97 protein-coding genes and 1 tRNA gene (2 of these 98 cut by a window edge) are annotated in these 115,343 nt (G+C 61.2%); 61 read left to right on the top strand and 37 right to left on the bottom strand.

Features of this window, described 5'->3' with window-relative positions; all coding sequences use genetic code 11:
• Nucleotides 1-218 carry the 3' portion of a hypothetical protein gene (locus tag ACZ1JM_RS17255; protein ID WP_465133570.1) on the top strand. 367 nt of this gene lie to the left of the window's left edge, so the window shows 218 of its 585 coding nt (coding positions 368-585); the start codon falls outside the window, past its left edge; the stop codon is at nucleotides 216-218.
• Between the two features lie 116 nt (nucleotides 219-334).
• Nucleotides 335-805 (top strand): preQ(1) synthase, encoded by a 471-nt coding sequence (gene queF / locus ACZ1JM_RS17260; protein ID WP_465133571.1) that lies wholly within the window; start codon nucleotides 335-337, stop codon nucleotides 803-805.
• An 11-nt stretch (nucleotides 806-816) separates the two neighbouring features.
• Here the strand turns inward: queF and ACZ1JM_RS17265 are convergent, their stop codons facing one another.
• Nucleotides 817-1,089: a hypothetical protein gene (locus ACZ1JM_RS17265; protein WP_465133572.1), complete on the bottom strand. Its 273-nt coding sequence runs from the start codon at nucleotides 1,087-1,089 to the stop codon at nucleotides 817-819.
• Between the two features lie 174 nt (nucleotides 1,090-1,263).
• On the opposite strand from ACZ1JM_RS17265, the gene ACZ1JM_RS17270 reads away from it, so the two are divergent.
• The 6 genes from ACZ1JM_RS17270 (at nucleotide 1,264) to glgX (ending at nucleotide 12,346) form a co-directional block, all read left to right on the top strand.
• On the top strand, nucleotides 1,264-2,892 hold the full coding sequence (locus ACZ1JM_RS17270) for a GNAT family N-acetyltransferase (RefSeq protein ID WP_465133573.1): 1,629 nt from the start codon (nucleotides 1,264-1,266) through the stop codon (nucleotides 2,890-2,892).
• 245 nt (nucleotides 2,893-3,137) lie between these two features.
• Nucleotides 3,138-5,567 carry a glycogen/starch/alpha-glucan phosphorylase gene (locus ACZ1JM_RS17275; protein ID WP_465133574.1) on the top strand — a complete coding sequence of 810 codons (2,430 nt, stop codon included), beginning with the start codon at nucleotides 3,138-3,140 and terminating at the stop codon, nucleotides 5,565-5,567.
• Nucleotides 5,564-7,738 carry a 1,4-alpha-glucan branching protein GlgB gene (gene glgB / locus ACZ1JM_RS17280; protein WP_465133575.1) on the top strand — a complete coding sequence of 725 codons (2,175 nt, stop codon included), beginning with the start codon at nucleotides 5,564-5,566 and terminating at the stop codon, nucleotides 7,736-7,738. Before ACZ1JM_RS17275 ends, glgB begins: the two co-directional genes overlap by 4 nt.
• A 54-nt stretch (nucleotides 7,739-7,792) precedes the next feature.
• On the top strand, nucleotides 7,793-9,052 hold the full coding sequence (gene glgC / locus ACZ1JM_RS17285) for a glucose-1-phosphate adenylyltransferase (RefSeq protein ID WP_465133576.1): 1,260 nt from the start codon (nucleotides 7,793-7,795) through the stop codon (nucleotides 9,050-9,052).
• 7 nt (nucleotides 9,053-9,059) lie between these two features.
• Nucleotides 9,060-10,523 carry a glycogen synthase GlgA gene (glgA, locus tag ACZ1JM_RS17290; RefSeq protein WP_465133577.1) on the top strand — a complete coding sequence of 488 codons (1,464 nt, stop codon included), beginning with the start codon at nucleotides 9,060-9,062 and terminating at the stop codon, nucleotides 10,521-10,523.
• Nucleotides 10,520-12,346 (top strand): glycogen debranching protein GlgX, encoded by a 1,827-nt coding sequence (gene glgX, locus ACZ1JM_RS17295; RefSeq protein WP_465133578.1) that lies wholly within the window; start codon nucleotides 10,520-10,522, stop codon nucleotides 12,344-12,346. Before glgA ends, glgX begins: the two co-directional genes overlap by 4 nt.
• A gap of 75 nt (nucleotides 12,347-12,421) precedes the next feature.
• On the opposite strand, the gene ACZ1JM_RS17300 is transcribed toward glgX, so the two are convergent.
• The 9 genes from ACZ1JM_RS17300 to ACZ1JM_RS17340 form a co-directional block, all read right to left on the bottom strand.
• On the bottom strand, nucleotides 12,422-12,625 hold the full coding sequence (locus tag ACZ1JM_RS17300) for a hypothetical protein (RefSeq protein ID WP_465133579.1): 204 nt from the start codon (nucleotides 12,623-12,625) through the stop codon (nucleotides 12,422-12,424).
• Nucleotides 12,626-12,678: 53 nt separating this feature from the next.
• A complete protein-coding gene (locus ACZ1JM_RS17305; protein WP_465133580.1) occupies nucleotides 12,679-13,344 on the bottom strand; it encodes a sugar transferase in 666 nt (221 codons plus the stop codon).
• A gap of 578 nt (nucleotides 13,345-13,922) precedes the next feature.
• Nucleotides 13,923-15,272, bottom strand: coding sequence for an HlyD family type I secretion periplasmic adaptor subunit (locus ACZ1JM_RS17310; protein ID WP_465133581.1), 1,350 nt, complete (start codon nucleotides 15,270-15,272; stop codon nucleotides 13,923-13,925).
• Between the two features lie 6 nt (nucleotides 15,273-15,278).
• Nucleotides 15,279-17,000, bottom strand: coding sequence for a type I secretion system permease/ATPase (locus ACZ1JM_RS17315; RefSeq protein WP_465133582.1), 1,722 nt, complete (start codon nucleotides 16,998-17,000; stop codon nucleotides 15,279-15,281).
• Nucleotides 17,001-17,037: 37 nt separating this feature from the next.
• Nucleotides 17,038-18,645 carry a TolC family outer membrane protein gene (locus ACZ1JM_RS17320; RefSeq protein ID WP_465133583.1) on the bottom strand — a complete coding sequence of 536 codons (1,608 nt, stop codon included), beginning with the start codon at nucleotides 18,643-18,645 and terminating at the stop codon, nucleotides 17,038-17,040.
• Nucleotides 18,635-19,840 carry a cell wall hydrolase gene (locus tag ACZ1JM_RS17325; RefSeq protein ID WP_465133584.1) on the bottom strand — a complete coding sequence of 402 codons (1,206 nt, stop codon included), beginning with the start codon at nucleotides 19,838-19,840 and terminating at the stop codon, nucleotides 18,635-18,637. The genes ACZ1JM_RS17320 and ACZ1JM_RS17325 overlap by 11 nt, the downstream gene beginning before the upstream one ends.
• Nucleotides 19,837-21,126 carry an outer membrane beta-barrel protein gene (locus ACZ1JM_RS17330; protein ID WP_465133585.1) on the bottom strand — a complete coding sequence of 430 codons (1,290 nt, stop codon included), beginning with the start codon at nucleotides 21,124-21,126 and terminating at the stop codon, nucleotides 19,837-19,839. Before ACZ1JM_RS17330 ends, ACZ1JM_RS17325 begins: the two co-directional genes overlap by 4 nt.
• 26 nt (nucleotides 21,127-21,152) lie before the next feature.
• On the bottom strand, nucleotides 21,153-21,737 hold the full coding sequence (locus tag ACZ1JM_RS17335) for a polysaccharide biosynthesis/export family protein (RefSeq protein WP_465133586.1): 585 nt from the start codon (nucleotides 21,735-21,737) through the stop codon (nucleotides 21,153-21,155).
• A gap of 207 nt (nucleotides 21,738-21,944) precedes the next feature.
• Nucleotides 21,945-22,385, bottom strand: coding sequence for a hypothetical protein (locus ACZ1JM_RS17340; protein ID WP_465133587.1), 441 nt, complete (start codon nucleotides 22,383-22,385; stop codon nucleotides 21,945-21,947).
• Between the two features lie 447 nt (nucleotides 22,386-22,832).
• Here ACZ1JM_RS17340 and ACZ1JM_RS17345 point away from each other — a divergent pair, with 447 nt between their 5' ends.
• From ACZ1JM_RS17345 to ACZ1JM_RS17370, 6 genes are all read left to right on the top strand, one after another.
• On the top strand, nucleotides 22,833-23,834 hold the full coding sequence (locus ACZ1JM_RS17345) for a polysaccharide pyruvyl transferase family protein (RefSeq protein ID WP_465133588.1): 1,002 nt from the start codon (nucleotides 22,833-22,835) through the stop codon (nucleotides 23,832-23,834).
• Nucleotides 23,835-23,909: 75 nt separating this feature from the next.
• A complete protein-coding gene (locus ACZ1JM_RS17350; protein ID WP_465133589.1) occupies nucleotides 23,910-24,068 on the top strand; it encodes a hypothetical protein in 159 nt (52 codons plus the stop codon).
• A gap of 159 nt (nucleotides 24,069-24,227) precedes the next feature.
• On the top strand, nucleotides 24,228-25,328 hold the full coding sequence (locus tag ACZ1JM_RS17355; protein ID WP_465133590.1) for an acyltransferase family protein: 1,101 nt from the start codon (nucleotides 24,228-24,230) through the stop codon (nucleotides 25,326-25,328).
• Nucleotides 25,329-25,574: 246 nt separating this feature from the next.
• Nucleotides 25,575-28,118, top strand: a complete 2,544-nt coding sequence (locus ACZ1JM_RS17360; protein ID WP_465133591.1) for a family 16 glycosylhydrolase — start codon at nucleotides 25,575-25,577, stop codon at nucleotides 28,116-28,118.
• 122 nt (nucleotides 28,119-28,240) lie between these two features.
• The gene (locus ACZ1JM_RS17365) at nucleotides 28,241-29,323 is read left to right on the top strand and encodes an acyltransferase family protein (protein ID WP_465133592.1); all 1,083 of its coding nucleotides are present in this window, start codon (nucleotides 28,241-28,243) and stop codon (nucleotides 29,321-29,323) included.
• The gene (locus ACZ1JM_RS17370; RefSeq protein ID WP_465133593.1) at nucleotides 29,320-30,591 is read left to right on the top strand and encodes an O-antigen ligase family protein; all 1,272 of its coding nucleotides are present in this window, start codon (nucleotides 29,320-29,322) and stop codon (nucleotides 30,589-30,591) included. Before ACZ1JM_RS17365 ends, ACZ1JM_RS17370 begins: the two co-directional genes overlap by 4 nt.
• On the opposite strand, the gene ACZ1JM_RS17375 is transcribed toward ACZ1JM_RS17370, so the two are convergent.
• Together ACZ1JM_RS17375 and ACZ1JM_RS17380 are read right to left on the bottom strand one after the other, a co-directional pair.
• Nucleotides 30,583-31,926 (bottom strand): MFS transporter, encoded by a 1,344-nt coding sequence (locus tag ACZ1JM_RS17375; RefSeq protein ID WP_465133594.1) that lies wholly within the window; start codon nucleotides 31,924-31,926, stop codon nucleotides 30,583-30,585. The two genes, ACZ1JM_RS17370 and ACZ1JM_RS17375, sit on opposite strands and share 9 nt — an antisense overlap.
• Nucleotides 31,927-32,061: 135 nt before the next feature.
• The gene (locus ACZ1JM_RS17380) at nucleotides 32,062-32,841 is read right to left on the bottom strand and encodes a glycoside hydrolase family 16 protein (RefSeq protein ID WP_465133595.1); all 780 of its coding nucleotides are present in this window, start codon (nucleotides 32,839-32,841) and stop codon (nucleotides 32,062-32,064) included.
• 304 nt (nucleotides 32,842-33,145) lie between these two features.
• Between ACZ1JM_RS17380 and ACZ1JM_RS17385 the strand changes: the two genes are divergently transcribed.
• Nucleotides 33,146-34,171 carry a glycosyltransferase family 2 protein gene (locus ACZ1JM_RS17385; protein ID WP_465133596.1) on the top strand — a complete coding sequence of 342 codons (1,026 nt, stop codon included), beginning with the start codon at nucleotides 33,146-33,148 and terminating at the stop codon, nucleotides 34,169-34,171.
• A gap of 30 nt (nucleotides 34,172-34,201) precedes the next feature.
• A complete protein-coding gene (locus ACZ1JM_RS17390) occupies nucleotides 34,202-35,191 on the top strand; it encodes a glycosyltransferase (protein WP_465133597.1) in 990 nt (329 codons plus the stop codon).
• Between the two features lie 136 nt (nucleotides 35,192-35,327).
• Here the strand turns inward: ACZ1JM_RS17390 and ACZ1JM_RS17395 are convergent, their stop codons facing one another.
• The 3 genes from ACZ1JM_RS17395 to ACZ1JM_RS17405 are packed head-to-tail and all read right to left on the bottom strand — an operon-like array spanning nucleotide 35,328 to nucleotide 40,124.
• Nucleotides 35,328-36,782: a lipopolysaccharide biosynthesis protein gene (locus ACZ1JM_RS17395; RefSeq protein WP_465133598.1), complete on the bottom strand. Its 1,455-nt coding sequence runs from the start codon at nucleotides 36,780-36,782 to the stop codon at nucleotides 35,328-35,330.
• On the bottom strand, nucleotides 36,779-37,939 hold the full coding sequence (locus ACZ1JM_RS17400; protein WP_465133599.1) for an acyltransferase family protein: 1,161 nt from the start codon (nucleotides 37,937-37,939) through the stop codon (nucleotides 36,779-36,781). The genes ACZ1JM_RS17395 and ACZ1JM_RS17400 overlap by 4 nt, the downstream gene beginning before the upstream one ends.
• Complete coding sequence (locus ACZ1JM_RS17405; RefSeq protein ID WP_465133600.1) at nucleotides 37,929-40,124, bottom strand: GumC family protein; 2,196 nt, start codon at nucleotides 40,122-40,124, stop codon at nucleotides 37,929-37,931. The genes ACZ1JM_RS17400 and ACZ1JM_RS17405 overlap by 11 nt, the downstream gene beginning before the upstream one ends.
• Before the next feature lie 104 nt (nucleotides 40,125-40,228).
• On the opposite strand from ACZ1JM_RS17405, the gene ACZ1JM_RS17410 reads away from it, so the two are divergent.
• The 9 genes from ACZ1JM_RS17410 (at nucleotide 40,229) to ACZ1JM_RS17450 (ending at nucleotide 52,904) form a co-directional block, all read left to right on the top strand.
• Entirely contained in the window at nucleotides 40,229-41,446 is a 1,218-nt protein-coding gene (locus ACZ1JM_RS17410; protein WP_465133601.1) for a glycosyltransferase family protein, read from the top strand.
• On the top strand, nucleotides 41,439-42,524 hold the full coding sequence (locus ACZ1JM_RS17415) for a glycosyltransferase family 2 protein (RefSeq protein WP_465133602.1): 1,086 nt from the start codon (nucleotides 41,439-41,441) through the stop codon (nucleotides 42,522-42,524). The genes ACZ1JM_RS17410 and ACZ1JM_RS17415 overlap by 8 nt, the downstream gene beginning before the upstream one ends.
• A 164-nt stretch (nucleotides 42,525-42,688) precedes the next feature.
• Nucleotides 42,689-46,117 (top strand): response regulator, encoded by a 3,429-nt coding sequence (locus ACZ1JM_RS17420; protein WP_465133603.1) that lies wholly within the window; start codon nucleotides 42,689-42,691, stop codon nucleotides 46,115-46,117.
• 5 nt (nucleotides 46,118-46,122) lie between these two features.
• Entirely contained in the window at nucleotides 46,123-46,950 is an 828-nt protein-coding gene (locus ACZ1JM_RS17425) for a CheR family methyltransferase (protein WP_465133604.1), read from the top strand.
• Nucleotides 46,947-47,534 carry a chemotaxis protein CheB gene (locus tag ACZ1JM_RS17430; protein WP_465133605.1) on the top strand — a complete coding sequence of 196 codons (588 nt, stop codon included), beginning with the start codon at nucleotides 46,947-46,949 and terminating at the stop codon, nucleotides 47,532-47,534. The genes ACZ1JM_RS17425 and ACZ1JM_RS17430 overlap by 4 nt, the downstream gene beginning before the upstream one ends.
• 8 nt (nucleotides 47,535-47,542) lie before the next feature.
• Nucleotides 47,543-48,673 (top strand): hybrid sensor histidine kinase/response regulator, encoded by a 1,131-nt coding sequence (locus ACZ1JM_RS17435; RefSeq protein ID WP_465133606.1) that lies wholly within the window; start codon nucleotides 47,543-47,545, stop codon nucleotides 48,671-48,673.
• Between the two features lie 61 nt (nucleotides 48,674-48,734).
• Nucleotides 48,735-49,520, top strand: a complete 786-nt coding sequence (locus ACZ1JM_RS17440) for a histidine phosphatase family protein (RefSeq protein WP_465133607.1) — start codon at nucleotides 48,735-48,737, stop codon at nucleotides 49,518-49,520.
• Entirely contained in the window at nucleotides 49,513-50,421 is a 909-nt protein-coding gene (locus tag ACZ1JM_RS17445) for an NAD(P)H-hydrate dehydratase (protein WP_465133608.1), read from the top strand. The genes ACZ1JM_RS17440 and ACZ1JM_RS17445 overlap by 8 nt, the downstream gene beginning before the upstream one ends.
• 143 nt (nucleotides 50,422-50,564) lie before the next feature.
• Complete coding sequence (locus ACZ1JM_RS17450) at nucleotides 50,565-52,904, top strand: hypothetical protein (RefSeq protein WP_465135119.1); 2,340 nt, start codon at nucleotides 50,565-50,567, stop codon at nucleotides 52,902-52,904.
• 3 nt (nucleotides 52,905-52,907) lie between these two features.
• Here the strand turns inward: ACZ1JM_RS17450 and ACZ1JM_RS17455 are convergent, their stop codons facing one another.
• Genes ACZ1JM_RS17455 through ACZ1JM_RS17475 form a run of 5 tightly spaced genes read right to left on the bottom strand, consistent with a single transcriptional unit; the run spans nucleotide 52,908 to nucleotide 56,757 of the window.
• On the bottom strand, nucleotides 52,908-53,588 hold the full coding sequence (locus tag ACZ1JM_RS17455) for a Fe2+-dependent dioxygenase (RefSeq protein ID WP_465133609.1): 681 nt from the start codon (nucleotides 53,586-53,588) through the stop codon (nucleotides 52,908-52,910).
• Nucleotides 53,589-53,623: 35 nt separating this feature from the next.
• On the bottom strand, nucleotides 53,624-54,595 hold the full coding sequence (locus tag ACZ1JM_RS17460) for an FAD:protein FMN transferase (RefSeq protein WP_465133610.1): 972 nt from the start codon (nucleotides 54,593-54,595) through the stop codon (nucleotides 53,624-53,626).
• A gap of 11 nt (nucleotides 54,596-54,606) precedes the next feature.
• Nucleotides 54,607-55,479, bottom strand: a complete 873-nt coding sequence (locus ACZ1JM_RS17465) for a DUF4198 domain-containing protein (RefSeq protein ID WP_465133611.1) — start codon at nucleotides 55,477-55,479, stop codon at nucleotides 54,607-54,609.
• A 43-nt stretch (nucleotides 55,480-55,522) separates the two neighbouring features.
• Nucleotides 55,523-56,023 (bottom strand): DUF2271 domain-containing protein, encoded by a 501-nt coding sequence (locus tag ACZ1JM_RS17470; RefSeq protein ID WP_465133612.1) that lies wholly within the window; start codon nucleotides 56,021-56,023, stop codon nucleotides 55,523-55,525.
• A 14-nt stretch (nucleotides 56,024-56,037) separates the two neighbouring features.
• Nucleotides 56,038-56,757, bottom strand: a complete 720-nt coding sequence (locus ACZ1JM_RS17475; RefSeq protein WP_465133613.1) for a PepSY-associated TM helix domain-containing protein — start codon at nucleotides 56,755-56,757, stop codon at nucleotides 56,038-56,040.
• 139 nt (nucleotides 56,758-56,896) lie between these two features.
• On the opposite strand from ACZ1JM_RS17475, the gene ACZ1JM_RS17480 reads away from it, so the two are divergent.
• Nucleotides 56,897-57,712, top strand: a complete 816-nt coding sequence (locus ACZ1JM_RS17480) for an energy transducer TonB (protein ID WP_465133614.1) — start codon at nucleotides 56,897-56,899, stop codon at nucleotides 57,710-57,712.
• 9 nt (nucleotides 57,713-57,721) lie between these two features.
• Here the strand turns inward: ACZ1JM_RS17480 and ACZ1JM_RS17485 are convergent, their stop codons facing one another.
• Together ACZ1JM_RS17485 and ACZ1JM_RS17490 are read right to left on the bottom strand one after the other, a co-directional pair.
• Nucleotides 57,722-58,105 (bottom strand): response regulator, encoded by a 384-nt coding sequence (locus ACZ1JM_RS17485; RefSeq protein ID WP_465133615.1) that lies wholly within the window; start codon nucleotides 58,103-58,105, stop codon nucleotides 57,722-57,724.
• A 55-nt stretch (nucleotides 58,106-58,160) separates the two neighbouring features.
• Nucleotides 58,161-61,823, bottom strand: coding sequence for a PAS domain S-box protein (locus tag ACZ1JM_RS17490; RefSeq protein WP_465133616.1), 3,663 nt, complete (start codon nucleotides 61,821-61,823; stop codon nucleotides 58,161-58,163).
• A 223-nt stretch (nucleotides 61,824-62,046) separates the two neighbouring features.
• On the opposite strand from ACZ1JM_RS17490, the gene ACZ1JM_RS17495 reads away from it, so the two are divergent.
• Complete coding sequence (locus ACZ1JM_RS17495; RefSeq protein WP_465133617.1) at nucleotides 62,047-62,310, top strand: hypothetical protein; 264 nt, start codon at nucleotides 62,047-62,049, stop codon at nucleotides 62,308-62,310.
• A 1-nt stretch (nucleotide 62,311) separates the two neighbouring features.
• On the opposite strand, the gene ACZ1JM_RS17500 is transcribed toward ACZ1JM_RS17495, so the two are convergent.
• Entirely contained in the window at nucleotides 62,312-63,505 is a 1,194-nt protein-coding gene (locus ACZ1JM_RS17500) for a GGDEF domain-containing protein (RefSeq protein WP_465133618.1), read from the bottom strand.
• Nucleotides 63,506-63,741: 236 nt separating this feature from the next.
• Between ACZ1JM_RS17500 and ACZ1JM_RS17505 the strand changes: the two genes are divergently transcribed.
• From ACZ1JM_RS17505 to ACZ1JM_RS17515, 3 genes are all read left to right on the top strand, one after another.
• On the top strand, nucleotides 63,742-64,764 hold the full coding sequence (locus ACZ1JM_RS17505) for a BON domain-containing protein (protein ID WP_465133619.1): 1,023 nt from the start codon (nucleotides 63,742-63,744) through the stop codon (nucleotides 64,762-64,764).
• A gap of 130 nt (nucleotides 64,765-64,894) precedes the next feature.
• Complete coding sequence (locus tag ACZ1JM_RS17510; protein WP_465133620.1) at nucleotides 64,895-66,277, top strand: ATP-grasp domain-containing protein; 1,383 nt, start codon at nucleotides 64,895-64,897, stop codon at nucleotides 66,275-66,277.
• Nucleotides 66,274-67,062 (top strand): sulfite exporter TauE/SafE family protein, encoded by a 789-nt coding sequence (locus ACZ1JM_RS17515; protein ID WP_465133621.1) that lies wholly within the window; start codon nucleotides 66,274-66,276, stop codon nucleotides 67,060-67,062. The genes ACZ1JM_RS17510 and ACZ1JM_RS17515 overlap by 4 nt, the downstream gene beginning before the upstream one ends.
• Here the strand turns inward: ACZ1JM_RS17515 and ACZ1JM_RS17520 are convergent.
• The 3 genes from ACZ1JM_RS17520 to ACZ1JM_RS17530 all read right to left on the bottom strand — a co-directional run bounded on the left by ACZ1JM_RS17520 (nucleotide 67,059) and on the right by ACZ1JM_RS17530 (nucleotide 71,207).
• Complete coding sequence (locus tag ACZ1JM_RS17520) at nucleotides 67,059-68,147, bottom strand: acyltransferase family protein (RefSeq protein WP_465133622.1); 1,089 nt, start codon at nucleotides 68,145-68,147, stop codon at nucleotides 67,059-67,061. The two genes, ACZ1JM_RS17515 and ACZ1JM_RS17520, sit on opposite strands and share 4 nt — an antisense overlap.
• 218 nt (nucleotides 68,148-68,365) lie before the next feature.
• Complete coding sequence (gene serA, locus ACZ1JM_RS17525; protein WP_465133623.1) at nucleotides 68,366-69,949, bottom strand: phosphoglycerate dehydrogenase; 1,584 nt, start codon at nucleotides 69,947-69,949, stop codon at nucleotides 68,366-68,368.
• Between the two features lie 112 nt (nucleotides 69,950-70,061).
• Complete coding sequence (locus ACZ1JM_RS17530) at nucleotides 70,062-71,207, bottom strand: phosphoserine transaminase (protein WP_465133624.1); 1,146 nt, start codon at nucleotides 71,205-71,207, stop codon at nucleotides 70,062-70,064.
• Between the two features lie 207 nt (nucleotides 71,208-71,414).
• Between ACZ1JM_RS17530 and ACZ1JM_RS17535 the strand changes: the two genes are divergently transcribed.
• The 9 genes from ACZ1JM_RS17535 to ACZ1JM_RS17575 all read left to right on the top strand — a co-directional run bounded on the left by ACZ1JM_RS17535 (nucleotide 71,415) and on the right by ACZ1JM_RS17575 (nucleotide 80,331).
• Entirely contained in the window at nucleotides 71,415-72,089 is a 675-nt protein-coding gene (locus ACZ1JM_RS17535) for an extensin-like domain-containing protein (RefSeq protein WP_465133625.1), read from the top strand.
• Between the two features lie 56 nt (nucleotides 72,090-72,145).
• Nucleotides 72,146-73,273, top strand: coding sequence for an ATP phosphoribosyltransferase regulatory subunit (locus ACZ1JM_RS17540; protein ID WP_465133626.1), 1,128 nt, complete (start codon nucleotides 72,146-72,148; stop codon nucleotides 73,271-73,273).
• Between the two features lie 143 nt (nucleotides 73,274-73,416).
• Nucleotides 73,417-74,706, top strand: coding sequence for an adenylosuccinate synthase (locus tag ACZ1JM_RS17545; protein WP_465133627.1), 1,290 nt, complete (start codon nucleotides 73,417-73,419; stop codon nucleotides 74,704-74,706).
• A 5-nt stretch (nucleotides 74,707-74,711) separates the two neighbouring features.
• Nucleotides 74,712-75,212: a L,D-transpeptidase family protein gene (locus ACZ1JM_RS17550; RefSeq protein WP_465133628.1), complete on the top strand. Its 501-nt coding sequence runs from the start codon at nucleotides 74,712-74,714 to the stop codon at nucleotides 75,210-75,212.
• Nucleotides 75,213-75,316: 104 nt separating this feature from the next.
• Complete coding sequence (locus ACZ1JM_RS17555) at nucleotides 75,317-75,769, top strand: MarR family winged helix-turn-helix transcriptional regulator (RefSeq protein WP_465133629.1); 453 nt, start codon at nucleotides 75,317-75,319, stop codon at nucleotides 75,767-75,769.
• Nucleotides 75,766-77,820: an FUSC family protein gene (locus ACZ1JM_RS17560; RefSeq protein WP_465133630.1), complete on the top strand. Its 2,055-nt coding sequence runs from the start codon at nucleotides 75,766-75,768 to the stop codon at nucleotides 77,818-77,820. Before ACZ1JM_RS17555 ends, ACZ1JM_RS17560 begins: the two co-directional genes overlap by 4 nt.
• Nucleotides 77,817-78,032, top strand: coding sequence for a DUF1656 domain-containing protein (locus ACZ1JM_RS17565; protein ID WP_465133631.1), 216 nt, complete (start codon nucleotides 77,817-77,819; stop codon nucleotides 78,030-78,032). The genes ACZ1JM_RS17560 and ACZ1JM_RS17565 overlap by 4 nt, the downstream gene beginning before the upstream one ends.
• Complete coding sequence (locus ACZ1JM_RS17570) at nucleotides 78,029-78,922, top strand: efflux RND transporter periplasmic adaptor subunit (protein ID WP_465133632.1); 894 nt, start codon at nucleotides 78,029-78,031, stop codon at nucleotides 78,920-78,922. Before ACZ1JM_RS17565 ends, ACZ1JM_RS17570 begins: the two co-directional genes overlap by 4 nt.
• Before the next feature lie 2 nt (nucleotides 78,923-78,924).
• Nucleotides 78,925-80,331: an efflux transporter outer membrane subunit gene (locus tag ACZ1JM_RS17575; protein ID WP_465133633.1), complete on the top strand. Its 1,407-nt coding sequence runs from the start codon at nucleotides 78,925-78,927 to the stop codon at nucleotides 80,329-80,331.
• Between the two features lie 522 nt (nucleotides 80,332-80,853).
• Here the strand turns inward: ACZ1JM_RS17575 and ACZ1JM_RS17580 are convergent.
• On the bottom strand, nucleotides 80,854-81,027 hold the full coding sequence (locus ACZ1JM_RS17580; protein WP_465135120.1) for a DUF1674 domain-containing protein: 174 nt from the start codon (nucleotides 81,025-81,027) through the stop codon (nucleotides 80,854-80,856).
• Nucleotides 81,028-81,081: 54 nt separating this feature from the next.
• On the opposite strand from ACZ1JM_RS17580, the gene ACZ1JM_RS17585 reads away from it, so the two are divergent.
• Nucleotides 81,082-82,314 (top strand): RsmB/NOP family class I SAM-dependent RNA methyltransferase, encoded by a 1,233-nt coding sequence (locus ACZ1JM_RS17585; protein ID WP_465133634.1) that lies wholly within the window; start codon nucleotides 81,082-81,084, stop codon nucleotides 82,312-82,314.
• 3 nt (nucleotides 82,315-82,317) lie between these two features.
• Here the strand turns inward: ACZ1JM_RS17585 and msrA are convergent, their stop codons facing one another.
• Complete coding sequence (gene msrA, locus ACZ1JM_RS17590; protein WP_465133635.1) at nucleotides 82,318-82,848, bottom strand: peptide-methionine (S)-S-oxide reductase MsrA; 531 nt, start codon at nucleotides 82,846-82,848, stop codon at nucleotides 82,318-82,320.
• Nucleotides 82,849-82,965: 117 nt separating this feature from the next.
• On the opposite strand from msrA, the gene ACZ1JM_RS17595 reads away from it, so the two are divergent.
• The 4 genes from ACZ1JM_RS17595 (at nucleotide 82,966) to ACZ1JM_RS17610 (ending at nucleotide 85,356) form a co-directional block, all read left to right on the top strand.
• Nucleotides 82,966-83,826, top strand: a complete 861-nt coding sequence (locus tag ACZ1JM_RS17595) for a class I SAM-dependent methyltransferase (protein WP_465133636.1) — start codon at nucleotides 82,966-82,968, stop codon at nucleotides 83,824-83,826.
• A gap of 14 nt (nucleotides 83,827-83,840) precedes the next feature.
• The gene (gene aguB / locus ACZ1JM_RS17600) at nucleotides 83,841-84,716 is read left to right on the top strand and encodes an N-carbamoylputrescine amidase (RefSeq protein WP_465133637.1); all 876 of its coding nucleotides are present in this window, start codon (nucleotides 83,841-83,843) and stop codon (nucleotides 84,714-84,716) included.
• 6 nt (nucleotides 84,717-84,722) lie between these two features.
• Entirely contained in the window at nucleotides 84,723-85,253 is a 531-nt protein-coding gene (gene folK, locus ACZ1JM_RS17605) for a 2-amino-4-hydroxy-6-hydroxymethyldihydropteridine diphosphokinase (RefSeq protein ID WP_465133638.1), read from the top strand.
• 27 nt (nucleotides 85,254-85,280) lie between these two features.
• Nucleotides 85,281-85,356: transfer RNA gene (locus tag ACZ1JM_RS17610), tRNA-Lys, on the top strand.
• A 276-nt stretch (nucleotides 85,357-85,632) separates the two neighbouring features.
• On the opposite strand, the gene ACZ1JM_RS17615 is transcribed toward ACZ1JM_RS17610, so the two are convergent.
• Nucleotides 85,633-85,977 carry a hypothetical protein gene (locus tag ACZ1JM_RS17615; RefSeq protein ID WP_465133639.1) on the bottom strand — a complete coding sequence of 115 codons (345 nt, stop codon included), beginning with the start codon at nucleotides 85,975-85,977 and terminating at the stop codon, nucleotides 85,633-85,635.
• Nucleotides 85,978-86,472: 495 nt separating this feature from the next.
• Here ACZ1JM_RS17615 and ACZ1JM_RS17620 point away from each other — a divergent pair, with 495 nt between their 5' ends.
• On the top strand, nucleotides 86,473-87,849 hold the full coding sequence (locus ACZ1JM_RS17620) for a transposase (protein WP_465133640.1): 1,377 nt from the start codon (nucleotides 86,473-86,475) through the stop codon (nucleotides 87,847-87,849).
• Nucleotides 87,850-88,620: 771 nt separating this feature from the next.
• Here the strand turns inward: ACZ1JM_RS17620 and ACZ1JM_RS17625 are convergent.
• Nucleotides 88,621-88,770 carry a hypothetical protein gene (locus ACZ1JM_RS17625; RefSeq protein ID WP_465133641.1) on the bottom strand — a complete coding sequence of 50 codons (150 nt, stop codon included), beginning with the start codon at nucleotides 88,768-88,770 and terminating at the stop codon, nucleotides 88,621-88,623.
• A 29-nt stretch (nucleotides 88,771-88,799) separates the two neighbouring features.
• On the opposite strand from ACZ1JM_RS17625, the gene ACZ1JM_RS17630 reads away from it, so the two are divergent.
• From ACZ1JM_RS17630 to ACZ1JM_RS17640, 3 genes are all read left to right on the top strand, one after another.
• Nucleotides 88,800-89,114, top strand: a complete 315-nt coding sequence (locus tag ACZ1JM_RS17630; protein ID WP_465133642.1) for a tyrosine-type recombinase/integrase — start codon at nucleotides 88,800-88,802, stop codon at nucleotides 89,112-89,114.
• A gap of 273 nt (nucleotides 89,115-89,387) precedes the next feature.
• Nucleotides 89,388-90,005, top strand: coding sequence for a lysozyme inhibitor LprI family protein (locus tag ACZ1JM_RS17635; protein WP_465133643.1), 618 nt, complete (start codon nucleotides 89,388-89,390; stop codon nucleotides 90,003-90,005).
• A gap of 536 nt (nucleotides 90,006-90,541) precedes the next feature.
• Nucleotides 90,542-93,046, top strand: a complete 2,505-nt coding sequence (locus ACZ1JM_RS17640) for an AMP-binding protein (RefSeq protein WP_465133644.1) — start codon at nucleotides 90,542-90,544, stop codon at nucleotides 93,044-93,046.
• Between the two features lie 154 nt (nucleotides 93,047-93,200).
• Here the strand turns inward: ACZ1JM_RS17640 and ACZ1JM_RS17645 are convergent, their stop codons facing one another.
• A complete protein-coding gene (locus ACZ1JM_RS17645) occupies nucleotides 93,201-93,497 on the bottom strand; it encodes a hypothetical protein (protein WP_465133645.1) in 297 nt (98 codons plus the stop codon).
• 158 nt (nucleotides 93,498-93,655) lie between these two features.
• Here ACZ1JM_RS17645 and ACZ1JM_RS17650 point away from each other — a divergent pair, with 158 nt between their 5' ends.
• Nucleotides 93,656-94,393, top strand: a complete 738-nt coding sequence (locus ACZ1JM_RS17650; RefSeq protein ID WP_465133646.1) for a Crp/Fnr family transcriptional regulator — start codon at nucleotides 93,656-93,658, stop codon at nucleotides 94,391-94,393.
• A 76-nt stretch (nucleotides 94,394-94,469) separates the two neighbouring features.
• On the opposite strand, the gene ACZ1JM_RS17655 is transcribed toward ACZ1JM_RS17650, so the two are convergent.
• A complete protein-coding gene (locus ACZ1JM_RS17655) occupies nucleotides 94,470-94,646 on the bottom strand; it encodes a hypothetical protein (protein WP_465133647.1) in 177 nt (58 codons plus the stop codon).
• A gap of 50 nt (nucleotides 94,647-94,696) precedes the next feature.
• Nucleotides 94,697-94,948 carry a DUF6894 family protein gene (locus ACZ1JM_RS17660; RefSeq protein ID WP_465133648.1) on the bottom strand — a complete coding sequence of 84 codons (252 nt, stop codon included), beginning with the start codon at nucleotides 94,946-94,948 and terminating at the stop codon, nucleotides 94,697-94,699.
• Nucleotides 94,949-95,577: 629 nt separating this feature from the next.
• Between ACZ1JM_RS17660 and ACZ1JM_RS17665 the strand changes: the two genes are divergently transcribed.
• Nucleotides 95,578-96,378 (top strand): TonB-dependent receptor plug domain-containing protein, encoded by an 801-nt coding sequence (locus ACZ1JM_RS17665; protein ID WP_465133649.1) that lies wholly within the window; start codon nucleotides 95,578-95,580, stop codon nucleotides 96,376-96,378.
• Between the two features lie 114 nt (nucleotides 96,379-96,492).
• Here the strand turns inward: ACZ1JM_RS17665 and ACZ1JM_RS17670 are convergent, their stop codons facing one another.
• Entirely contained in the window at nucleotides 96,493-97,056 is a 564-nt protein-coding gene (locus ACZ1JM_RS17670; protein ID WP_465133650.1) for a VOC family protein, read from the bottom strand.
• A 10-nt stretch (nucleotides 97,057-97,066) separates the two neighbouring features.
• Nucleotides 97,067-98,302 carry an aromatic ring-hydroxylating oxygenase subunit alpha gene (locus ACZ1JM_RS17675; RefSeq protein WP_465133651.1) on the bottom strand — a complete coding sequence of 412 codons (1,236 nt, stop codon included), beginning with the start codon at nucleotides 98,300-98,302 and terminating at the stop codon, nucleotides 97,067-97,069.
• Between the two features lie 262 nt (nucleotides 98,303-98,564).
• Here ACZ1JM_RS17675 and ACZ1JM_RS17680 point away from each other — a divergent pair, with 262 nt between their 5' ends.
• The 5 genes from ACZ1JM_RS17680 (at nucleotide 98,565) to ACZ1JM_RS17700 (ending at nucleotide 104,900) form a co-directional block, all read left to right on the top strand.
• Nucleotides 98,565-99,386, top strand: coding sequence for an SDR family NAD(P)-dependent oxidoreductase (locus tag ACZ1JM_RS17680; RefSeq protein WP_465133652.1), 822 nt, complete (start codon nucleotides 98,565-98,567; stop codon nucleotides 99,384-99,386).
• A gap of 110 nt (nucleotides 99,387-99,496) precedes the next feature.
• A complete protein-coding gene (locus ACZ1JM_RS17685) occupies nucleotides 99,497-102,184 on the top strand; it encodes a LuxR C-terminal-related transcriptional regulator (protein ID WP_465133653.1) in 2,688 nt (895 codons plus the stop codon).
• Nucleotides 102,185-102,300: 116 nt separating this feature from the next.
• Nucleotides 102,301-103,638 (top strand): aromatic ring-hydroxylating oxygenase subunit alpha, encoded by a 1,338-nt coding sequence (locus tag ACZ1JM_RS17690; protein ID WP_465133654.1) that lies wholly within the window; start codon nucleotides 102,301-102,303, stop codon nucleotides 103,636-103,638.
• 14 nt (nucleotides 103,639-103,652) lie between these two features.
• Nucleotides 103,653-104,426 carry a ThuA domain-containing protein gene (locus ACZ1JM_RS17695; RefSeq protein ID WP_465133655.1) on the top strand — a complete coding sequence of 258 codons (774 nt, stop codon included), beginning with the start codon at nucleotides 103,653-103,655 and terminating at the stop codon, nucleotides 104,424-104,426.
• Between the two features lie 15 nt (nucleotides 104,427-104,441).
• Nucleotides 104,442-104,900 carry a nuclear transport factor 2 family protein gene (locus ACZ1JM_RS17700; protein ID WP_465133656.1) on the top strand — a complete coding sequence of 153 codons (459 nt, stop codon included), beginning with the start codon at nucleotides 104,442-104,444 and terminating at the stop codon, nucleotides 104,898-104,900.
• A 17-nt stretch (nucleotides 104,901-104,917) separates the two neighbouring features.
• Here the strand turns inward: ACZ1JM_RS17700 and ACZ1JM_RS17705 are convergent, their stop codons facing one another.
• A complete protein-coding gene (locus ACZ1JM_RS17705; RefSeq protein ID WP_465133657.1) occupies nucleotides 104,918-105,676 on the bottom strand; it encodes an SDR family NAD(P)-dependent oxidoreductase in 759 nt (252 codons plus the stop codon).
• 149 nt (nucleotides 105,677-105,825) lie between these two features.
• On the opposite strand from ACZ1JM_RS17705, the gene ACZ1JM_RS17710 reads away from it, so the two are divergent.
• The 5 genes from ACZ1JM_RS17710 (at nucleotide 105,826) to ACZ1JM_RS17730 (ending at nucleotide 111,837) form a co-directional block, all read left to right on the top strand.
• A complete protein-coding gene (locus ACZ1JM_RS17710; RefSeq protein WP_465133658.1) occupies nucleotides 105,826-108,237 on the top strand; it encodes a TonB-dependent receptor in 2,412 nt (803 codons plus the stop codon).
• Nucleotides 108,238-108,255: 18 nt separating this feature from the next.
• On the top strand, nucleotides 108,256-109,161 hold the full coding sequence (locus ACZ1JM_RS17715) for a nuclear transport factor 2 family protein (RefSeq protein ID WP_465133659.1): 906 nt from the start codon (nucleotides 108,256-108,258) through the stop codon (nucleotides 109,159-109,161).
• Entirely contained in the window at nucleotides 109,158-109,958 is an 801-nt protein-coding gene (locus ACZ1JM_RS17720) for a helix-turn-helix transcriptional regulator (protein WP_465133660.1), read from the top strand. Before ACZ1JM_RS17715 ends, ACZ1JM_RS17720 begins: the two co-directional genes overlap by 4 nt.
• Before the next feature lie 108 nt (nucleotides 109,959-110,066).
• Nucleotides 110,067-111,026, top strand: a complete 960-nt coding sequence (locus tag ACZ1JM_RS17725) for a 2-hydroxyacid dehydrogenase (RefSeq protein ID WP_465133661.1) — start codon at nucleotides 110,067-110,069, stop codon at nucleotides 111,024-111,026.
• Nucleotides 111,016-111,837, top strand: a complete 822-nt coding sequence (locus tag ACZ1JM_RS17730) for a kinase (protein WP_465135121.1) — start codon at nucleotides 111,016-111,018, stop codon at nucleotides 111,835-111,837. Before ACZ1JM_RS17725 ends, ACZ1JM_RS17730 begins: the two co-directional genes overlap by 11 nt.
• On the opposite strand, the gene ACZ1JM_RS17735 is transcribed toward ACZ1JM_RS17730, so the two are convergent.
• Complete coding sequence (locus ACZ1JM_RS17735; protein WP_465135122.1) at nucleotides 111,820-113,706, bottom strand: potassium transporter Kup; 1,887 nt, start codon at nucleotides 113,704-113,706, stop codon at nucleotides 111,820-111,822. The two genes, ACZ1JM_RS17730 and ACZ1JM_RS17735, sit on opposite strands and share 18 nt — an antisense overlap.
• 386 nt (nucleotides 113,707-114,092) lie before the next feature.
• Here ACZ1JM_RS17735 and ACZ1JM_RS17740 point away from each other — a divergent pair, with 386 nt between their 5' ends.
• Nucleotides 114,093-115,343, top strand: partial view of a sensor histidine kinase gene (locus ACZ1JM_RS17740; RefSeq protein WP_465133662.1) — the 5' portion only. The gene runs 264 nt beyond the window's last position; only the first 1,251 of its 1,515 coding nucleotides appear in the window; its start codon is at nucleotides 114,093-114,095; its stop codon lies beyond the right edge, outside the window.

The following is a 115,343-nucleotide window of genomic DNA, read 5'->3' on the forward strand; positions in this document are numbered from 1 at the left end:
CACGGGTCGGACGAACGACGGGATTTTGCCCATCGACCGGGCCTTGTACCGTTGAATTGGTGGGCGTGCTGGTCGGTTCGGGCAGGGTCCATGACCCGATCGATTGCGCGTGGGCGGAAAAAGACAGCGATGTGCCCAGCGCAACGGCGGATGCCGCGAGCATGTATGATGTGAAGTTGCCCCTCATGATCCTGCCACTGTCGCCCAAATCGCTGTGAACCGCGTCTTAATGCCTTGTGCATACGCGACCGGCCGTGACTAGGCGCAGATGGGTAATTGCGCAATTGCAACTGTGGCTTGTCAATCAGTCGCATGCGAGGCATTCGCCGTCTGCATGAATGATACCCCCCCATCCAACTCGGCGCCGTTGCATCTCGGCCAACAGAGTGCCTTGCCGTCATCACCCGACCAGGCAGTGCTCGATTACGTCCCCAATCCCCGGCAGGGCAGCCTGTATCTCGTGCGGTTCGCGGCGCCCGAATTCACATCGCTCTGCCCGGTGACCGGACAGCCAGATTTCGCTCATCTTGTCCTGGATTATGCTCCCGGCGAAACCATCGTCGAGTCCAAAAGCCTGAAGCTCTTCCTCGGATCATTTCGCAACCACAGCGGATTCCATGAAGACGTGACCGTCGGCATTGGCCAGCGGTTATTTGACGAGATGAAACCACGCTGGCTTCGCATCGGTGGTTACTGGTATCCGCGCGGCGGCATTCCTATCGACGTGTTCTGGCAATCCGACGCTCTCCCCTTCGGTCTGTGGGTGCCGGATCAGGGCGTTCAGGGATACCGTGGTCGCGGGTAAGGGTTAACGGCTCAGAAGTCCGCGCTTGCGAACTTCAAACCATTTACGCGCGTAAGATCGATAACGCCGTCACCGATCGAGGCCATCTGGCGTGAGGTCAGGCATTGAGCGTACACCGTCGGTGCTTCGGCCTTCCGCGCAGCTTCGGTGTCGAGTGCGGAATCCAGTTTGGACGTGCACTGATTACGTGATTCGTAACTTTGCACTGGGGTCTGAAGACGCTCGCAAGCGGTGCCGTCATCCGAGCAACCAAACAGTGCAAGGGCGAAGAGAGTAGCGCTCATGTGAGTATCTCCTTCCTGCCTAAACAACGGTTGCGACGGACGATGTATCCCGGTTTCTCTCAAATATTTCCAATTGGTTACCGGTCTGGTCACCATCAGCTGTCGATAACTTGAGCGGTTCTTTTTCCACATGCGCACTGGAACCAAAGCGCGGGCGGGGGGTAAAGCCCCACCATGGACCAGACCAAAGCAAAGCTCGTCATCCGGCAGGCAACCGTAGCGGATGCGCCTGCGATCGCCCGCCTGTCAGTCAAGGTATATGGCAAGGCCGACGCCTTTACCCGCGCCGAGATCCGGGGGCAGGTGATCAACTTCCCGGAAGGCCAGTTCGTCGCCGAATACGAGGGCAAAGTGGTCGGCCATTGCGCGACGATGATCGTAACGAGCGACCTGGCGTTCAAGCCGCACACCTGGGAGGAAATCAGCAACGGTGGCTATGGACGTCCGCCTGCACCGGAAGGTGACGTGCTGTACGGATTCGAGGTTTGCGTCGATCCGGACTATCGCCGCCTGCGCATCGGTCAGCGCCTCTACCGAAAGCGCCGCGAAGTCTGCCAGTATTTCGAACTCAAGGGCATTGCCTTTGCCGGGCGGATGCCGGGATATTCACGCCGGAAGCGGCATTATCCAGATCCGGCCGCCTATGTGCAGGCAGTGCGCGACAAGAAGATCCGCGACCAGGTCATCAACTTCCAGATGAACGAGGGCTACGAGCCCAAGGACATCCTGCCGGACTATATCCCGACGGACCGGGAAAGTGGCGGCAACGCCGTACTGATGTACTGGACTAATCCGCTGGCGCCGCCTGACACCGGCAAAGCCGTGCCCGGGATCAAGGAGCGGGTGCCGTCCAGTGTGCGGGTCGCCACTGTGCAGTTTCAGATGCGCAAGATCGAGACGATCGACCAGTTCGAGGCGCAGGTGGAATACTGGATCGATGTCGCGGCAGACTATCAGGCCGACTTTGTGGTGTTCCCCGAACTCTTCACGCTCGAACTTCTCTCGATCGAGGAAACCAAGCTGGAGCCGGTCGAGGCTATCGAGAAAGTGGCGACGTATACCGAGCGCTTCGTCGCATTCATGCAGGGCATGGCGGTCAGCTATAACATCAACATCATCGGTGGCTCGCACCCGACCCGCGTCAAGCTCAAGGGCGGGAAAAGCGAGATCAGGAACATCGCGTACACCTTCCTGCGGGATGGGGCGGTGCACGAGACGCAGAAGTTGCATCCCACGCCATCGGAACGCCGCTGGTGGAACGTGCGCGGCGGGTATGGGGCCAATGTGATCCAGACTGATTGCGGACCGATCGGAGTTATGATCTGCTACGACAGCGAGTTTCCTGAACTCGCCCGCCACCTTGTGAATCAGGGGGCGCTGATGCTCTTCGTGCCGTTCTGCACCGACGAGCGGCGGGGCTACCTGCGAGTGCGCTACTGCGCGCAGGCTCGGGCGGTGGAGAACCAGTGCTACGTCGTGACCTCGGGCGTGGTGGGCAACCTGCCTAACGTCGAGAACATGGACGTGCACTATGCCGAAAGCGCGATCCTGACGCCTTCGGACTTTCCATTTGCCCGTGATGGCGTGGCGGCGGACACGGCGCCTAATACCGAGACCATCGCCATCGCCGACCTCAGCCTGGATGCGCTGCTGACGGCGCGGCAGTCGGGCGCGGTGCAGAATCTGCGTGATCGCCGGTTCGACCTTTACCGCGTCGAATGGGCGCAGACCAACCCGGAAGCGGCGGGCAGCGGGCTGTACAGCGAGGAAACCCACGGCAAGCACGCGGTGTCGCACGGATAGGGTTTAGTTGATGAAACACATGCGCCTAGTGTGCGCATGAGCGAGCAACTTGCCCGGCGATGGAAGGACCCGAACGGATCGTATCGCACATCGTCGATGTAGGAAAATCCCCGCGGATATTTTTGCGGCGCAGCACAATCACCCTTGCCGCATCGGGGCGCTGTGGTAGCCACTGAGAGGTGATCACCGGCATCGTCACGGGCGGGCCGTCCGGGTGCCCGGGCGATCCGCAAAGGAGTGCATTCGTGGCCAGCGAACCCGTGTCCGATACCGATCCTGCAACGCCTTCCGCTTTCGATCAGCACATCACCCGCGTCCTGCGTACCCGCGTGGGCAAGGACGATCGCGCGGCAAAGCAGCATGACTGGTATCGCGCCGCGATCTACGCCCTGCGCGACGAGATCATCGAGGCCTGGTTCAAATCGACGCGCCGCACGTATGATAGCGGTGGCAAGCGCGTTTATTACCTGTCGATGGAGTTCCTGATCGGCCGCCTGTTGCGCGATGCCCTGTCCAACATGGGCATGACGCGTGAGATGGAGGAGGCGCTCGCCGCCCATGGCCTGAACCTGGCGGAGATCGAGGATCTCGAGCCGGATGCGGCGCTCGGCAATGGCGGGCTGGGGCGGCTGGCCGCCTGCTTCATGGAAAGCCTCGCCACGCTGGACATCCCGGCATACGGCTATGGCATCCGATATGTAAACGGCATGTTCCGTCAGCGGATCGACGATGGCTGGCAGGTCGAACTGCCGGAAACCTGGCTGGCGCACGGCAATCCGTGGGAGTTCGAGCGGGTCGAGAGCACATACCTTGTCGGCTTTGGCGGCGAAGTCGTGGCGCACGGCGACGGTGTCGTGTGGAACGCGGCGGAGCAGGTGGAAGCCACCGCAGTCGATACCCCGGTCGTCGGCTGGAAGGGCAAGCGCGTCAATACGCTGCGCCTGTGGACTGCCAACCCAATCGACCCGATCAAGCTGGACGCCTTCAACGCCGGCGATCACTTCGGCGCGCTGGCGGAAAAGGTGCGCGCCGAAAGCCTGGTGCGGGTGCTCTATCCGGCGGACTCCAGCCCGGCGGGCCAGGAATTGCGGCTGCGGCAGGAGTATTTCTTCACCGCCGCGTCGATCCAGGACATCGTGCGCCGCCACGTCCAGTACGTGGGCGACATCCGCACGCTGCCGGAGAAGGCGGCGATCCAGTTGAACGACACGCACCCTTCCGTCGCCGTGGCCGAACTGATGCGGCTGATGGTCGACGTGCATGGGCTGGAATTCAACGAGGCGTGGGAGGTGTGCAAGCAGACCATATCCTACACCAACCACACGCTTCTGCCGGAAGCGCTGGAAACCTGGCCGCTTCCCCTGTTCGAACGGCTGCTGCCGCGCCACATGCAGATCATCTACGCGATCAACAGCCGGGTCCTGCGCGAAGCGCGCAAGGCGGGTTGCTCGGACGCCCAGATCGCGGCGATCTCTCTGATCGACGAGAGCGGCGAACGGCGTGTCCGCATGGCGAACCTGGCGTTCGTGGGCGCGCATTCGATCAACGGAGTGGCCGCGCTCCACACCGAACTGATGAAGGAGACGGTGTTCGCCGATCTCCACGCGCTGTACCCCACCCGGATCAACAACAAGACCAACGGCGTCACGCCGCGCCGCTGGCTGCAGCAATGCAACCCCGGCCTCACCGGGGTCATCCGCGAGGCGATCGGCGATGGTTTCCTTGACGATGCGGCAAAGCTGGCGGACCTCAACCCGCTCGCCACCGATGCGGCACTGGGGGAGCGGGTCGCGGCGGTAAAGCGGGCCAACAAGGTGGCGCTGGCCGATCACATCAAGCGCACGGTCGGCATTCGGCTGGACCCCGACGCGATGTTCGATGTCCAGATCAAGCGCATCCATGAATACAAGCGCCAGCTGCTCAACCTGATCGAGACCGTCGCCCTCTACGACCAGATCCGCAGTCATCCCGAAAATGACTGGGTGCCGCGCGTGAAGATCTTCGGCGGCAAGGCCGCGCCGAGCTATCACAACGCCAAGCTGATCATCAAACTGGCCAACGACATCGCCCGGCGCGTCAATTCCGATCCTTCGGTGGGCGGTCTGCTCAAGGTGGTTTACGTGCCCAATTACAACGTCAGCCAGGCGGAGCAGATCATCCCCGCCGCCGACCTTTCCGAACAGATCTCCACCGCCGGGATGGAAGCGTCCGGCACCGGCAACATGAAGTTCGCGATGAACGGCGCGCTGACGATCGGCACGCTCGATGGCGCAAACGTGGAGATCAAGGATCACGTCGGGGACGAGAACATCGTGATTTTCGGCCTGACCGCAGAGGAAGTCGCGGCAAAGCGGGCGGATGGCTACAACCCGCGCGAGGTGATCGAGCAGTCGCGCGAACTGGCGCAGGCCCTGTCGGCCATCGCGTCTGGCGTGTTCTCGCCGGACGATCCGACGCGCTACCAGGGCCTGATCGATGGTATCTATTCCCACGACTGGTTCATGTGCGCCGCTGATTTCGATGCCTATGCCGCCGCCCAGCGGGAAGTCGACACGCGCTGGCGGGATGGCGCTGGCTGGCGGACCTCGGCGATCCGGAACATTGCCAATGTCGGGTGGTTCTCATCGGACCGGACTATCGGTGAATACGCCAAGGACATCTGGAAGGTCTTGTGAAGCCATCGGAAACCGCCATCCAATCCCTGCTTCACGGAACCAACGCTGATCCGTTCTCCTTACTTGGAACTCATTCCGGTCCTGGCGGCACCACCTTTCGCGCAATCCTGCCGGGTGCGGACAGTGCGGAGGCCTTCGCGCTGGACGGCACGCGCCTTGGCGTCATGGAAAAATCGAGCGGCGGCAGCCTGTTCGAAGGCTGTTTCCCGGTCGAGCGCCAGCCCGTGCGCTATCACTGCGCGGCGGGCGGGCAGGGCTGGGTGGTGACCGACCCTTACAGCTTCGGCCCCGTCCTTGGCCCGCTGGACGACCTGCTGATCGGCGAAGGCACGCATTTTCGCCTGTTCGACAAGCTGGGCGCGCATGTCATCGAGCATGAAGGCGTCGAGGGCGTCCACTTCGCGGTCTGGGCGCCCAACGCGCGGCTGGTCAGCGTAGTCGGCGATTTCAACGACTGGGACACGGGTCGCCACGTCATGCGCAATCGCGTGGACATCGGCGTGTGGGAAATCTTCATCCCCGACATCGCCGAGCACCGCGCCTATAAATACCACGTCGTCGGCAGTGATGGCGTGGCGCAGCCGCTCAAGGCTGATCCTTTTGCGTTCCGCGCCGAACTGCGCCCGGCCACCGCATCGCTCACCGCCGTGCCTGCCAAGCTGGACTGGGGCGACGAGGCGCATCGCGCGCACTGGGCGTCGGTCGATGCTCGCCGCGCGCCGGTCTCGATCTATGAAGTCCACGCCGGGTCGTGGCAGCGCGACGGGTCGAACTGGTTCCTGACGTGGGATGAACTGGCTGACCGGCTGATCCCCTATGTGGTGGAGATGGGCTTCACCCACATCGAATTTCTGCCGATCAGCGAACATCCGTACGATCCGTCGTGGGGATACCAGACCACCGGGCTGTTCGCGCCGTCGTCCCGCTTTGGGGAGCCTGCCGGGTTCGCCCGCTTCGTCGATGGTGCGCACCGCGCCGGGATCGGCGTCATTCTCGACTGGGTGCCCGCGCATTTCCCGACCGACGAGCACGGGCTGGTCCGTTTCGACGGCACCGCGCTCTACGAGCATGAGGACCCGAAGCTGGGTTTCCACCCGGACTGGAAGACGCTGATCTACAACTTCGGTCGGCGCGAAGTGCAGAGCTTTCTGATCAACAACGCGCTGTTCTGGGCGGAGCGCTATCACGTCGATGGCCTGCGCGTGGATGCCGTCGCCTCGATGCTGTACCGTGACTATTCGCGTGAGGCCGGCGAATGGATCCCCAACCAGGAAGGCGGGCGCGAGAATTGGGAAGCGGTGGACTTCCTGCGCAAGACCAACCGCGCCGTCTACAGCCAGCACCCCGGTTTCCTCACCATCGCCGAGGAATCGACCGCGTGGCCCGGCGTCACCCAGCCCGCCTACGATGGCGACGGCAAGGGGCGTGAGACGGCGCTGGGCTTTGGCTTCAAGTGGAACATGGGGTTCATGCACGACACGCTCCAGTACATGGCGCGCGATCCGATCCACCGCCAGTTCCATCACCATGACCTGACGTTCGGGCTGGTCTATGCTTTTTCCGAGAATTACGTGCTGCCGCTCAGCCACGACGAAGTGGTGCACGGCAAAGGCTCTCTCCTCGGCAAGATGAGCGGAGACGACTGGCAGCAGTTCGCCAACCTGCGCGCCTATTACGCGTTCATGTGGGGGTATCCCGGCAAGAAGCTGCTGTTCATGGGTCAGGAGTTCGCCCAGCGCCGCGAATGGAGCGAGGATCGCGCCCTGGACTGGGATCTGCGCGCCGCGCCCGCGCATGAAGGAGTGCGCAACCTGGTCAAGGATCTGAACCACCTCTACCGCTCAAAACCCGCGCTCCATGCCGCCGATTGCGAGGGTGATGGGTTCGAATGGCTGGTGGTGGACGATGCACACAACTCGGTCTTCGCCTGGCTGCGCAAGGCGCCGGGCGCGCCGCCCGTCGCGGTGATCGCCAACATGACGCCGACGATGCACACCGATTACGAAGTGCAGCTATGGCTGGCGGGCACTTGGAACGAGATCCTCAACAGCGATGCCGCGCACTATGGCGGCACCGGGCAAGGCAACATGGGCCACGTCACCGCGTCTGACGGTCGCGCCCGTGTCACGCTGCCGCCGCTGGCCACGATCATGCTCGAATATGCCGGTTGAGCAACGGCACCACTCGAAGGATACGCAGGGACGACGGCCGATGGAGAATGAACGATGAGCACACCGTCCGGGCCGCTGGCGCGCGATGCCATGGCCTATGTCCTAGCCGGGGGGCGGGGCAGTCGCCTGCGGGAACTGACCGATAACCGCGCCAAGCCCGCCGTCTACTTCGGCGGCAAGGCGCGCATCATCGATTTCGCGCTGTCCAACGCCATCAATTCCGGCATCCGCCGCATTGGCGTCGCCACCCAGTACAAGGCGCATAGCCTGATCCGCCACATGCAGCGGGCGTGGAACTTCATGCGGCCGGAGCGTAACGAAAGCTTCGACATCCTGCCCGCCAGCCAGCGTATTTCCGAACTACTGTGGTACGAAGGCACGGCGGACGCGGTGTACCAGAACATCGACATCATCCAGCCCCACGATCCCAAGTACATGGTGATCCTGGCGGGCGATCACGTCTACAAGATGGACTACGAGCGGATGCTGCAACAGCACGTCAACTCGGGTGCGGACGTGACGATCGGCTGCCTGGTGGTGCCACGCATGGAAGCCACCGAGTTCGGCGTCATGCATGTCGACGGGACGGACCGCGTCACCGCGTTCGTGGAAAAGCCCGCCGACCCTCCCGGTATTCCGGGGCAGGAGCATCTGGCGCTGGCTTCGATGGGCATCTATGTCTTCAACACCGATTTCCTGTTCGACCAGCTCCGCCGCGACGCCGCCGACCCCGAAAGCAAGCGCGATTTCGGCGGCGACATCATCCCCTACATCGTGAAGCACGGCCACGCACAGGCCCACCGCTTCACGGACAGCTGCATCCGCGCGACAGACGAGATCGGCGAATACTGGCGCGATGCGGGCACGCTTGACGCTTATTTCGACGCCAATCTGGACCTGACCGACACGGTCCCGCAACTCGACATGTACGACCGCGAATGGCCCATCTGGTCCGATGCCGTGGTCGCTGCGCCTGCCAAGTTCGTCCACGACGAGGAAGGCCGCCGTGGCCACGCGATCTCGTCGCTGATCTCGAACGACTGCATCGTCTCGGGCGCGCTGGCCCGCCGATCCCTGTTGATGACCGGCGTCAAGATGGGCAGCTTTTCTTCCGCCGAGGAGGCAGTGATCCTCCCCTACTGCAACATCGGCCGCAGCGCGCGGCTGAAACGAGTCATCATCGATTCCGGCGTTCGCATCCCTGAAGGTCTGGTCGTGGGCGAAGACCCGGAACTCGACGCGCAGCGGTTCCGCCGCACCGATAACGGCGTGTGCCTCATCACCAAGCCGATGATCGAGCGGCTGGGACTTTGACGCGAGGATGACGCTGAAAATCCTGTCGGTCGCGTCAGAGGCGGTGCCGCTGGTCAAGACCGGCGGACTGGCCGACGTCGTCGGCGCGCTGCCCGCCGCGCTTGCACCGCATGGGGTAGAGACGACCACCTTGCTGCCGGGTTATCCCGCCGTCATCGCGTCACTGCGCCGGGCGCGACCGGTGCTGGCCTGGGACTCGCTGGTCGGCACACCGGCAAGGTTGCTTTCCGGCACTCTGGATGGCGGTCACCCACTGCTGGTCCTGGACGCCCCGGCGCTCTTCAATCGCCAGGGCGCGCCTTACACCGATGCCGCAGGGCGCGACTGGAGCGACAACTGGCAGCGCTTCGCTGCGCTTGGCCGAGCGGCTGCAGACATTGCCGGTGGCGCGATCGTCAAGCGGGGCAAGCGGCAAAGCTTTGACCTTCTCCATGCGCATGACTGGCAGGCTGCGCTGGCGCCAGCCTATCTACGCTTCGCCCCGTTCGAGGCTGCGCGGCATACCCCGTCGGTCATCACCATTCACAACATGGCGTTTCAGGGATGGGCCGGGCCGGAGGTGTTCGGCCAACTGGGCCTGCCGCCCTCCGCCTGGTCGATCGACGGCGTGGAATATCACGGCGGCGTCGGCATGCTGAAAGCCGGGCTCGCCAGCGCCGATGCGATCACCACCGTCAGCCCGACCTATGCGCGCGAGATCAGGGCACCCGCGTTCGGCATGGGTCTGGAAGGCTTGATCGCAGCGCGCGGCGATGCCGTGCATGGCATCCTGAACGGCATCGATGCGGCGGCGTGGAACCCCGCGTCCGACCTCGATCTTCCGGCGCGCTACAATCACCGGAATCTGGAACGGCGGCGTTTGAACAAGCGCGCGCTGGAGGCGGAGTTCGCCCTTGATTCAGAACATGGGCCGCTGTTCATCGTCGTCACCCGGCTGACCTGGCAAAAGGGCATGGACGCGCTTGTCGAAGCGGCTGACCATCTTGTCGGGCTGGGTGGGCGGCTGGCTTTGCTGGGGTCCGGCGATACCGGCATCGAGCGCGCCCTTGCCGAGGCGGCCCTGCGCCATCCGGGGCGCATCGGCGTCCGGGTGGGATACGATGAGGCCCTGTCCCATCGCATGCAGGGCGGGGGTGATGCCATCCTGATCCCATCGCGCTTCGAACCGTGCGGTCTGACCCAGCTCTACGGCCTAGCCTATGGCTGCATCCCCATCGTGTCGCGCACCGGCGGCCTTGCCGACACCGTGATCGACGCCAACCCCGCCGCACTTGCCACCGGTTGCGCGACCGGGGTTCAGTTCGATGGTGTTTCCTACGAAGGGCTGGCCTCCGCCATTTCACGCACGGTTGCTCTCTATGGGCAGCCCGAGATCTGGCAGCGCCTCCAGAAGAACGCGATGAAGGGCGATTTCTCTTGGGACGCCAGCGGCCGAGCTTATGCGGAGCTATACGCCGCTTTGACGGCATGACGATGCTGGGCGCTCGGGTCGAAAGCGGCCAAACCCGGTTCGCCGTTCGCGCGCCGGATGCGGATCAGGTCTGGCTTTGCGTGTTCGACGGCGATGGCGATCCAGAAACTCGCTACCCGATGGAGAGGGACGGGGCCGTGTGGTCCATCGTCCTTCCCGGCGACCGTACGGGCACCCGGTATGGCTATCGCGCCGATGGCGAATGGGTGCCCGAACGCAACCGGTGGTTCGACCCGTCGAAGCTGCTGGTCGATCCCTACGCAATCGAACTCGATCGCCGCTTCGTGCAAAATCCGCGATTGGCGATCCGGGGGGAGGACACGGCCGATCTCATTCCCCGCGCGGTGGTGGCTGAGCGAGGCGAGGCGATACCCGTCAATCTTCCACGGTTCGAACGCGGCAGCCTGATCTACGAAATCAACGTTCGCGGCTTCACGATGCTGCACCCGGATGTGCCGGAGCGCTTGCGTGGAACCGTCGCCGCGCTCGCCCACCCCGCGATCATCGCGCATCTCAAGAAGATCGGCGTGGGCGCGGTTGAATTGATGCCCATCGTCGCCTGGCTGGATGAACGGCACCTGCCTCCGCTCGGCCTCGTCAATTCATGGGGCTACAATCCAGTGACCATGATGGCGCTGGATCCCGGCTTGTGCCCGGGGGGCGTCGGCGAACTGCGCGATACCGTCGCTGCCCTCCATGTCGAAGGGGTCGGCGTATTCCTTGATCTGGTGTTCAATCATACCGGCGAAAGCGATGTCCTAGGCGGCACGCTTTCGCTGCGAGGGCTGGACCCGGCCGCCTATGCGCGCACAGGCGACGGCACGCTGATCAACGATACCGGCTGCGGCAATACGCTGGACTTTGCCAACGTGGCAGTGCGTGCCTTGTGCCTCGACACGATGCGGTACTTCGTGGCGACATGCGGGGTCGATGGCTTTCGCTTCGATCTCGCGCCGATCATGGCGCGCGGACCGGGCTTCGATGCGAACGCCCCGATCTTCGCCGAAATCGCCAATGATCCGCTGCTCGCCGACCGGGTCCTGATCGCCGAGCCATGGGATGTAGGGCCGGGCGGCTACCAACTCGGCCACTTCCCCAACCACTGGCTGGAATGGAACGACCGCTTTCGGGATGACATACGCCGGTTCTGGAAAGGAGAACTTGGCATCGGCACGCTGGCCACCCGTATGGCCGGGTCGGCGGATATATTTGGCGGCGACTGGGGGGGCTGGCGTTCGGTCAACTTTCTTGCCGCCCATGATGGCTTCACGCTGGCGGATACCGTGGCGTACGAGCACCGCCACAATCAAGCCAACGGCGAAGACAACCGGGACGGCCATGGCGAAAACTTCAGCTGGAATAGGGGCGTAGAGGGACCAACGGACGATCCCCTTATCGCGGCCGCGCGGCGGGCGGACGTCAAGGCTTTGCTAGGCACGCTGTTTGCCTCTGCCGGCACGATCATGCTGACGGCGGGGGATGAATTCGGGCGAACCCAGCAAGGCAACAACAATGCCTACTGTCAGGACAACGCGATCGGCTGGGTCGATTGGGCGAACCGGGATCAGGACCTGGAAGACCACGTCGCGCAGCTATCCGCCACCCGCCGCCAGAATGTTCAGGATTATGCCCGGTTTCCCGACGCCGTGCGATGGCTGAACCGTGAGGGGCAGGACATGATGGTGTCCGATTGGGAGCGCCCCGGCGAGGGCCTGCTGCGTTGCAAGGCCGTCGATCCGGAAGTGCAGTTCGGGTTCGCGATAGACCGCCATAGCCGCATGGTGGAATTCGGTCCGCCTTCGGGGTCTGTCGGAGAACCCTGATGCACTTTTGGAGACTTTAGCTTAGCTTACCAGCAAATCCGACCCGTCAGTGCGTTACGGGACGCCAATACGTCGTCAGGCGGAGCAGGTGTCTTTTACGGCGCAGTCGGGCGCATTGGCAGAGCCAAGCGTCAGTTCACGATTGAGCTTGCGCGCAAGATAGATCGCCCGCTGCAACGCCTGCCGCGCCGTAGCCGCCCGTCCCAACGGTATGGCGGTCAGCGGCGCAGATAGCCGATTGTCAGTTAGCGACTGCGGAGACGGAGAGGACTTCGACATCACCTTCTCACCATTACTGAGGTTGTGGGGGCTGAAGTCGCTAGTTCGCAGCTTCAGTACACCCCACGGGAGGCAAGCACAGCTGGTACGGTGCGCATGCAGATCGCCACGTCATAGAGCGTGGACTTGCGGCGGGCGTAGCGAGCATCAAGCCGCACGCGCGCCTCATAGGATACCTCGTTCCGGCCACTTACTTGCCACAAACCGGTCAAACCGGGGCGAACCGAACAGTAGGCGGCGAACCGGTGACCGTACCGGGGAATTTCCCCAGGCACGATCGGGCGAGGGCCGACGACGCTCATTTGCCCGAACAGGATGTTGAACAGCTGCGGCAATTCATCAAGGCTGCTCTTGCGGAGCAACGCACCGATCGGAGTGATCCGTGGATCCTTGCGCAGTTTCTGATCCCGTTCCCACTCGGCGCGGGCTTCGGGGGATGATTCCAGCAGGCTGAACAACACTTCCTGCGAATTCACCACCATCGATCGAAACTTGAGGCAGGGAAACGTCTTCCCGCCCCGGCCCACACGTTGCTGCACGAACATGACGGGTCCTGGCGCAGAGGCCTTGATCGCCAGAGCGGCGAGGATGAGGAACGGCAGGAACACCAGAATTGCAAGCGTTGCCAACACGATATCGAATGCCCGGCCAACCAGGGAGGTAGCTAACAGGTCATTGCGTTCGTGGGCAACTTGGGTGCCTTCTCGCAGTGGAACCACGGAAGCGATAGAAGACGTCGAGCCGTCGAAAGATGTCGAACCTTGGTAAACGGATCGCGAGGCAACCCGCCCGTCGGCTCCGGCATCGCCATAATGAGTCGAAAGACATTCCATCGGTTCATCCATCTGAAAGACAACGGAATTCAGATTTTTCATTCCGTGCTCTGTATTGGTTTACGGCATCGTAATACAAGTTAAAGACCGGTCAAGATGGCCATGCTGCATTGCACCATCGATAACTTAGTATTTTTACTGCCTGTGTTTCGGGATCAATGCGCGGGAAATGCGCTAAAGTGACCGGAAACTGCCGGTTAGCTGTTGCAGATGCGAGATCATCCCCAAAAAAGCCTTTTGGTTAATGGATCATTGTGGATCATTCGATGATCGAAATTACAGGATTGTCATCCGGTTTGGATGCGACTGCGAAGACTGCAATCGATTGATATCTGGAACCTTTTTCCTTTCGATCCGGAAAACGCGAATCATCTGGTATTGAGTGCCCAGACCAGCGCGAGCGTCTCGCGCACGCAAACGCGGCAACGCGGCACCATCAGCAGCATACAGCGGCAAATTTTGCGTCAGCCCTCGCGGAAGGCGCGCGCTAGCTGATCCGCCAGCGGCTTCAGGATATAGCTAAGCATGGTTCGCGTGCCGGTTTGTATGAACGTTTCCGCTGGCATTCCGGGGCGAAGGCTCAGGTTGCCCAGTTTCGCCAACTCGCCTTTGTTCAGGGCCACTGTTACTCGATAAAATGCGCTGTTGGTATCGCGATCGTCCGTTCGATCTGCTGACACGTGGGTAACAGTGCCTGCAAGTTCAGGCGTCGTCCGCGCCGAAAAGGCACTGAAACGGATCGTGGCCGGTTGGCCCGCGTGAACCTGATCGATGTCGACCGGGGACACCGTCGCCTCGACAATCATGCGATCATCGTCAGGGACCAGTTCCAGCAGGGTCTGCCCAGCGGGCACGATGCCGCCGACGGTGCGGTAGGTGAGCTTGTCGACCACGCCCGCCTGTGGTGCGCGGATCACCGACCGGTCGAAACTGTCGTCCGCGGCCACTTTGGCGCGGCGCAGCTCGCTGATCCTGGCGAGAACGTCCATGAGTTCCGCCGCCGCCGCGCTGCGGGCCTCTGCATTCACGGAGCCCATTTGCAACCGCAATTCCCCGATGCGCGCCCCTCCGGACACCGCCGCTTCCCGCGCGCTTCCCGCTTCAGCGGACAGCCCAGATGCCGAACGTTCCAGCGCGTTAAGGCGATCGAGCGTTGTGTACCGTTTCTCGTACAATTTGCGCGTGGCCTTGAGTTCATCGTTGATGAGCGCGGCCTGATCGTTGAAACTCTGCGCCTTGGTTCGCGAACTGCTGACTTCCGCCTGGGTCTGGCTGATCCGCTGCCCCAATTGCGCGATCATGGAGCGGCGTGTGTCCCGCCTCAGAGTAAATGTGCGCCGTTCCTGCTCCAACAGTGCGGCGATGTTCGGATCATCGGCGCGGCGCGAAAGCTCGGCCGGGAAGGTGATGGCGGGCGCATTGTCACGTTCGGCCGTCAACCGAGCGGCGCGGGCGAGCAGTTGATAGACGTTCTCTCCGGTGAACTCGGCCGTTGCTCCGCTGACACGCGAATCAAGCCGGATCAGGGGCTGGCCCTTGTTCACGTGATCCCCATCGCGAACCATGATGTCCGCCACCACACCACCGGTTGGATGGCCGATCTGCTTTACATAGCTGCTGACCGTGACCCGCCCCGCGCCGATCACGGCGCCGGTCATCGGCAGGAACGCCGCCAGCCCGCCCAGCCCGAACACCAGACCCCCGCACAGGAGCAGGCCAACGCGCAGTTCTTTCCGCAAGCTGCGCTCGGGATGATAATCGTCGGTCGATGTCACGGGAAGGGTGGCGGAGGGGATGACGATCTGGCTGGACACAATGGCTTACTCGGCAGCGGCAGCGGAAGGCGCTGGGTTGAAGTTGATGCGCTTAAGCATTTCGGCGCGCTCGCCCATCTGCATGATCTGCCCGCCGGACATGATCATGATGTGATCGACATGGGCGAAAATGGTGGGGCGATGGCCGACGATCAGGACGATCGCGCCCCGCGCCTTGGCGGCGTGCATGGCGGCGAGCAGGGCATCTTCTCCCGATGCGTCCAGATTGGAATTGGGCTCGTCCAGCACGATCAGGAACGGATCCCCAAACAAGGCGCGCGCCAGGGCAATGCGCTGTTTCTGGCCGCCCGAAAGACCGCCGCCGCCCGGCCCACCCAGCAGATATTCGTATCCGCCGGGAAGCCCTACGATCATGTCGTGGACGTCGGCTGCGCGGGCAGCAGCGATGATCGCGTCGGAATCGGCTTCGGGGTCGAACCGGGCGATATTCTGGGCGATGGTCCCTTCGAACAACTCGATCGCTTGGGGGACGTAGCCGATGTCGCGGCCAAGTTGCACCGGGTCCCACTGCTCCAGCGATGCCCCGTCCAGCCGCACCGCGCCGCGCAACAACGGCCATGCGCCGGTCACTGCGCGCATCAGCGTGGATTTTCCGGAACCGCTGTGGCCGATCACCGCGAGCGCTTCACCTGCAGCTAGGCGGAACGATGCGTTGGCGACGGTTATCTTTTGCTGCCCGGGCGGGCCGCAGACAGCGCCTTGAACCTCAAGACTGGCCTGTGGGCGCGGTAGCGCCATTGGAGCTTCGCGCAGGGGCACGCGATCGAGCAATGAGGTCAGGCGACGCCACGCCTGGCTTGCCTCCGTCATCTGCTTCCATTGGCCGATCGTCTGTTCCACCGGCATGAGCGCGCGGGCGCTGAGGATCGATCCGGCGATGATCACGCCGCCTGTGGCATCTCCGCTGATGACCAGAAATGCGCCGACCGCCAATACGAGGGACTGCAGGAACAGCCGGAAAGCCTTGCCGATCAGCTGCATGCGCCCCGATGCCCCGGCAAGTTCGTCATGCGCGGCGATGAGTTTGAGGCTGATCGCATCCCAGCTGGCGCGACGGCGTCCGCTCATGCCCAAGACGCGTAGCACTTCGCCATTGCGCCGTACGTCCTCTGCGATAGTGAAGCGGGCGGCGGCGATGGCGGCAGCCTGGGTCGCGGGTGCGCGGGTTTGCCGGTCTCCCGCTATCATCAGCACGACCATGACGAGGACGCCAGCCAGTGTGGCCAGCCCCAGCGCCCAATGGAACAGCGTCAGGATCAGCAGAAACATCAGGACATAAGGCAGGTCGAGCAGCGCCAGCGGTCCCTGACCGGTAATATATCCGCGCACCACGTCGAGATCGCGGACCGGTGCCGCGCCGGACGGCATCGCGCCGATTTCCTGCTCGTACCGGCTGATGACATCGTAAAGCCGGTCACACAGGCGGCGATCGGCCTTAGCTCCGGTATGCAACAAAACCCGAGAGCGGATGACGTCGATGGCGCCCTGGAACACGTAAGCCACGGTGACCATCAGCAGCAGTCCCGCCAGCGTGGCCCCGCTGCGACTGGCCAGCACATCGTCGTAGACGAGCAGCATGAAGAACGAGCCGGCCAGCAGCAGCACGTTGAACACGGCGCTGAATATCAGGATTGGCCACAGCACCGGCACTACCGCCTGCAACATGCCGCGCACACCGGCGATGGGATTTTCCTGGGCCGGGGTCATCGGATGTTCCTGAGAATGAAGAGCAGCGGGCGCATCGTCATGGCCTGTCCGGTTCGGGCGCCATCCCGTGATCGGGTTCCGCATCGCGCTCGATCTGCACCGGGGAAGGGGCAAAACGATCGTCGAGCAGGGCGCCATCGATCGCTTCCACCAGCGGGCCGGTCGGCAGCCCGGCGTAAGCGACGGATGTGTAGGCGTCGGGATCGAAGGGCGGGGTTCCGGGGGCGAACGCATCGATCCGCAATTGTCCCATCGCACCCAGCAACAAGGCATGCTGCACGTACAGTTGCGCTTCCGCCTGCGCCCTTGCCTGACGCGATGTCAGCAAGTCGCGCGCGGTATCGAGCACGTCCAGCGACGTGACCTGCCCGGCAAGCTGCTGTTGCTTCGCCCCATCCAGCGCGGTCTGCGCGGCGGCGACGGCGCGCGAGTAGGCGGGCAACGCGCGGCGGGTGGCCGAAAGCTGGTCCCAGTAACTGGCGATGTTCTCACGCACGTTGCGCGATGTCTGCTCCAGCTGCTGCGTCGTCGCGTCGGCGATCTGACGCGCTTCGCGAATGCGCGCGGACAGCAGGCCAGACGTGTAGAGCGGCACCGTCAACCCAAGCCGCGCCTGCGCGGTCAGTTCGCGCGGATCGTCTCGCTCGATCGTGAGAGCCGAGCGGGCGAGCGACCCCTGCAGCCCCAGGTAGGGACGCGCGTTGCCCCGCGCCTGCGCTATGCGGCCTTGCGCGGCAGCCAGATCGTACCGTGCCGCGTCGAGCGCGGGACTGGAGGTGCCGCCGATGGCTTGCGCATCCTCGATCGTGCGCGGCAGTGGCGGCAATTGCGGCAGGGCTGCCAGCGCGTCAGGATAATGGCCGAGAAGATTGCGATACGTATTGCGACTGGCGAGCAGATTTCCCGTCGCCAGTTCCAGCTGCGCCTGCCCGCTGAAAATGCGGTTGCGTGTCTGCTGAAGGTCGGTTTCCGTCGCATACCGGGCGGCATAGCGCGCGTTGATCTGGTCCAGCGTTTCGGTGAGCTGGGCTAGGTTTTCCCGCGCGATGGCGACCAGTTGCTCATCGCGCAGAATGCCGGCGTAGGCGATGATGACGTTGGCCATCAGATCCTGTTCGCTCGCGCGCATGTCTGCCACCGAGGCACCGTAGCCGGCACGCGCAATGGTGCGCTGGGCGGCCAGTCGCCCGAACGTCAACAGTGGTTGATCCACCGACACGGAAAGCTGCGGTGTGAAGCCGTCTTGCCGGAGTGCCACCGTGCCGTTCTGGGTGACGCGCCGCCAAGCGTAGCGATAGCTGGCTTCAGCGGAGATCGAGGGGCCGAATTGAGCCTTCGCCTGACGCACCCGTTCTTCGGCGGCGCGGGTGGATGCGCGGCTGGCCCCGACCCCGGGGTTGTGCCGGTATGCAATCTCCATGGCCTCGGCCAGCGTCTCTGCCTGTGCAGAGGTCATGCTCGCGCACGACAGGAGGAAGCCGAGCAGGGGGGATGTCCATCGCCGCGCTATCATCAATTTGCTTTTGCCTGTGGTTCGACGATCACTCTGCGCCGACGTGGTGAAGAACGCCCTTTCGCGCTCCTCCGCATATGTGCGTATCGAACCGCGCCCCTTTGCTCCGGCGGTGAAGGGTTCAAGAAGCACGGGACAAGTCCCCATCGAATCGGATCCAGCGCCTGTTGACGTCCGAAAGGCATTGCGTGTCGGACGGCCGGTTGAAACGCGTGCAGTCCCATAGGACGATCTCGACCCCGGTCCGCCGATCGGAGACATATAGAAACGCAACCGATGCGATCAGCGGGTTCTGCGGTGATCCGTAAGCCTGCGAGCGGCGATCCCAGCCGACGACCTTGCATGGTGAGGTGCCATCGCATCGAGTGAGCGCCTGCAAGGCAAGAGCTTTCCCATCGCCGCCTGCGTCCACAAGGATCAAATGGTCACCGGTGCGAGCAGACAAGGTGGCGGATGGTGGAGGCGTTAACGGAACGATGTCGCCAGCAGCCAGGTGAGGATCAGTCCCGCCATCGCGATTGGCCGCATGCGCTGGTGAAAGCGTACCCAGCTTCGCCTGTCGCGGTTCGCTTCCGGCATGAGACGCCGTGAAGGCGATCTCACGGCCCCATCCGCCACGCCACCGGAAGAATAGATGCGTGTCTACGCGGGCAATCTTGTCGAGGGATCCGCTCCAGTACGGATGCACCCAGTCCGTATGATAATGCGTCGCCATGCCAACGGCTGGAAAGGTTTCGCCGGAAAGGAAGGCGCTGGCTCTCTGGCGGGTGCGTTCCCATACCGTCGTCGATGGCGCTCGGGCCAGGGCACCGTCGCACGTAAACGTAAACTGGCATCCGGTGGCCCGCTCCGCTCCCTGGTAAACTACGCCGCAGACTGTGTGCGGATAAGCCGGATGGCGCAGGCGATTGAGCACGACTTGCGCGACGGCGGACTGCCCCCTGGGATCGGCACCCGCTTCGTACACCATGGCGCTGGCGAGACAGTCCAGCGCGCGGTCGAACGGGGCGCTGTGCGGGTCAAGCCGGAACGGCAGCGGCTGGTCCGTACCCAAGGGTGCGAATGGAATGGTTTCGTTCAGTTTGCGAGCAGTGTTGGCATCTACTGGAGCCAGAACAGGCGGATCAATAGACGGCAGCGGTTCGTCAGGCGCTGAGGGCAGGATCACCATGCGGCGCGATTCTGCTTCTGCCCCTGGCGGCGGCGCACGATTGGTGAGCCCAGCAAACACCAATACCATCAAGAGAGCGAGCCCGACGCCGTATCGACGCAACTGCGTCCCGGCGAAAGCTATCGGCAGTCTGAAAAGCGGGGCGGAGACGTTCATCGCGCCAACGTGATCGAAATCATCGCAGACAATTGCGAGAACGGTTCGAACGGCGCGCTGCCTTTTACGAAGCGCTTGATGTATCGCACGCTTGCATCGGCAGAAAGCCAGCGGTTGAGCCGCACCTTTGGACCCGCCGACACTTCAATACGTCGTGCGGAGTAAGGCTGCTTGCCATAGTCTTCCAGCGTGAACCGGGTCGATCCAAGCCAGGACAGGCTTCGTCGCATCTCGTACTCGGCTTCGACTTTGGCAGTAGTCAGCGTAACGGCGCTGACCAGATCGAACGGGCTCGTCGCATTGCTTTGCTCGATGACCCCCCGAATGGCCAAGAGGCGTGACGGGAAATAGCGCAGATGCCCCCAGACAGCGAGACCCGAGAGCGTGCGCAGGCCTGGCTCCTTGAAGTTGTAACTGCGGTGGCCCACTCCCAGCTGAGCATAGAGCAGCCTCGTCACTTCGTAACGGACCCCCGCCGTGACATTTGTATTTCGCGCATCCCGGTTGATCAGGGTAGGCGAGGGCGCATAATTTAGATCGTCGTAATCTAGACCGACGAACAATGCCGTTCGCGCGCTCAACTCATACGATGCAATACCTTGCAATCGAAGGCGTTTGAGGTTGCGGAAACGCTGGTCAACACGAACTCCAGACCCATCGTCCAGATCTTCATACACTTGACGCATGCCCAGAACCTGAGCGTCGATGGACAGCCGGTTGAACTGCTTGCGCCCCGTAAGCGAGGCATGAACCACGCGCCGCATCAGTGGTTCACCACGGGCAATGTCGTTTTCAGCCGTGCCACGCTGGATAGCTTCGCGCAGATAGCCCGCGTTCACGGTGATCGAATTTGGGCTGGTAGTGCCACGAGCATACGTGCCGGCGACACGATATTCGGTCGTATCCTGATCCGTCAGCTTCACGAACGTGCTGGATCGCGCCATCGCATCGAACATGATGTTGTGTCGGCTGGTTTCCTTGCTGATCCGAATGCGGGGTTCGGCCTGCAAGATGACATCGGCTTTCTTCACGCTGGTACGGGTGAAGACGTTGTCGTCAAAACGCGTGCCGAAATTGACGCTCGGAAGCACGTCGAACCCGTTGAAGTCGTAACCGATCGGCGTGTATTCGGGAATTGCTCGGCGGCCCGGGACATCGTCGGGCTCGCGGATCAACGGACCGATGGTCTGTGCACCGGCAGTGTGCGCGCCGGCCGAAGATAGCGCGAGCGCTGCCACCCCCATCTGGAAGCGAGCCGCCAGGCCGCCGGATTTGCGGTGCGGCAAGGAACAGGGCTGTACTTCGGGCACAGTCAGAACTTGCGTTCTAGTATACGGATCGTGTCGCCCGGTTGGACAGGTGTTACGCCATCCAGCCTGTAAAGAACTTCCTCGCCGCTATCCTTATGCCGGATGAACACGCGCTTTTCATCAGCCCGGTACGTAAAGCCTGCTGCCTTGGCGACGGCACTGAAGACAGTGAGGCCCTGCGCAAACGGATACTCGCCCGGCGTATTGACTTCCCCCAGGATATAATAGGGTCGCAAGTTCAGCACATCGATCGAGACACTGGGATTATCCAGATATCCCTTGCTTAATACTGCCTGGAGCTGATCCGCCAATTGGGGTGCTGTCAGGGATCGCGCCTTCATCGTACCGACTAATGGAAACGAAATTGAGCCTGATCCGTCTACTAGATATTCACCCGTAAGTTTCTCTTCGCCATACACGGTGATGCGCAGCTTGTCGCCGGCCCCAAGTGTATAGGCTGCGTCCGCACTGGAGAGGGTCAGTTCGGGAAGCGATCGATTGCCTGCACAACCGGAAGTCATGGAGCAGGCCGCCAGCGCATACATAAATACAATTGGAATCCGCATTTTCACATACTCGTAGGACATGGATCGGCTAGGATGCGATGCGGATCGTCAGACCAATTAATGCTGACAACTTCAAATCCAGATGCCGTCAAAATCGATCTTAATTTGACTGAATGATCCATTGCCAACCGAACAGGGAATGGGTTCCAGCCATAGATCAAGTGAACGAGGGGCATGCCGAAGCATCCCCTCGCTCTATAGTCAAACCCTGTCTCAGGACAGGAAGAATCAGTTGTAGAAGTTGTAGTCGCCCAGTACCAGCTGGTTACCGTTGGTGGAACCGATGGCGATGGTGTATTCCAGCCCGGTGTTGGTGCTGTAGATGGTGTAGTACTGAGCGTGAACGTCGCCGTTTGGATTGGCGCTGTTGAAGCCATAACCTGCGAAAGTAATGGTCGATCCTGCACCGAAGTCGGCAAGATAAAGGAAGTCGTTGTTGCCCGCTTCGTAGACGCCCGCGCCATTGAAGTCGTAGATGAAGTCCTGCGCCTTCGCGCCGAGACGGGTGTTGTCGTTGAGAGCGGGGTCGAAGTCGGACAGTCGGATTACGAATGCGTCGCTTCCAGCACCACCATAGTAATAATCGACGCCCTTGCCGCCTGCCAGCGCGTCTTTACCACCGGTACCCGAAATACGATCGCTACCAGCTGTCCCTGTTACAATTGCCATGTACGTCCTCCTGAGTATTAATACCGCCCTGCGCAAATAATAGATATGTAGAGCAGGATGCCAAACTACCCCGCGAATCGAAGTGTATGGCAACAAATGGAAATTCGTTTACGGCGCGTTCACTATAGTTCGAAACCAACAAGCACGACAAGGCGACAAGTTAAAGTCTGTAAGTTGAATGCCTAAGTACATAGTCCAATATGGATGAAGCTAGGCTATCGAAACTGCCGTTCAGATGTATGGTTAGTGGCAGAAATGTGGCCGTTTGGCGCTGCATAACCTCTCGGAATATATCTGTTTCCCGATAGAGGCGCGACGGAACGGTTCATTGCGGATGCGAATAGCGTCAAAGTGCAGATCAAATCCGGCCCGCAATCGGAGCCAGGCGAATCATGTGTGGCGGGGGATTCGCCGGGTTGATCCCCGTCGCTGCCCGGGCGGTTCAGCATGAGGCTGCTGCGCTACGAACCCGAAGTCCCCAACTTCGGAGACGATCTCAATGTGCGGCTGTGGCCGGCGTTGGCGCCCTCTCTGTTCGAAAACGGCCCTATTGGCGAGGCCTTCGTCGGTATCGGTACGATCATCGGCATCGATCCGGGCGCCGACCGGTCTTTGCATGTGTTCTCCAGCGGTGCTGGTTATACGAACGCGGATCGATGGACGGGGCTGGATGTTCGCTACCATTGCGTACGAGGGCCTATAACCGCACGAGTTCTTGGGCTGAACGATGACGTTCCGCTGACGGACGGGGCAATTCTTGCGCCGGTGGCGAACAACTTTCGGTTTGATCCGTCGCAGCGTAGTCCTTCGCCAGTGGTTGTCGTCCCGCATTTCGAGACGATTGCATTCCCAGGCTGGGCGGAAGCCGCAGCCCTTGCGGGCTTCGACCTTATCGATCCGCGGGGGAGTCCCGAGGATGTGATCGCCGCGCTTGCCGGAGCTTCCTTGGTGCTCACGGAATCGCTGCATGGCGCGATCCTGGCAGATGCGTATGGGGTGCCGTGGCGGCCTTTTGCCGTGTCACGCAATTTCTCGATGGCGAAATGGACGGATTGGGCGTGCTCGCTCGCGCTGGATGTGGAGGTCGCGGTGCTCCCGCCCCCCGATCCGATGCCGCTTCTGCGCTTTGGGAAACGACAGGAGCCTTTCGGAACGATGGTCCGGTTGGACCCAGAGGCTGCAATGGCCGAATTCACCGCCCGTGTTGCTTCTGCTGCGCCGACCCCATTTGTGAAACGTCAGGCGAAACGCGTGCTGCAGCAGTTCCCGGCCGCGCGTCGGATTCTGGGTTTCAGTCCGCTGCGCACCGCCCAGGCTCTTTCCGCTCTGGCTGACATGCCACCGTATTCCAGCCGGGACGATCTGCGGGAAAGATTGAGGGCGCAAATGCTGGAGCGGCTGAATTCGCTGGTGAAAGAGCATGCCTGTGCGTCTGCCGTAACCGCTTAATTTTTTCTGCTATTCGGCAGGTTACGTTCTGCACATTAACCGGATGGTTGCATCTGAGGGGTTAAGAGACGCCTCATGATGACCACCGACACCCTTTCGCACCGGGCAACGCCGGTCGCACCGTCTCCATCGCGGCATATCGGTGCGAAGCCGATCGTCTGGGCTGGTTGGCTTGCGGGCGCTGCGATAAGCGCGGCCATGTGGGCGGGTATCGTGGCCCTCGTTGCCGGCTAATCCCGACCACTTCGGCCGGATCTGAGCATCGGCTTGCTCGCGCCCGGATCGGATTGAACCAGCAATTACCTGTATTTCGGATGTACTTGGCATGTCGTAGACCTGCCATGACGGATAAACGAATCCCTTAACTTCACCCGTGGGTGATAGGGGACTGAGTTGAACCGTAATCTGTCGATATTCCTCGACCTGCTGCGCCTTGGGGCCGCGATGATGGTGCTGGTCGGTCATACGGCCGCTGTCTATCGGATGCAGTTGCCGGACATCGTCGGCCACAGCGCCAAAGAGGGTGTGGCGATATTTTTCGTCCTGTCCGGCTTCGTGATCGCATTCGTTACGTCCGGTAAGGAAAAGACCTGGCAGGCGTTTGCCAGCGCCCGCGTGCTCCGCATGTATTCGGTGATACCTTTGGCGATCGTAGTGCTGGTTCTGTGCCACGCGATCGGTTCGGCGCTGGTCCCGACTGTTTATACTTCTCCCGCCAATAGCGCCGTTAGCAGCGGCGGTGCCTTCACAGGTGATGCGCCGAGCATGCTGGCTGTGCTGCGTTATCTGACCTTCACAAACGAATTGTGGTTCGATCGGGTGGTGATCGAAACCGGCGCGCCGTTCTGGTCGCTCGGTTTTGAAGTCGCGTACTATGTCGGGTTCGCAATCGTGTTTTATGCCAGGGGGCACTGGCGATGGGCACTCGGGCTGGCATGGCTGCTGATATGCGGCCCACGCGTCGTCATCGCCTTTCCGCTGTGGTTGGTCGGTGTCGGTGCCTGGCAACTAGTGCAGCGAATTCCAAGGATAAGCGCGCCTAAGGGCGCTGCTGCTTTGGCAATGATCGGGTTGGTTGCTTTCGCATGGCGTAAGTGGGGCGGCATATACGCGATCCCGTTGTTCGAATGGCCTGAGCCAGCCGCGTTGATGGCCAGCATGCTCTATTACCTTGGCCTTTGCATGCTTGTCGCCGCTGCCATTGTGGTGTTCGCAGCCTCTACCCCCGCAACTCTGATTTGGCCGCGATGGGCTGCGAGGGCGGTGCCGTACTGCGCCGGGGCCAGCTTCACCATTTACATAGCCCATCTGCCGGTGATGGTGTTGATCGCCGCGATATGGCCCGCCAGTACCGCCACGACAGCAGGGGCATGGATCGCCTTGGCGATGGTATTGTGCGCGATGTTCGCTCTTGCCGAACTGGGGGAGCGACGCAAACATTTCTACCGGCGAAACTTCAGATCAGCATATCTGGCTCTGGCGAGGCAAAGTTGAAAGACAGAATTGCAATCGATTAAAATCGATTCACCAGAATCTTTACGTCAGCGTTTGCAGTAACACCTCTAATTGAAACCCCGACACGGAGAAGCAATTGGGCTTCTGTGGCGGGGACTATCAATCATGTCGTTTTCCTATACTAACGCCTTAGGGAAAATACTTAAAGCATCTTCTCAGTCCAAAAAGACGTTCCTTGGGACGGCGGCCTCGGAAACTATTCGCGGAACCGCCGACGCCGATATCATGCGCGGTAACGGCGGCGGAGATAGCTATCATGGTGGTAAGGGTGACGATATCTACATCGTCTCATCCACTTTGGACAAAGTTTTCGAAGCGGCGGGCGAGGGCACCGACACCGTTCGCTCGTCGATCTACTACATTCTCGGTGACAATGTCGAAAACCTGATCCTTGAAGGAAAGAACTCCTGGTACGGCGGGGGCAACGCACTCGACAACGTCATCATCGGCAATGAATACGACCAGCAGTTGAACGGCGGCGCTGGAAACGACGTGCTGGTCGGCGGCGGCGGCGCGGACAAGTTCATCATCACGGCGGGCAACGGCAGCGACGTCATCATGGACTTCGCAACCGGCGTAGACAAGATTCAGCTCGGCGGATACGGCGTCACCAGCTTTGGTCAGGTTCAGTCCATGGCCAAGCAGGTCGGTGCTGACACGGTGCTCCATTTCGGCAATGGTGAGGACCTGATCCTGCGCGGCGTCAAGGCGTCCAGTCTGGTCTCATCCGACTTCACGTATGAACTGAACCGCGCTGGTCATTCGTTGACCTTCGGTGACGATTTCAACGCGCTCAGCCTGTATCATAAGGGGGGAACCTGGCGGACCGAATACGGAAACGGGGGGCCGGGCACGGTCAAGAGCCGCACGCTGCAAACGGAATCACAGGTTTACATGGACGCGGAATGGGCCGGCACCGGCACCAAGCCGCTCGGCGTCAATCCCTTTGCGATCGACAATGGCATCCTGAAGATCACGGCGGCTCCCGCTTCGGCCGACGTGCTGCCCTTCATCGGCGATCACACTTACACGTCCGGGCTGCTGACCACCAAGTTCACGTTTGCACAGCAGTACGGCTTCTTCGAAATCCGCGCGGCGCTGCCAGCGGGGCAGGGGTTCTGGCCTGCGTTCTGGCTGCTGCCGACGGACAATAGCTGGCCGCCCGAACTCGATGTGTTCGAAATGCTCGGCAAGGATCCGAACGTCGTCTACATGACGACGCACGGTACCAAGACACCCGGCAAGACCGTCGAGGGGCAGGAACGGGCGGTGCTGGATACGACGCAGTTCCATACCTATGGCGTGGACTGGAACGAAGAGCGTATCATCTACTACATCGACGGCATGGAAGTATCGCGTCAGCCGACGCCGAAAGCCATGAACAAGGAAATGTACATGCTCGTCAACCTGGCTGTTGGCGGCAAAGGCAGCTGGGGCGGTGCGGCGGACGAGACGACCGGGACTGGCGAGATGAAGGTGGATTACGTGCGAGCCTATCGCACGGCTGACACGGTTTCCACCACCGTCAATGGTGCCCACACCGTCTACACGCCGGGTTCCGTAACTTCGCCAGTGCTTGCTGCACCAGTTGTGACGACCCCCTCGGCGCCGGTGACCGCGCCCGTGGTGTCGGCACCGAACGAAGGTGTGTCGAACGGCAAGACCTACACAGGCACTTCGGGGAACGACGTATTTCGGATCGGTTCCTCGCTCGATAAGGTGATCGAAGCGGCGGGTGGCGGAAGCGATATGGTGATCGCCAGCGCCAGCTTCACGCTGCCTGACAATGTCGAGAATCTGACCCTGGCGACCGACAAGGCGATCGACGGGACCGGAAACGACCTGGCCAACCGCCTGATCGGCAATAGCGCTGCCAACGTGCTCAAAGGCCTGGGTGGTGATGACTACCTCGACGGTGCGGGCGGCGCGGACACGCTTTATGGCGGCGCGGGCAACGACATCTATCGGGTGGACAACGTCAGCGTGAAGGTCATCGAAGCAGCCAACGAAGGCACCGACACCGTCATCAGTTCGGTAACGTATACGCTTACAACCAATGTCGAGAATTTGCGGCTGGACGGCACGGCCAACATCAACGGCACCGGCAACGCAGACAGCAACCGCATGATCGGCAATGCCGCAGCAAACGTCCTGACCGGCCTGGCGGGTAACGATTACCTCGACGGCGCAGGCGGTTTGGACACCCTGATCGGCGGCAAGGGAGACGATACGTACATCACGGGACAGGACGGGGTGAAAGTCACCGAACTCGCCAACGAGGGTAACGATACCGTCATGGCCTCGGTCAGCTACACGCTGCCTGCCAACGTCGAACTGCTGCGACTGACCGGTAGCGCCGCGATCAACGGTGCCGGGAACAGCCTAGCGAACAAGATCTACGGCAACGACGCAGCGAACAAGCTGTTCGGCTGGGCGGGCAACGACCTGCTGGATGGTGGCGCGGGCAACGACGTGCTCGTCGGTGGTGCGGGCGACGACACGCTGACTGGCGGGGCCGGGGCCGACACGTTCGTGTTCGCCGCAGGCTACGGCAAGGATACCGTGACCGACTTCGAACGTGGTCTGGACAAGCTGGTGCTGGTTGGTGTCAAATCCGGGGCGGTCTCCATCAGCAAGGCTGGGGCGTCGACGGTGGTCTCGCTGGGTGCCGACAAGATCACCATCGCCAATGACGCCCACTTCTCGATGGCGGACATCACCTTCATGTCCACCGCCGAGTATGGCAACACGTTGGGGCTGATGGCCTGATCGACGGCCAACATAGTCCAGAATGAAGTAGTCTTTCTTGTCTCCCCGTCGACCCTGTCTACGGGGGCCTGTATCGAAGCCGTGGCACGGATGCGTGTCACGGCTTTGAGGCTTTCAGGTGAATGCTCCATAATATTCAAGCGTTGCGCGCCACGGCGGCGCTGCTGGTGGTCATCGTCCATCTTGAGATGATCGGCGCGCCATTGGGGCTGAGCCGCGCCTTCTTCAATTTGTTCGCCGTTGGCGTGGACTTGTTCTTCGTCATCAGTGGCTTCATCATGGTGCATACCACATCGCGCCGGGAGGTGACGCCCTCCAGCTTCCTGTTAAACCGTTTTCTCCGTATCGCGCCGCTCTACTGGCTGCTGACGCTGCTGGTCTTTGCGGTGGCGTTGACGGTGCCCGGCGCTCTCGGGGGAACGCGCGCCGACTGGGATGCGCTGGTGCGATCATTGGCGTTCGTTCCGTACGAGCGAGCGGACGGGACGATGCGGCCGATGCTGTTTGTCGGCTGGTCGCTCAATCTGGAAATGGCCTTTTACGTCGTCTTCGCCTTGACGTTGACCATTGCCGGGATCGGGCGGCGGGTGGCTATGGCCGTTGCAATGCTGTGTCTCGCGGTTGCTGCCCATATATGGATGGGAAGCCGTATGCCGGATGAGCTGCGCTTCCTCACCCAGCCGATCCTGTTGGAATTTGCAGCGGGCATGGCGATCGGCTGGCTATTTCCGCGGCTGCCTGCAGATCCATCGGCAGGGCGATGGGCGGTAGGGGTTGGCCTTGCTGCCTTGGTGGCGCTAGTCATGGTCGCGCGGTGGCCGCTGCCGGGCGGATGGCCGATTTCATTGCCGCCTGCTTGCGTGGTCGTCATCGCAGCGTTGATTGCCGAGAAAGCTGGATATGCCCTCCGCTGGCGTCCGATACAGGCTCTGGGCGATGCGAGCTATGCCCTCTACCTCACGCATCCTTTCGTGACGCAGGCCTGGACACTGTTGTCGATCAAAGCGCACGTGCTGTCCCCGCGCACGGCGCCCGTGCTGATGGTGGCGGCGGTGCTCAGCGCCATCGCGGTCGGCGTGTTTACCCATTATCGCGTGGAGCAGCCTCTCGGCAGGGTGACTCGCCGGTGGACAGGCCGTTTTGCTCAGCAGAGATCGGGTTTCTGGCAATGGCGAGGCACGGCTCCAACCGAGGCATCGAAATGAGCGCGACCGTTTTATCGCGTCCCAATACGGGCAGTCGGTTTGCAGATATCCTGGCCGACCGCAGCGTGCAGGACGGCACCTTCGCGGCATTGATCCTGCTATCGCGCATTCCCGCCAATCTCGGAATGCCTGGCGCGGCCGCGTGCCTGTTGCTGACCGGACTGTATGCCGTGGTCAGACTGGAGCAGACCCGTCAGACCTTTTCGCGATGCTGGCTTCAACTAGCGTTTCCGGCGCTGGCTTTGCTCTCCACGGTGTGGGCCGTTTATCCCGCCGTGACCTTGCGCGCCGCCGTGCAGATGACGCTGACGGCTTTGGCGGGGCTGCTCCTCTCCCAATCCAGACGGCCCCGCGCCGTGCTGGCTGGGCTTGCGGTCGCCTATCTCGGGTACACCGTGGCCTCGCTGGTCGCCGGAAACACCAGGGCGGACGGCAATGAAGGGGCCATCGCGCTTTACGGGTTGGGGGGTGAAGCAAAGAACTTCTTCTCGGATTCCGCTGCCACTGCGGCGTTGCTTGCCGTGACGATGCTGGCGGCAAAGCTGGAGCGGCGCGCTTTGGCGTCGGCGCTCGCCATGGCAGTTCTGGCCATGCTGTGCATGGTTGCGACGGTCCGCGCACATTCCGCCGGAGGGCTTGCGTCGCTGGCCGCTGCTGGCGCCTTGCTGGGGGTTCTTCTGGTTTTGCGACGGCGGACCCCGGCCTTTAAGCTGGGCTTTGCGGTATCGGTCATTGGTGTGTTCGTGCTGTGCGGGATATTCTTTCAACCGCTGCTGGCGATGGTGCAGGAACTGTCGGCCAAGGATGCGGGGCTGACCGGGCGAGGATACCTCTGGTATCGCGCCGACTTCATCATTGCCCAGCGTCCGTGGCTCGGTACCGGCTATTTCGGGTTCTGGACGCCCGACAATGCCGACGCAATCGGCCTGTGGCGTTATTTTGACGTTCGCCAGCAGGGGTCTGCGTTCTCGTTCCATAACAGCTACATTCAGGCGACTGTGGAAATGGGCTATGTCGGGTTAGCCGTGCTGATACTTTGCTGGGTCGGCGGTGTTCTGGCGCTGCTACGGCGGTTCGTGCTTACGCAATCGCTGGCGACGTGTTTCTGGCTTAGCTACGTCGCGTTGCAGCTTTGCAAATCGCCGGTCGAGCAGATCAGGCCGAGCACGCTTGTCGCCCCCACCATTCTGCTGTTCATCGGACTGGGGTTTGGCTGGTTTCCGATCGCCAAACCCGGCAAGTCCTCTGCGGCGGCCCGATCAGGTTGACGCTTCGCCCAGCAGTCTCTCATCTTCCCGGTCGATGGCGAGGAGCGACACGCCTTTGCTTTCCCGCATGTACAGAGCCGAAATCAGGCTGATCGCACCGGCGATCGCGATATAAAACGCGATCGGCAGCCAGTCATTGTACTCCCGTAACAAGGCCGTGCCGATCAGCGGGGCCCACGATCCGGCGAATATCGCCGTCACCTGATAGCCAAGCGAAACGCCGGAATAGCGCATGCGCGTGGGAAACATCTCGGCCATGATCGCGGGTTGCGGCGCATACATCAGGGCGTGGACGAACATCCCGATGAAGATCGCCGCCAGGATGGTAGCCAGGCTTCCGGTCGAAAACATCGGGAAGGCGACGAAGGGCCACACGATCGTCAGCGCGGCGCCAAGCATATAGACGGGCCGCCTGCCGATCCGATCCGCCATCGCCCCGAACACGGGTATAAGGATGACGTGCAGGATATGGGCACAAAACAGCAGCGTCAGGATGTTCGTTGTGTTGACCCCGATATGCGCAAGGTACGTGATCGAGAAAGTGACGACCATGTAGTACAGGATGTTCTCGCCCACGCGCAGACCCATCGCGGTGAATACACCGCGCGGGTAACGGCGGAAAACTTCCGTCAATCCATATCCCTGATGCGCCCGCTCCTCGGCTTCTGCCTTGGCTGCCTCGAAAATGGGTGAATCGGTGACTTGCGTGCGGATGTAGTATCCGATGCCGACGATGATCGCGGACAGCCAGAACCCGATGCGCCATCCCCAGGCCAGGAACTGATTGTCCGACAGCGTCGCTGAAAGCACCAGCAGCACGATCGTGGCAAGCAGGTTGCCCAGGGGAACGCCCGCTTGCGGGAAGCTGCCCCAGAAGGCACGGCTGCGGTTGGGGCTATGCTCCGCCACCAGCAGCACCGCGCCGCCCCATTCGCCGCCCAAGGCAAAACCCTGAACGAACCGTAGGACGACCAGCAGGATCGGGGCCCAGTAACCGATCCCGGCGAATGTCGGCAGGCAGCCCATCAGGAATGTCGAGCAACCGATCAGCATCAGGCTGAATTGCAGGAGGGATTTGCGGCCGATCTTGTCACCGATGTGCCCGAAAACGATGCCGCCCAGCGGTCGGGCAATGAAACCCACGGCATAGGTCGCAAATGCCGCGATCACGCCGTCCAGAGGATTGCCGGTTGCTGGAAAGAACAGTTTTCCAAAGATCAGCGTCGCCGCCGTGCCGTACAGGAAGAATTCGTACCACTCGACAATGGTGCCAGCCATCGACGCGCCAACCACCTTGCGCAAGTATGGCAGATCCGCCGTCTGTTCGTGATCCATGTGCACCCGCATCCCGTTCCAAGCCCCCGTCACGATGGACGGATGCCCATCCCGTCAACGGTGATCTGCTCCCTGTCGCAGCGCAAGCGAGCAGACTCAAGCCAATAGGTGAAAGATGGTCGGGAGTTGGACTGTCTATTGAGCGAGGTAGGGCCAGGCCGATATGCGTCGGATGGAGTAGCGAGCCGGAAAGGTGGTCGACGCATCGGGATAACCGCCCCAAGAACCGCCAACCGCGAGATTGGCGATCATGTATGCCTTCTGTTTGGTCAAAGCATCCGGCGTTGTGGTTTTTGCGACCGGCTTTCGATCGACGTACCAGACCATGTTCTTGGGCCCCCAGAACAACCCGTAGCGATGAAATCCGGTCGATGCATCGAACGGCAGTCTTACCCTCGTGGCGGTCTTTTGCTTTCCGGCTATCACGGTGCAGAAGATGGTTCGCGGGTCGCCAAGTCCTTCCATCACGTCGATCTCACCCGCGCCGGGCCATTCACCATCGACCGGCATGAGCCAGAACGCGGGCCAAAGCCCCTTTCCTGCTGGCAGGCGCGCTTCGATTTCAAAATAGCCGTATTGCTGGGTGAAGCTGAATTTGGTGGTGATCGCTCCGCCATAGTATGGCTTGTTCCACACCAAAGGCCGCACGGCAGACGGCGTCGGCTGAGCCTTGATGGTCAGCACGCCCCGTTGGTGCTCGAAAGGATCAAGGCCCAGCGCCTTTTTTCCCAGGCGACTACCGGCTATCCCAGAAAAGCGGGCATCGGTGGCGAAACTTCCGGCAGACATCTGGCGATTGGCCGAACTTGCCGCGCCGCCATACCCGAACACCGTCCGCCAGCGATGCGGGCGGGGCGGGCGCTGTTGATCAGTCCCATGGTCGAAAGACGCGAAGCGCTCGTCAAAGGAGGGCATGCCTGTCCACGGCACAGACGGGCTCGCAGTTGCATTACTATTTGCGGCGGCAGCAGGAATGCTCGAAGCAATGACTACATGCAGGCATGCCGCTGCCAGGGCGCGGGCCACATTGGTTCTTAGATCTAGACGGTACATGGATAACGGCCCTCTGCAACTTGCGGGCACTCTACCTCCCATCCCGACCCAGTCTGGATATGTTGGCTCCAAAACGGATGCCGTTGTGGTTCTGTAGGCCGGATGACTGCGTTAGATCGCGGGGCATCCGGGCCTTGTGCCTGATCTTCTATCCGTTGGGATTTTAATGACTGCGCCTTTGGTGTCGATCCTGATGGTGGCCCGCAACGCCGGGGCTTACATCGATGCCGCCATCCTGTCGGCCCGGCAACAGACGGTAGACGATCTGGAGATCGTGGTCGTCGATGATGGATCTACAGACGGAACCGCGCAAAGCGTGAAGGCCCACATGCAGGCAGATCGCCGCGTACGTCTGGTTGCCGGGCCATGCCGGGGTTTGAGTGCGGTGCGCAACGTCAGTCTGGAACAGGCGCGCGGACGGTACGCCGCGATCCTTGATAGCGACGACATCCTGCACCCACGTCATGCGGAATGGCTCCTCGCCGCACAGTCGCGAACCGGGTCAGAGATATGTGTCGCGAACATGATCGAATTTCAGGAAGGCCTTGGCGGCAAGATCACTGCCCGTCCTTTCGCACGCGGAGAACATTGGTCTGGGCCTCGGTGGGTTGCACCGGAGACATATCTCGAACAGGCCATGATGGGCGCAAGCGGGCCATCGCTGGGCTATCTTAAGCCGTTGCTGGACATGCAATTTTTGAAGGACCGCAACCTTCGCTACGACGAGAAGCTTCGCATCGGCGAGGATTTCGACATTGTATTTCGGGCCATGCTGCACGGGGCACGTTTCTGGTACGCCTCTGATGCGAGCTATTATTATCGCAAGCATCCTGCCTCGACGTCACATCGGATTGCGCGTGCCGACCTGGAGGGGCTGCTAAGCGCCACTCAAGCATACGGATGTTCTGGGCCGCTGGAGGATCAGGTTCGTCAGCGCCGTGATAATTTAAGGGCCTCGCTTCTCCATCTCGACATTCTCGCTGCCATCAAACGCGGCGACATGGTCCACGCCCTTCGGTTGGCGTCAGGCGATGGCACCGCTTTCCGGCTGACACTTGCCAGCCTTGTGGAAGCGGTGACGAAGCGGGTGGGACTGCGCAAGTCTCGACGGGGCCAAACCGATCCAGTCACTGATGACCACACTGTAGTGTCCCGTCTTCACGCGATCACTCGATCGATGCAACCGGTCTGACGCCTCGCGCTAACCTGCAAAGGAGGCGTCATGCGCCCGCTCGTTTTCCTGTTTCCCCATAACCGTTTGGACGTTGGCGGCAATACCGCACAAATCCGTTTCGTGGAGGCCTGCAGCCGCTTCGCCCCCACGATGATAGCCTACTATGGGGAGGATAGTCCGGGCGAAAAACACCTCCACAATTACCTCACCGAACCTCCGAAAGCGGGTGATCCGATCTTCGTCATCCATTGGGGCCCGGATATTGGCCAATTGCTCCAACGCTTGGCCGGCAGAGACGTCGTATACGTGGCGCACAGCACGGGCTGGAATCTCGACTTGCCTTCGCATGTCCCCATCCTTTGCGTCAGCCGTCATACGATGGCCTATTGGGGCCGCCGCGCCCCCAATTCCTATATTGCGTATCTTCCCAACGTCGTGGAAGCGGACGCAAGTGAGCCATCGGAAGATCATGACATCGATGTTCTGGTGCAGGTGCGTAAGACATCGCCGTATGTGCTCGATCGACTGGTACCCGCCTTGCAGCGACAATGTCGGGTTCACGTACTCGATGGGTGGGTAGATGACCTGTCCTCGTGGTTCCGGCGATCGAAGGTCTATCTCTACGATTCACTGGAGCACTGGATTGATCTTGGCGCGACCGAGGGGTTCGGACTTCCGCCACTGGAAGCGATGAGCCATGGTTGCGTGGTGTTTTCCAGCGTCAACGACGCTCTGGCTGATTACCTTGATCCCGCATTCAACTGCCGCAAGATACGCGTGCATTCGCTGTCATGGGATGTGAAGGCCGTGGTTCGGGCCGTGGAACAACAAGCGCCATCGCCTCCCCCGCGACCATGGTTCGCGCGGTACTCGGCTACTCATGTGTCAGCGCGTTTGGAAGTGATCGTCACGGACCTTAACGACTTTTTCGACCATGCACGATCCCAACCAACCGATATAGACGATGTTTGGGCCATGCGCCGGCCGACCACCCTGCAACGCGCGAAGAAAGCGGCGAAACTATTGACTGGACGATAGCATCGTCACCGGATCCGCGTCGCGTGTGGGTATTGGTGGTGCTAAAGTAGATAGAAGGCGCGACATCAGTCGTCTGACACGTGTTGATAGTAGAAGTGAGAGCGCTTTTTTTATCAAACCTGCGGAGTCGCTCGATCTACTGGCCGGCTCTATTCGGTTGCGCCTTCCGCATTGCAATCAGGTTTCGAACCTGACCGACAATTTCCTTATCCTGCCAAATGTATGTCGCGAAATAAACGCACGCACCCACAGGTAGCCAGATCGAAACGATCGCCAATGCCGTCAATCCGTTCGACAGTTCAACACCCGCTAGGACGATCACCGCCATCACGCACGAACTGACGAACGCTGATCGAAGGCTGGCTAGAACCTCAGTGAAGCGAACGCCGGTATGCTTGTGCAGAAGGTGGAAGCCGTAAGGCAGGATCAGATAGCCCCGCGCAACGCCTGTGATCAACATGGCTTGCCAGCCCCAGCGATGCACCAGCCACGCACCAAGAACACCGACGCCGATTTGCAGGCTGGTCCATGAAAGGACCGTTCGGGATTCTCCTGTGGCGGTAATCACGGCCAGGATAAGGTTGTTGATTTGCGATGCCACCACGGCACACGCAAAGATGCGGATAGCATCGGCCACCGCTTCCCAGCCCGAACCGAAAACGACGTCTACAATCGGACCCGCCAGCGCGAGGGCGCCCAGAAATGCCGGGAACATGATGAAGGCGGACAATCGGCTAAGGCGCAGATACGTGCTTTTCAGCGTGCCCGCGTCCTGAGCAGTGCGAGCGAGCACAGGCATGGCGATCTGCTGAAACGGCATATAGGTGACTTGGTTCAACACCTCCACGATGCGGGATCCCGCTCGAATGAACGCTACGGCGACGGGCCCAACCAGGGCGCCGGAGACCACCTCTGCCGCGCGAATGTTGATCTGGTTCAGCGTACCGGCGAGTCCGATGTAGGACCCGAAGTGGAATAGCTCGCGAAATGCCTTTTGGTGGAATCGCAGGCGGGGCCGCCAGGGCAGGCTGATCCAGGCGCTGCACGCCATCGTAATCGCGACCGCGATGCGCTGCGCGACGAGTGCCCAGACACCGAAGCCCGCGATCGCAAGAGGCAGACCTACGGCCGCACCCGCCAGTGATGCGGATACATTGCGTATCGCTATCGAACGGAACTGCAGTTGCCGGGTCAGCCGCGCGGTATGGATTGATCCGAGCGGCGTGATGATAAATATCGCCGCAAGCGCCGTGACGATGGCGGTAAGGCGGGGCTGGCCGAAGAATTGCGCAAGGTAGGGAGCCGCTAGCACCGTTCCCGAAGCAAACGCTACACCGCAGCCAAGATTGGCCCAAAATGCCGTATCGGCATCGCGCTCGTCCAGATCGCGACGCTGGACGACGGCTTCATTGATGCCCCCGCTGCTAAGGGACAAAAGTAAATCGATCACCAGCGCGGCCACCGCAACAAGACCAAAGTCGTTGGCGCCCAATAAGCGGGCGAGGATGGCGAAGGTAAGAAACGAAAGCGCTTGCGTGCCCAAGCTGGAAGCGGTGGACCAGATCAGGGGCGATGACAGGGCCGGCTTCACGATATCGACCTTTGCTCGCCTTGCATCGGATCGGGCATTGCCGTTCGCTGGCGATTGGCAGCGACAGTATCGCCATAAGTCAGGAGTCGTGACAGCGCACGCCGCAGGGGTGCATCGACGAAAGCAGCAATCAACCAAGCAGACAGGATCGAACAGGCCGCAGTCGCGGTCAGTAGTATCCAAAAGCTGTGCGGAAACGCGATTTCGAGCAGGTGCTTGATGGGCGCGTGGACCGCGTACAATGGGTAGGAGATAAAGCCGAGCCAGATCGCGGCCCGCTCATACCGAGTACCCGGGTGCGCCACCGATCCCAGCATGAGCAACGCGGGTGAACATAGCGCTACGAACACAATGTCATACCCGGCCCGCATGCCACCTTTCAGATCCGGCGTTAGTAGAGCAACGCAAGACATGACCAGCACCGGTATGGGCAAGCGTACCATCCCGCGCGACCAGTGCGCGCGAGTGTGGTGCAGGATAACCCCCAAGGTGAAGGAAAATGTGATGCGGGCTGCTGCAATCGGGCTTTCGCTCAGGACCACACCCTTGTCGAGATTGCCGGCCGAAGCTGCCGCCACGATCAGGGCCGCTAAACCGGTCAGGCTAATCGTGACCAGTAACAGAGTGGTGAAACGCCCGCCGCATGGGCGCAGCTTGATTCCCGCTGCGTAGACCGCATTCGCCACCATTTCGTAGAACAGCGACCAAGCGGGGGGATTAAACAGAAAGATGCCCCAAGGCACCAACACGTTTGGGAGCATCAGCATGTTGGCCGGAAGACCCGTGACGATGGCAAATAGCCCTGGTGCGCCTTCCATGTGCAACGCACGCTGAGTAACGGCGATCACAAGGCCGATCAGGGTGCCGATGGCGATGACCGGCTGCAGACGAACGAAACGCGCGACCATGAATTCGCGAAACGTCATATTGGTTCTAAGCCGCTGTCGATAAGCATGGGCGATGACAAAGCCGCTGAGCACGAAGAACAGGTCAACCGCCAGATAGCCGCTTGCGAATAGTGATATTCCGGCATTGGGGGCGTCTACCGCCTTGAGCGTGCGCAGATGGTAGAACAGCACTGCCAATGCTGCTGCGCCGCGTATGGCATCCAGCGCCACGAACCGCTCAGCAGCACTGCGTATTGGTTCAATCGGCATAGTAGCCCTTGAACTTCTTGTAGTATCCGAAGGCGTCGGTCAGGCCCGCGCTCGCGTATTCCTTGATGTTCACGAGGCTTAGCGCCACTCCGCCGATCTGGCTGCCGTCGTGAGCAAGCAGATCGATTGCGGTGCGGATCGCTTTCACCGGCGTGGCCCGCCACCGAGCCATGATCAGTGTTGTATCTGAAAGGCGGGCGGCAATGCGTGTTTCGGCTACGCCAAGCACCGGTGCGGAATCGATGATGATGATATCGAAACGCTGCCTGAGTTCGCCGACCAACCTGGCGAACGCCGTTTCGGTAATCACGTTGTCCGGGTCTGCCGGGCCTAGGGTCGTCAGCACCTTCAAGCTGGTGCGATTATCGGCATGAAGACAATCGTCGATCGCTGCGCTGCCGTCGAGAACGCGGAACAACCCCTCCGTCTGACGATCCGGCGCCAGCGCGTCCGAAACGGAATGATGCCGCACGTCAGCGTCGACCAGCACCACACGCCGTTTGCCCATTGCCAGCGTGCGCGCCAGACACATGGAGGTAGTGGACTTGCCCTCTCGCGGAAGCGGAGAAGTAATCGTCACGACTACCGGCCTCGTCTCCGTCAACAGACCCAAATAGGCGGCAAGATTGCGCAGGCTTTCGGTAAATAGCGACATTGGTCGCGTTGTGACGTAATCCTGCGGAGCAACGCCTTCCCCCTTGGCCCGCGTGGCGGAGGCCAGTGTAGGAACGGCACCGGCGTAGACGATGCCCAGCCCTTTCTCGATATCGGAACGAGTGGCGACGGTATCCTCAGCGTATTCGGCGATGCCGGCGGCCAGACCACCCACCACCATGGCGGCGATGAGCCCTGCCGCGATGCCGATTAGATAGTTGGGCGACGAGGGTGCCCCGGGTACGCGCGCCAGTGATGCGATGCTGGCGTCTGCGTTCGGGAGTTCTCCCGCTTGCGCCGTTTCCTTGGCGCGGGTCAGGTAGGCATTGTAGATCGCCCGGCTGGCTTCAGCGCGCCGCTCCAGTTCCAGTCGACCGACCTGGGCCGAGCCGTTCTGCGCCAGCGAACCTTTCGCCTGCGCGCGACTGGAAAGCAGCGAGTCCAGCCGCGATTGAGCAATCTGAACGTCGCCGCGCAAGCCAGAGACGATGCGAGAAAGTTCGGCACTGAGTTGCTGGCGCACGTCTGCGAGTTCATCGCGGGCCTGCACCACATCAGGGTGCAAGGCGCCGTACCGGGAATCCAGCTGGGCGAGGTGAGCACTCGCCTGTGATTCCTGCTGACGCAATTGGCGTATCGTTTCGGACGCCAGCGCAGAACCGATGTCGGCCCCGCCGCCGCCGCGCGCGATCTGCGCCTGCGCCGTGTTCAGCTTGCCGCGTTGCTCGGCAAGCTGAGCCTGCGCGCCCGCAATCTGGCGATTGAGTTCGGACACTTCCTGCTCAGCCATCGTCGCGCCTTCGGCGCTCATCAGGTTGTTGCGGATCATGTATTGCTGAAGCGCGGCATCATCCGCGACGGCCTGTTTGCGCAAGGTGGCGGCCTTGCCTTCGACGTACTGGGCAGACTGCGCGTTGCGCGTTTGCTTCTTCATCGAGTCAAGTTCGATATAGCGGCGCGCCACGGCATTCGCGATCCGCGACGCCAATTCCGGGTCAACTGAGGTGGCAGAGATTTCGACCAAGTACGTCACGCCAACGCGGCGGACGGCAGAGTGCGACAACAGCGTACTGGCAGCCCGCCGTTCGGCGGGGGTCATTTGGGCTTCATCGCCTTTGGGTTCAGCCGTACTTGGTCGCGCGGTCGGTGAAGACGCAGCATCGCCAGCGAATTCGGCGACCTTGTCGAGCCTGAGACTGCGCACGACGTCCAGCGTCAGGGCGGGCGAGCGGATAAACTGCACGGCGGTATCGATCAGGTTGTCGTCCGCCGGGGCGACGATCCCGCGATCGTTTACTTTCACCGGCTGCGCCTCGCGCGGTTCCAGCAGCAGGGAGCTTGTCGCCGAATACGTCCGCGGCATCATCAAGAGGATAATCCCGACGATCGCCAAGGTCGCAACGCCGAACAGTGAAAATATCCGGAAACGACGCCGGAATACCGCAATGATCTCGGAAGGGTCGGGAAGTATTCGCGTAGATACAGTCGCAGATACTTCATCCGCTGCTGCGTCGTGAGTCCTGTTGCTCAAGACGTTCCTCCAAAAGGGATCATGTATTGATTGAAGCTTGATTCGGTAAATGCCTAAGCAGGCCGCCAACGCAGTGTTGCGGGCGGCTTAAGTACAATGCCGATGTGGCCCGCCGCTGGAAACACAATCTCCCTCCGTTTGTGAGCAAGTTCCGGGGTATCTCGATGAAAACGGATCAAAGTGGCGCAGCGCGGATCGCCTACCTGGTGCATGATCTGGATGATGCTGCGGTGCGCCGCCGTGTTGATCTGTTCACCGGAGAAGGAATTGAGGTGGGGCTGGGTGGCTTTCGCAGGCATGCTAAGATGGCAGGCGGCGCATCGTGTCCGACATTGGATCTTGGTCGAACGCAGGATGCGCGGCTGTTTCAGCGGACCGTTTCGGTGATCAAGTGGATGCTGAAGCCTCGAGCATTGCGGCAGTTATGCGCCGGGTCGTCGGTCATCGTTGCGCGGAATCTTGAGATGCTGGCCCTTGCGGCGCGGGTTCGGTCGCGACGGCAGCGGCTGGTGTACGAATGCCTGGACATTCATCGCCTAATGCTCGGAAATGGACGCAGTTCTCGGATCATGCGCTGGTTGGAGCGACGGTTGCTGGCGCGGACTGACCTGGTCGTCATCAGCTCCCCCGCGTTTCAAACGGGTTACTTCGGCGCGCGGCAGGGCAGGGATCAATCCATGCTGCTTGTCGAAAATAAGGTGCCAGCCGAGCGCATCTCGGGGCTGTCGTTTGCCCGTGCAACTCAGAAGCCGGCGCTTCAACAAGACGGGCAGATCTGGACTATTGGTTGGTTCGGCATGCTGCGATGTCGCAAGACGCTGGAGCAGCTTTCACATCTGGCAGACTCGTCCAATGGGCGTATCCAAGTCATTATCGCAGGCATTCCGAGTGAAGCCGAATTTAAGGATTTTTCGCGAGATGTCGCCGCGTGTCCCCATCTTCAGTATCTTGGCCCGTTCAAGCAGGACGATCTGCCGAGATTGTACAGTAAAGTCGATTTCGTCTGGGCAATCGACTACTTCGAAGAAGGCCTCAATTCCCAGTGGCTACTTCCTAATCGACTGTACGAAGGGCTCGCGAACGGCGCTGTGCCAATCGCGCTGAACGGTGTGGAGACAGGCAGGTGGTTGCTCCGCAACGGCGTCGGGCTCGTTATTGATGACCCGATAACGCAACTGCCTCGCCGGCTGGGGGCGATGACACCAGCGGCATATCAAGGAATGCGTCAGGCGATCGCCGCGCTGCCGGACGATGCCGTCTATCAAACACCGGGCGAACGGCGTGCCATCGTTGCGGCCGTGCTGGAGCGTGTCGATGCTTGACCCCAATCGCAATAGCGATGTGCTGATCGTTGTCCCGTGCTTGAACGAAGAGGCGCATCTGCCGGCGCTCCTAGATAGTCTGCTGCAAAACGCCCATGGCGCTTTGGTGGTGGTGGCCGATGGGGGAAGCACCGATGCCAGCCGCCACATCGTGCGCTCGCTGGCCGGCGCACATCGCAATCTGGTCCTGCTCGACAACCCCCGGAAGGTGCAGAGCGCAGCCGTCAATCTGGCCGCCTGTCATTATGGGGTGGGGCGCCGATGGATGGTTCGCATCGATGCTCATGCACAGTATCCCGAAGGTTTCATCGACCGTCTGCGGCTCGCGGCTGGGAGCATGAGGGCGACGTCGGTTGTCGTGCCGATGGTCACAACCGGTAATGGGTGCTTCCAGAAGGCGGCGGCAGCGGCGCAAAATTCAGTCCTGGGCACCGGTGGTTCTCCGCATCGCCATGTCGGGAAAGGGCAGTGGGTTGATCATGGACATCACGCCCTGTTCGATCTCTCGCTGTTCATGGCGGTTGGCGGCTACGATGAAAGCTTCGCTGCGAACGAAGACGCGGAACTGGATCGACGTCTGGTGGCTGCCGGAGGGCGCATCTGGATTGAGCCACGCGCGGCCATCACCTATTACCCGCGCAGCACCGCGCGGGCCCTGTTCCGGCAGTATCGGAATTATGGCAGGGGGCGGGCACGCAATCTGAAACGTCATCCGGTCCCGGTAAAGCTGCGGCAAATGGCGCCACTGTCGGTAATGCCGTCCATCCTCGTCGCCTTGCTTGGCCTTGGGCTGGGCGTGATGGCATTGGAGGCACTGTTGCTGGTGCTGCCAGTGCTGTTCTGGCTGACAGGCGCGATCGTCGCTGGGATAGTACTGGGCTGTCGCACCGGTCGCTGGTGCGATGCGGGGGCGGGGCTGGCCGCCGTCACCATGCACGCAGCATGGTCCCTCGGTTTCATAGAGGAGACGCTGAGCCGCAAGAGTTTGCCGCCACCGCCTGAACGCCTCAAGTTTGCGACAAAAAGTGCTTCGACCCCGGAAATGGCATGGTCGACACGAGATGTGCTCACCGCTTAGGGGCGGATCATCTCTCTGTTGCGGGATGGAATGGCGCTGCGAAGCTCCACTGGCGAAGTCTAGCCGAATTATCTTTCCACAGGGTCCATAAGCAATCGGATTACCTTGATCTTGCGGCAAAATAACCGCAAGCGATGGCATTGGTGAGCTAATTCGGCAGGTAGATGCAAGTCACGTCTAATCGCGCGCTGTCCTCGTCGAAGGCGGGTTTCGATCCAAAGACCGCTTTCGGTCTGGCCGTAGCCGTGCTGTTTTTCGTCATTAGCGGCACGATCGCTTTTCAGAACACCCGTATTCTGCGCGATGATGCGGCCAAGATAGCGCATTCGCACGAGGTGATCGTTGCTCTCAATGGCCTGCAGATATTGCTTCAGGACGCCGAGACGGGGCAGCGTGGTTTTCTGCTGACGGGCAAGGACAAGTACCTTGATCCCTATAACGCTGCCTTGTCGTCGATTGGTGACCGCTTGGCCACGATCAAGGAACTGACCGCAGATAATGCCGAGCAGCAGACCCGTCTGCAGCCGCTTGGCGATCACATTGACGCCAAACTGTCAGAACTGCGCGAGACGATCGACGCTCGACGTAGTGCTGGTGTCGACGCCGCCCTAGCCATCGTCGCTACCGATCGTGGCAAGATCGAGATGGACGAAGTACGTTCTCAGGTCAGCACCATGCGCGATACCGAGAAGCGTCTGCGGCAAGAACGCCTTGCGGAGATGGATCAGGCGTATCGTTCCGCATGGGTTAGCGGTGTGATGTCATGCTTGCTCGGCATCGTTCTCACCCTGCTGATCGGCTGGCTGATCCGCCGGGCGGCAATCATGGCCCAGCAACGCGAGCGACTGCAGGCTGGCCAGGTTGAACTCGGTGCGGCGATGCTGGGGGACCAGGTCACTGAACAGTTGGGCGAGAGCGCGCTGGCGTTTCTAGTGCGATTTACTGGCGCCCAGGCGGGAGCGATCTTTGCAGCCGAGGGCGGGCATTATCGCCGCGTGGCATCGTATGGTGTGCCCGCCGACGCCCAGATCGTAGAGCGCTTTTCCGTCCGACAGGGCTTGCTCGGGCAAGTCGCGGCGGACGGCAAGCCGGTGCTGCTGGCGGATATTCCCGATGGCTATCTGACGATTGGGTCGGCGTTCGGCAGCGATCGTCCGCGCCATCTTCTGATCGCTCCAGCGTTTGCCGACGCGACGGTGCAGGGGGTCATCGAACTAGGCTTCCTAAGGCCTGTCGATAGCCAGGTTCTTGAATTTCTGTCGCAGGTTTCGGCGGCTATTGGCGTTGCGTTGCGTTCGGCACGTTATCGTGCCCAACTGCAGCACCATACTGAAGAACTGCAGGTCCAAAGCGAAGAACTGCGCGTTTCCAACGAGGAGCTGGAAGAGCAGGGCCGCGCGCTCAAGGAATCTCAGGCGAACCTGGAGCAGCAACAGGTTGAACTGGAACAGACCAATTCGCAGCTGGAAGAGCAGGCACAGCTGCTGGAAAACCAGCGCGACAACCTTGCCCGTTCCAACGCCGCCGTCGAAGCGAAAGCGCGCGAGCTTGAGCAGGCGAGCCGCTACAAGTCAGACTTCCTCGCGAATATGAGCCACGAGTTGCGCACCCCGCTCAATTCGCTGCTTATTTTGTCTAAGCTGCTGGGAGACAACCGCGGAGACAATCTGACATCCGAACAGATCCAGTATGCCCGTACCATCGAGTCGGCGGGCAACGATCTGTTGACCTTGATCAACGATATCCTCGATCTTTCGAAAATCGAGGCGGGGCATCTGCAGATCCGCCCCGAATCATTCCGGGTGGAGCGGTTGGCCTCTGACCTGCGCCAGGTGTTTCAGCCGATCGCCGCCGATCGCGGACTGCAGTTCGAGATCACGATCGATCCCTCATGCAAAAGCACTATCGAGACCGACCGCCAGCGTCTGGAGCAGATTCTAAAGAACCTGTTGTCTAACGCGTTCAAATTCACCGAAGCGGGCCGCGTAGCGCTCGAAGTGCAGTCGGACGGAGCGGATAGGATCCTGATGACGGTAGCCGACACGGGGATCGGCATTCCGGAAGAACAGCAAAAGGCGATTTTCGAAGCGTTCCGGCAAGCCGACGGCACCATCAGTCGCAAGTTCGGGGGCACCGGCCTTGGCCTTTCAATATCGCGCGAGCTTGCGCGGTTGCTCGGCGGGGCGATTTCGCTGACGAGCGAGCCAGGCAAAGGCAGCCGTTTCACGCTGGCCATTCCGCTAACGTACGATCCTGGCGAAGTACTCCCGCGCGTGGAGGCGGCGCCGGTTTCGGCATCTACTTCCGTCGCAACTTCGAGCCAAGGGAGGTCATCCCAAGCGAAGACAAGGCCCGCTCCATTGCAGCGGCAGGTCGAGGACGATCGCGATGCGCTGTCATCGGTCCAGCGCCTGTTGCTGGTGGTGGAAGACGACGCAACGTTCGCCGGCATCGTTCGTGATATTGCCCGTGAAATGGGTTTCCAGTGCCTGGTGACCGGCACTGCGGAAGAAGCCCTGCATCTTGCCCGCACGTTCAAGCCGCATGCGGTGGTGCTTGATGTCGGGCTTCCCGATCAGTCGGGGCTGGCGTTGCTCGATCGCCTGAAGCGCGACGAGGAAACCCGCCATATTCCAGTGCATGTCGTGTCCGGCGCGGATCATACACAAACCGCCCTGTCACTCGGCGCTATCGGCTATCTGGTGAAACCGGTGAAGCGCGAGGAGCTGGCGGGGGTACTGGATGCGCTGTCGGCCAAACTGGCGTCGGACGTGCGGCGTGTGCTGATCGTCGAGGATGACGACGTTCAGCGGGACGCTGTGGGCAGGCTCCTTGGATCGGACGATGTGGAAACAGTCGGCGTCGCGACCGCGGCGGATTGCATGGAGCAGCTGCGCAATGGCGTGTTCGACTGTATGGTGCTGGACCTGAACTTGCCGGACGCCAGCGGATTTTCCCTGCTGGAAGACTTGTCGAAGGAGGGCAATTACGCGTTCCCGCCGGTCATCGTCTATACCGGGCACGATCTGACGGCCGAGGATGAACAACGCCTGCGTCGCTATTCGGATTCGATTATCATCAAGGGTGCTCGCTCCCCCGAGCGGCTGTTGGATGAAGTGTCTCTGTTCCTGCATCAGGTCGTGACCGAATTGCCTGCCGAACAGCAGACCATGATCCGTCAGGCTCGCAATCGTGACGCCATCCTGGAAGGCCGACGCATTCTGGTGGTGGAGGATGACGTTCGTAACGTGTTCTCGCTCACCAATATTCTCGAACCACAGGGTGCCGTGGTGGAGATCGCTCGCAATGGCCAGGAAGCGCTGGATGCGCTCGACAAGGCTGGACGGGACAGCCGGGAGACGATCGACCTCGTGCTTATGGACGTGATGATGCCGGTGATGGACGGACTGACCGCGACACGCGCGATCCGGCAGGACCCGCGTTGGCGCAAGCTGCCGGTCATCGCGCTTACCGCCAAGGCCATGCCTGACGATCAGGAGCGATGCATCGATGCGGGCGCCAACGATTACATGGCCAAGCCGCTGGACGTGGACAAGCTGCTGTCGCTGATCCGCGTCTGGATGCCTCGCTGACCGTCATGGACACCGATCGGATCGAAGATATCGAGATACACCTTCTGCTGGAGGCTCTGTATCGGCGTTATCACTACGATTTCCGCAACTATGCGCAGGCTTCCATCAAGCGGCGCTTGCGGCAGGCGCGCGATCGGCTGAACCTGCCGACATTTTCGGCACTGCAGGATAAGCTGCTGCACGATCCGGCTGCTGCGGATCAGGTCGTGCGGCTGATGACGGTGCAGGTCAGCGATTTCTTCCGCGATCCCACCTATTTCAAGGCCATCCGCGAAAAAGTGGTGCCGCACCTGAAGACGTATCCCTCGCTGAAGGTCTGGATCGCAGGATGCAGCGCCGGTGAGGAACTCCACTCCCTTGCGATCCTTTTCCGGGAAGAGGGTCTTGAGAGCCGCACGTTGTTCTATGCCACCGATATCAACCAGGATGCGCTGGAGGCCGCTGATCGCGGGATCTATCCGCTCGACAGGATCAGCACCTTCACGCAAAACTACCGTCTGGCGGGCGGCAAGCGGGCTTTCACCGACTACTACAGCACCGGATACGGCGGCGCGGTGTTCGACAAGTCATTACGAGAGCGGGTCGTGTTTTCGGACCATAGCTTGGTTACCGATGCAGTATTTTCCGAAATGCAGCTCATTTCGTGCCGTAACGTCATGATCTACTTCGATCGCGAATTGCAGGACAGGGCGATCGGACTGTTCCGCAACTCCCTGTCGCGCAATGGTTTCCTGGGATTGGGATCCAAGGAGACGCTTCGGTTCTCTGAACATGCCAACGCGTTCAGCGAATTCGTGAAAGAAGAAAAAATCTATCAAAGGCGTTCTGGATGACTGCCGGATCAGGCGTGGCCGATATACAGGCTGTCGTCATCGGGGCGTCCGCCGGAGCCATCCATGCGCTGCTGCAGATACTTCCTGCGCTGCCGGCTGATTTCAAGCTACCGCTGCTGATCGTCGTCCACGTCCCAGCCGGCCGGCGGAGCGAGCTTGCAGCGTTGTTCGCCGCCAAATGCCGTCTGCCTGTGGGCGAGGGAGAGGACAAGGCGCCGATCCTGCCGGGCACCGTCACTTTCGCCCCGCCCGATTATCATATGCTGGTCGAAAGCGGTCGAACAGTGGCGCTCTCGTCTGACGAAGCAGTCTTTTTTTCCCGTCCGTCCATCGATGTGTTGTTTGAAAGCGCTGCCGACGTCTATGGGTCGAACCTGATGGGTATAGTGTTGACCGGTGCGAACGAAGACGGGGCAAGAGGCCTGAACGCCGTGGCGCAAGCTGGGGGCGCCACTCTCGTGCAGGATCCGGCTACGGCCTACGCCCGCGCGATGCCGCAGGCGGCGCTGAAGGCATGCCCTGCCGCTCGTTCGCTGACGATCGATCAGATTATCGCCGCGCTCCTTGAAGTGGGCCGGGATTGATGCCCAGCATGCCTCCTGTGCACTTCCTGCTCGTAGACGATCTGGACGCGAACCTTGTGGCGCTTGAAGCGCTGCTTCGGCGCGATGGTCTGGTGTTGCTGAAGGCCAAGTCGGGCGAAGAGGCACTGGAGCTCTTGCTGCAAAACGAGGTGGCACTGGCCCTGCTGGACGTGCAGATGCCGGGGATGGATGGGTTCGAATTGGCGGAACTGATGCGCGGGAACGACCGCACGCGCAACGTCCCGATCATTTTCGTCACGGCCGGCAGTTCTGACAATCAACGCCGGTTTCGGGGGTACGAAACGGGCGCGGTCGATTTCATCCAGAAGCCGATCGAGCCGCATGTCTTGCGCAGCAAGGCGAACGTATTTTTCGATCTCTTCCGGCAACGCCAGCAGATCGCGGCGCAGCGTGACGCTCTGGCCGTCGCGACCGCTTCCTTGCGTGAAGCGGACCGGGCCAAGGATCAGTTTCTGGCCGTGCTTGCGCACGAATTGCGCAATCCGGTCGCCGCGTTGATGAGCGGGGTGGATCTTCTGAACCGGCAGCGTTCGCCCGAACAGGCCGAGCAGATCCGCGGGCAGATGGAGCGGATGCTGGTGCACCTAGCCCGCATGGTGGAAGACTTGCTCGATGTCTCGCGGATCAGCGAAGGCAAGGTATCTCTCAAGGCGGAGCGGATCGAACTGGCGGTCATTCTCCAGTCGGCGGTAGAGGGTAGCCAGCACCACATCGACAGCTGCGGGCATGCCCTGACCATCGACGCGCCCGACACGACGATCTGGCTCAACGCCGATCATACACGCATGGCGCAAGTGATCGCCAATCTGCTGAACAACGCGGCCAAATATACGCCGACCGGGGGCGCAATCACTCTGTGCGCCAAGCGTGACGGTGCGCAGGTAGCAATCCAGGTTACTGACACAGGGGTTGGTATCCCCGACGAAATGCAGAAACATATCTTCGAAATCTTCACGCAAGTGGAAACCCATCTGGGCCGGGCGCAAGGGGGGCTGGGCATTGGCCTTGCGCTTGTCCGCCGGTTGGTGGAATTGCACGGGGGCAGCATTTCCGTGGCAAGCGCCGGTACCGGCAAGGGGAGCACGTTCACCGTCCGCCTTCCGGTGATCGAGGACTGAGCCGACCGTCATTGCGTTTCAGGTCGAGGAACATCTTGCGCGATACTCGACTTAGAAACCCATGGAACCCGCATCGACGCATTCATCATCCCGTTGGCCCAGCACCTTGTGGGTCATCCGGCATGGCCAGAGCGCCGGCAATGTCGCACGCGATGCTGCTCACGAAGGCGGTTTGCACCGCATCGAACTTGACCATCGCGACGTCGACGTGCCGCTCTCCGACCTTGGCATGGATCAGGCCCGCGCGCTGGGCCGATGGTTCGCGCAAGGAGCGGAGGGCGAGCGGCCCGAGGTGATCCTTGCCAGCCCTTATGTGCGGGCGGTGCAGACGGCGGAACTTTTTCGCAGCGAAGGCGGATGTTCCCCGGACTTGGGCATCTGCGTGGACGAGCGCTTGCGCGAGAAGGAGTTTGGCATCCTAGACGGGCTCACGACGCTCGGCATTCGTGAAACGGAGCCGGATCAGGCACGCTTTCGGCAGATCATGGGAAAATTCTATCATCGCCCCCCGGGCGGCGAGAGCTGGGTGGATGTCATTTTTCGCCTGCGTGCGTTACTCGACACGATATCGCTGCATTACGCAGGAAAACGAGTGATGATCGTGGCGCATCAGGTAGTCGTGCTGTGCATGCGCTATGTGGTGGAGCAGTTGAGCGAGGCCGAGATACTCGCCATCGATGCGCAGGGTGATGTGGCCAATTGCGGGGTCACGCAGTATCGTTTCGACCTGACCGCCGGGAGCGACGGGCACCTGGTGCTCGATCGCTATAACGCGGTCGCTCCCATGGAGCATGAAGGCACGCCCTCCACCCGAGAGCCGGATCAGATGGTCGCGGCCCGTGGCTGAATCAGCCGCCCTGCCACCGGAAGCGCCGCTAGACCGCGCCTGGATCGATGCGCATCCGTTGCCCCAACCGGAAGGCGAGGTGGACAAGAATTCTCGCGGAAGGGTTCTGGTAATCGGTGGCTGCTGCGAAGTACCGGGCGGCGTGCGGCTGACTGGCGAAGCCGCTCTGCGTACCGGCGCAGGTAAAGTGCGCATTGCCACGGTTGCCCCCGCCGCACTTTTGATCGGTGTGCAGATGCCTGAGATCGCCGTTCTGGCGCTTGAGCCGGACAGCAAGGGCGATATCGACGCGGATCGCTGGGACCCGGCCAAATATTTAACCGGGTGCGACGCCATCGCCGTAGGTCCGGCCATGTCATGTCGGGATCAGGCATCGGCGCTGGTCGCAAAGATCCTTGAAGAGGTCGATTGCGCACGTGGTCTGGTCATCGATGCGGCGGCATTGATGAACTTGTGCCCGCATGCGGATCGCTTGCGTGATCGCGGGTTCGCCGCTGTGCTCACTCCTCATGTGGGAGAAATGGCCGCGCTGCTCGGATGCGACTCCGATGCAATCGAGGCGGACCGGGCCGGTGCGGTTCGCCAGGCCGCGCAGCGGTATGGCGCGGTCGTCGTACTCAAGGGCGGTACCAGCCTGATCGCCGAGCCGGGCGGTGCGCTGTACGCGTACGAAGGCGGCAACATCGGGCTTGCTACCGGTGGGTCGGGCGATGTTTTGGCGGGCATCACTGCTGCACTGCTGGCTCGCGGATGCGCGGCGCTCGACGCGGCGCTGTGGGCAGTCTGGCTGCATGGCGAGGCGGGGAGACGCTGCGCCGAGGCGATTGGTCCGCTTGGATATCTGGCCAGTGAACTGTTGGGTTGCATTCCTCAGGCGATGCGTATGCCCACTGGCGAATGAAGGCATGTACGTTGCCGGACGATGCCGCTAGAGCGAGAACGGGGGCGCATGGTCGGGATCTATGACGGGATTTTCGCTTCTTGCCGCTTGAATTGACGAAACGCCGGGCTTCTTCGCTGATTGCGATTGTGGCGGTGACATCCATGGTCCCGATGGCCTGGGCCGATCCTGCGCCGTTCGAACTGACCGGACCGGATCTGCGGATCGAGGTGACTCGTGGCGATCGAACGCTGCCGATCGCCAATGTGCCCAGCCTCGCCGCAGGAGACCGGATCAGCGTCGACGGCGCATTTGGCGACGATCAGTCTGTCAATTTCTTGCTGGTGTCGGCGTTTCTTCGCGGCGCCACCAATCCTCCGCCCAAAGACTGGTTCGCTACAGCAAAAACCTGGAAGTCCAAGGAAAAGGACAAGGCGCTTGATCTGACGGTGCCTAAAGGCGCGCGCCAGCTGGTGCTGCTGATCGTGCCGGAAACGGGCGGCGCGGAAGGCGTGCTGGTGGACGCGGTGCGCGGCAAGCCCGGTGAATTCGTCCGTGCTAGCCAGGACCTGAACCAGGCGTCGCTCGATCATTCCCGCCTAGCGACCTTCATGTCGGCCATCCGCGCACAGGGCGACAGCGGCCCTGAGTATCTGCGCACGGTCGCACCGGTTCTGGCGCGCAGCCTGTCCATCAAACTGCAGGAAGATTGCCTGAACAGGGTGATCGAGCAGCAGGCGTCGTGCCTGGTGCAGAACCGAGAGCAACTGGTGCTCGGTGATGTGCATTCCAGTTCGATCGCCGATACCCTGACCGGGACGCCGACCGACCTTGCCCTGCAACTCAGCGCCACGCGCGAGGGTGGGGCTGGGTACTACAGCGCGTACATAGGCGTGGCGCGAGACATCGCTCGGATTTTCGGCGCATTCAACAACCCGCAATTCAACTATCTGCCGACTCTAAGCGTGCGTGAAGCGGAGCGCATGTCGCTACTGCTGAACGCCGCGCCTTCGTTTCAGAAGCCCAAGTCGGTGATGGTAAGCGCGCTGCCGACCATCGAGGCGGACATTCCGCCTCAGCTTCGCAGCACGGTCGATGGCCCGATCTGCGCGGCAGGGGCAGCCACGGTACTGCCCGTGGAAGGCGCGCCGCTCGTGTTCTCGACACATTTCGCACACCAGATGCAGGCGCGGCTGACCTCGGCATCTGGGCAGATACAGGAAGTTCCTGTCACCCCCCGTGCCGACAAGGGCGGTTACGTGCTGTCTGCCGAAGGGTTAGCGGCGGCTTTTTCCGGCACGGTGCGCGCGCATCTGCACGGCCGGTGGGGCTTTGGCACGTTCGACGGCCCGGACTTCGTACTGCAACGGCCGGATACGGCTGCGTGGAAAGTGGACGGAAGCAGCGATGGCCTGATCGTCGGGCGCGACAATGAGATCGCGTTGCAGGGCACCGCGCCGTCGTGCGTGGAAACGGTACTTTTGCGCAAGGCGAATGGCTCGGCGCGCCCGCTCAAATGGGCGGTGGAAAGTGACAACCAGTTGTCTGTCACGGTGCCGCTGGAGGGTGCGCCCGCTGGCGATACACGGATCGAAGTGCGCTATCGCGGGGTCAAGGCGCCCGTCGTAGTGACCCTGCGGGCTCGTGCCGAGGCCAGTCGGCTGGATAGCATCGACGCCCATTCCGGTGATGCCAGCGCTACGCTGACCGGGCTGCGGTTGGATCAGGTCCGGTCCGTGATGATCGGAGATGCGGAGTTTCGCCCGGATGGCCTGACACGCGAGGGTTCGGTGGACCGGCTGAAGCTGGTCGCGCAGGGCAATGCACTGGTGCCGGCGACCGGTACTGTCACTAGGGCGACGGCGAAGCTGGATGATGGCCGAAGCGTGCCCTTCGACGTGCGCATCGGGCCTCCCCGCCCGCAAGTTGCGATCCTGAATCGCACGGTAAACACTCCATCCAGCGGGGGAGAACGCAAGCTTGACCTCAGCGCCGCCAGCGATCTGTTACCCGACGCAGGCGAAATCGTCTTTTCGATCAAGGCAGGGGCGGCCACGAAGTTCGATGCATCCGACGTCATTGAAATCGCCTCGGATGGCGGGTCGAAGGTTACGCGCCTGTCGGTAGGGTCCGGGGTTACGCTCGCCAGCAATGACATCCTGGTGGCGCGGTTGAGTGGATCGGCATTGCCGCCGGGGACGTTCGGTCCCTTGCGCTATCGGCTGGTTAGCGGCGCCGGCGCCAGCGACTGGCAGCCGCTCGTCACGCTTGCTCGTATGCCCGCCATCGAGAAGGTGACATGCGAGGGACAGGAATGCTCGCTTGCCGCGCGTAATCTCTTCCTGATCGAAGCGATCGGCGCCGATCCTGCCTTTGCAAAATCATCGCCCGTTCCTCCCGGCTTCACCGGATCGAGGGTATCGGTACCCAAGCCGCAGGATGGCGTGCTGCACATCCGCCTGCGCGATGCCCCTACCGCCAAGGTCAGCCTGTCGCTCAACTGATCGTCACGGTACCGACCATTGCCGCAGCAGGTTGTGATAGACCTGCGTCAGCGTATCGACGGACGTATGGTCCGGGTGGTCGGTCGCCAGCGACTGGATCGCACCGTCCATCTCGAACAGCAGCCGCCGCTTTTCGGCGGAAGCCACGAAGCTCTGCGTCCAGAAGAATGAGGCGTAGCGGACCCCGCGCGTGACCGGCATCACGCGATGCAGACTGCTCGCCGGATAGACGATCAGGTGCCCGGCCGGCAGCTTGACGGCGTGGGTGCCGAACATATCCTCGATCACCAGTTCGCCGCCGTCGTATTCTTCCGGATCGCTGAGGAACAGGGTGGCGGACACGTCGGAGCGCAGATGTTCCCCCGTGCCCGGGATCGGGAAGATCGCGTTGTCGACATGATTGCCGTAGTGACCCTGCCCATCATACCGGGAAAAGCGCGGTTGCAGGACGCGCGAGGGCAGGGCGGCGGCGATGAACAGCGGCGTTGCAGACAGCCTTGCCAGCACGGTGTCCGCAAGGCGCTTCGCCAGCGGGTGATCGATGCCAAGCTGGTCATTCTCCTTGACGCGGCCGGCCCGGTGCCCGGCAGTCGCTTTGCCATCGCTCCAGTCAGCGCTTTCCAGCGCGGCCCGGAGGTCGCGAACTTCGTCGGGCGTGAACACGGCGGGAATGTCGATGACCATGGGGTTCTTTCGTCGAAAAGGTCGGCGTTACGAGATTAGGGCTGTGAGAGCATGGCATCGAGGGCAGGGCTGATCCACTCCCGCACCCCTTCGCCATCCCGCAGCAGGGCGCGCACCCGCAAGTCTTCGCGCCGGGCGAGCGCCCGCATCGCATCGGGGGTGTGGACACTGAGCGCAGTAGCCCAGGCATCTGCCATCATCGCCGAAGCATGGATCACGCTGACGCTCATGGCGTGGGATACCGGCTGGCCCGTGCGCGGGTCGATGGTGTGCAGTCCGCGAACATAGTCGCCGGAAGTCGCCACCGCCAAGCTATGTAGGGCGAGGCGCAGAGCACGTATGCTCCCGCTCGGCACTTCCAGGTCCACCCACCACGGATCACCGTCCGGCTTCAGGCCCACACCCTTTAGTTCGCCGCCGATCTCTATCAGTGCGTGGTGGCACCCATGTCCTTCCAGCAGGGAGGTAACCGCATCGACAGCGAAGCCCTTGGCTATCCCGGAAAGATCGAGCCGCAATCCGCCCGGCTGCCGAAGTGAGGACCGGCTACGATCGAAGTCCAGTCGCGAGAAACCGGACACCTCTACGGCTTTGGTAATTTCGGCAGGGGTGGGCGGTCGAGATATGTGGACCGGCCCATGCCCCCATGCGTCGACCAAAGCTCCGATCGCAGGGTCGAACGCGCCTGCTGACCGCTCTGCAATGTCCATTGCAGCTTGCATGACGGTGGCGAAGTCGGCTGGCAGGTCGTGCCACTCACCAGCCGGAGCACGGTTGAACCGACCAAGGAGCGAATCGTCGCGCCAGTGGCTCATCTGTGCCAGAATAGCCTCAAGCCGGGCCTCGACGGCCGCCACGATCGTCGCCTGGTCAAAAGCCTCCGGCGCAGCGATCTTGATCGTCAATGTCGTGCCCATCGTCTCGCCGCCCATCTCGACGACCGATGCGTCCCTGCGCCACGTCTGGAAGCAGAACGGATCGATCTCGAAAGGAACGGCGAAACGCAAGGACCGAGCCGTCAGGGCGCGACGACTTCGAGGGTGCTGACGAACGACATGCGGCGGCTCTGGGCGCGCTTGTCGCTGGGCTTGTCGTCCTGGGCGCTGGCGCTTAGCCAGTACATTCCGGCGACCGGCCACTTCACGCGCAGAACGCCGTCAGGACCGGTGGTCAATTCCTGCGCATGCTCGGCTTCGCGATATTTCTTGCCGCCTGGGACGACCGTAACTTTCACGCCTGCTGCCGGCTTGCCGTCGATGAGGAAGCGGAACTGAGCTTCCTCATCGGACACCAGGGCGTCAGGGTGCGAGATCGGATCAAATTCCAGGCCCTTGCCGGTGGTCTTCAGCACGCCTTTCGTGGGCGCGCCCGCGGTTACGTAGATGAAGTTGCTGTTAAGCGATTCGGTCAGCTTGATGTCGGTGGCGTTGGCGGGGATCTCGGCCACGGTGGCAACCATACGCGGCGGAGCGGCTCCACCGCCGGCCGGCGGTGCCATGCCCGGTGCACCCGCCGGGCGAGCGCGGCCGCCCACGCGCCAGTCCTGCCCATCGACCTTGAAGGTGCCGCCGATGGACGAACGCTCCATGCCGATCCTCCAGGTGCCGGGCTTGTTCACGGCCACGTCGAACGTGCCACGGTAACGCCCCTTTGCCGCATTCTCGATTGCGGCCGTCGTCCCGTCCGGTGCCCATACAGATACCTGCGACGGATCCATGGCGACGTGATCGGCGTAGAACAGGTCGTTCGAAACGGCGGCATCAACCGTCACGTATTCGCTCGTCCCGGCCAGCGTCGTGGTCGACGGCAGCAGCCACATGCGATGAGCAAGCGCGGGCGTGGAGATGGCCGCGCAGACCACGGCGGCGGTCAGGAAGCTACGATAGCGCATGAATATTCCCCTGTCTGAAATGCGTGTGAAATGGCCGACGGCGTCAGCGAATCGTAATGGCGCCAAGCTCTGACTTGCCCGTTGCCGAGGCACCCTTCGCGGGAACCGAGAAGGGAACCGATACCAGCTCGCGCCCGCCAGTTTCACGCGCGGCTTCAACCTTCAGGACATATTGCCCGGCAGGCAGATTGGCGGGGATCGGCACGGTATAGGTGCCCGGCGCGCGGGTCGCGCCACTGGTGCCATCGGCGGGCAGGGTCAGCGCACTACCGCCCTTGCGCCACCAACTGCGCAGATCGGCCAGCCACTTGGTGCCGGGTTCGCGGCCGCGCTTCTTGACATCGTACCAGACGAAGACCGTGCGGGCATTGCCGCCAGCGACAGGCTCCACCCAGCCGGCGACGTATGGTCGGTGATACTCGGCGACTTTGACTTGCGGGATCGTGACAGTGACCGATGCGGCAAGGCCGGGCGTCGCGCCAAGGACCGTGGCGGTGCCCGCCGCCAGCAGCGGGAGCGCGGGAAATAGCTTTGGTGAAGTCATCACGGGCTTTCTGATCAGTGGATGAAAAGGATGGCCAGCAGCACCGGCGCGATGAGGCTGAGGCCGACGAGCGGCCAGGTCATCGGGCGATGCCGGGCATGCAGTTGCAAGAGCAGAACCCCGGTCAGCGTAAAGATGACGCAGGCCCCGGCAAACAGGTCGATAAACCAGAACCACGCGTCGCCGGTGTTGCGGCCCTTATGCAGGTCATTGAGATAGGAGACCCAGCCGCGATCGGTGGCCTCGGCGGTGATCCGCCCACTGGCCCTGTCGATATTGACCCACGCGTCACGCCCGGGGCCGGGCATGGCGACATAGACTTCCTCGTCGCTCGACCAGTCGGCAGCGCGGCCAGCGGGATCAAGCCTGGTCGCTTTGGCGACCGCGTTCGCCACGTCGCCGGGCAACGGATCGGTGGCATCGCCCGGTGCGTGAAGGCGCGCTAGAAGGGGGGCAGGCAACTGGCCTTCGGCCTTGGTCACCACCGGGTCCGCGCCGATCGAGGCGGCATGGTTCAGCGTGATGCCGGTGATCGCGAACAGAAACATGGCCGCCAGCGACATGGCGGCGCTCACCCAATGCCAGGTGTGGAGCTGTTTAAGCCAGAAGGCTCGGGCTTTCTTGTTCTTCTTGCGAACCGGGCTGGTCGGCGAAAGGCGAGGCGATGGAACTGCCGTGCTGGCACCGGACGTCAGACTGTCCGGGCGCGGTTTCAGGGCTTCGGCAGCTTCCAACGTGTCGATCCTTTACTTCGCGAACTTGGATGGTTGGCGTTCACCACGAACGCACGCCGGGCGATGCCAAACCACTGGACGGCGCGATCCTTACTGTATATGCAAATCACTCGCAATAGTAGTTGGCGGGAGATTACAATTGGCGACACTGGCCCTCTTAGAAACTGACGATGTCGCTGATACACCGGCCTTTGCCCTGCCGAACCATGGGCCTGATCCCCTCGTTTTCACGTCGAAGCGCGATGTGCAAAGCGGTGCGCCTGCCTTGCCTGTCGGTTACGAGAGAGGCTCGTACCAGGCGTCTGCGAGAGCTCGGCCCGTTGCACTTATTGCTTCCGCAGGCGCGATCCTCGCGATTGTGGGGGCGATGGCGACGCTGAACGTCGTGGCCGCACATAAGCAGCGGACGCGGCTGACCACGGTCGAGATTCGCGAACTGGATGTCACCCCGCCACCGCCGCCACCGGAACCGACCAAATCGGAAACGCCCGAAGCAGCGCGGACCCAGACGGTCGTCCCCCGTCCGATGATCGAACTGCCGGCTCCCGGCCCGTCGCAGGTCATGGTCGATACGCCGCCCCCGCCGATGCCCGTCCAGGTGACCAGTCAGGGCACGGCGGTCAGCGCGCCGCCAGCGATCGCGCCAAAGCCCGCGACGACGGTCGAAGGCGGGGATCTGTCCAGCAAAGTGCTGTATGCCAGGCCGCCAAGCTATCCCGTCGATGCGCGACGAGCGCGCGAACAGGGTACCGTCAAGCTGCTGCTTCTCGTCGGTGCCGATGGCACGGTGAAGGACATTCAGGTGTCTGGCAGCAGTGGGAGTGATCGTTTGGACCGCGCCGCGTTACACGCCGTCAAGCGCTGGCGCTGGTCGCCTACGATGAGCGGCGGCGTTGCAACGGCGGTGCGCGGCACCGTGACGATCCCGTTCGTGCTTACGCCAGCCGCTGGCTGAAGCGGGAGGTCAGTCGTTGGCGGCGAGGGCGGACTGCAGCACCGTCATCGCGTGTTCCAATTGCGCCGAGCTATAGGGCTTGTCCAGAAGCACCGTCGGCCGATGACCCGTCGCCGCATCATAGCCACCACTGGCGATCGCGTGCGGAATGTCACGCGCCGATACTTCGGCAATTATCGGATCGGCCTTCTCACCCGCAAGGTTGAGATCGATCACCGCGACGTCGAACGTCTCGTTACGCGCGCCGTCCAGCGCGGCAGACAGCGTGGCGTAAGGTCCGACCACTTCGCAGCCCAGATCGTCAAGCATTTCTTCCAGCAGCATCGACACGAGAAACTCGTCCTCCGCCACGAAGACCCGCATACCCTGGAACTGAGAAACTTCTTGAGACATCGTCGAGCCTTCTAGGATGCACGAGGCATCGAATGGCGGGAGTATTGGCAGCGGTTTAGCCCGCGGGCAAGGCGTTTCGCCCTTCCAGTATGTCCCGAATTCGGCTGGCCAGAGCATCGATTGCAAACGGCTTGGTGATCAGTGCCATCCCTGTCTCCAGAAAGCCGGAAGCGGCGGCCGCGTTTTCGGCATAGCCAGTCATGAACAATACCTTGAGATCGGGGCGTATGGCGCGGCCGCCGTCTGCAACCTGACGGCCGTTCAGACCGGGCAATCCGATATCGGTGATCAGGAGGTCGATCCTTCTGTCGGACTGCAGGACAGCCAGCCCCGAGGGGCCGTCAGCGGCTTCCAGAGCACTGTAACCAAGTTCGTCGAGAGTCGTCATGATCAGCTGGCGAACGACCGGTTCGTCCTCGACGACCAACACCACTTCGCCGTCCTGCGCAAGGGGCGGTGCATCCTCTCTCTCCGATGCCGGTGCCTCACTGTCCACCCCGACATGACGGGGGAGGTACAGGGTAACAGTCGTGCCGACGCCGACTTCACTTTCGATCTGCGTATAACCCTCAGACTGCCGCACGAAGCCGTAGATCATCGACAGACCAAGGCCGGTGCCCTGGCCGATCGGCTTGGTGGTGAAGAACGGTTCGAACGCCCGCGCGAGAGTTTCGGGTTTCATGCCCTCACCGGTATCGGTAATGGCGATGCAAACGTAGTCGCCAGCCTTCATGCCATGCGGCATCGGCAGATTGTCCATACCGGGATGAGCATTGCGGGTCGTGACGGTCAGCCGGCCTCCATCGGGCATCGCGTCACGCGCGTTGATCGCCAGATTGAGAATCGCGCTTTCCAGCTGGTTGGCATCGCAGCGGGTGAGCCACAGGTCTTCCGCCAGCGACAGTTCCACTTCTATATGCTCACCGAGCGTACGGCGCAGCATGTCTTCGATGGAGGACAGCAACGGGTTTACGCGAACCGGGCGGGGATCGAGCGGTTGCCGGCGGGAAAACGCCAAGAGGCGATGGGTGAGTGCCGCAGCCCTTTCCGCGGACGACCGGGCACCCTGCACCCACTTGTCGAGGTCCTGCGTACGACCCTGTGCCAGGCGTTTGTGCAAGACATCCAGACTGCCGGTGATCCCTTGCAGCAGATTGTTGAAATCGTGGGCGATCCCGCCCGTCAGCTGGCCGACCGCCTCCATCTTCTGGCTCTGGCGCAAGGCTTCCTCGACCCCGCGCTGGTCGGTGATGTCGCGGCCAACTGCATGGATGCGTCCGTCATCGGGAACAGCGGTCCAGGCAAGGAGGCGATAGCTGCCGTCCTTGTTGCGATAGCGGTTCTCGAACGCGACGGTGCGGGTGCCGGTCGACAGGCGCGCGACTTCTGCCGCGGTCGGCTTGCGATCGTCCGGGTGGACGAACGTGCCGATGCGTCGGCCGATCATTTCGCCCTCGTGCCAACCCAGCAGGCGTTCGGCAGAGGGGTTTACGGCTGTGATCGCACCGTTGAAATCGCAGACCAGCATTAGATCACGGCTGATATTCCACAGCCTGTCGCGGTCCTGCGCGTAAGCGGCCTCGGCGCGTTTCTGCGCTTCGATTTCGGTATTCGTTCCTACCCATCCGGAGATGGCGCCGGATGCATCATGCATCGGCAGGGCCCGCGAAAGGTGCCAGCGATAGCGACCCTGCACATCAAGCAAACGCATCTCGCAATCGAAAACATCGCCGGTGGCGAGTGAGGTATCCCAGCGCCGTTCCGCCACCTCACGATCAGCGGGATGAATATATCGAAGCCAGCCATCCAGTTGGAGGGTTTCTCGCGACTGACCGACATAGGTGCAGACGCGATCGTTAGCCCAGTCGAACCGCCCGTCCGCGCGAGTGGTCCATACCTGTGTCGGCATCGCCTGCGCTAGAACACTGAAGCGGCCCTCGCTCTTTTCCAACGCACGTTGGGTCCGCCGTCGATCGGTGATGTCCTGAACCACGCCGACCATGCGGACCGCACGCCCGCTATCGTCAAATTCGAAATCGGCCTTGCGGGCGATGATGCGTTTCTCGCCGGTGTCGGCGCGACGGATGGTATATTCCACGTCGAGCGCCGTCGCCGCACCGTAACGGCGGACCAAGTTGGAAATCTTGTCGCGGTCTTCCGGTACCACGATCTGCTCGAATATGTCGGGAGATACGGCGCCGCGCTGTTCGACGCCGAACAGGCGGCAGAATTCGTCAGTTCCGCGGATGGTGTTACTGGCGATATCGATGGAGAACAGCCCGACTCCGCCGGCAACCTGGGCACGTCGCAGTTGATCTTCGCTCAAGCGTAGCGCGGTTTGCGCCATATGCTCGCTGGTGCGATCGCGCATGACGTGGACGAAGCCGATCACCGTCCCGTGCTCGTCGTGAAGAGGGGTGATCTCGGTCGATGCCCATAGGCGGTCGCCTGCTTTGTTGAGCTGCCATCGCGCCTCCTGCGCACGTCCGTTTTGCAGCGCCTCCAAGCGGGCTGCTTTCGGACGCCCCGCCGCCCGGTCCTCGTCATCGAACACGATGTCGATCGACTGGCCCAGCATCTCCGCTTCGGTCCAGCCGAGCATGGCGCCGGCGCCGGCATTCCAGAGCGTTACCCTCCCATCCAGATCACTGGCGACGATGCCATAGTCGGTCGCGCCGTCGAGGATTTGACGGTTGTACGCATCGCGGTCTCGCAAGGTGCCTTCTGCGCCGACGCGTTGGACGTGCGCCCAGGAGCGTTCCGCTACTTCGCGGATGGTGCTGATGTCGTCGTCAGTCCAATCACGGGGTTTGTTATCGTGAACCGCCATCATTGCAGTAAGGACGCCATCCTTGACCAGCGGAATGCAGATCGTTGCGGCGATGCCTCCGGACTGAAACACGGCAGCGTCCTTTGCAGGAAGCTGCGCCGCATTGTCCCGAATCACGAGCGCCCTCCCTGCGTGGAGCTGTCGTTCGGTGTACTCTCCAAAGTCGGACAGGTGGTAATGCCCCAGGATCGCCGCCATGCCGCCTTCCGCCCAGCCCCCTCTCATAGTGAAACGATCGCTATCGTCCATGTCGGCATAGGCGCATTTCGGGACGTGAAGATGCTTCGCGGTCAAGCGTGTCGTGATGTCGAGAACCTGATCGGCGTCCTGACAGTCAGCCACGGCATGGGCGAGGGTGTCGAGGAAACGTAGCCGCTTTTCGCTTTGCCGGAGCGCTTCGCGATCGAGGTGGGTTTTCGTCGTTTCCGCGATGATCGCAAGGACTCCGGCGGGTGACCCATCGTCGCCCAGGACCGGCGAGTAATCGAGGTCCATCCAGGCTTTCTCCGGGGAACCGTTGCGATACAGGGTCAATTCCTGATCGCGACTGGTCAATGCCTCGCCCGCAAGCACCGTCTGCATGATCGCGTCGCTGTAGTCAGCGTTTTCGGACCACCCCTCGCGCACGTTTAGCCCGAGCAAGTGACCGGATCGCGGGCCTGCCAGTCGGGCATAGGCGTCATTGTAAAGCATGACTCCCGCCGACCCCCACAAGAGGAGCATCGGAGCCGGAGACAGCAGCACGAGCGATACGGTGTTGCGCAGCGAGACAGGCCAGCGGTCGACAGGACCAAGCGTGGTCGATGCCCAGTCATGCGCGGCGATCCGGCGGGCCATCTCCCCGCTCAGACCCATGAACCTGCTATCGCTGTCGCCGTTGCGGCTCATTCCCCTCGTCTTTCTCACGGCCCGCCGGTTGCTTCGTCGCAAGCCGCTGCGTGCACTCGACAACACATCACTCATGTGCCGGTTGCCCGTCAACAAGAACTGACAACTACCGCTCTGTCGACGACGATGACCGCAATGGCCGGACCCCGCGCGTATCGTGAAACCTTTATGAGACCCCGTGCTTTGCAGCCTCAATAGGCGAAAGCGATGGAAGGATTGAGAGATGTCGGGCGGCGGCGAATACGAACCGAAAGACTCGCGCAAGGTAACCGGTACGGCCGGAGATCCAAACAAATCATGGCGTGAACAGGAAGACGCTCGTTCTGGACGCGGAGAGTACGAGCCCAAAGACCAGCGCAACGTGACCGGGCAACCGGCGGAGGAAGAAGATCGCTGGCGTAAGGACGAAGCGGAGCCGCCCAAGGCAGGCGGGGAGCCATCAGAAAATGCGCGGGAGAAGACGACGCCAGCAGTTGACGATCACTAGGCTAGCTCGCCTTCGACATGGGAAATGGCAGCAGCCCGCTATCCCGGTGTGCGGCGATTAACCCTGGCTGGTTGCGACCTTTGCGTTTGGCATCATAAAGGCCGCGATCTGCCTGAAGGTGCAGGTTTTCCAGGTTAGCCGTTCCGCCATGGAATGCAGCACACCCGATGCTGAGCGTCCCGCTGTCGCCAGACCCGGCGTGCGCGGCGAAACCGGCGCACAGTTGCCGAGCCAGTCGCAATGCTGCCTGTTCATCTATGCGCGGGACCAGCAGGGCGAATTCGTCGCCGCCAAGCCGCGCGATCACGCTGCCGGCCGGGCCTTGTTCGGTCAGGTGCGCGGCGAGCGACACCAGAAGGCGATCGCCTTCCTGATGGCCGAAACAATCGTTGATGACCTTGAAGTGATCGACATCGACAAGCAGCAGCATCCCGCGCTCATGGGGGGCATGATCGTCAAGCATGGCATTTGCCTGCGCCTCGAACCCGCGACGATTGAGCAGATTGGTCAGGGGATCGCGTTCGGCGAGCCGTTTGACGGCATCTTCGCGTCGCCTTCGCAACGCACCGGCCACCGACATCGCCAGCGCGACTTCGATGAGAATTCCTTCAAGCAGCGAAAGGATCACCATGCTGCCCGAAAACCGCGTCAGGTCGATCACCGCGCCAGGCATGAAGGCGCTGACCGACTTGGCGACATAGAATCCTCCGTGCGCCAACAGCGTGTAAATAAGCAACGCGGTGTCGGTTTCGCCGGGTTCGCGCAAGGCAATCAGTATCTGCGCGGCTTTCAGGCAAAGGATCGCAACGATGGCGGCGTTGATTAGTGACACGAGTTGATCGGCATGCGGCGATCCGCCCTGCAGGAAAAACGCCGCGGCAGTCATCGCCGGACTGACAAGCAGGATCAGCGGCCATGATCGCGCCAGTGCATGGCCGCAAAGGCGTGCTGCCCCGTAAAGAAAGAACAGATGCGCCAGCGGCACCATCGAGTTCGATAACCAGATGCCCACCAGGACGAAACCGGATTGGCGCAGCGGCGCCAGCGAACAGCCTACGGTGATGCACAGGAACCCGGTCGCGAAGTGCAACAAGAACCGCTCTTTCAGCGATTGCCATTCCGCCAATAGAAATGCAGCGGCCACTAGTGCGATCCCCATCGACACCAGCAGCAGCGTCTGAGCATCCGCAGCCATCTTAATCCAACTCATCCGATCCGGGGTTTGGGTTAGGGCAATGTCCTAAACAAAACGTCTACCCGATCCGCATCCCCCGCCGCCCGGTCGTCGCCGCGATGGTGCGATCAATCCACTCTCGGGAGCGTCGGACAGTGGATCGGAGGACCGGATGAGCACGTTTCAGGGACATCGTTCGACAGTAGGGCCAGCAGGCCCGCTGCCGGGAACACCCGAAAAAGGTAAGGAGAGCACCCATGAATCGACGCGACCCCAACACCGGAAACCGTCAGGCAGGCGGCTATCGTGGCGACGACAGCAATTGGGATACGCCTCGCCAGGCGAATCAATGGCAAGGCGATCTTGGCCGGCAGTCGGGAAGCGACTGGGACAGCGACGATGCCGACCGTGGCAATTATCGGTCGCAGGATCGTGACCTTGGGTCGCGCTATTCAGGCGATTCACAAGGTAGCCCAAGCCGTTCCTATCGCGACAGCGACCAGTGGGGTTCAGGTGAACGCTCCCAGCGTAGCAGTTATGGAGCCAGCGATCGTTCCTACGGGAATCCGGGTAGCACTAGCGATCGCAGTTACCGCTTCTCGGGTTCCGGCAGGGAGGCATCGCACGATTTCGATGCGAGCGGCGGCAACAGCTATGGCAGTTTCACCAGCGAGGATTTCGGCGGGCGCGATTTCTCCGCCGGGCAGAGCGGCGGCGTGACCGGCGGCCTGCATCCCAGCAACTCCTACCGGCCGAGCTATGGTCCGGGAAGCTGGTCCCGCCATCGCGATGCGGGCAGCAGCGATCGTGATTCCTGGCGGCAGTATGGTGAAAGCCGAGGCTTCTTTGAGAAGGCCGGGGACGAGATTGCAAGCTGGTTCGGCGATGAGGATGCTGCCCGCCGTCGCGATCGTGACCATCGTGGCCGTGGGCCGTCGGACTACACCCGTTCCGATGAACGCATCCGCGAAGATGTAAACGACACGCTCACGCACGACTGGCGACTGGATGCGAGCAACGTCCGGGTTGTCGTCAAGGATGGAGAAGTGACCCTGGAAGGCACCGTCGACAGTCGACAGGACAAGCGTCGCGCCGAGGATCTTGCCGATGATGTGAGCGGGGTACGCCATGTGCAGAACAACCTTCGACTGAACAGCACCTCGTCGCAGTCTCGCTCGACATACGGCAGCGCGACCAGTGGGACAGGGACATCGTCATCCACACCGACGCCGTCCACTTCGGCCACATCCACAAGTTCGACGTCCGGCTCGAACACCTGATCCGGTTGGGTCAGAACTGAAAAAAAGGGGGGCGTTACAAGCCCCCCTTTTTTGTTGTGACACCAGCTATTGCCTTGGGGCTGGCCGATCGGCAGGGCATCGACTACCTATCGTTTTCGGTAACGAACAATTGGACATCGTCTTGCGCGGCTGGATTCTCTTTCAACAGGAACTGGACCCGGCGATCCCGGAAGTGCCCGAAGTTTTCCGCTTCCAGGAAGCGGCGGCGGCGATGGGCATCGATCTGCACGTCTTCCAGCCGCACCGCTTTGAGCTGGTGGTGGGGATCGAAGGCGATTGGGCCATGAAGTATCAGGGCGCTCCCGTGGACCGTCCGGACTTTGTCATCTGCCGCACTGGGGCGGAGACCGACTATTTCACTCTGGCGCTTCTGCGGCACATCGAAAGGCGCGGCGTCAGGCTGATCAACGGCCCGGCGACGATCGAGACGGTATCGGACAAGCTGCATACCCTTCAGACCCTGAACCGCGCGGGTCTGCCGATCCCGCGCACCATCCTCGGCACGTTCCCGGTCGATGTCGATCTGGTGGAGCGGGAACTTGGCTTCCCCGTCATCGTCAAGACGCTGAAAGGCACGCGAGGGGCGGGGGTTTTGAAGTGCGAGGATCGCAGCCAGTTTGAGGATCTGGCCGGCCTGCTGGAGAGTGCGGACGCCAAGGCTGATTTCATTCTTCAGCACTATGTGCGCGCGAGCCATGGTCGTGATGTACGCGTTCTGGTCGTCGGTGGGCGGGTGGTCGCCGCAATGGAGCGACGATCGCTGACCGGGGGGTTCAAATCCAACGTGTCGCTGGGCGGGGTAGGCGTCGCCTACAATCCGCCACAGGAAATGGCCGAGTTGGCGGTACAGGCGGCCGACGTCCTGGAGCTGGACATAACCGGGATCGACATTCTGTTCGACGAGGACGGCTATCGCATCTGCGAGGCCAATTCCGCGCCGGGATTTCAGGGACTGGAACGCGCGACCGGCATGGACGTGCCGACCGCGATTCTCGAATGGGTGGTCGCGACGCAGGAGGCGGTCCGGATCAGCACCCCGGTTCCGGCAGAAAGCACCGCGCTTGCCGATATGATTTTCGGTGGCCGCTCCGGGCTGCGCGCGATCACGGACCGCAATACCGAATTTCGGCGTTTCGCCAGCGCGGTGGGCCTGCGCATGGTTGCGGCTGGCCTCGGGGCAATGGTTCAGGCGACATTCCCCCGAATGCTGGTGGACCGGCGAAGCCCGGTAGGCGTCGGCCTCAACAGTCTATTTCAGGGCAGGGTTGCCTCTGATCTCACCGGTCTGGACGATCGGGCGCAGGAACGTACGCTGATGGTGGTGCTGGCCGTCGCCATCTGGGCGGCAGCACTGCCATGGCTGGCCGGTGCAGAGCCGATCCTGTCGGGCGCCATATCGATGCTGGCACTGAGCTTCCCTGTCCTGTTCCTGCTGACTGCCCCCGCGGGTCGTTTCGGGAAAGTCCGTCGCGGCAAGGCGGGCGCCGCATGATCGATCTCGCATCGATTCCCTGGGCGGACCTCGCGCCGTTCATCATCATCGGTTTTGTCGCCCAGTTCGTGGACAGCGCGTTTGGCATGGCGTTCGGCGTCATCGCCAACTCGATGCTGGTCGTGCTGGGCCTCCCGCCCGCGATGGCGTCCTCGGTGACGCACACGGTCGAAGGGTTCACCACGGGGATATCCGGCATTTCCCATGCCCTGCAGCGCAACGTCGATTGGCCGCTGTTCTCTCGCCTTGTCATACCCGGGATCGCAGGCGGGCTGATCGGGGTCTGGGCGCTGACCCATCTCGACCTCGATTTCATCCGCCCGGTGGCGCTGGTCTATCTTACGGCGATCGGCATCTATCTGATCTGGAGCAGCGCGCGCCGGGCGCAAGCCTATCGCCGCATGCGATTGGTTGGTCCGCTTGGTCTGATCGCAGGTATTCTCGACTCCTTCGGCGGGGCCTGGGGGCCGGTCACGACGGGCAGCCTGATCGCGCAGGGCATGACCCCGCGTATGGCGGTGGGCACCGTGAATGCGGCGGAGTTCTTCGTGACGGTGACGGTGCTGTCCGCCTTCATCGGATCGCTGGGCGTGCAGTCCTTCGCCTTCGCTGCGTCCGGCCTGCTGGTGGGCGGCGTCGTCGCTGCGCCGATCGGTGCGCTGGTGACCCGGCGAGCGAATCCGCAGAACCTGACCCGCTGGATCGGCGGCATTCTCGTCGTCGTCGCGCTGGGGGGGCTGGTATCGCTCACCCTGTCGCCATCGCCGATGTTTTCGCGCCTCTAGGCTACCTTCGGCGTCTTGCGCTCCAGCCTTCCGCCGCTCAGGACTTTGGCCGCGCGGGGGGCGACGGCCAGCAGCCCCTGCGCGATCGCGAATACGGCGGCCATGATCAGGAATGGCTGCGCCAGAAGATAGACGGGATAGAGCGGCGATCCCAGCTTGCCGGTCAGCCTGCCGATCATCGGCCCGAACAGCCACAACAGGATCAGGTGCGCGCAGAAATAGAAGAACATGTAAGGTTCGATGCGATAGAGTACGCCCGCCACACGGGTCTTCGTCAGCGCCCAGGCAAGCCGCCACACCGCAAAGACGGCGGCGATGCGGGCTGCAAGATCCAGCGCCGCGATATGAATGGCGTCGAATGGCCGGGCATCGCCGATCGACGTGTAAAGGTGCATCGGCATCAGCACGAGGAAGGGCAGGGCGGCGACCAGCAGGGGCCGGGCGACGACTTTGTCAGCCATGTCCGTCCGCCGTGCGATGATCCCCAGCGTGAAGAACATCAGGATCGAGGCCCGCAGGATCACGGGCGGTCCCCAGCCCATCACATGACAGGTCGCGGCGACGAGCGCGAGGATGCCAAGAAGCGGGGTCGGCAGTCTAACCAGCAGTGGGGCAAGCACCATGCACAGGAATAAGTCGCGCAGGAACGGCATCTGCACGTCGATGTCCGGCGGCCGGGTGAGGATGAACACTTCCTCCACCAACCAGCGGAACGACTGCGGCATCGGCGCGGCCAGGCCCAGCTTCCACGCCGCGCCTGATACGAGGATAATCGCGACGATGTTCCACAAAACCATCGGCAGCAGGATCGTGCGAGCCTTTCGCGCGATGTGACTGCGCCAGTCCCGCGTGCGGCTGGACCCTGCCACCAGCCAGCCCGAAATGAGGCCCAGCAGTGGTACGGCGCTTCGGCCGAATACCTCCATCAGCACCCAGCGCAGTATTTCCTGAGCCGAACCACGAAGCAGTTCCAGCGTGTGGCCGTCTTGCCCAGTCCAGGCATGGACATAGACGACCCCGGCAATGCAGATGACGCGGGCGATGCGGATGGCATTGGATCGGCGGCGCGCGTGTACGCTCGTCATATCAGTCAAGCAGCGCGGATCCCATCGTTGTCCTCATCCGATTATACGCCTGAGGAACCCCTCGACGGTGGTCCGGTTGCCACGGCGGGCTGATCATCGCAACCCGTGGAAGACGATGTGTCGTTTGGTTGGGACCGATAGGGGCCCATGTCGTCAACAAAAAAGGGGTCGGCGCTTTCACGCCGACCCCGTTTATCGAACCGAAAATCGGCGTGGGATTAGAAGGACAGACCCTTCACCGTCTTCACGCCGGGCAGGGCGCGGGCCTGTTCCAGCACGTCAGCGGCAACCGGGCTGTCGACCGAAAGCAGCAGCACGGCTTCGCCACCGGCTTCGCGGCGGCCCAGGTTGAAGGTGCCGATGTTGATACCCTGTTCGCCCATCAGCGTACCGATACGACCGATGAAGCCGGGCGCGTCCTCGTTGACGATGTAGAGCATCGACCCGTCGAGTTCGGCCTCAACCTTGATGCCGAACATTTCGACCAGACGCGGCTCGACGTTGTTGAACAGCGTACCGGCAACCGAACGCTCGCCCGCCTCGGTCTTCACCGAAACGCGGATCAGGGTGTGATAGTCACCCTCGCGCTCGGTCTTTACTTCGCGCACTTCCAGACCGCGATCCTTGGCGAGGAACGGGGCGTTGACCATGTTCACCGTGGCCGACTGCACGCGCAGGAACCCGGCGAGCACGGCGGCGGTGATCGGCTTCTGATTCAATTCGGCGGCAGCGCCTTCGACGTGGATCGAGATGCGGGGCACCGAATCGACGGTCAGCTGGCCGACCATCGAACCCAGCACTTCGGCCAGCTTCATGTAGGGCTTGAGCTTGGGGGCTTCCTCGGCGCTCAGCGACGGCATATTGAGCGCATTGGTGACGCCGCCGTTGACCAGGAAGTCAGCCATCTGCTCGGCAACCTGAAGCGCGACATTGACCTGCGCCTCGGTGGTCGACGCGCCAAGGTGCGGGGTGCAGATGAAGCCCGGTGTGCCGAACAGCGGCGAATCCTTGGCCGGTTCGGTCTGGAACACGTCGAGCGCAGCACCGGCGATGTGGCCGGAATCAAGACCGGCCTTGAGAGCCGCTTCATCAACCAGTCCGCCACGCGCACAGTTGACGATGCGCACGCCCTTCTTGGTTTTGGCGAGGTTTTCGGCCGAGAGGATGTTGCGGGTCTGGTCGGTCAGCGGCGTGTGCAGGGTGATGAAGTCTGCGCGGGCGAGCAGGCCTTCCAGATCGACCTTCTCGACGCCCATTTCCACGGCGCGCTCAGGCGTCAGGAACGGATCGAAGGCGACGACCTTCATCTTGAGGCCAAGCGCGCGGCTGGCGACGATCGAACCGATGTTGCCCGCACCGATCAGGCCCAGGGTCTTGCCGGTGACTTCCACGCCCATGAAGCCGTTCTTCGGCCACAGGCCCGCCTGGGTCTGGGCGTTGGCTTCGGGAAGCTGGCGCGCGAGGGCGAAGATCAGGGCGATGGCGTGTTCGGCAGTGGTGATCGAGTTGCCGAACGGCGTGTTCATCACGACTACACCCTTGGCGGACGCCGCAGGAATATCGACGTTGTCCACACCGATACCGGCGCGCCCGACAACCTTGAGGTTCGGCGCGGCGTCGAGGATCGCTTTGGTCACCTTGGTGGACGAACGGATGGCAAGGCCATCGTAGTCGCCGATACGGGCGATCAGCTGCTCGGGCGTTTCGCCGGTAATGACATCGACATCGCAGCCGCGCTCTTCGAAGATACGGGCGGCGTTGGGGTCCATCTTGTCGGAAATAAGAACTTTGGGCTTGGTCATGGTGTCGTTCCTTCACGCTGGCCTGTCGGCCATGGCGGACTGAAATCCATCGTCACTCCGCGACGGTCATTGGTGTCGCGGAGGAGGACGATGGTTCTGCTCTGGAATTGATTCAGGCGGTGGCCTGTTCGGCCTTCACGGTGGCGTAGGCCCAGTCGAGCCAGGGACCGAGATCCTCGATATCCTGGGTCTCGACCGTGGCGCCGCACCAGATGCGAAGCCCGGCGGGGGCATCGCGATAACCGGCGACGTCGTAGGCAGCGTCCTGCTTTTCGAGAAGAGCGGCGAATTTCTTGATGAAGTCCGCATCCGCGCCTTCGACGGTGAGGCAGACCGAGGTCTTGGAACGGGTAGCCTCGTCGATCGCGAGGTGGCCAAGCCAGTCACGCTCCGCAACGATCTTGCCAAGCGCGGCAGCGTTGGCGTCGGATCGTGCCTTCAGGCCTTCCAGACCGCCGAGCGACTTCGCCCATTCCAGCGCGAAGATCGCATCTTCGACGGCCAGCATGGAGGGGGTGTTGATCGTCTCGCCCTTGAACACGCCTTCGGCCAGCTTGCCCTTGGAAACGAGGCGAAACACCTTCGGCAGTGGCCACGCAGGAGTGTAGGTTTCGAGCCGCTCGACCGCGCGGGGCCCAAGGATCAGGACGCCATGGCCGCCTTCGCCGCCCAGAACCTTCTGCCAGGAGAAGGTGGCGACGTCGATCTTCGACCAGTCGATGTCATAGGCGAACACGGCGGAAGTGGCATCGGCGAAGGACAGGCCTTCGCGGTCGGCCGGGATCCAGTCCGCATTGGGGACGCGAACGCCCGAAGTGGTGCCGTTCCAGGTGAAGAGCACGTCCGTGCTCCAATCGACCTGGGTCAGGTCCGGCAGTTGGCCGTAGTCCGCGCGGACGATCGTAGGATCGATCTTGAGCTGCTTGGCAGCGTCCGTCACCCAGCCTTCGCCGAAGCTTTCCCACGCCAGCGTGGTCACGCCGCGAGCGCCGAGCATGGTCCACATCGCCATTTCGAAGGCGCCGGTATCAGAACCGGGAACGATGCCGATCCGGTGGGTGTCGGGCAGCTGCAGTACTTCGCGCATCAGATCGATGGCGTAAGCGAGGCGCGTCTTGCCGATCTTGGCGCGGTGCGAGCGGCCCAGCGATTCGGTGGCGAGTTTGTCGGGGGAATATCCGGGCGGCTTGGCGCAGGGACCGGAAGAGAAGTGCGGACGCGCAGGTTTACGCGCGGGTACGGCAACAAAATCAGTCATTTCTGACTCTCCTTACAGAGAGCTCGCGCGGCGTTGGGACCGCGTGGCCCGGCGCCGCTCCTAAAGGCGTGCCCCAGGATGTCAATCGCGTTGCGCCGTTTTGGCGGGAGCGCGCGTCGTTTATCCGCAGCGCAGAATGGCATGCGGGAAGAGCCGCCTGCCGCGCGGGTAAGGTCAGGTTAACCAGATGCCTTCACAAATGCGCCGATGCGCAGACTGATGCTTGTCCTCCCGCTGGTAGCCGCCCTAGCCGGCTGTATCGATGCCCCGAAGCCTTCCCGGCGCGAACCGGCGCGACCGGGGCGGACTGCCCAAAGACCCACGCCCCGGCCACAAAGTGCCACACTTCGCCAATGCCTGTCGAAACTGACGGACGCGCAGGCGGTCTTCACGCAAGTGGAGGATCGCTATTACGAAAACAGCTGCTCCACACTGGGGAGCGTCAAGCTGGTCGCGCTCAATACCGACAATGCGACCGTGACGCTTTCCGGCATTGGCCCCACGACCTGCTCGGTTGCGACGCCGTTCGCCGGCTGGGCGCGCTATGGCGTTGACCGTGCCGCGCAGCAGATTCTCGGCACGCGGCTGGTGAAGATCGAGACGTATGGCAGCTACTCCTGCCGCAATGTCGCAGGAACGAATCGACGGTCCGGCCACGCCAGTGCCAACGCGATCGACGTGTCCGGCTTCGTGCTTGGCGATGGGCGGCGAATCACGATCCTGAACGGATGGAACGGCGGCACACCGGAGGAACGACGGTTCCTGCGCGTCGTGCATGACAGCGCCTGCAAGAGGTTCGGAACGACGCTGGGTCCGAACTACAACGCAGCGCACGCGAACCACCTGCACCTGGAGGCGGACGGCGCGAATTTCTGCCGCTGAAGCCGTTCGCAACCTATTCGACATTCGCGCGCCAGCCCGCTAAGGGCGCGCGCATTATGCAGGAAAACGACCGCGATCTTCTGCCCGAGGGCTTGGGCGACCGTCTGCCGCAGCAGGCATGGGCTTCGCAGACATTGCGCCGCGCGGCGCACGATGTGCTCGCCAGCCACGGATATTCGCGCGTCGAAACGCCGGTGCTCGAATTCGAGAAGGCGCTGGCAAGCCGCATGGCAGGCGTTCAGGTGCGCCGCATGGTCCGCTTCATGGATCCGCTGTCGCTGCGCATGCTGGCGATGCGATCCGACATCACCGCGCAAGTCGCCCGCATCGCCGCCACCGGGCTCGCGCAGGCTCCGCGGCCCTTGCGCCTTTCGTATTCGGGGCAAGTCGTGACGGTAAAGGGCGATGGCCTGGATCCGACTCGCGAGCGTCTGCAGATCGGCGCGGAACTGATCGGTGCGGACTCTACCGACGCGGCGGCCGAGATCGTCGAATTGGCGATCGAGACCCTGCGCGCGGCCGGGGCCACGGGCATATCACTTGATTTCACGTTGCCCGATCTGGTCGACACGCTCAGCGCCGGTGCCCTCAAGCTGCCATCGCAGAACATCGATACGGTGCGCCAGATGCTCGACGCAAAGGACGCGGGCGGTCTCGTCGATGCGGGGGGCGAGGCGTATCTTCCCTTGCTCTATGCCGTCGGCCCGTTTGCCGAAGCGATCGAGCGACTGGCCGTGTTCGACGTGGGCGGTGTCCTTGCCAGCCGCATCGCCGGCCTGCGCGCTATCGCCGAACGCGTGGACGGCAAGGCGCGGGTGACGCTGGACCCATCGGAGCGGCACGGCTTCGAATACCAGTCATGGTTCGGTTTCACGATCTATGCGGAAGGGATTGCCGGTACTCTTGGGCGGGGCGGTACGTACGCTATCCTCGGGCAGACGGGTCGCGATCCCGAAACGGCGACCGGCTTCTCCATCTATCCCGATCCGCTGATCGATTCGCTGGCTTCCCGCGCAGCCGAAGAACGTCGCCTGTTCCTGCCGCTGGGCCATGATCGCGAGATTGCCGCTCGTCAGCGGTCGATCGGCTGGGTCACGGTCGCGGCGCTCGATCAGGCAGACGATCCGCTCGCTCTGGGCTGCTCGCACCGGCTGGAAGGCGCTGAGGCGATCGCGCTGGATTGACGCGCTCTTGACTACCGGTGCGGCTTGCCCCTAGGGCGCGCACCGAAAAGCCGGGGCGCTCTTGCCTCTTCATCCATCCATTTCGCCGAGTCCTGTCGAAGGGCGTAGTTGGATCCACCTTGGCAGGGTGGAGGAGTATAACCATGGCTAACGTAACCGTGATCGGCGCCCAGTGGGGCGATGAAGGCAAAGGCAAGATCGTCGACTGGCTGGCAAGCCGCGCGGATGCCGTGGTGCGCTTTCAGGGCGGCCACAATGCCGGCCACACTCTCGTCGTGGGCGACCAGGTCTACAAGCTTTCGCTGCTGCCTTCGGGCATCGTCACCGGCACTTTGTCGATCATCGGCAATGGCGTGGTGCTCGATCCCTGGGCGCTCAAGGCCGAGGTCGAGAAGCTGACCGGGCAGGGCGTCACCATCAATCCCGAAAACTTTGCGATTGCGGACAACTGCCCGCTGATCCTGCCCCTTCACCGCGAGCTGGACGGCCTGCGTGAAGCGGCGGCGGGTGCGGGCAAGATCGGCACGACCGGTCGCGGCATCGGCCCCGCGTATGAAGATAAGGTCGGCCGCCGCGCCATCCGCGTATGCGACCTGGCGCATCTCGACGAGCTGGAGCCGCAGCTCGATCGCCTCTGCGCCCATCATGACGCACTGCGCGCAGGCTTCGGCCAGCCGCCGGTCGATCGCGCGGCGCTTATCAACGAACTTCGCGAGATCGCGCCCTATGTGCTGCAGTTCGCGCAGCCGGTATGGCGCCGCCTGAACAAGGTGAAGAAGGCGGGCGCCCGCATCCTGTTCGAAGGCGCGCAGGGCGTGTTGCTCGACGTCGATCACGGGACGTACCCCTTCGTTACCAGCTCCAACACCGTGTCTGGCACGGCGGCAAGCGGGTCGGGGCTTGGTCCTGCCGCGACCGGCTTCGTCCTGGGGATCGTCAAGGCCTATACCACGCGCGTGGGTTCGGGACCGTTCCCGACCGAGCTGGAAGACGAGACCGGCCAGCGGCTGGGCGAGCGCGGCCATGAATTCGGCACCGTGACTGGACGCAAGCGCCGCTGCGGATGGTTCGACGCGGTACTGACGCGTCAGTCCTGCGCGATTTCGGGCGTCACCGGCATCGCGCTGACGAAGCTCGACGTGCTCGACGGGTTCGAGAAAGTGCGCATCTGCACCGGCTATCGCCTCAACGGCAAAGTGCTGGACTATTTCCCCAGCCACGCCGCCGATCAGGCCAATGTCGAGCCGATTTACGAAGAAATGGACGGCTGGCAGGGTACGACTGCCGGCGCGCGGTCGTGGGCCGACCTTCCCGCTCAGGCGATCAAGTACATCCAGCGCGTGCAGGAACTGATCGAAACGCCGGTGGCACTGGTATCCACCAGTCCGGAACGCGAGGATACGATCCTCGTGCGCGATCCTTTCGCGGACTGACGGCGATGCGGGGCGCTCTCAGGTTCGCCCCGCTGCTGTTGTTCCTCGGCGTCGAGGCCGCCTCCGCCGAGGTGCCGCCGCCGCTTCCCCAACTGGACATGATCCGCGTGCGCAAGGCGGCGCGGGTCATGGAGCTTTACGCCGAGGGGCGCTTGATCCGCATGATCAAGCATATCCAGCTGGGCGATGAGCCGATCGGCCCCAAGCGCTTCGAGGGGGACGAGCGCACGCCGGAGGGGCGCTACACGATCGATTGGGGCAACCCGAACAGCGCCTATCATCTGTCGCTGCACATCTCCTATCCCAGCGCCGCTGACCGGGACTATGCCGCATCGCGTGGGCAGTCACCCGGCGGGATGATCATGATCCACGGCCAGCCCAATGCATGGGGAGATAAGCGCGTTCCGGGAGACTGGACGGATGGCTGCATCGCCATATCCAATCCGGAGATCGAAGCTCTGTGGCAGGCGGTGCCGGATGGCACACCCATAGAAATTTTGCCCTGACAGCCCTCAGCCTCGAACAATTTGCAATTAGCGGCATTGCTGATTTGTAAAACGCACGTCACAACATCTTGCTTGATATAGTTAGGAGCCTAACTAACCAATCGATGACAAATCGGTCCGCCCTGGCTCACAATCTGGCTACGCAACTCGGCCCCGTTTCGCGTGGTTGGATGCAACTGGCGGATCGTCTTCTCGGCTCGCTCGCGATTTCAAATTCGGCGGGCTGGGCACTTGTGCACCTTCAACGACTGGGGCAGGGCGCCCGGCAGGGTGATCTGGCCCGTGCGATCGGCATCACCGAAGCCTCGCTTGTCCGCACCGTGCAGCAGCTCGAACGGGCGGCGCTGGTGGAGCGCAGGCCCGATGCCGATGACCGGCGGGCCAACCTGCTCCATCTGACGACCGATGGCCGCGCGCTGGCCCGCAAGGCGGACAAGCTCCTGATCGAACTGCGCGCCGAACTGCTCGAAGGCATTCCCGACAATGACCTCGCAAAGGCGGTGCGGGTGATCGAAACCGTTGCAGCGCGGACAACGCAAATGAAGGCGCGGTCATGAACGGGCCATTCGCCATTCGTTGGGGCATTCCTGCCGCCGTATTTTCGATCAAGGCGCTGCTGGCTGCATTGCTCGCCGCCTACATCTCGTTCTCGATCGGATTGGAGCGGCCATACTGGGCCTTCCTGACTTCGTACATCATTGCGGCACCGCTGGCCGGGGCAGTGATTTCCAAAGCGCTGTTTCGGGTCATCGGCACATTCATCGGCGCGACGATGGCGGTCATCATGGTGCCTCCCCTCGCCAACAGTCCCGAACTGCTGACGCTGGCCATCGCTTCGTGGCTGGCGCTGTGCGTATTCGTTTCGTTGCTTGAGCGGACGCCGCGCGGGTATGCTTTCGTGCTAGCGGGATACACGGCCGTCCTTATCGTCCTGCCAGCCGTGAACACGCCGGCCGAGATATTCACCGACGCCGCGCTGCGAGTGCAGGAAATCGTCATCGGCATCCTGTGTTCCAGCCTGATGCACGGGGTGGTCTTTCCCAATTCCGTGTCGACATTCCTCCTCAATCGCGTCGACCTGATCCTGCGCGATGCAGAGCGCTGGAGCAGGGACGCGATCGAACTGGAGCCGGACCCGTCCGTCGAAACCGAGCGGCGCCGTCTGGCGCAGGACGTCACGGAACTGCATCAGCTATCCATCCACCTCCCTTACGAAACCAGCCGTCCAGCGCCCCGCGTCCGGGTAGTGCGCGCGCTGCAGGATCAACTGTCTCTGCTGATGCCGCTGGGTGCCGCCGTGGCCGACCGCGTCGCTGCATTGCGGGAGGCTGATGCGCTGACTCCCGATGCCGAGGCTCTGCTGGCGGATACGCGGGCCTGGCTCGACACCATCGAGCAAGGGCGTGAGGATCGGGAGGGCATTGCCGCCGATCTCAAGGCCAGGTGCGCGGCGATCGAGCCCGAGGTCACCCCCAGCGCATCGTGGAACGCGCTGCTCACGTTGAGCCTGGGTTCGCGCTTGTCCACGCTCATCGATGCGCACCTTGCGTGCCGTGATCTGGCCGACCAACTCGGCACGCGGGATCGCAGGCCGGTATCCGCGCGCATCCCTCCACTGCTGGAGGGGAGGCGCAACCGTGAACTCCATCGCGATGTGGCGGGCGCGCTGCGGGCGGCGGCCGGGGCCGCGATCACGATCATCATCGGCAGTATCCTGTGGATATGCAGCGGCTGGCAGGATGGCGCTACGGCGGTGATGCTGGCGGGCGTGTTCCTCGCGCTGTTCTCAGCTTCCGATAATCCCCTTCTGCCGCTGCGCCTGTTCTTCAACGGCACCCTGATCGCCACGATCCTTGGGTTGATCTACGCCTTCGCGGTTTTGCCTAGGGTGGAGGGGTTTACGATGTTCGCGCTGACGCTTTCCCCACCGCTGCTGGTGCTGGGATCGCTGATGTATTCGCCCCGGTTCTCCGGCATCGCGCTACCTGCGCTGCTGGGAATGGGCAGCCCGTTCATCGTCGCGGTGAAGTACAATGATAACTTTCAGGCATTCATCAACGGATCGCTCGCGCAATTGACCGGCACGCTGTTCGCCATTGTTATGGCCCGTCTGCTGGCGACAGCGGGACTCGAGCAGGCGATCCGCCGCACGCTTCGAGCCGGTTGGCGGGACATCGCCGAACGCGCGAACCTCACCAGCCCGCCCGATGTGCGGGCCTGGATCAACCGCATGCTCGATCGCATCGCGCTGCTCTCGCCGCGCCTGACCCTCAGCGGCAAGCAGCCCGGTGAGCCGCTGTATGATGTGCTGCGCGATCTGCGCACCGGTGTCGCCATTGCCGAGCTGCGCCAGTTGAGAGTGGATCTGCCTCCCGAGAGGACAGCGCCGTTGACCGATGTGCTAGCCGAAGTCGGCGCCTATTACCGCCGGCTGGAACCCCACGAACGCGCACCAGCGGACCCGGCTTTGTTGCACGGCATAGACCGTGCCCTCACTCTTTTCGCCAGCGATCAGGACCGCTCGGTGCGCCGTCAGGCCGCGCTTGCGCTGGTGTCGCTCAGGCGCAACCTGTTCCCTGATGCCGTTGCCTTGAGAGTTCCTTCATGAACGGCGAGACGTCGATCATAGGCATCTACATGCCCACCATTCTGGTGCTGGCAGTCGCCGCTGCCGTGTTGACGATGCTGCTGCTCCGGTTGCTCAACTACCTTGGCGTGTATCGCTTCGTCGCCTTCCGGGCGCTCGTGGACGTGTGTGTGTACATCATGGTCCTTGGCGCGTTGTCCCTTCTCGCTCCCCAAATCGGTTTCCATCCATGAAGAACCTGCTTCCCACCATCGGCCGTAGCGCGGCCACCATCATCATCGTGATCCTGGCCGTGCTGGTCGCGGTCTGGATGTGGAACCATTACGAGCGAAGCCCCTGGACCCGCGACGGGCGGGTACGGGCGGACGTGGTGCGGGTGACGCCGGACATCGGCGGTCTCGTCACCTCGGTTGCGGTGCGCGACAACCAGACGGTCAAGGCGGGCGACCTGCTCTTCGTGATCGATCGCCCACGCTATTCGCTCGCTGTGGAGCAGGCGCAGGCGTCGGTCGCCAGCGCCCGGGCGACATTGGGGCAGGCACAGCGCGAATCGCAGCGTGACCTGGCGCTGGGTGATCTGGTCGCCACCGAAACGCACGAGCAGAACGTCGCCCGCGTCGCCACCGCCCGCGCTTCGCTGGCCGAGGCGGAAAGCTCGCTCGACGGGGCGAAGCTGAACCTTGCACGCACGCAAGTCCACGCCTCGGTAAACGGTACGGTCACCAACCTCGATCTGCATCCGGGCGATTTCGTGGCGGCGGGGAGTCAGGCGATGGCGCTGGTGGACGATGATTCGATCCGTGTGGAAGGATATTTCGAAGAGACCAAGCTGCCGCTGATACGAGTAGGCGCGCCCGTGACCGTGCATTTGATGGGCGAGCAGCAGGCGTTGAAGGGCAGGGTGGAAAGCATCGCGGCGGGCATCAACGACGACAGTCGCAGTGTCGCAGGCAACCTGCTGCCGAACGTGGCGGCGACATTCTCATGGGTGAGGCTGGCGCAACGTATTCCTGTCCGCGTGCGGCTGACCCACGTGCCCAAGGACGTTCGCCTGATACTGGGCCGCACGGCCACGGTGACGGTCGAGCCGCAGGCGCGGCCCGCTAAGCCCGGCGCGCAGTGATCATGAAACCTCGTTTAACGTTGGCCGTCGCCGTGGCGCTGTCACTGACGGCCTGCGCCACGGCCGGGCCGGACTATCATCCGCCCGAGCAATCGGCGGCCACCCAGCCATCGGCACAAGGCGCCTTCCTTTCCGCGAAAGGGGCGGCATTTTCGCAAGAGGACCTGCCCGATCGCTGGTGGAGCCTGTATGACGATCCCCGGTTGGACGGGCTGGTCGAAGAGGCTCTGGCGGCCAACGCCGATCTGCGCGCGGCGGCAGCGAACCTGGACCGTGCCGATGCGGTGGTGCGGGAGGCTGCGGGTGCCCGGGCGCTATCTACGTCGGTGACGGGGGCGGTCGATCTTTCCCGACAGTCGCAGACCGGCGCGCCGTTGCCGGGCGTCGTAACCGACAATCTCGGCCTGGCGCTTAGCTATCCACTGGACCTGAAGGGAAAACTGCGTCGCGCCATCGAGGCGAGTCAGGCTGACCGTGACGTGGTCGAAGCCGCGCGCGATGCGGTGCGCGTCAGCGTGGCGGCGGGCACCACGCGGGCCTACGCTCGGGTCTGCGCGGCAAACTACCAGCTTGCCGTCACGCAAAAGGTCGTGCGGTTGCAGCGCCAGACCCTCGACGCGACCCGCCGGTTGCAGCGAGGAGGGCGTGGTACTGCCTTCGACGTGAGCCGGGCGGCGGCAGCGGTGGAAAGCAGCGCCGCCGCGCTTCCCGCGTTCACCGCCGCGCGCCAGAACGCGCTCTATCTGCTGGCAACGCTGCTGGGGCGTGCGCCCGCCGACTATCCCCGCGAAGTGGCGGACTGTGCCACCCTGCCGCGGCTTGCGGGAAGCCTCCCCGTGGCGGACGGGGCGGCGCTGATCCGTCGGCGCGCCGACATCCGGCAGGCGGAACGGACGATCGCGGGAGACACGGCCCGGATCGGCGTGGTGACGGCAGACCTCTATCCGCAAGTCAGCATCGGCGGTTCGCTGGGCCTGTCCGGCCCGCTGGAGGATTTCGGCAGGGGAGACAGCTTCGGGTTCAGCCTGGGGCCGCTGCTGAGCTGGAGTTTCCCCAATCGCCCGGTGGTGCGGGCACGTATCGACGCTGCTGATGCCCAGGTGCGCGCCGATCTCGCCAACTTTGACGGGGCAGTGTTGGAAGCTTTGCGTCAGGCAGAGACGGCGATGGAAACCTACGCCCGTGACCGCGAGCGAGCGGCGGCGCTTGGCCGTGCTCGGGACAACGCCGCTGTCTCGGCCGATCAGGCGAACAAGCTGTTCCGCTTCGGCCGCAGCGATTTCCTGAATCTCCTCAGTGCTCAAGGCAATCTGGCAACGGCGGAAGTCAACCATGCCGCCGCTGCATCCGCTTTGGTGGACGATCAGATTTCCGTATTCCTGGCGCTGGGTGGCGGCTGGCAGCGCTGACGGGGCTTGACTTTAATAACCAAATAGGTTATATGCCGCACCATCTGCCGGGTCTGCCGTACACAGGCTCCGGTGGTGTTTCGGGTCGGCGTCGTGGGCCGGGGTTGCGTCTCGTCAGTCGTGATCACGCCATCCATGCGCCCTTATTGCCCGGATCGATCCATCGTGGCCTTCGGCACTCCTGTTCCCGCTAAGGAGCAGGTACTCCGATCCGTCCCCTCAGCCTGCACCCGTTGCGAGCACGAAGCGGCAGGCGAAGCGATCGGTCCTTAAAATACCCAGCCGAGCCGGGCTGTCTTTGCCCCTACCCGGCCATTCGCACGAGAAGGCAAACATCCAGCGCGCCCCAGCATGGGCGCCCACAACGCCGGCCCGATGTTGCCCCCAATGTCGCCTTTGCGTTTTCAGATGGCGTTAGCTCCGCACTCGCCAGCGGAGGATGAGGCGTGCCTGCGGGCGCGCCCTTTTTGTGTTCAGGGTGACGGGGCGATCGGGAAAGCCGTCGTCAGCTCACCCCAACCCTCAAAAATCGATCGCAATGCCTTTTTGCACCCAGTCGCCGTAGCGGGTGGGCGAAAGGCCGTCGGGCTCGGACTTTTCGTCCGTTGCGGGGGGCGCCGGTATCGGCGCTGGCTCGTTGGTCCAGTGAGCGGGCTTGTCGAACGCTTCGGGACGGGTGGTGGCGCGCTTGGTCATATCGGTCATGTGGTGCGACTGGCGCAAAATCGCAATCGTCGATAAGGGCCGCGCATGGATATTCCCGGCCTACCCGCGCGCCTTGCCGCGCTGAACCTTGTCGATGCCGTCTTGCGCCGGGGGGAGACCTTGGATCAGGCGGCAGGCGGGGCGCTGGCCCGCGTACGCGGCGATGCCGATCGCGCTCTGGCACGCGCCATCGCCGGTGAAACACTGCGGTGGAAGGAAGACCTGGATCTCCTGATCGATTCGGCCACTCGGCTGCGCTTGCCCGATGACGCCAAGCCGCGCGCCGTCCTGCGCCTGATGCTGGCCCAGGTGCTGCGCCTCGAAACCCCGCCACATGCCGTGATCGCTACGGGACTGCCGCTGCTGGCGGGTGGACCGCGACGCCTGGCACACGGTGTTTTCTCGACCCTGATGAAGGCGGGCGCGGCTTTGCCCGAAGCGCCCAGCCTTCCCGATGGCGTGATGCTGCGCTGGGGCGATCGCGCTATCGACATCGCCGCGGGTCTTGCTGAGCCTCCGCCGCTTGATCTTGCTCTTCGCGATCCTGCCGCCACGGGCGAGTGGGCCGAGCGTATGGGCGGCGTATCGCTGATGCCGGGGCACTTGCGTCTACCGCGCGGTGCGGCGATCGACACGCTCCCCGGCTTCCGCGACGGCGCCTGGTGGGTGCAGGATCTGGCGGCCAGCCTGCCCGCTCGTCTCCTCGGAGCGGGTGAGGGCAGGCGCGTGCTCGATCTGTGCGCGGCTCCCGGCGGCAAGACGATGCAGCTGGCCGCCCAAGGCTGGAAAGTGACGGCGCTTGATAACGCCAAGCGCCGGATGGAACGCCTGCGCGAAAATCTGGCGCGCACCGGTCTGGAGGCGAACGTCGTGTTGGCAGATGCGCTTGCCTGGACGCCGGACGAAAAGTTCGACGCCATCCTGCTCGACGCCCCCTGCACGGCGACCGGCACCGCGCGTCGCCACCCCGATGTGCTGCACCGCATCGGCCCGCGCCAGATCGCCGAGATGGCGGAATTGCAGGCGTCCTTGTTTGCGCGCGCCGCCGAATGGCTCAAGGCCGGTGGCGTTATCGTCTACGCCGTATGCTCGCTGGAGCGTGCGGAGGGCGAGGAGCACGCAGTGCCGAACGGACTGTCGCTGATTCCCGTTGATCAGTCGGACCTGCCGGCGGGGCTGTCGCCGACGCCCGAGGGCACGGTGCGGACAGATCCCGCCATGCTCGCCGAGGTGGGCGGGCTTGACGGGTTCTACATTTCAAGATGGCTCAAGGCGTAAGGCTTACGCCTTCACCTTGTCCTGAAAGCTCTTGCGCAGTTTCATCAGCTTGGGCGGAATGACAGCAAGGCAATAGGGGTTGCGCTGGCCTTCGCCGTCCCAGTATTCCTGGTGATAATCTTCCGCCGGATACCACTGCGCCTGCGGTTCGATCGTGGTCACGGCCTTTTCGCCGTGGTGTTCCTGATCCCAGCGGGCGATCGCCGCGGTCGCTTCCTCGGTCTGCGCGTCGTTTAACGGGAAGATCGCGGAACGGTACTGCGTGCCGACATCGTTGCCCTGACGGTTCAGTTGCGACGGGTCATGCGTGCCGAGAAAAACGTCCAGCACCTGGGCATACGAGATGACCTCCGGATCGAAGTCGAACCGGATGGCTTCGGCATGGCCGGTCGAACCCGCGCACACCTGCTTGTAGGTGGGATTATCGACGCTGCCACCGATATAGCCGCTTTCCACATTGCTGACGCCCACTACGTCCCGAAACACTGCCTCGGTGCACCAGAAGCACCCGCCAGCCACGATCGCCGTTTCCATCTCAACTATGTCCTCAATACGAATTAGTTGGCAGGTAGATAGGAACGCCGTGGCCGCTTGTCATTGCCTTGCGGCCAGCTAGTGTCGCCTATGTCTCGATCCATTCGGAGAAGCTTCATGCGCCGTGCCCTGCTGACCGTGTCCTCGCTCCTCGCCCTCATGGCTGCCCCGGCCATCGCCCAGACGGGTGCCAAGGCCCCGTCCAGCGAGGCATGCACCGGCTGCAAAGCACAGCTTGAAAAGGTCGCCGCCAATCCCTTGCGCAAGGACGATCGCGCGCGCGACGCGGCCCGTCATCCCGTCGAAACGCTGAACTTTTTCCGCGTCGGTCCGCAGATGAAGGTTGGCGAGTACGCGCCCGGCGGCGAATGGTATTCCCGCTTCCTTGGGCTGTACCTTGGACAGCAGGGCAAGCTGGTCGGCCTGTTCTTCGACCCGAAGAGCGGGGCGTTCGCGGCAGACCGTCAGGAGCCTATCCGCAAGGCCGCCGCCTCTTACCCTGCCGACGTGGCCAAGTTCACCGGCATGGATGCCTCGCGCTTTTCCGCCTACACGCTGGATGCCGTCCCCGCCCAGGAAAAGGGCACGTTCGACGTGATCATCGTCCCTCGCATGCTGCATAACATGCTGCGCTGGAACATTGCCGACAGCGAGATCAAGGCCCTTCGCGGTCTGCTTAAGCCGGGCGGGTTGGTCGGCATCGAACAGCACCGCGCTAAGGCGGATGCGCCCTATTCCTACACCGATGGCTCGAAAGGGTATCTGCGGCAGGCCGACGTCATCCGCTTCATGGAACTGAACGGCTTCGATCTGGTCGCCAAGTCGGAAATCAACGCCAATCCCAAGGATACCGCCAACTGGCCTGACGGGGTGTGGACGTTGCCGCCGATGCTCGCCTTGAAAGACAAGGACCGCGCCAAGTACCAGGCGATCGGCGAAAGCGACCGGATGACTCTTCTTTTCCGCAAGCGGGACTGATAGGGGCCGCGCCCATGTCTCAAGCCGAACGCCAGATCACCGTCGCCGCGCTGCAGCTCGCCCTCAATTCCGCCGATGAGGGCGAGAATATCGCCGCCGTTTCGGCGCTGGTGGAGCAGGCGGCGGGGCGGGGCGCGCAGATTGTGCTGCCGCCCGAACTGTTTTCCGGCCCCTATTTCTGCAAGGTGGAGGACGAAGCTCTCTTCGCCCTCGCCAGGCCAACGGCGGAGCATCCGTCGGTCATTGCGATGCAGGCGCTGGCGGCAAAGCTGAACGTGGCAATCCCGACCAGCTTCTTCGAGCGGGACGGGCATCACCACTACAACACGCTGGCGATGATCGACGCCGACGGGCAGATCATGGGCACTTACCGCAAGAGCCATATCCCGGACGGCCCGGGCTATGAGGAAAAATACTATTTCCGGCCCGGCAACGATGGTTTCAAGGTATGGGATCTCTTCGGCACCCGCGTCGGCGTAGGCGTCTGCTGGGACCAGTGGTATCCCGAATGCGCGCGAGTGATGGCGCTGATGGGTGCGGAATTGCTGTTCTACCCCACGGCAATCGGTTCGGAGCCCTATGACGCGACGCTCGACACCAGCCGCATGTGGCGCCGGGCGATGGTCGGCCATTCCGTTTCGAACTGCATGCCGGTGATCGCCGCCAATCGCATCGGCGCGGAAACCGAATGCGGCAGTGAACAGGCGTTCTACGGCCACTCCTTCATAACCGACGAGTGGGGCGATTATCTCGCCGAATTCGGCGCAGAGGAGACCGGTGTGTTGACCGCGACGCTCGATCTGGACCGCGCCGCGACACACCGCGCTGGCATGGGTTTCTTCCGCGATCGCCGTCCGCAACTCTACGGCAGGATCGCGCAGGACATCTGATCGGCAATGTCGTCGGCTGAGGATGATCCGGGCGAGCAACTGTACCTTGTCGGCATTGGTTCCAACATGCACCATGGACGGCTGGGCTCACCGCGCAAAGTCGTGATGGCGGCGCTTTCGGCGTTAGGCGTGGGCGACCTGACCCTTGTCGCCTCGTCCCGAATTATTGAAACCCCGCCAATGGGGCCATCGCTTCGCCGTTATGCCAACACGGTCGCGATCGTCAGCGCACATCTCGAACCACACCCGATGCTGCACCGATTGCAGGGCATCGAGCAAGAATTCGGGCGAATTCGCAAGGGCAAAGCCTGGGGCGCCCGCGTGTTGGACCTCGACATCGTCGCCTGGAGTGAAGGTGCCTATGCCGGGCACGACGGGGTCGCCGACCTTGTGATCCCGCATCCCGCGTTTCGAACCCGTCCGTTTGTGCTTGCTCCGGCGGCTAGGATCGCCGGCGAATGGCGGGACCCGTTGACCGGGCTGCGGATAAGTCATCTACACGCCCGCTTGACCAAGCCGCGTCAGGCCCCTAGGTGACCCCCACCTGACCGCAACGCGGCATTGGGGCCCTTAGCTCAGTCGGTAGAGCAACTGACTTTTAATCAGTAGGTCGCTGGTTCGAACCCAGCAGGGCTCACCATAAATTTCAATGACTTAGTTTAGTTTCAATTTGGCGGCTTTTCCTTCTGGCAACCACAAACGAGGGCATTCAGGGGGACCCCGCAGCATTTGATGATGTGATTACCCTGCTTAAATTCGATTGAATTGCGAGAGCCGATCCGGGCATTACGCCTGTTGTCTTGCCGATAGCGGCTTCTGTCGATCAAAGTTTCGCTAGCTCGCTCCGCTATTTTTGGCGGACGAGGAGAACCAGAGCGCTTCTTAGGTCGCTGTTCTTTGATAGTTGGCGGTGACGTCAAGACGCCCCACATTCTCCTTCACAAAAGAGTTTCATCATGGGCACCTTCTGGCGGCACAAAAGGTTTTTGCCTTTGGAGCAAGGGGCGCCTTCGTCGATTTTTTCAGAAGTTGTGCATCGGTCATTGTAGCCAATTCGGCTTTTTAGCTTGCGGTCTGACGGTGTTGGCGAGGCGGCCAGTTCCATCTGATTACTGAAGTCGTAACGTCGCTTCGTATTAAAAGGACCTCTTGGCGGCGGCTCTTTTTCCCACTTAGCCATAAGTAGCAATGCCAGCTTGAATGGCTTCATATCAGTTGATGGGCCGCCCTGATGATGGCGGTTTAGCAGATCTTTAATCAACTTGACTAGATGTTCGCACAGGGCATTTGAGCCAGCTTCTCATGATAGCTGTGCTACGAGGCTATAAGTTTTCTGCACAAAGCAATCACCTGCGTTTACCTTGGCGTACCTTCGTGTCGGTTCTAGTTCGCCGGCATCCATTTACAAACTATGAGCTGAGCAGCCTTTTCAAACAACTTTGCAGGTTGCCTAACCCCTTTTGCGGTTTCTTCATCTGAGGGGGGTTTTTTGCCTTGCCCATTAAAATGACGTCCCTGGGAAATAGAATTAGCAGTCGAGATCTCGAATATTAATTCATCAAAAAATTCGATAGTGATAGAACAATAGTAACCGCTAATAGCCTAATCAGAGGTACTCTTTGCAATGCACAATTCATGGACGAAAGCTTTTCAAAACTCGAAGAACGCAAGGTGCTGATCGATAGTGTTGAAAAACTCAGCCTTGCAGTAGTGGCAAAGTCCTGATTCACTGGGCCTGTCGTTGGGAGACAGGCTGATGATGGGTGCTCGAACGGTGATGCGAGAGGCGCTGTTTTACAGCTTCAGCCTAGAGGACCATGTGCCGCAAAGTCACCTGCTGCGGGCCGTAGAACGCTTTGTGGACCCGAACGGTATCCGGGAGAAACTGCGACCATTTTATAGCGAGACTGGCCGCCCTTCGATCGATCCCGACCTCATGGTCCGGATGCTGCTCATTGGCTATTGCCTTGGCATCCGGTCAGAGCGGCGCCTGTGCGAGGAAGTGCATCTTAATCTTGCCTATCGCTGGTTTTGCCGCCTCGGCCTTGACGGAGCGGTGCCGGATCATTCGACGTTCTCCAAGAACCGCCACGGCCGCTTTCGGGATAGCGATCTGTTGCGGAACCTGTTTGAGATGACGGTCACGCGCTGTATCGAGGAGGGATTGGTCGGTGGCGAGGGCTTTGCCGTCGACGCCAGCCTGATCAAGGCCGACGCGAACCGCCAGCGAGGTGTGCCCGGCGAGGAAGGCTTGCCCCCGGACATCGGCAACCATGCAGCCCGGGAGTATCTGGAGGTGCTCGATGCGGCAGCGTTCGGCGCGGCATCGCCCGTCACGCCCAAATATCTGTCACCTGCCGATCCTGCAGCGCGCTGGACAAGCGCTCATGGCGGACAAGCCTTCTTCGCTTACAGCACCAATTATCTCATCGATTTAGAAAACGCCGTAATTGTTGATGTTGAAGCCACCACCGCCATTCGCCCCGCCGAGGTGACGGCGCAGCGAACGATGATCGATAGGACGCAGGAGCGCTTTGGCATTTGGCCACGGCGCCTGGCCGCCGATACTGGTTATGGCGATGCCGCCAATATCGCCTGGCTTGTCCATGAGCGTGGCATCGAACCGCATATTCCCATTTTCGATCATGCGGGCCGCCGGACTGGAAGCTACCAACGCACTGAGTTCCGCTACGACCATCAAAATGATCTTTATGTATGTCCCGGCGGCAAAGAGTTGTTCCCGCGCCGCAAGAACTATGCGATCCCACCGCCTGACGTCGATCAGGACGGGTTCATCCGCTACCGCGCCAGTAAACATGACTGCGATGCCTGCGCTCTCAAGCTGCAATGCTGCCCAGGTCAGCCCAACCGAAAAGTGATCCGATCAATCCACGAGGGGGCACGGGATCTGGCAAGAGATTTGTCCAAAACCGACGCCTATGTCACCTCCCGCCGCGAACGGAAAAAGGTTGAGATGCTGTTCGCCCACCTCAAACGCATCCTCAAGCTCGATCGCTTGCGCCTGCGAGGACCAAATGGTGCAAAAGACGAGTTCCTCCTGGCAGCCACGGCACAAAACCTCCGTAAACTGGCAAAGCTCGTACCGATCTATCCAGCAACTAGTCCCGCATGAGGCGGGCGCCCAGCCTCACTTCAATATCAGCGAACGACAATCCCGGACTTTTTCAACGCTATCGATCAAACCCTGACGGTAGCATCATCGCTACATCACCGTTATAGCGCCTTGGTTTGTGGCTTCGGCTCGAGAAGAAGCGTCCCTAAAGCGAGATTTTTGAAGAAGCTGACGACTGGGAATCGTATTGATGTGAAGCCTTCGGCGGCTGCGTTTGGCGGCAAACGACAGGACCGTCCTAACGGTCAGCTATTTGATGTCGACGGTCACAAGACGCTCCGCATCTGTTTTGAGCGCCCTCGGTGCAAAACGTCTTTTGATCCGGCGCCTCGCGACCAATGTACGACCCCTCGTTGCGGGAGGGTCGCGTGGGGTGAAGTAGCGTAGTATTGTTCAGGCTTTGCGACTGAGGAGTTCCTTCAACGGAAAGGAACTCACCATGGATTCCATTACTTTCCCCCACCCCGAACAATTCCCTGCGCGAGCGACGTCCGATCATTTGCTGCATATCTCGGCCGGCCTGCTGATAGGGCGATGATCGGAGACCTCGGGAGTTTTAAGATCAATCAGCATGAACGCGCTTTTGGTCCGGCAACCATCAATGGGGCTGTATCCCCACTGCGTTTCCTGTTCGGGTATAACCCTCAAGCGCCGGGGATGGCGCTGGGCTTTTCGTCATGCATTACGTGCCCAAGTTGCGGGTGGTTTTGAGACAGCGCGGCTGCTCGACGCTGTGCAAGGCATAAAATACGAGGCCGTTTTCGGCGTGGCTTACGGCGCGGGACTGCACGTGTCCGAGGTCACCACCTCAAGGTCAGAGATGTCGACAGCGAGCGCATGATGATCCGCTTCGAGCAGGGCAAGGGACTCAAGGATCGCAACGCCATGCTCTCGCCACACCTGCTTGATTTGCTCCGTCATTGGTAGTGCGAAGGCAAGCGGCGCGGGTAATGTTGCTGCATGGCTGGCGTTTCTTCGGTCGCAATTGCACGGATCCGATCTCGGCCCGCCGGTTGCACCGCGTTGTGCTAGAAGCAGCCGAGCGTGCCGAAATTCATAAGCGGATTAGTCTACATATTCTGCGGCATTCGTTTGTCACTCACCTGCCCGAACAGGGTGTCGATATCCGCATCATCCAGTTCTTGCTGGCACCGATGCACATCAATACGGCCGGCATCTCTCCGCCCGGATATGGCGGCGATGGGCTTAATCCACTAACACCAATCGGTCCACTCGGTGCGGGCAGATCAAAAGTAGCCCACTAACTAGCTAATTAGAAAATAAATTAATTAATGCACATCTTGATCCCGTGTTCGCTGCATGGCACTTCTTACGGTGCCGACGACCGAACGAAGCGATGCCTGTCGCGCAGACGCCGGGTGCCCACCCTTGGACTAGCAGGACGGTACGAACATCCTTCGCTACGATCGCCCGAGACAAAAGGATCAACTGGAATGAAACGGTATCTTCTTATCGCAGTGGCAACGGCTGGCGCGGTGGCCGCATCTCCGTCGACGGCGCAGACCGCTGGAGCCTTCATGACCAACCCCGCATTTAAAGGGCCGAGGCCCGCGCGTTGCGTTTCAACCGTGGAAATGCAGCGCTGCGCCGCGGACGACCTGCGCATCGCCGATGCCAAGATGACCGAACGGTACAACGCGGTACGCGCACGCCCTCGACCGGCGGCAAAGCAGACCTTGCTGGCTGAACAACGCGCCTGGTTGAAGTCGCGCGATCGTGATTGTCTCGCCAAAGGTCGCGGCGGTGGATCCGCGGCGTCGTTGTACGTTGCGCAGTGCTGGGTCAATATGACGCAGGAACGCGCCACTGCGCTGAGAGCGAAATCACCTCAGGCTTCGAACGCAAGCGTCCTGCCGGCGTCAGCGTTCGTCGGCCGTTGGCGGGGTGGTGAAGGCACGTACATGAAGATTACACGCAAGGGGTCCGGCTTCATAATCGACAATCAATGGGGTCTCGACGAAGACATGCATGGCGTCTTTACCGGAAAGATCACACCCCAAGGTCTCCGATTTCATCGCAACGGAGTGACTGAGACCGTACTGCCGAGCGTCGGCGACAGGATCAACCGAAGTGCGCTCACCGGTAAGAAAGACTGGCTCATGGTTTCGAGGAACGAGGGGTACTGTCGCTATTGAGGAATAGCCATTTTCCAATACCCCGTAATGTCACGTGATGGTGCTGCAACGAACTTTTTGACCTCAGGCTGAGTCGATGACGTTGCCCCTGAAGGCCGTTGGTACGCCGCCCCGGGGCCGGGAGGAGTCACGGCCGCATGTCCGGCGTATATGCGCAACTGATGCGACTTCCTGGGACTCTGGCGCACATGGCGCAGTTCCAATCGATGTTTGCTGAGCGGCCGACCGCGATCTGATCGGTCGAGTGCGATCACCGTTCATTCCTGAGAACCGCAGCCATGCCATAGGCGGAAGTAAGGCATCTGCACTCAATTAGCGAGCCAGGGTTTGAGGCGACCAGACCGCCGCGATACTCGGCTGGATCCGCGTATCCCGAATGTCCGACCAAGCTTATCGGTGGGCATTTCTCACGACTTGCTGGCGATGATGACCAGAAATATTCTTCGGAGACAGCATGGCCTCGCTTTGTCTTCAATCGCTGATCCGTGCCGTATTTATTGCAATCGCCGCAGTGGCGATCAACGCGGGGCCCGATAGTGCAGCAAGAAAGCTTGACATCCGTAGCACTCGTCATGCGGAATTCACTCTCGTATGTCGACAGCGTCTTTGCTCTTAATCGAGATCGTCAGCTATTTGTGAATGTTACCGATGTCGATTCAGCTAAGGGAATGGATGTTGAGCGCTGCATTGATCCTGGTGAAGGGGGCGGATGGTTCGTTGATCGTCACCCGTTGATCCATGACGACCTACCCGCGCAGATAACCTATACGTCGGGCACGGAGGGAAAGCCGAAAGGCATCATCCTGACTTATGCCAATGTTGCAGATGCAGCGGAGCGTATGATCGATCAGATGGGTTTGACGTCTGACGTACGCGAGTATGTTGGCGTACCCGTCAGCTACAGTTTCGGCATTGGTCGTATCCGCGCCATCAGCGCGGTTGGCGGTCGGTCGTATCTGCCGCCGCGCGGCTTCGATCCGCTTGAGTTTTCGCGAATGCTGGCGGCAGATGAGGTCAACTCGCTGTCGGCCGTGCCGACGCTTTTGCGGATAGTTTTGAAGGCCCAAACCGTCATCGGCGATGCAGGCAAGAACCTACGGTGGCTCGAAATCGGTTCGCAATATATGAGCGGCGCGGAAAAGAGGGGGATACGCGCGCTTTTTCCCAATGCGCGTATCATTCAGCATTACGGTCTAACAGAAGCCTCGCGCAGCACTTTCCTCAATATCTCGGAAGCTCCGGACGAGCATCTGGAATCCGTCGGCATGCCGGTTGGCGCTACTGAAGTCGCCATATCGACGGAGGGACGTATTCGTATCCGTGGTCCGCACGTTGCGCGCCATTGTCTGATCAACAATGCGTTGTCGAATCTTGGTGGCGACGACGGGTGGCTTGAAACCAGCGACCTCGGCCACTTTGACGACGGATATCTCTACTACGATGGCAGAGCCGACGACCTGATCAACACGGGCGGAATAAAAATCAATCCGGACTTGCTCGAGACACGTATCGGCGTTTTGTTAGGGCAGGGCGGTCGGATCGCTGTGACCAAAGTGCCCGACCCGCTTCGTGGTGAAGGTATTCTGGTTGCGACCGAGCTGTTTGATCTGACAGTCGACCGGGTTCACTCCGCCGCCGTGGAAGCTTTGAAAGAATTCGGAGTAGTCGTGGGAGATGCGTTGCATGTCAGCATCGTTTCCGCGATTCCACGGACGGCCACCGGTAAAGCAAAACGCCGGCTGCTCACTCAGGAGTTTGTTGAGCAGAGCAGGGTTGTTCCCGTCGATCCCGTGGTGGATGATGCAGTCGCAACGAAGCCCCGAGACGTACAGGCTTTCTTTCAGGACTTCTTTTCTGGGCGGCGTATCCGTCCCACGGACAGCTTTGAAAGCATGGGAGGGGATTCCCTTAGCTACATTCAATTCTCGCTCGGCTACGAGGGGCGCTTTGGCGCTCTACCTGACAGGTGGGAATCTCTGACTATTGAACAATTAGAACAGAAAGCGAGAACTGTTGGAAAAGTCGGATGGCCCAGTTTGGACGTGGCCATATTGACACGCGCATTCTTCATGATTTGTATTGTCGCACTCCACTTCGATACGTTTGTTTACAGCAAAAATTGGGGTGCTGCCTATTTTCTGTATATGCTCTGCGGTTACAGCATCATGCGCTTCCAATGGCCGGAAATCAGCCGGACCGGGAAGGTCGGCACGATACTCGGCACTGCGCTGAGCGTGGCTATCCCGACGGTGATGGTGATTATCGTAATGCAGCTTTGGTCTAGAGCTTTCGAGTTAAAACCATTGCTGTTGATATCAAACTGGTTTGATTCACATCAATACCATGTCGCGTATTACTATTTCGCTGAAATATACATCCAGCTCATCCTGATCGTCGCCGCGATAATGTCCTTCTCGACGATGCGGAAGTTTCTGAAAAATAGCCCAATGACGTTTTGCACCATCCTGCTGGTGACTTCGATAATAGTCAGCTGGATATCCGAAAAAGTCTGGGATACGACCTTCATCTATCATCGTACGCCTATCTGGTATTTCTGGACGGTTGCTGCCGGCATGTTGATGGCAAGTGCCAGGGACTTTCAAAGCCGCGTGGTGGCGATGGTGATCGTCAGTGTTGCTGTGGTAGATCATCATGGATTGACGTCGGCAAGCGCTTATATATGCGCGGGAGCAGCGTTGCTGCTTTTTGCAACCTCCATCAAGGTCTCTTCGAATACAAAATTGATAGTGTCCGAGGTCGCGGGATCTTCGATGTTCATGTATCTCAGCCATGGCCAGGTCTGGTCCCTCGTCGTGCGAGTGTTCCACGGACCAAGGCCCTGGATTGCGCTTAATGTAGCAATCGGAGTGGGCATTGTCTTTGCACACTCATACCACTGGGTCGAACGCAGGGTGCGCGCTTTCCTAAACGCTCGCGGTGCAAGTTCCAGCGGTATCCTTCAGGACGCTCAGCTGTACGAACTCAGTATTGAATCGCGAGAGCTGCCAGTTGGCAAGCAAGCAGTTCACGCTATGAATTGACGATTATTCTGAGGTCGTGAACTACCGCCCAACCGCGGTGCATATCATAAAGATATTATTAATCATCTAGTTGCGACAAAGCTTTCACATCGTTCGCGTTACTGGACGCTGATTTCCCATCGCGCGGGTCAGTTAGAGGTGACACCCTTCGTTACTATCGTGCTTCTTTGGGCGGAAGGTCGAGCGAAAGACTGGCACTGATCGCTTTCAGGATCACGAGCGATTTTTGAAGCATTACGGGTGAATCGCCCCGCTCAATGCCAATGTCTTCCTTCACCTCGGCTGCGGTTTCAACAACATCAATAGCCTCGGCGACGCTGATGACCGAATGCGCGATCAGGCTATGGATGAGGCTCTCGATCAATAACAAGGCTGTTTGGCCGTACGCCGCTGCATCTTGTTCGAAAGCCCGACAGTCGACACCATTGTCGTTCGGGGTATCCCTATTCACGCACCGCACTCCGGTCAGGCAAGAGCTCTAGTCTCTCAGCCGCCGGTGCCTGATGACTGGGCCGACGATCACAGGATCATAGCAGAATCGGAAGCGGATTTCATCACTCATATCAACTTTGGATATTATAACAGGACAATGTAATAGTGTAGGGAGATGTGAGATACAGCCTTGTGGAAAATCGGTTTATTGAGAAGCTGCGCAGCTTTGGGCATTTAGATAGAAACGACATTGCTGCCTTGAAGGCCGCCACCGCCCGGCCGCGCAAATTCGCTGCGCGAAGAGACCTGATCCGCGAAGGCGATCGCCCTGGTCCGTCGTTCGTCTTTCTGGAAGGCTGGGCCTGTCGCTATAAAATATTGCCCAGCGGAACGCGCCAGATACTGGCATTTCTAATGCCCGGCGACTCGTGCGACCATCATGTTGGCTTGCTGGCCGAAATGGACCACGGTATTCAGACCATCTCCCCCGCCGTGGTGGCCACGATTGACAGGCCTGAGATGGACCGGCTCATGGACGAGCATCCCAACATCGCCAAGGCTATATATACGGCACAGCTTGTCGACGAAGGTACGATGCGTGCCTGGATTACCAGCATGGGCCGGCGTAGCAGCATCGAACGTGTCGGCCATCTCATGTGCGAGTTATATCTGCGCGCGCGCAACATCGGCCTGACCGATAAACCCGAACTGGATTTGCCTGTATCGCAGCTCTTGCTAGCGGACGCGCTTGGAATGACGCCGGTGCATTTGAACCGCGTTTTAAAGGAACTGCGGTTAGCCGGAGCAATGACGCTTCAGCGTGGCAGTCTGACGATTGTGGATCCCAATAAATTGATACAGATCGCCGGGTTCGACGAAAACTACCTGCATAGACGATTACGCCGCCCTGGTTGATTCAGTAGTTTGCTGAGCGCGCCGTCGCGTTTCGAGCTCGCGCCAGGCTAGGGGATACCACTTCAGCGTCTGGAAATCAGGCGATTAACTGGTCCTGCGGTCTAACCCCGCAATCACCGGCAGGAATTTTGCGTCGGGCGTTCAGAATGTGTCGTTCCACGACGCACGGCGCAATTGTCAGTATGAAAGCGATTTCCTTGATGGAATCTCCTCGAGCAGCGGGCACGATCACTTCCCTTTCACCCTGATCCATCTTGCTCTCCTCGCTTATTTGTTGATTTTCTCAAAACTTCCTTTTGTCGATCATGCATTTGCTTGTTGGGCGGGCCTGATCTTTTCGGACTTGCTGGAAATTTGCTCAGCCTGAAATCGAAGCAGCAGAAGCAGGGTGCCGGACGTGTCGGTAATCTCCATCGACCATTCTCCGTCATTCCAGATCTTATCTCCCGCATTGGTCAACAGATCGCCCGCGAACCGTACCGCTTCAATGCGCGCAGCAGCCAAATCCGGAAGAACTGTTCCCTGAAGGTCCGGATAGCTTTTGTGGTCTTTCACATGAAAGAAATACCGAGGCACAGTACCTCCGCTCCTTTTAAAAAGGCCTATAAAACGTCCTGCAGCAAGGATGACGCGAGCGTTGGCTGTTGTATCCTACGCTATAGTCTATCAGACGACCGCATGTGCACATTGATCAAGATCAAGTATTTTAAAATTAAATTTTATGTCATGGATGTCTAACGGCGAGATATAAATCGGGTCGCCGTCTGGCCTATTGAGTTTTCGGTCAGGTCATCGTGGCGTTATCGCATTGCTTGACGTGTTGGGCCGTATCCTGCGCTGACAGATGCCGAATGCGCCAATGCCTGCCATCAAGAGCGGGCGTCGCCACTCATTATAACCCGAAGATACGGCGCTAAATGAATAGCAGTGCATGTTTTCTCAAACTTAGACTTAGAAATTGCGATGGATGGTTGAATAGATCAACCTAGAAGTATAGTTAATGTTCGGGAAAAAATAATATATCAACGGGGTGAGAAAGGTTTTTATTATATGAGAATTCATTTAGGATTTGGACCGTGCGATTTTTTTGAACGCGTGGATCAGCGACGTAGAACTGTCATTTAAGGTCTCTATCGGCGCCCTCAGAACAATTTGTCGCACCTGTGGGGCCAATCATGAAAATAATGACTGCCAGCGCAATCGTTGCGCTGCAAATTTCTACGAGCACATTTGCTTTGGCCGCGGATGTCGTTTCGGCTGCCGACGGCCCGGATGTGGGTGATGCCATCATCGTAACGGGCACGCGTGACGCAAAGCGTACAAAGTTCGATGCGCTTGCACCGATTGACGTCCTGTCCTCCAAATCGGTCGACAGCAGCGTTTCGAACGATCTTTCAGATACGCTTGCTCAACTGCTCCCGTCCTTCAATGTTCAGCGTCTTCCGGCGGCAGACGGCCAAGCCTTCGTTCGTCCGGCCACGTTGCGCGGTTTGTCCGCAGACCAGACGCTCGTATTGGTCAATGGCAAGCGCTATCATCGGTCCGCGCTGCTGGGCACACGGGGTGCACAATCCGCCGACTTATCGACCATTCCCAATCTTGCCATCAAGCGGATCGAAGTGTTGCGCGACGGCGCGTCGGCACAATATGGTTCGGACGCCATTGCCGGTGTAGTCAATATCATCCTGGACGATCGGCCTGGCATGGAGGCCTATGGTCAGGTTTCGCAATATTATAAGGGCGACGGCACGAGTTATCAGACTGGTGGGCAAGGGGGGCTTTCGCTCGGCGATCGTGGTAGCCTTGTCCTCACTGGAGAATTTTCCAAGTCCGAAGCCACATCGCGTACGCGCCAGAGACCGGATGCAGCCGCTTTTCAGGCGGCCAATCCCAATCTTGCCGTTCCCAATCCAGTGCAGCGTTGGGGGCAGCCGGACCTCCGTACGGTTCGCGCGGGATTGAATGCGAACTATGATCGGTCTTAAAGCTTGGATGACAATCGGGATGGTCAGCACAGGAACGCGATGAATGTGTCGCGCTCGCCGCCATCTGTGCTCGCCAATTCGCGGCGCAGGCGATTTCGGAATTTGAACGATCGGTCAGCCAGGCGTCAGCAGGGGCGCCCGCTTGTAGAAATCGAGAGATTCCATCTCATACGTGGCCGGACTGTCAGGCGTGCTGCTGTCGTGCAATCTTTTCCAATGTGCGAACAGGCCCATGATATGCGGGGGGTCACCATGGATTTCCGTAAATCCGCCGTTGAGTGAACGGGTGTCGAAATAGGCGGCGTTAACCTCGTCAGCCCACAGCTCGGTGGCGAGGGGATAGCCCATGTCGATCCAGCGCTGCCGTTCTTCCGCGAAGTCGGAGGCGAGGTAGGCGACGTGATGAAATCCTTCCTCTCCATTGGCGAACATATCGCGATAGATCGAGGGTTTTTCGTCGTGCTGCTCGATGAACTGGATCATCATGTCGCCAAGATAGCCAAAAGCGTACGAGACATCCGCCTGCTCCGGTGTACCGCGATACGTGAACTCATCGCAATGATGATGACGCACCATGCAAAACGGTCCGGCGCCAAAGGCAGCGGACCACTTTTGTGCTGCCTCGTCGATGCTGTTTACATACCATGCCTGCTGAAACAACGCGCGCTTGTCCATCATCGCTCTCACTTCATTCTGCTGCCTGCTGAAGGGGCTGTTCCATGTAAGGCTGCAATATCTGATCGACCTTCAAGGCATCCGGCACGTTCATAGGACCAATGCGTCGATCGACTTCCTCGTGAAACCAGTAGATCCGGCGTTCCTGATAGTTGATCATCATGCCGGTAAACCCTCCCGATTCCAGGCTGCGCTGGATGGGTGCTAGATTCACCATATCTTCTTCAAGAACCGCGTCGAAGATCGGCAGGAACTTCTCCCAGAAGTCTGGTCGATCTCCATCGCCCCAGTCGGGCGCCACGTAGATCGCCTGCATGGTGCAGTGCCCCAGCCCATCAGGCCAGAACAACAGCACCGGAAATCCGGTTGGCTCAACCGGGGTAATCAGGTTCGGGAATGCCATATAGGCGACATTATTTAGGCGGTAGAAATCAGGCATGGAGACGATGTCCGGCGCACCTTCGAACTCGACAAAATTAAAACCCTGATTCATTTTCTTGCGGGTCGCCATACGCGAGTGGCCGCCTTCCATCAGCCCCATCGCCGACGCTTTGCTTTCAAGCATGATCCCTGCGTTGGTCGGATGGATGGTGTTGATGTGGTAAACCTCAAGGAACGCGTCCATGGCGACCTTCCAGTTGCAGGCTATGGAATACTCCTGGACGTGGATGGTCCGCAGTTTCTCCATGCCGACGCATTCGAGTTCGGCGATAATCGGCCCCAGGTATTCCTCAAGTGGCTGGGCCTGCTTATCAAGGTTGACGAAAACCCAGCCGCCCCAGGTGTCGCACGATACTTCCATTAGCCCTCTTTGGGACTTGTCCAGGCACGGAAAGTCACGTTCGTCAGGGACACCTTTAAGCTTCCCGTCGATGCCATAGGACCAACTGTGGTATTGGCAGCGCAGCAGGCGGGTGTTGCCTGATTCCTCGCGAACGACGGGTGCCCCGCGATGGCGACAGGTGTTGTAGAACGTGCGCAGTACCATGTCCTGCCCCCTGATCAGCAAAAGGGGCACGCCAAGCCGATCCCACAAGCGGTAGTCTCCGGGGTTCCGCAAATCCTCGTCGCGGCCCGCGCAGACCCAGCTTTTCAGAAGGACGTGTTCGCGTTCGAGGGCGAAAAACTCCGGGTTGGTGTAACGGCCGCCGGGTATTTCAGGCAGCGGCGGAAAGTCGGGGCGCGGTTCGAGCCTTGCTGACTCGAAAGCAATGACGTCCTCTACTTCGTCGTAGATGTTGCCTGGCATCGGATTATCCTCTCGCCATGACTCAAGTCGTATCGACGGGTATGCTCAAGTCATTGGAATTATTGTTATCGCGTCTTGTGCTCGAAGTGGGATGCAACCCTATCCGGCTGGCCAGCTCTACTATCCAAATGATTAGATGGGCCGTCATCGGGGGCAAGGACTGTGCAGTGGCCCGGTCCGTCAAACTACAACATAAGACAGTATCACCAGTTTTGGCCGGAGGTCATCCTCCGCCATAGTACAGATGGCAGCAGGAATAGAAATGGCTGCATCACGAGAGAGGGATGCTATGGAAGCCGGGCTTTTACAGGACAAAGTCGCGATCGTCACAGGGGCGGGCCGGGGCATCGGTCGCGCGATCGCGTTGGCCTACGGCGCTGCTGGAGCGAAGGTGGTTGTTGCTTCCCGCACACCCGAAACGGTGGACCGCGTCGCCAGGGAGATCGTCGATGCCGGCGGTACCGCCATCGGCGTCCCTTGCGATGTAGGCCATCGCGATGATGTGATGGCATGTGTGAACAAGGCGGTGGAGCAGTTCGGCTCGGTGCATATCCTGGTGAACAATGCGCAGGGTTTCGGCACCGAAGGAGATCCGCAGCCCTCCACCATTTTCGTAGCCTGTGAGGATACCGACGAGGATGAGTGGGAATACACCTTCCGAACCGGCGCTACAGCCACGCTCTGGTTCATGAAAGCCTGCTTCCCGCACATGAAAGCGGCTGGCGGGGGCAAGATCATCAACTTTGCTTCCAGCTCCGGTCAAATCGGTTTCGAAGGCAATACGTGTTATAACGCGACCAAGGAGGCGATCCGCGCGCTTTCGCGTACCGCCGCACGCGAATGGGGCCAGTACGGGATCAACGTAAACATCATCAATCCCGCACTGGAAACCCGGGCATTCGACAAATGGAAGGCCGCGCGGCCGGAGTTCGTCGAGGCGTTGAAGGATAAGATCCCGATGCGTCGCCTGGGCAATCCCGATCGCGATGCCGGGCCGCTGGCGGTGTTCCTTGCTGGCCCAGGGTCGGACTACATCACCGGGCAAACGATGATGCTCGAAGGCGGTATGCATACTTTGCCCTAAGCGTGTTGGAGGCGCGAGGGGGATCTGCGTTTTCGCTACGACATTGCGCGCAGACAACGCCATTCAGCAATGTTAGGAGATACGCGCAAAAGCAAAAAAACGGACTTGGGATGAAGAGCTTGGCTTGCGGGCTGATTTTGCCCAGCGCGACGGAATGCCCCCGCTTTAAAGGTAAGTGGATTGCGCCTGCCACGTTCAGCGACATTGCCGCGACCATTCAGCCTTATCGGCTGACGATGATCACGGCGTCGCCAGGCAGCGGAAAGACGCGACTGATGGCGCGCTTGCACAATCACTTCGAGGTAGCCCTGCATCTATGCTGCTGGCTGCGTCTCGCACCGGGGACTGCGGGATCGGGAACGGTTTCCCGCCAACTCGCAACCGTATTCAGCCGTTCGGTGCTGGGCGACAAAAGCTCCACCTCAGCGCTCCTCATGGCTCATGACGTGCACCCGGACGTGATCATCAGCGTTGCGCTTAATGAAGTGGGAGCGTTTGGTGGTGAGGTGGTGCTGTTTGTCGATGATGTCCATGCGGCCGATCCCGAGGCAGTGGAAGATTTGCAGCGCCTGATTGAAGGAGCGCCGCGCAATTTGCGGGTTGTCGTGGCTTCACGGATGCCGACGGGGTTGAGGCTGGCGCGGCTGCGCAACGAAGATGCATTGCTCGAGATTGACGATACAAAGCTGGCCGTCTCATTCAAGCAGATCGCGGAACTGGTTCAAGAAGCGGGCGTGCCACCGCTGACACTGGCTGAAACGCGGGCGCTGTGGGCGCGCACAGGAGGGCGGGTAGCGGCGGTGCGCCTGCTGGCCAGAAATCGCCTGCGCAAAGGTGGCGATGGTGCTGCCGGTGGCTTTGCGATTGGCCGCGACATCCTGGAATACTTCGAAGAGGAACTGTTCCGCGATCTTTCTGACGAAGCGCGGGGGGCGCTTGATGCCATGCTGGTCCCGCACCGGCTGGACCACGACTTAATGGTGGAACTGGCGGGGCATGCCGACGCTGAGGCATACATCCAGGAGTATCGGGCGCAAGGACTGCTTATGCGCCAGTCGAAGGGTGCCGGTAGTACGTACGAGGCTATTCCGCTGCTGGTCGATGTTTTGCGGGCGCAGAGCCTTTGCACCCCGGAGGAATTGGCCGCGCTGCACTTGCGCTGCTGTCACTGGTTCGAAGCGAAAGGCAAACCCGCGCTTGCGGCCTCCCACGCGATGGACGGGGGTGACGTTGCCCGAGCGATCGAACTCGTGGAGCGTTGCGGCGTTACGATGATCGCGCAGGGACATGTGCTGGAGTTGCAGTCCTGGCTCGAACGGTTCTCGCCGGAAGATTTGCACAAACGGCCAACCGCACTACTGGCGGTCGCCTGGGCGCTATCTCTGCTCTATCGGCTAGACGAGGCCGAGGCTCTTGTTGCGCCCCTTTCCGCGCAGTTGGCCTGCGATCCTTCGCCTGATGCGTCGCTGGCGGCAAATCTATCGGCGTTGCAGGTAATGCTGCTGTCTATGCGCGACGATTTCGCCCGCGCGAGTGCTGATGGCCGTCGGTGGCGTGCGCGCAATCCAGCCGCGAGCGACTGGTTTGGTAGAGTGGTCGACAATTCGATCGCCTTCTGCCTGGCACTCAGCGGGGACTTCGAGGAGGCGCGCCTCACGCTCGACAGTGCATATCTCCCCGCCGCTTATGAGAGCAGCCCCTACGCGACGATCTACTCTCGCTGCATTCTGGGCCTCATCGATTTGCGCGATGGACAGGTCCGCCATGCAGAGGCTCATTTCGCAAGCGCCCTGAAACGAGCGGAGGCCGACATGAGCCTGCAATCGACCGGCACCGTGATGGCGGCGGGATTGCTGGCCGGCGCGCTGTACGAACAAAACGAACTCGTCCGCATGGAACAGGTTATAGAGGGCTATGCGTGGTCGCTCCATGCCCATCTGTTCACCGACGCCCGCTTTCAGGCTTATCGGGCAAAAGCACGCATGCTTTCCAAGCGCGGGCAATATCGCGCTGCGATCACTGCGCTGGAGACGGTGCTCGATGCCGGCCCTGCCATCCGGCTGACGCGACTGCACGTCGATGTGCTGTCCGAAAAGGTCATTGTTGCGCTCGAATACCATGATACCCGCACTGCAGGCGCCTATGTTCGGGCATTGGTCGAACAACGCGATCGGCTTCCTGAGGACGACCCACTAGGGCCTTATATCAATGCAGCGATCCTGGGGTCGCAGGCGCACCTGGATATCGAATTGGCGTCACCCGAGCGTGCCCTCGAACCTCTACGCCAGGCAGTGAGGCTGGACCTTGCCACCGGGTGGAACCTGCGCGGTTTTCATTACGCCATACTGGGTGCCCGGGCACTCTGGAGAATGCAGAAGCGGGATCGCGCCTTGGCTATAATGCAGCGATTGCTGCGCCACGCTGCCCGTAATGGCATTCAACGGACGATCATCGACGGTGGCCGGGATGTTCGCGCGATGCTCGACGCCCTGACGGCAAGGGGCTGGCAGCCGCAGGACCATCGCCAGACCAAATTGATGCAGAACTTGCGCGAGGCCTTCGACCCCGGCTTGGTGCAGCGCGACACCGGCAAGCGCCAAGCGGGGGAACAGCCCGACAGTCTACTAACGGAGCGAGAGATCGAACTCGTGCGGTTCGTTCGCGCGGGACTTACCAATCGCCAGATTGCGGAGCGTATGCGCGTGAGCGAAAATACCATCAAGTGGCACCTCAAGAACGTGTTCGAGAAAGCCAGCATCACCCGCCGGTCGGAACTGGCGAACCTGGCGCTGATGTAGGCCGTCCACCCACCCTACCCAAGCGACAGGGTGGTTCCGCAGATCGTGCGCGAGCCTCATCTTGCTCGCCATTCCGATAGAGACAAGGCGCGCAGCGCCAAGGGAGAGCGAGAGCGATGACAGCGGCAGCCACATTCCGGGTCGACCCTTCGTGGTACTGGACCAGGGAACGCGCTGATCAGGAGTGGGAGCATATGTGGACGAAAGTCTGGCATATGGGACCACGCGCAGAAGAAATCCCCGAGGACGGGGACGTTTTCATCCACACCCTCGGCCGGGAAAGTCTTCTGTTCGTGCGGATGCCGGACGATAGCGTGCGCGGCTATTTCAACGTGTGCCGCCATCGCGGGAATCGCCTGCTTCTAGGGGAGGACGGCCCCGCATTCGCCCCGCAATTCACCTGCGCCTTCCACGGCTGGGTGTATGATCTGGATGGAAGGCTGATCCACGCGCCGTACAAGGAACGCTTCGATCCTGCCGTGATCAACGATCCGGCGTGTACGTCCCTACGGACGTTCCGCGTCGAGCAATTCGCTGGATGGTTATGGTTCACGCTTGACGAAGAAGCCCCGCCTTTGCGCGAATACCTCGGTCCGCTGGCCGAACGGCTCGATGCCTACAAAATGGAGCGCGCGACGATCGTTGATTACAAGACGTTCGAATTCGGCTGCAACTGGAAGACGACGTTCGACGCCTTCAACGAAAGCTATCACTTCCAGACGCTGCATTCGGAAATTCTGGCTTGGGGCAATGAAGATGCGCCGATCACGCTGCTTGGCATTCACAGCTACATGGTCAACGAATACGGCAAGCCAAGCTCGCTATACCCGGAACAGGAAAAACTGAACCCGCAGCTTGAAGTCCTGCTCAGTTCAAATGGCATCGACGTGGCGACCTTCGATGGAAAGGCGACCGATGTACGACGCGCGGTTCAGGAAGCGAAGAGGAGCCGGGAGGGCAAGGGCGTCTTCCCCTACGAGGGGCTGAGCGACAGCCAACTGAGCGACGCATACCATTACATGCTGTTCCCGACGACCCACTTCAACCTTTTCCCCGAGTTCTACGTTTCACTTCGCTACCGCCCGCATCCAAGCGGCGACCCGGAGAAGATGTATTTCGATTTCATCATGTGCGCGCCGATGGAGGAGGACGAGGTAGCGCCGCCCTATAGCCACCGCGTGGTGCGCGGCGGTGAAGAACCGGTCGAGGATGTGCTGAAGTGGGGCGTGCGTCAGCATCCGATCGTCAACGAGGTGCTTGGGCAGGATGTCGGCCTGGTTGAACATGTGCAGCGTGGGCAGCGATCGCAAAGTTTCGCGGATGCGATCCTCAGCAGCGACGAGCGGCGGATCACGCATTTCCATCAAAACATTGATGAACTGATCCGGGGCCGATCCATTCGGGAACTGATCGCCACCAATCCGGTCGAGCCCGACGCTCACCCCGGGGCCTGAGGAACACCAAAGGCATGGCGGCAAGACGCGTCCATCTGGTGTGCGGAGCGCCTACGCATGACACCAACTATGTCAGGCTGGAACTGCTCAAGGAATTGCAGTCGCACGACAATGCCTGGGTAACGGTGGCTGACGATTTCTCCGACCTCGACAAGATCGCGGAGGCCGATGCGATCGTCGCCTATACCTGCAATGTTTCGCCCGACGACATTCAGCTGGACGCGCTGGATGCCTTTCTGGATCGCGGGGGCCGGATGTTCGCCATGCATGCCACGAACGCATTGATCCGCTTCACCGACGGGCCACCGATCGTGGCGCAGGGTATCGAAATTCCGGGGCAGGTCGATACGACCGACACCAATCCACGGTTCACCCGCCTGCTGGGCAGCCGGTTCCTGGCGCATCTGTTGCTGGCGCCGATGCAGGTAGACATCGCTGCGCCGGACCATCCATTGCTGGCCGGCATCAGTCCGTTCGAGGTCGAGGATGAACCATACGTGCTGGAACTGACCGGACCTGCGCAAGTGCTGCTGACTGCACGCTTCACCGGCTCCAATCCGGGATACGTCCTGTCGGATTGGCCCAAGCCGGAGGACCGGGTACAGATGTATCTGCGCAGCCAGGGGGAGGGCGAAGTGCTGTACCTTGCGCTTGGCCACAGCAGCGGAAAGCACGATTTTTTGCCGTTGATGGAGGAAGGCCCGGTCACGCGCGGTCCGTGGGAAGCACCGGGCTTTCGTCAGGTTCTTGGCCGCGCGATCGCCTGGGCAATCGATGAACAACGATAACGGGAGGATTGATCTGTGAGCCGCCAGGAAAACATCGACCTGCTCAACCGCTACTTCACGCTGATGCGCGATGGTGAGTGGGAGGCGGTGGAAGATTTTTATCACGATGACATCGTCATCCACATGGCCGGGACAACCCCCGCGTCCGGGCGGCTAAGCGGCAAGGCGGCGGTGACCGACAAGCTCATCGCCGAACAGGTTCACGGGGCGATGGTGCCCGAAAGCATTCGCTTTGCCAGTCGGTGGAAGATCATGTGCGCCGACGAGGAGCGCGTTGTCGCAATCATGGAAGGGGGCGGCCCAACCACGGCGGGCGATCGCTACGACCAGACCTATTGCGAGATATTTCGCTTTCAGGACGGCAAGATTATCGAGATGCATGCTTTCTTCGACACCGCCCTTGCCGAGCGGGCGCTGTTCCACAACCCACTGACCCATCCACGTGAACAGGCCAGCGGGCAGATGGACTACTGAGGGGTCGGACCGCCCCCTTAGATCGTGCGTCCGCCGTCGATGGCAAGTTCGGTGCCGGTCATGTAGCGGCTGGCGCTGGAGGCAAGGAACACCACCCCGTCCGCAATATCGTCCGGACGAGCAAGGCGCCCCATCGGCACGTCCGCGTTCATGGCGGCCCGCAGATCTTCCACCGGTTGATTGGCGATCTGCGTATAGCGTTCAAGGATGCCGTCAATCATTGCGGAATCAACGGCACCCGGGTTCACCGTGTTTACCCGAATGCCATAGCTGCCCCTGGCGAATTCCAGCGCTGCAACTTTGCTCAGCATGACGACGGCAGCCTTGCTGGTGCAGTATAGCCCGCTCATCGGGGTAGGCAGGTTGGCGGCGCCAGAGGCGATGTTAATCACCGAGGCGCCACCTGGCCGATCGGTAGCCTTACGCAGCAGAGGCAGCGCGCTCTGCATTCCCAGCAATACCCCTTCGACGTTGATCGCCATGCAGCGGTGCCATTCGGCGAGATCGATTTCCTCCACCATGCCCATGGGCGCGATCCCGGCATTGTTCACCAGCACGTCGATACGCCCGTGCATATTGCGCACATCATCGATCACGCTGGACCAGCTTTCTGCAGCAGTGACGTCGTGCGGCAAGATGCTTCCGGTATCATCCCCCCGCAGGTCGGTGGCATGCACCGTGGCGCCGGCGTTAGCGAGCGCGGCACGGATCGCGCTGCCGATATTTCCAGCCGCGCCGGTCACGACGGCCACCAGGCCGTTAAGGTTCGTATCCACGTCATCTCTCCCGTTGCTGCGCCACCGCAGGCGAAGACCATAAGGGTAGGGGTGGCGGCAGGCACCTACCCATCCGGACAGGTGGTTCGCGGTCATTGGGGCTGCAGCTACCACCGATGCAGCAAAAGCTAAAAAAAGGGGAGAATGAGATGTCAGGGCTTTCGTCACGAACGAACCTGCTTGCCTCTGCCGCACTGGCTGCCTTGGCGCCGTCGATGGTTTGGGCGCAGGACGCAGCACCGCAGGCGCAGGAGGGAACGCCCTTGCAGCAGGCATCAGAGATCGTCGTGACGTCTGCCCGCCAGCGGGCAGAGCGCCTGATCGACGTGCCGGTAGCGGTTACTGCGCTGAGCCAGCAGGACGTGCAGCGCTATAACGCCAACAGTCTGAGCGACATTGCGCAGATGGCTCCGCAGGTCCGTATTGCGCAGCAAGCGAGCGGCGGCGGCTCGTCTTTCGTCATTCGTGGCATCGGATCGTCGACGCTGGATACCGGGTTCGACCAGTCAGTGGCGATCAACGTCGATGGCGTGCAGACCGGACGTGGCCGATCGCTGCAGCAAAGCTATTTCGACGTGCAGCAAGTCGAGATCCTGAAAGGGCCACAGGCGCTGTTCTTTGGCAAGAATAGCCCTGCCGGGGTCATCTCCATGCGCACCGCCGATCCAACCCCTGAACTGTCGGCGGGTCTTACAGCAGGATACGAATTTCGTGCTCGTGAATGGATGGGGACGGGCTACATTTCGGCACCGCTGACCGATACGCTCGGCATCCGCGTCGCCTTCCAGGCCCGCACCATGCGCGGGTGGATGGAAACGATACCCGCTGCCGTCATTCCCAATCATGAACCGGCCACCGGCCTTGACATGTTGGCGGCGGACAAGTGGGGGCCGAAGCAGCGCGAGTTGATCGGCCGCGTGACGCTGGTTTACAAGCCGACCCCTGATCTGGACTTCAATTTCAAGTTCACCACCGGCGTGTCCAAGGATAATGGAGAAGGCACCAACGGCGAAATCGTCTATTGCGGCGGCGGACCGGTAAACGGTCTGGTAGACCCTTACGAGGATTGCCGCAAAAATCGCAAGGTCGCAGGCGCCTATGCGCCACCGGAACTACTGGCGGGCTACATCGGCGGTCGCGATGGCCTGCCTTATTCCAGCTACAAGCCGATCCTTGCATCGCTGACCGCAAACTGGAAGTCGGACACGATCGCCCTGACGTCCGTCACCGGGTATTTCCGGTACAAGCTGGGCTACCTCCAGAACGGCTTCGAGAAATCGAGCTATGCTTACAATCTTGGCTCGCAAATCGAAAAGTATCACTCGTTCTCGCAGGAATTGCGTGCGCTGACGACGTTCGATGGACCTCTCAATGCGATGGTGGGCCTGTTCTATCAGGATACCTCGCTCGACAACGCGCAGTCTTTCCGCATCGCCGCGCTGCCGCAGGACCCGGCCACCGGGTACTACCAAAGCATTTCGAAGACAGGCACGCTGGATGGCAAGACATACTCCGCCTTCGGTCAGATGACGTACAAGATACTGCCCGAGTTGGAACTGGCGGGCGGGGTGCGCTGGACGCGGGAAGAAAAGGAAGTCGCCCAGCGCAATACCTATGTCCACCCGATCCTGGCGGCGGCCTTCCCGCTCAGGGAGTTCGCAGGCAAGTTCAAGGGCAACAACTGGTCACCCGAGGCCACGCTGACTTGGCATCCGACAGGCCAGACCACGATCTACGGGGCGTTCAAAACGGGATACAAATCGGGGGGGTTCGGCCTGCCCGCGATCCTGAGCACCGGTACCACCAATTCGGATTTCACGTTTGGTCCTGAGAAGGTCAAGGGCGGTGAGATCGGCTTCAAGGGTGAGTTCCTGGGCGGAGCGCTCAGTTTCAACAGTGCGATCTACCTTTACGATTTCAAGGGTTTGCAAGTCGACATCTTCGACGGCACCAAAGTGACGTACCAGGTATTCAATGCCGGTTCGGCTCGAACCAAAGGCGCGGAGTTTAATTTGCGCTACCGCGCCACCGAAGCTCTGACGATCCGCGCGGGGCTCGGTTATAACAAGGCGCGCTACCGCAACTTCCTGTCCGCATGTTATGCCGGACAGACGATCGCCGATGGATGTAACCTGGCGGCTGATGCAAACGGCGTTTTCACCCGGCAGGATTTGAGCGGTGCGCCGCTTGTGCGGGCGCCGGATTGGTCAGGCAATTTTGGCGCGACATATGATGCGCCGATCACTGAAAGCTTTAACCTGTCATTGTCCGGCGACGTAAATGGGACGTCCAAGTACTTCTTCAGCGAGACGGAAGGGCCCGGCACCCTGCAGAAGAGCTTCTTCAAAATCGACGCCGCCTTGCGCTTCTACCAGCCGGATGGTGGTTGGTCTTTTGCGCTTATCGGCAAGAACCTGACCGACAAGTATATCATCGCGGGAGGCAGCGATCGTCCCGGTACGGGAGCAGGCGCAGGCACCAGCGTGTCGACTGACGCCGATATCATCGGGTATATCGAACGCCCGCGTGAAGTTATGTTGCAGGTCGGGTACAAGTTCTGAAATGGGTCGCCTTCGCAAATGAACCATCGCTCGAACGAAGAAACGGTACGCGATTACTATCGCGCCATGGGGGAGGGGGATTTCGCGCATGTCGTCTCCCTCCACGATCCCGATGTCATCTGCTGGATGTCGGGGACCAGCCTTGTATCGGGCCGCTTCGAGCAGCGTGATGCCCTGTACGAGCATATGGGGGAGCATGTGCTTGGTCCGCTGCTGTTCGGGGCAGAGCCGTATGTGAAGGGATCACGCCTTCTGCTCACCGATGGCGACTATGCCGTCGGCCTGCTGCATGGTGGACTGCCCGCGAAGGATGGAGGGCGCTACGAACAGTATTACTTGCAGGTGTTCCGGTGTCAAAACGGCCTGATCAGCGAGATTGCCGAATTGTTCGACACCGTGATGGTGGAGACCGCGCTGATGAAGAATCGTCTTGCCCACCCTCGCGCAGCGCCAAGTCACCCTTTCGATCTGGACCCGCCCGAGCTTAGCTCGTCACTGGACCGACGCGGAATGCTGGACGTGACGGCGAGGTTTACGCGCAATCTTTCCGTGAAGGACTTCTCAAAAGCCCGCACCCGTCTGGTTGCGGGAGCCAAAATCCGGGTTATCGGATCGACGCCGCTTTCGGGCCGAAGCCTAGATGTGTCAGTGTTGGAGAGACTTTTTGCCGATGGTCTGGGTCAACATCGGATCGTCGCGGCAAGTGGCGATGTGGCAATCGTGCTGGCTCATGCGGGCGGTGCTTATCCGCAGCAATACGGCCTTGTGATAGAGGCGGATGGCGATGGTATCGGCTGTATTTCGGTATTCCTCGACACTGTAGCGGCCGAGGTGCACCAGTTCGGCAACCCGGTCGTCCCCGCGGCATCTCAAAGCATCAAGCCCCCGTTTGATGTCATGCAAGCGTTCGGTGCTCCATCATGACCGTTGTCGCGATCCCAAACAACGTTCCGAGCGTATCCCGGTTACACTTCGACCCGCTTTTGTACGGAAAGCTGCACGTATCTGCCTGGGAAAACATACGCGGCGCGGCGATCCTTTTGCGGGATATCGTGCGTACGTCCGCCGATCTGGATCTAGTCCTGAGCGACAGTATTGCTCGCTTCACGGCCATCCGTGATGCGGAGGGGGAAATCCTGCCGGTGGGACGCACGCCGCGTCGCTGGTATGATATGACGATATTGCTGCGGTCCCCATTCATCGCTGCCACGCGATTGAGTGCGGAACCTTTTTGGTGCAATGAGGCTGGCATCTGGGGGCACGCTGGCAAGCGCGTTATGCCGGAAGTCGATCTCTCTGATTTCATTGATCGAACCACAGTGCGCTGCGCGATCATCATCCCGGTGCATCTGCCTCTGGCGCAGATCGGGATGGCGTGCCTGATCCCTCGCGATCCCGGCTGCGACGATCTTGGCACCGAGTTCGAGGCGTGCAGTGACGTGCTTGCCCTATACGCGACGCGCTTCATCACGAGCTACGTCGAGACGACGAAAGCGGCTTCCCGGCTGGCACAGGCACTAACTCTGTCAATTCGCGAAGTAGAATGCCTGCGCTGGGCTTCGCGGGGCAAAACAAACGACGAAATCGGCGTCATCGTCGGCCTCAGCCAAGCGACCGTGCGCTTTCATATTCGCAACGCTGCCGTCAAACTGGATGCGGTCAATCGAGACCAAGCAATATTCAAGGCGTGCCAGTTGGGCTATCTCCCTCCCTCGACCTGAAACGGCAGACTGCCTTTTCCCGGGCGGTGCTGCTTTGCGTCTGGCAGTAGATGCAGGCCTGAAGGATTGATTACGGATGCGTTACTTGAACAAGGCCGCCACTCTGACATGACCGGTGGTCCCAAAATCCTGCTGACCCGGCGGTGGCCCAGCGAAGTCGAGACGCGGTTGCAGCATTCATATCACGTGACGGTGAATGAAGGCGATGTTCCTCTCAGCGAAGCACAACTCGCCGAGGCGATGCGCGAACATGATGCCGTTTGCCCCACCGTGACGGACCGCGTGACGCGCGCCGTCATCACCGTAGAGGGGAGGCGAGCGCGCATCATAGGCAATTATGGCGCAGGTTTCGAACATATCGATACGGCTGCTGCGAAAGAGCAGGGGATCGTCGTAACTAATACGCCCGATGTGCTTACCGAAGCGACCGCTGACATCGCGATGACGCTGCTTCTCATGGCCTCTCGTCGTGCGGGTGAGGGGGAGCGGGAGTTGCGTGCCGGGAATTGGGCTGGCTGGCGGCCTACGCATCTTGTCGGACAATCGCTTTCGGGGAAGTTGCTGGGCCTTGTCGGTTTCGGGCGGATTGCGCGGGCGGTTGCGAAAAGGGCCGAAGTGTTCGGCATGCGGATTGCCTATTACAGCCGCCGCCCCGCTGCCGACATGCCGGAAGGTGCCTACTTCGCGGACCTTGGCGAACTGGCTGCACGCGCTGATATGATGTCGCTTCATGCGCCCGGCGGCCCGGATACCAAGCGCATGGTCGATGCGACCCTCCTGGCCCGCATGCCCGCCCATGCCGTGCTGGTGAACACCGGGCGCGGATCACTGATCGATGAGGAGGCGCTGGTGGAGGCGTTGGCCGAGCGCCAGATCGCGGCGGCGGGGCTAGATGTATATGAAGCCGAACCGAACGTGCATCCTGGGCTCCTGACGCTTCCCAACGTGGTGCTTCTGCCTCATCTAGGCAGCGCGACGATTGAAGCTCGAACCGCCATGGGCATGAAAGTGGCCGACAATCTGGACCGTTTCTTCGCCGGGGAGCCGCTGCTTGATCCTGTCGGTTGAACCCGTCGCGTATGCCGTTCGCATTTGGCTGGAAGCTAAAGGTAGCGGTCCTTTGGTTCTCGGCCTGTGCGGTTCGCAAGGGTCCGGCAAATCGACGCTGGCAAATGCGCTGAAAAACAGCATGGAAGCGAAGGGGTACAAGGTCGCCATCCTGTCGCTGGATGATCTTTATCTGGACCGCGCGGAAAGGCAGCGACTGGCGCGAGACGTTCACCCACTTTTTGCGACGCGTGGTGTTCCGGGAACGCATGACGTGACAAGCGGCATCGCTCTGCTGGACGCGATACGAGCAGGGCAGTCGGTGGTTCTGCCTCGTTTCGACAAGGCGCGCGACGAACCCTCACCTCAGGGCTGCAGCCCGGCGGCTGACCTCGATCTGCTGATTTTCGAAGGGTGGTGCGTTGGCGCCATGGCACAGGATTTGGCTGCGCTTGCCGAGCCGGTCAATACGCTCGAACGGGAAGAGGATCCCAAGGCGGTCTGGCGTAGCGCCGTGAACGTGGCTCTATCAGGCCCCTACGCGCAAATGTTTGACCGGATTGATCGTTTGGTCCTGCTCGCCGCGCCAGGGTTCGAAGTGGTGAGGGGCTGGCGCGGGCAGCAGGAAGACGAATTGCGAGCGCGGGTCGATCAAGGGGAGGCGGAAGGTTCGCGGGTGATGGATGCTATCGCGCTGGACCGGTTCGTGCAGCATTACGAACGGCTCACGCGCCATATCCTGAACGAGATGCCGGGGCGTGCCGACCTCGTGATCCCGCTCGCCCCCGATCGTACCATCCGGCCAGCTACATCGTCAGATCTCGACCTGTGATCCCAATTCGACGACCCGGTTGGTCGGCAGGTTGAAGAATTCCATCGGCGTGGCCGCATTCCGGATCATCCAGGCAAACAGCTTCTCCCTCCAGATCGCCATGCCGGGTTTTTCAGATGCGATCAGCGTTTGCCGGCTGAGGAAGTAGCTGGTCCCCATCATCTCGATCGGAGGTCCGCATTCGGTCACCTTCTTCATCGAGGCCGGAATGTCGATCTCCTCCATGAAGCCATGTCGCAGATGGACGCGGAAGAAGTTCGATCCGTGATCGACAACTCTTACCGGATCGATATCCACCAGATGGGGGACATCTTCGGTAACCACGGTTAGCACGATGACTCGCTCATGGAGAACCTTGTTGTGCTTTACGTTGTGAAGCAGGGCCGGGGGTACGCCATCAGTGGTCGAGGTGAGGAAGATCGCTGTGCCTTTGACGCGTTTCAGCGATTGCGCCGTCGATCGGATAAACAGATCAAGATTGATGGCCCCCTCATCCAGGTAACGCCGCATGATCTCCCGCCCCTTGGACCAAGTCGTCAGTGCCAGGAATACAGTCGCGGCGACAACGAGCGGAAACCATCCACCATCCGGAATCTTGGTCGCGTTTGAGAGGAAATAGGCGCCGTCGATGATCAGGAACAGGCCCGTGACCCCACCGGCGGCAAGGGGATGCCAACGCCACACGCTGAACGTCAGGACGCCCAGCATGCAGGCGGTGATGACCATCGTTCCCGTCACCGCTATGCCGTATGCGGCCGCTAGACTGGTAGAATTGCGGAACATCAGCACGACCAGGATGACCAGCACCAGCAGCGCCCAGTTGACGATCGGCACATAGATCTGTCCTTCAGCCGATGCGCTTGTGTGCAGAATTCGCAGGCGCGGCAGAAAGCCAAGCTGAACGGCTTGCCGGGTAACCGAAAAGGCCCCGGATATGACGGCTTGGCTGGCGATGATTGTTGCCATGGTCGCCAGGATTACCAAGGGCAGCCGTGCCCATTCAGGGGCCAACAGAAAGAACGGGTTCGATGCCGCTTCAGGGTGATCGAGCAGAAGCGCACCCTGACCCATGTAATTCAGCATCAGGCATGGAAGCGCTGCATACAGCCACGCCACGCTGATCGCTTTGCGTCCAAAATGCCCCATGTCGGCATAAAGGGCCTCTGCGCCGGTCACAGACAGGACGATCGACCCCAGCGCAAGGAAGGCCAGCTTCGGATCGATGGTGAAGAACTTGACCGCCCATAACGGATTGATGATGCCCACGATTTCCGGGTGACGCATGATGTTGAGGACACCCAGCACAGCAAGCACAGCGAAATACACGACCATGATCGGGCCGAAGAACGTCCCTACGCGAGCGGTGCCGTGCTTCTGGATCAGGAATAGCCCTACCAGGATGACGATGGCGATGGGGAGCACCAGTTCGCCGAGCGAGCTTTCCACGACCGTCAAACCCTCAACGGCGGACAGCACCGAGATGGCCGGAGTGATGATGGCGTCGCCATAGAAAAGCGCGGTGGCCAGCACGCCCAGAATGGCGATGGCCGGGGTCCAGCGGGTTTCCCCCAAGGATCGTGAGATCAGCGCCAGCAGCGCCATGCTGCCGCCTTCGCCTTCGTTATCCGCGCGCATCACGATGAAGACGTATTTCACCGTGACGATCAGCGTCATCGTCCAGAATACCAGCGACAGCACACCATAGATGTGCGGCGCATCGACGGCCAGCGGGTGGTGGCCGACGAAGCTCTCCTTCAGGGCATAGAGCGGCGACGTCCCGATGTCCCCGAAAACGACGCCCAAAGCGCCGAGAGCAAGGGAGGGAAGTCGTGCGTTTCCTGCATGGGTGCCATGCCCATCCACGGCCATCTGTTTACTGGTCAAATCAGATCCTGAAGATTGCCCAGAACGCCTATGCCACAGGATGCCGCACGATCGCTATGTGGATCACGCCGGTTTTGCATATGAATCGCGTATGATTTGGCGCGCAGGCAGCTTTTCTCGTCGTGGGCGAGCCGTATGGCGCCGGAACTTAACTTAGGCTAATCAGTTGCGTGGGGTGTGGCGCTATGTTTCGATATGGGTACGGGATGAGGGGATGGCCAAGTGCCGGACATACAGTCTCAGTTCTGTCGAGATTGTATCCGCCGTGTCGGCCTGTCGGCAGCATGGGCACCCTGTTTTCGCCAGGTGGCGCAATGACGGATCAGCGCGACAAGAAGCTGTATTCGACCGGTCAGAGAAAGCTTCCTTGAATGTCAGATACGATGAAGTTTTGGCCGGAGTCTGCCGAAGAAACCATCCGGCTTTGCAATCTGCAGGACTTCGATCTCAACGGTCTGGATGATGACCCCGCGTTGAAGGCCATCACCGATTTCGCCGCGCGTCTATGCGACACGCCCATAGCGCTGGTTAGCTTCGTGGAACGGGAGCGCCAATGGTTCCCCGCCCGAACCGGTATCGACGCCCGAGAAACCCCCCGAGAAACGTCGTTTTGCGCACATACCATGCAGGGCGTCGATCTGATGATCGTACCTGATCCGATCCATGACGATCGATTTCGTGACAACGCTCTTGTCGTGGGCGAACCGGGCATACGCTTTTACGCCGGGGCGCCTCTGGTAACAAGCGATGGCGTCCAGATCGGCGCCCTATGCGTAATCGACCGGGCGCCGCGCGACGGTTTGACGGCGATCCAGCAGGAAGGCTTGCGCGTCCTTGCCTCCAGCATTGTCGCGCAACTCATGCAGCGCCGCGCACACATTCATCAGAGTGATGAGATCAGCGAGCAGGAATCGAAGTTCCGTATCCTGGCCGACACAATGCCGCAGATGGTTTGGGCGACCCGGCCGGACGGGTTCCACGATTACTACAACGCTCGCTGGTACGAATTCACGGGAATGCCGGCGGGGTCTACCGACGGTATCGGCTGGAACGGCATGTTTCACCCCGACGATCAGGAACGCGCCTGGGCGCAATGGCGCCACTCGCTGGAAACCGGTGAACCCTATGAAATCGAGTACCGCCTGCGGAGTGCGACTGGCGAATACCGCTGGACACTTGGCCGGGCACTCCCGATCCGAGACAAGGCAGGGGCGATTACCCGCTGGTTTGGCACATGCACCGACATCCACGATCACAAGACGATGCAGGCCCAACGTGAGATCATCGCGCAGGAACTGAGCCATCGGATCAAGAACATCTTCTCGGTGGTCAACGGCCTTATCAGCTTTTCCACCCGCCATCGCCCCGAACTCGCGGAAGTGGCCGATGATTTGCGCAATCGAATTCTCTCGCTTGGCAAGGCGCATGATTTCGTGCGCCCGCACAGCGCGGCATCACAGCCGGAAAAGCGGCCGAACAGCCTTTCCGGTATGCTGTCGGAATTGCTGGAGGCCTATACGGAGAGGGTAACGATCAGCGGAGAGGAGATGATCATCGACGACCATTCCGCGACGCCGTTGGCTTTGACGTTCCATGAACTGGCCACGAACTCGGCAAAATAC

It is taken from the genome of Novosphingobium sp. BL-S-24 (assembly GCF_055521575.1).

Excerpts from the sequence above, each read along its gene's own strand:
- queF (WP_465133571.1), top strand. The coding sequence starts at position 335 with ATGAATGATACCCCCCCATCCAACTCGGCGCCGTTGCATCTCGGCCAA.
- ACZ1JM_RS17265 (WP_465133572.1), bottom strand. The coding sequence starts at position 1,089 with ATGAGCGCTACTCTCTTCGCCCTTGCACTGTTTGGTTGCTCGGATGAC.
- ACZ1JM_RS17270 (WP_465133573.1), top strand. The coding sequence starts at position 1,264 with ATGGACCAGACCAAAGCAAAGCTCGTCATCCGGCAGGCAACCGTAGCG.
- glgC (WP_465133576.1), top strand. The coding sequence starts at position 7,793 with ATGAGCACACCGTCCGGGCCGCTGGCGCGCGATGCCATGGCCTATGTC.
- glgA (WP_465133577.1), top strand. The coding sequence starts at position 9,060 with ATGACGCTGAAAATCCTGTCGGTCGCGTCAGAGGCGGTGCCGCTGGTC.
- glgX (WP_465133578.1), top strand. The coding sequence starts at position 10,520 with ATGACGATGCTGGGCGCTCGGGTCGAAAGCGGCCAAACCCGGTTCGCC.
- ACZ1JM_RS17300 (WP_465133579.1), bottom strand. The coding sequence starts at position 12,625 with ATGTCGAAGTCCTCTCCGTCTCCGCAGTCGCTAACTGACAATCGGCTA.
- ACZ1JM_RS17315 (WP_465133582.1), bottom strand. The coding sequence starts at position 17,000 with ATGACCCCGGCCCAGGAAAATCCCATCGCCGGTGTGCGCGGCATGTTG.
- ACZ1JM_RS17325 (WP_465133584.1), bottom strand. The coding sequence starts at position 19,840 with ATGAACGTCTCCGCCCCGCTTTTCAGACTGCCGATAGCTTTCGCCGGG.
- ACZ1JM_RS17335 (WP_465133586.1), bottom strand. The coding sequence starts at position 21,737 with ATGTCCTACGAGTATGTGAAAATGCGGATTCCAATTGTATTTATGTAT.
- ACZ1JM_RS17340 (WP_465133587.1), bottom strand. The coding sequence starts at position 22,385 with ATGGCAATTGTAACAGGGACAGCTGGTAGCGATCGTATTTCGGGTACC.
- ACZ1JM_RS17345 (WP_465133588.1), top strand. The coding sequence starts at position 22,833 with ATGAGGCTGCTGCGCTACGAACCCGAAGTCCCCAACTTCGGAGACGAT.
- ACZ1JM_RS17350 (WP_465133589.1), top strand. The coding sequence starts at position 23,910 with ATGATGACCACCGACACCCTTTCGCACCGGGCAACGCCGGTCGCACCG.
- ACZ1JM_RS17360 (WP_465133591.1), top strand. The coding sequence starts at position 25,575 with ATGCGCGGTAACGGCGGCGGAGATAGCTATCATGGTGGTAAGGGTGAC.
- ACZ1JM_RS17365 (WP_465133592.1), top strand. The coding sequence starts at position 28,241 with ATGCTCCATAATATTCAAGCGTTGCGCGCCACGGCGGCGCTGCTGGTG.
- ACZ1JM_RS17370 (WP_465133593.1), top strand. The coding sequence starts at position 29,320 with ATGAGCGCGACCGTTTTATCGCGTCCCAATACGGGCAGTCGGTTTGCA.
- ACZ1JM_RS17375 (WP_465133594.1), bottom strand. The coding sequence starts at position 31,926 with ATGGATCACGAACAGACGGCGGATCTGCCATACTTGCGCAAGGTGGTT.
- ACZ1JM_RS17380 (WP_465133595.1), bottom strand. The coding sequence starts at position 32,841 with ATGCCCTCCTTTGACGAGCGCTTCGCGTCTTTCGACCATGGGACTGAT.
- ACZ1JM_RS17385 (WP_465133596.1), top strand. The coding sequence starts at position 33,146 with ATGACTGCGCCTTTGGTGTCGATCCTGATGGTGGCCCGCAACGCCGGG.
- ACZ1JM_RS17390 (WP_465133597.1), top strand. The coding sequence starts at position 34,202 with ATGCGCCCGCTCGTTTTCCTGTTTCCCCATAACCGTTTGGACGTTGGC.
- ACZ1JM_RS17400 (WP_465133599.1), bottom strand. The coding sequence starts at position 37,939 with ATGCCGATTGAACCAATACGCAGTGCTGCTGAGCGGTTCGTGGCGCTG.
- ACZ1JM_RS17415 (WP_465133602.1), top strand. The coding sequence starts at position 41,439 with ATGCTTGACCCCAATCGCAATAGCGATGTGCTGATCGTTGTCCCGTGC.
- ACZ1JM_RS17420 (WP_465133603.1), top strand. The coding sequence starts at position 42,689 with ATGCAAGTCACGTCTAATCGCGCGCTGTCCTCGTCGAAGGCGGGTTTC.
- ACZ1JM_RS17425 (WP_465133604.1), top strand. The coding sequence starts at position 46,123 with ATGGACACCGATCGGATCGAAGATATCGAGATACACCTTCTGCTGGAG.
- ACZ1JM_RS17430 (WP_465133605.1), top strand. The coding sequence starts at position 46,947 with ATGACTGCCGGATCAGGCGTGGCCGATATACAGGCTGTCGTCATCGGG.
- ACZ1JM_RS17435 (WP_465133606.1), top strand. The coding sequence starts at position 47,543 with ATGCCTCCTGTGCACTTCCTGCTCGTAGACGATCTGGACGCGAACCTT.
- ACZ1JM_RS17440 (WP_465133607.1), top strand. The coding sequence starts at position 48,735 with ATGGAACCCGCATCGACGCATTCATCATCCCGTTGGCCCAGCACCTTG.
- ACZ1JM_RS17450 (WP_465135119.1), top strand. The coding sequence starts at position 50,565 with ATGGTCCCGATGGCCTGGGCCGATCCTGCGCCGTTCGAACTGACCGGA.
- ACZ1JM_RS17455 (WP_465133609.1), bottom strand. The coding sequence starts at position 53,588 with ATGGTCATCGACATTCCCGCCGTGTTCACGCCCGACGAAGTTCGCGAC.
- ACZ1JM_RS17465 (WP_465133611.1), bottom strand. The coding sequence starts at position 55,479 with ATGCGCTATCGTAGCTTCCTGACCGCCGCCGTGGTCTGCGCGGCCATC.
- ACZ1JM_RS17470 (WP_465133612.1), bottom strand. The coding sequence starts at position 56,023 with ATGACTTCACCAAAGCTATTTCCCGCGCTCCCGCTGCTGGCGGCGGGC.
- ACZ1JM_RS17485 (WP_465133615.1), bottom strand. The coding sequence starts at position 58,105 with ATGTCTCAAGAAGTTTCTCAGTTCCAGGGTATGCGGGTCTTCGTGGCG.
- ACZ1JM_RS17490 (WP_465133616.1), bottom strand. The coding sequence starts at position 61,823 with ATGAGCCGCAACGGCGACAGCGATAGCAGGTTCATGGGTCTGAGCGGG.
- ACZ1JM_RS17495 (WP_465133617.1), top strand. The coding sequence starts at position 62,047 with ATGTCGGGCGGCGGCGAATACGAACCGAAAGACTCGCGCAAGGTAACC.
- ACZ1JM_RS17500 (WP_465133618.1), bottom strand. The coding sequence starts at position 63,505 with ATGGCTGCGGATGCTCAGACGCTGCTGCTGGTGTCGATGGGGATCGCA.
- ACZ1JM_RS17505 (WP_465133619.1), top strand. The coding sequence starts at position 63,742 with ATGAATCGACGCGACCCCAACACCGGAAACCGTCAGGCAGGCGGCTAT.
- ACZ1JM_RS17515 (WP_465133621.1), top strand. The coding sequence starts at position 66,274 with ATGATCGATCTCGCATCGATTCCCTGGGCGGACCTCGCGCCGTTCATC.
- ACZ1JM_RS17520 (WP_465133622.1), bottom strand. The coding sequence starts at position 68,147 with ATGACGAGCGTACACGCGCGCCGCCGATCCAATGCCATCCGCATCGCC.
- serA (WP_465133623.1), bottom strand. The coding sequence starts at position 69,949 with ATGACCAAGCCCAAAGTTCTTATTTCCGACAAGATGGACCCCAACGCC.
- ACZ1JM_RS17530 (WP_465133624.1), bottom strand. The coding sequence starts at position 71,207 with ATGACTGATTTTGTTGCCGTACCCGCGCGTAAACCTGCGCGTCCGCAC.
- ACZ1JM_RS17535 (WP_465133625.1), top strand. The coding sequence starts at position 71,415 with ATGCGCAGACTGATGCTTGTCCTCCCGCTGGTAGCCGCCCTAGCCGGC.
- ACZ1JM_RS17540 (WP_465133626.1), top strand. The coding sequence starts at position 72,146 with ATGCAGGAAAACGACCGCGATCTTCTGCCCGAGGGCTTGGGCGACCGT.
- ACZ1JM_RS17545 (WP_465133627.1), top strand. The coding sequence starts at position 73,417 with ATGGCTAACGTAACCGTGATCGGCGCCCAGTGGGGCGATGAAGGCAAA.
- ACZ1JM_RS17550 (WP_465133628.1), top strand. The coding sequence starts at position 74,712 with ATGCGGGGCGCTCTCAGGTTCGCCCCGCTGCTGTTGTTCCTCGGCGTC.
- ACZ1JM_RS17555 (WP_465133629.1), top strand. The coding sequence starts at position 75,317 with ATGACAAATCGGTCCGCCCTGGCTCACAATCTGGCTACGCAACTCGGC.
- ACZ1JM_RS17560 (WP_465133630.1), top strand. The coding sequence starts at position 75,766 with ATGAACGGGCCATTCGCCATTCGTTGGGGCATTCCTGCCGCCGTATTT.
- ACZ1JM_RS17565 (WP_465133631.1), top strand. The coding sequence starts at position 77,817 with ATGAACGGCGAGACGTCGATCATAGGCATCTACATGCCCACCATTCTG.
- ACZ1JM_RS17570 (WP_465133632.1), top strand. The coding sequence starts at position 78,029 with ATGAAGAACCTGCTTCCCACCATCGGCCGTAGCGCGGCCACCATCATC.
- ACZ1JM_RS17575 (WP_465133633.1), top strand. The coding sequence starts at position 78,925 with ATGAAACCTCGTTTAACGTTGGCCGTCGCCGTGGCGCTGTCACTGACG.
- ACZ1JM_RS17580 (WP_465135120.1), bottom strand. The coding sequence starts at position 81,027 with ATGACCAAGCGCGCCACCACCCGTCCCGAAGCGTTCGACAAGCCCGCT.
- ACZ1JM_RS17585 (WP_465133634.1), top strand. The coding sequence starts at position 81,082 with ATGGATATTCCCGGCCTACCCGCGCGCCTTGCCGCGCTGAACCTTGTC.
- msrA (WP_465133635.1), bottom strand. The coding sequence starts at position 82,848 with ATGGAAACGGCGATCGTGGCTGGCGGGTGCTTCTGGTGCACCGAGGCA.
- ACZ1JM_RS17595 (WP_465133636.1), top strand. The coding sequence starts at position 82,966 with ATGCGCCGTGCCCTGCTGACCGTGTCCTCGCTCCTCGCCCTCATGGCT.
- aguB (WP_465133637.1), top strand. The coding sequence starts at position 83,841 with ATGTCTCAAGCCGAACGCCAGATCACCGTCGCCGCGCTGCAGCTCGCC.
- folK (WP_465133638.1), top strand. The coding sequence starts at position 84,723 with ATGTCGTCGGCTGAGGATGATCCGGGCGAGCAACTGTACCTTGTCGGC.
- ACZ1JM_RS17620 (WP_465133640.1), top strand. The coding sequence starts at position 86,473 with ATGATGGGTGCTCGAACGGTGATGCGAGAGGCGCTGTTTTACAGCTTC.
- ACZ1JM_RS17625 (WP_465133641.1), bottom strand. The coding sequence starts at position 88,770 with ATGACGGAGCAAATCAAGCAGGTGTGGCGAGAGCATGGCGTTGCGATC.
- ACZ1JM_RS17630 (WP_465133642.1), top strand. The coding sequence starts at position 88,800 with ATGTTGCTGCATGGCTGGCGTTTCTTCGGTCGCAATTGCACGGATCCG.
- ACZ1JM_RS17635 (WP_465133643.1), top strand. The coding sequence starts at position 89,388 with ATGACCAACCCCGCATTTAAAGGGCCGAGGCCCGCGCGTTGCGTTTCA.
- ACZ1JM_RS17655 (WP_465133647.1), bottom strand. The coding sequence starts at position 94,646 with ATGGATCAGGGTGAAAGGGAAGTGATCGTGCCCGCTGCTCGAGGAGAT.
- ACZ1JM_RS17665 (WP_465133649.1), top strand. The coding sequence starts at position 95,578 with ATGACTGCCAGCGCAATCGTTGCGCTGCAAATTTCTACGAGCACATTT.
- ACZ1JM_RS17670 (WP_465133650.1), bottom strand. The coding sequence starts at position 97,056 with ATGATGGACAAGCGCGCGTTGTTTCAGCAGGCATGGTATGTAAACAGC.
- ACZ1JM_RS17675 (WP_465133651.1), bottom strand. The coding sequence starts at position 98,302 with ATGCCAGGCAACATCTACGACGAAGTAGAGGACGTCATTGCTTTCGAG.
- ACZ1JM_RS17680 (WP_465133652.1), top strand. The coding sequence starts at position 98,565 with ATGGCTGCATCACGAGAGAGGGATGCTATGGAAGCCGGGCTTTTACAG.
- ACZ1JM_RS17685 (WP_465133653.1), top strand. The coding sequence starts at position 99,497 with ATGAAGAGCTTGGCTTGCGGGCTGATTTTGCCCAGCGCGACGGAATGC.
- ACZ1JM_RS17690 (WP_465133654.1), top strand. The coding sequence starts at position 102,301 with ATGACAGCGGCAGCCACATTCCGGGTCGACCCTTCGTGGTACTGGACC.
- ACZ1JM_RS17695 (WP_465133655.1), top strand. The coding sequence starts at position 103,653 with ATGGCGGCAAGACGCGTCCATCTGGTGTGCGGAGCGCCTACGCATGAC.
- ACZ1JM_RS17710 (WP_465133658.1), top strand. The coding sequence starts at position 105,826 with ATGTCAGGGCTTTCGTCACGAACGAACCTGCTTGCCTCTGCCGCACTG.
- ACZ1JM_RS17715 (WP_465133659.1), top strand. The coding sequence starts at position 108,256 with ATGAACCATCGCTCGAACGAAGAAACGGTACGCGATTACTATCGCGCC.
- ACZ1JM_RS17720 (WP_465133660.1), top strand. The coding sequence starts at position 109,158 with ATGACCGTTGTCGCGATCCCAAACAACGTTCCGAGCGTATCCCGGTTA.
- ACZ1JM_RS17725 (WP_465133661.1), top strand. The coding sequence starts at position 110,067 with ATGACCGGTGGTCCCAAAATCCTGCTGACCCGGCGGTGGCCCAGCGAA.
- ACZ1JM_RS17735 (WP_465135122.1), bottom strand. The coding sequence starts at position 113,706 with ATGGCCGTGGATGGGCATGGCACCCATGCAGGAAACGCACGACTTCCC.